Annotated in this window: 101 protein-coding genes, 2 tRNA genes and 1 riboswitch (2 of these 104 cut by a window edge); of the genes, 67 read left to right on the top strand and 36 right to left on the bottom strand. The window is 60.4% G+C overall.

Going from position 1 to position 115,343, the window contains the following annotated elements; translation table 11 throughout:
* From KW840_RS11655 to KW840_RS11620, 8 genes are all read left to right on the top strand, one after another.
* Positions 1-103, top strand: partial view of a lipopolysaccharide kinase InaA family protein gene (locus tag KW840_RS11655; protein ID WP_218495203.1) — the 3' portion only. The gene continues 1,349 nt to the left of window position 1, outside the view; the window shows 103 of its 1,452 coding nt (coding positions 1,350-1,452); its start codon lies off the left edge, out of view; the stop codon is at positions 101-103.
* A 228-nt stretch (positions 104-331) separates the two neighbouring features.
* Positions 332-667, top strand: a complete 336-nt coding sequence (locus KW840_RS11650) for a YceK/YidQ family lipoprotein (RefSeq protein WP_079246814.1) — start codon at positions 332-334, stop codon at positions 665-667.
* Positions 668-833: 166 nt separating this feature from the next.
* Entirely contained in the window at positions 834-2,591 is a 1,758-nt protein-coding gene (locus KW840_RS11645; RefSeq protein WP_057712283.1) for a carbamoyltransferase, read from the top strand.
* On the top strand, positions 2,575-3,705 hold the full coding sequence (locus tag KW840_RS11640) for a glycosyltransferase (RefSeq protein ID WP_218495202.1): 1,131 nt from the start codon (positions 2,575-2,577) through the stop codon (positions 3,703-3,705). Before KW840_RS11645 ends, KW840_RS11640 begins: the two co-directional genes overlap by 17 nt.
* A complete protein-coding gene (locus KW840_RS11635; protein WP_218495201.1) occupies positions 3,705-4,601 on the top strand; it encodes a GNAT family N-acetyltransferase in 897 nt (298 codons plus the stop codon). Before KW840_RS11640 ends, KW840_RS11635 begins: the two co-directional genes overlap by 1 nt.
* Before the next feature lie 8 nt (positions 4,602-4,609).
* A complete protein-coding gene (locus KW840_RS11630; RefSeq protein WP_218495200.1) occupies positions 4,610-6,052 on the top strand; it encodes a PIG-L family deacetylase in 1,443 nt (480 codons plus the stop codon).
* Positions 6,049-7,203 carry a glycosyltransferase family 4 protein gene (locus KW840_RS11625; protein WP_150754789.1) on the top strand — a complete coding sequence of 385 codons (1,155 nt, stop codon included), beginning with the start codon at positions 6,049-6,051 and terminating at the stop codon, positions 7,201-7,203. The genes KW840_RS11630 and KW840_RS11625 overlap by 4 nt, the downstream gene beginning before the upstream one ends.
* Complete coding sequence (locus KW840_RS11620) at positions 7,200-8,084, top strand: glycosyltransferase (protein ID WP_218495199.1); 885 nt, start codon at positions 7,200-7,202, stop codon at positions 8,082-8,084. The genes KW840_RS11625 and KW840_RS11620 overlap by 4 nt, the downstream gene beginning before the upstream one ends.
* A gap of 66 nt (positions 8,085-8,150) precedes the next feature.
* On the opposite strand, the gene KW840_RS11615 is transcribed toward KW840_RS11620, so the two are convergent.
* On the bottom strand, positions 8,151-9,374 hold the full coding sequence (locus tag KW840_RS11615; protein ID WP_218495198.1) for an acyltransferase: 1,224 nt from the start codon (positions 9,372-9,374) through the stop codon (positions 8,151-8,153).
* Positions 9,374-11,236, bottom strand: a complete 1,863-nt coding sequence (locus tag KW840_RS11610; RefSeq protein ID WP_218495197.1) for an O-antigen ligase family protein — start codon at positions 11,234-11,236, stop codon at positions 9,374-9,376. The genes KW840_RS11615 and KW840_RS11610 overlap by 1 nt, the downstream gene beginning before the upstream one ends.
* A gap of 154 nt (positions 11,237-11,390) precedes the next feature.
* Between KW840_RS11610 and msbA the strand changes: the two genes are divergently transcribed.
* Positions 11,391-13,193: a lipid A export permease/ATP-binding protein MsbA gene (gene msbA, locus KW840_RS11605; protein WP_057712276.1), complete on the top strand. Its 1,803-nt coding sequence runs from the start codon at positions 11,391-11,393 to the stop codon at positions 13,191-13,193.
* A 210-nt stretch (positions 13,194-13,403) separates the two neighbouring features.
* A complete protein-coding gene (gene hldE / locus KW840_RS11600; RefSeq protein ID WP_090452776.1) occupies positions 13,404-14,828 on the top strand; it encodes a bifunctional D-glycero-beta-D-manno-heptose-7-phosphate kinase/D-glycero-beta-D-manno-heptose 1-phosphate adenylyltransferase HldE in 1,425 nt (474 codons plus the stop codon).
* Positions 14,829-14,992: 164 nt separating this feature from the next.
* Here the strand turns inward: hldE and KW840_RS11595 are convergent, their stop codons facing one another.
* From KW840_RS11595 to KW840_RS11580, 4 genes are all read right to left on the bottom strand, one after another.
* Positions 14,993-15,958 (bottom strand): hypothetical protein, encoded by a 966-nt coding sequence (locus KW840_RS11595; RefSeq protein WP_057712274.1) that lies wholly within the window; start codon positions 15,956-15,958, stop codon positions 14,993-14,995.
* Positions 15,959-15,990: 32 nt separating this feature from the next.
* The gene (locus KW840_RS11590) at positions 15,991-16,803 is read right to left on the bottom strand and encodes an aldo/keto reductase (RefSeq protein WP_057712273.1); all 813 of its coding nucleotides are present in this window, start codon (positions 16,801-16,803) and stop codon (positions 15,991-15,993) included.
* On the bottom strand, positions 16,800-17,975 hold the full coding sequence (locus KW840_RS11585; RefSeq protein ID WP_057712272.1) for an FAD-binding oxidoreductase: 1,176 nt from the start codon (positions 17,973-17,975) through the stop codon (positions 16,800-16,802). The genes KW840_RS11590 and KW840_RS11585 overlap by 4 nt, the downstream gene beginning before the upstream one ends.
* A gap of 201 nt (positions 17,976-18,176) precedes the next feature.
* A complete protein-coding gene (locus KW840_RS11580; protein ID WP_057712271.1) occupies positions 18,177-18,509 on the bottom strand; it encodes a multidrug efflux SMR transporter in 333 nt (110 codons plus the stop codon).
* 103 nt (positions 18,510-18,612) lie between these two features.
* Between KW840_RS11580 and KW840_RS11575 the strand changes: the two genes are divergently transcribed.
* Together KW840_RS11575 and waaA are read left to right on the top strand one after the other, a co-directional pair.
* Positions 18,613-19,515 carry a LysR family transcriptional regulator gene (locus KW840_RS11575; RefSeq protein ID WP_218495196.1) on the top strand — a complete coding sequence of 301 codons (903 nt, stop codon included), beginning with the start codon at positions 18,613-18,615 and terminating at the stop codon, positions 19,513-19,515.
* 11 nt (positions 19,516-19,526) lie between these two features.
* Complete coding sequence (waaA, locus tag KW840_RS11570) at positions 19,527-20,819, top strand: lipid IV(A) 3-deoxy-D-manno-octulosonic acid transferase (protein WP_218495195.1); 1,293 nt, start codon at positions 19,527-19,529, stop codon at positions 20,817-20,819.
* 121 nt (positions 20,820-20,940) lie between these two features.
* Here waaA and KW840_RS11565 read toward each other — a convergent pair whose 3' ends face one another.
* Positions 20,941-22,374 (bottom strand): TolC family outer membrane protein, encoded by a 1,434-nt coding sequence (locus KW840_RS11565; protein ID WP_090452786.1) that lies wholly within the window; start codon positions 22,372-22,374, stop codon positions 20,941-20,943.
* Positions 22,375-22,579: 205 nt separating this feature from the next.
* Positions 22,580-22,685: riboswitch (TPP riboswitch) on the top strand.
* 165 nt (positions 22,686-22,850) lie between these two features.
* On the opposite strand from KW840_RS11565, the gene thiC reads away from it, so the two are divergent.
* Entirely contained in the window at positions 22,851-24,740 is a 1,890-nt protein-coding gene (gene thiC, locus KW840_RS11560; RefSeq protein WP_008063536.1) for a phosphomethylpyrimidine synthase ThiC, read from the top strand.
* A 152-nt stretch (positions 24,741-24,892) separates the two neighbouring features.
* A complete protein-coding gene (gene cytX / locus KW840_RS11555) occupies positions 24,893-26,185 on the top strand; it encodes a putative hydroxymethylpyrimidine transporter CytX (RefSeq protein ID WP_057712266.1) in 1,293 nt (430 codons plus the stop codon).
* Here the strand turns inward: cytX and KW840_RS11550 are convergent.
* On the bottom strand, positions 26,154-26,900 hold the full coding sequence (locus tag KW840_RS11550; protein WP_102669298.1) for an RsiV family protein: 747 nt from the start codon (positions 26,898-26,900) through the stop codon (positions 26,154-26,156). The genes cytX and KW840_RS11550 overlap by 32 nt on opposite strands.
* Positions 26,901-27,124: 224 nt before the next feature.
* Between KW840_RS11550 and KW840_RS11545 the strand changes: the two genes are divergently transcribed.
* The 9 genes from KW840_RS11545 to KW840_RS11505 all read left to right on the top strand — a co-directional run bounded on the left by KW840_RS11545 (position 27,125) and on the right by KW840_RS11505 (position 36,624).
* Positions 27,125-27,742, top strand: a complete 618-nt coding sequence (locus tag KW840_RS11545; protein WP_150811903.1) for an NUDIX domain-containing protein — start codon at positions 27,125-27,127, stop codon at positions 27,740-27,742.
* Complete coding sequence (locus KW840_RS11540) at positions 27,733-28,185, top strand: DUF1249 domain-containing protein (RefSeq protein WP_007977461.1); 453 nt, start codon at positions 27,733-27,735, stop codon at positions 28,183-28,185. Before KW840_RS11545 ends, KW840_RS11540 begins: the two co-directional genes overlap by 10 nt.
* A 112-nt stretch (positions 28,186-28,297) precedes the next feature.
* On the top strand, positions 28,298-29,113 hold the full coding sequence (gene cpdA, locus KW840_RS11535; protein ID WP_218495194.1) for a 3',5'-cyclic-AMP phosphodiesterase: 816 nt from the start codon (positions 28,298-28,300) through the stop codon (positions 29,111-29,113).
* A gap of 273 nt (positions 29,114-29,386) precedes the next feature.
* Positions 29,387-29,995, top strand: coding sequence for a YqiA/YcfP family alpha/beta fold hydrolase (locus KW840_RS11530; protein WP_218495193.1), 609 nt, complete (start codon positions 29,387-29,389; stop codon positions 29,993-29,995).
* A gap of 50 nt (positions 29,996-30,045) precedes the next feature.
* Positions 30,046-31,950, top strand: a complete 1,905-nt coding sequence (gene parE / locus KW840_RS11525) for a DNA topoisomerase IV subunit B (protein ID WP_090452794.1) — start codon at positions 30,046-30,048, stop codon at positions 31,948-31,950.
* Positions 31,950-32,939 carry an esterase-like activity of phytase family protein gene (locus KW840_RS11520; protein ID WP_218495192.1) on the top strand — a complete coding sequence of 330 codons (990 nt, stop codon included), beginning with the start codon at positions 31,950-31,952 and terminating at the stop codon, positions 32,937-32,939. The genes parE and KW840_RS11520 overlap by 1 nt, the downstream gene beginning before the upstream one ends.
* Complete coding sequence (locus KW840_RS11515; RefSeq protein WP_057712259.1) at positions 32,936-33,460, top strand: TIGR02281 family clan AA aspartic protease; 525 nt, start codon at positions 32,936-32,938, stop codon at positions 33,458-33,460. Before KW840_RS11520 ends, KW840_RS11515 begins: the two co-directional genes overlap by 4 nt.
* 7 nt (positions 33,461-33,467) lie before the next feature.
* On the top strand, positions 33,468-35,735 hold the full coding sequence (gene parC / locus KW840_RS11510) for a DNA topoisomerase IV subunit A (protein WP_057396215.1): 2,268 nt from the start codon (positions 33,468-33,470) through the stop codon (positions 35,733-35,735).
* Between the two features lie 175 nt (positions 35,736-35,910).
* Positions 35,911-36,624 carry a membrane integrity-associated transporter subunit PqiC gene (locus KW840_RS11505; RefSeq protein WP_102669292.1) on the top strand — a complete coding sequence of 238 codons (714 nt, stop codon included), beginning with the start codon at positions 35,911-35,913 and terminating at the stop codon, positions 36,622-36,624.
* A gap of 252 nt (positions 36,625-36,876) precedes the next feature.
* Here KW840_RS11505 and KW840_RS11500 read toward each other — a convergent pair whose 3' ends face one another.
* Positions 36,877-38,394, bottom strand: coding sequence for an AhpA/YtjB family protein (locus tag KW840_RS11500; RefSeq protein WP_218495191.1), 1,518 nt, complete (start codon positions 38,392-38,394; stop codon positions 36,877-36,879).
* Between the two features lie 135 nt (positions 38,395-38,529).
* Here KW840_RS11500 and serB point away from each other — a divergent pair, with 135 nt between their 5' ends.
* Complete coding sequence (gene serB, locus KW840_RS11495; RefSeq protein WP_057395688.1) at positions 38,530-39,744, top strand: phosphoserine phosphatase SerB; 1,215 nt, start codon at positions 38,530-38,532, stop codon at positions 39,742-39,744.
* Between the two features lie 128 nt (positions 39,745-39,872).
* Here the strand turns inward: serB and asd are convergent, their stop codons facing one another.
* Genes asd through KW840_RS11480 form a run of 3 tightly spaced genes read right to left on the bottom strand, consistent with a single transcriptional unit; the run spans position 39,873 to position 43,147 of the window.
* On the bottom strand, positions 39,873-40,733 hold the full coding sequence (asd, locus tag KW840_RS11490) for an archaetidylserine decarboxylase (RefSeq protein ID WP_008048034.1): 861 nt from the start codon (positions 40,731-40,733) through the stop codon (positions 39,873-39,875).
* An 18-nt stretch (positions 40,734-40,751) separates the two neighbouring features.
* Positions 40,752-41,567 (bottom strand): thiosulfate sulfurtransferase, encoded by an 816-nt coding sequence (rhdA, locus tag KW840_RS11485; protein ID WP_057712254.1) that lies wholly within the window; start codon positions 41,565-41,567, stop codon positions 40,752-40,754.
* Between the two features lie 41 nt (positions 41,568-41,608).
* Entirely contained in the window at positions 41,609-43,147 is a 1,539-nt protein-coding gene (locus KW840_RS11480) for an HDOD domain-containing protein (protein ID WP_218495190.1), read from the bottom strand.
* A 167-nt stretch (positions 43,148-43,314) separates the two neighbouring features.
* On the opposite strand from KW840_RS11480, the gene motA reads away from it, so the two are divergent.
* The 3 genes from motA (at position 43,315) to KW840_RS11465 (ending at position 45,716) form a co-directional block, all read left to right on the top strand.
* Entirely contained in the window at positions 43,315-44,166 is an 852-nt protein-coding gene (gene motA, locus KW840_RS11475) for a flagellar motor stator protein MotA (RefSeq protein ID WP_015093220.1), read from the top strand.
* 3 nt (positions 44,167-44,169) lie between these two features.
* Entirely contained in the window at positions 44,170-45,216 is a 1,047-nt protein-coding gene (gene motB / locus KW840_RS11470; RefSeq protein WP_090452803.1) for a flagellar motor protein MotB, read from the top strand.
* Positions 45,217-45,440: 224 nt separating this feature from the next.
* Positions 45,441-45,716 (top strand): hypothetical protein, encoded by a 276-nt coding sequence (locus KW840_RS11465; protein ID WP_218495189.1) that lies wholly within the window; start codon positions 45,441-45,443, stop codon positions 45,714-45,716.
* Between the two features lie 194 nt (positions 45,717-45,910).
* Here KW840_RS11465 and KW840_RS11460 read toward each other — a convergent pair whose 3' ends face one another.
* The 4 genes from KW840_RS11460 to rsgA form a co-directional block, all read right to left on the bottom strand.
* Complete coding sequence (locus KW840_RS11460) at positions 45,911-46,402, bottom strand: toll/interleukin-1 receptor domain-containing protein (RefSeq protein ID WP_057712251.1); 492 nt, start codon at positions 46,400-46,402, stop codon at positions 45,911-45,913.
* Positions 46,402-47,361, bottom strand: a complete 960-nt coding sequence (locus KW840_RS11455; protein WP_057712250.1) for a caspase family protein — start codon at positions 47,359-47,361, stop codon at positions 46,402-46,404. The genes KW840_RS11460 and KW840_RS11455 overlap by 1 nt, the downstream gene beginning before the upstream one ends.
* 2 nt (positions 47,362-47,363) lie before the next feature.
* Positions 47,364-47,771, bottom strand: a complete 408-nt coding sequence (locus KW840_RS11450; protein ID WP_057712249.1) for a TIR domain-containing protein — start codon at positions 47,769-47,771, stop codon at positions 47,364-47,366.
* A 199-nt stretch (positions 47,772-47,970) separates the two neighbouring features.
* Positions 47,971-49,002: a small ribosomal subunit biogenesis GTPase RsgA gene (gene rsgA, locus KW840_RS11445; RefSeq protein WP_007978809.1), complete on the bottom strand. Its 1,032-nt coding sequence runs from the start codon at positions 49,000-49,002 to the stop codon at positions 47,971-47,973.
* A 107-nt stretch (positions 49,003-49,109) separates the two neighbouring features.
* Between rsgA and orn the strand changes: the two genes are divergently transcribed.
* Both orn and KW840_RS11435 read left to right on the top strand, forming a co-directional pair.
* Positions 49,110-49,652 carry an oligoribonuclease gene (orn, locus tag KW840_RS11440; RefSeq protein WP_218495188.1) on the top strand — a complete coding sequence of 181 codons (543 nt, stop codon included), beginning with the start codon at positions 49,110-49,112 and terminating at the stop codon, positions 49,650-49,652.
* A gap of 194 nt (positions 49,653-49,846) precedes the next feature.
* A complete protein-coding gene (locus KW840_RS11435) occupies positions 49,847-50,458 on the top strand; it encodes a trimeric intracellular cation channel family protein (RefSeq protein ID WP_090452809.1) in 612 nt (203 codons plus the stop codon).
* Here KW840_RS11435 and queG read toward each other — a convergent pair.
* Entirely contained in the window at positions 50,440-51,519 is a 1,080-nt protein-coding gene (queG, locus tag KW840_RS11430) for a tRNA epoxyqueuosine(34) reductase QueG (RefSeq protein WP_057712246.1), read from the bottom strand. The genes KW840_RS11435 and queG overlap by 19 nt on opposite strands.
* Before the next feature lie 63 nt (positions 51,520-51,582).
* Here queG and KW840_RS11425 point away from each other — a divergent pair, with 63 nt between their 5' ends.
* The 12 genes from KW840_RS11425 to KW840_RS11370 all read left to right on the top strand — a co-directional run bounded on the left by KW840_RS11425 (position 51,583) and on the right by KW840_RS11370 (position 66,587).
* Positions 51,583-53,082, top strand: coding sequence for an NAD(P)H-hydrate dehydratase (locus KW840_RS11425; RefSeq protein WP_218495187.1), 1,500 nt, complete (start codon positions 51,583-51,585; stop codon positions 53,080-53,082).
* The gene (tsaE, locus tag KW840_RS11420) at positions 53,070-53,540 is read left to right on the top strand and encodes a tRNA (adenosine(37)-N6)-threonylcarbamoyltransferase complex ATPase subunit type 1 TsaE (RefSeq protein ID WP_007973252.1); all 471 of its coding nucleotides are present in this window, start codon (positions 53,070-53,072) and stop codon (positions 53,538-53,540) included. The genes KW840_RS11425 and tsaE overlap by 13 nt, the downstream gene beginning before the upstream one ends.
* On the top strand, positions 53,541-54,971 hold the full coding sequence (locus tag KW840_RS11415; RefSeq protein WP_150811893.1) for an N-acetylmuramoyl-L-alanine amidase: 1,431 nt from the start codon (positions 53,541-53,543) through the stop codon (positions 54,969-54,971).
* Positions 54,968-56,878 carry a DNA mismatch repair endonuclease MutL gene (gene mutL, locus KW840_RS11410; RefSeq protein ID WP_057712243.1) on the top strand — a complete coding sequence of 637 codons (1,911 nt, stop codon included), beginning with the start codon at positions 54,968-54,970 and terminating at the stop codon, positions 56,876-56,878. The genes KW840_RS11415 and mutL overlap by 4 nt, the downstream gene beginning before the upstream one ends.
* Complete coding sequence (gene miaA / locus KW840_RS11405) at positions 56,878-57,849, top strand: tRNA (adenosine(37)-N6)-dimethylallyltransferase MiaA (RefSeq protein ID WP_057712242.1); 972 nt, start codon at positions 56,878-56,880, stop codon at positions 57,847-57,849. Before mutL ends, miaA begins: the two co-directional genes overlap by 1 nt.
* Before the next feature lie 93 nt (positions 57,850-57,942).
* Positions 57,943-58,203: an RNA chaperone Hfq gene (hfq, locus tag KW840_RS11400; RefSeq protein WP_003221112.1), complete on the top strand. Its 261-nt coding sequence runs from the start codon at positions 57,943-57,945 to the stop codon at positions 58,201-58,203.
* A 12-nt stretch (positions 58,204-58,215) separates the two neighbouring features.
* Positions 58,216-59,517 carry a ribosome rescue GTPase HflX gene (gene hflX, locus KW840_RS11395; RefSeq protein WP_057712241.1) on the top strand — a complete coding sequence of 434 codons (1,302 nt, stop codon included), beginning with the start codon at positions 58,216-58,218 and terminating at the stop codon, positions 59,515-59,517.
* Between the two features lie 96 nt (positions 59,518-59,613).
* Entirely contained in the window at positions 59,614-60,789 is a 1,176-nt protein-coding gene (gene hflK / locus KW840_RS11390; RefSeq protein WP_057712240.1) for an FtsH protease activity modulator HflK, read from the top strand.
* Complete coding sequence (gene hflC, locus KW840_RS11385) at positions 60,789-61,658, top strand: protease modulator HflC (protein ID WP_007995015.1); 870 nt, start codon at positions 60,789-60,791, stop codon at positions 61,656-61,658. The genes hflK and hflC overlap by 1 nt, the downstream gene beginning before the upstream one ends.
* Before the next feature lie 312 nt (positions 61,659-61,970).
* Positions 61,971-63,158: an ATP phosphoribosyltransferase regulatory subunit gene (locus KW840_RS11380; RefSeq protein ID WP_007973265.1), complete on the top strand. Its 1,188-nt coding sequence runs from the start codon at positions 61,971-61,973 to the stop codon at positions 63,156-63,158.
* A 54-nt stretch (positions 63,159-63,212) separates the two neighbouring features.
* On the top strand, positions 63,213-64,502 hold the full coding sequence (locus KW840_RS11375) for an adenylosuccinate synthase (protein ID WP_007973267.1): 1,290 nt from the start codon (positions 63,213-63,215) through the stop codon (positions 64,500-64,502).
* Between the two features lie 150 nt (positions 64,503-64,652).
* A complete protein-coding gene (locus KW840_RS11370) occupies positions 64,653-66,587 on the top strand; it encodes a methyl-accepting chemotaxis protein (RefSeq protein ID WP_218495186.1) in 1,935 nt (644 codons plus the stop codon).
* A gap of 120 nt (positions 66,588-66,707) precedes the next feature.
* Here KW840_RS11370 and KW840_RS11365 read toward each other — a convergent pair whose 3' ends face one another.
* From KW840_RS11365 to KW840_RS11350, 4 genes are all read right to left on the bottom strand, one after another.
* Complete coding sequence (locus tag KW840_RS11365) at positions 66,708-68,273, bottom strand: iron ABC transporter permease (RefSeq protein WP_218495185.1); 1,566 nt, start codon at positions 68,271-68,273, stop codon at positions 66,708-66,710.
* Positions 68,273-69,283 (bottom strand): extracellular solute-binding protein, encoded by a 1,011-nt coding sequence (locus tag KW840_RS11360; RefSeq protein ID WP_150811888.1) that lies wholly within the window; start codon positions 69,281-69,283, stop codon positions 68,273-68,275. Before KW840_RS11360 ends, KW840_RS11365 begins: the two co-directional genes overlap by 1 nt.
* A gap of 277 nt (positions 69,284-69,560) precedes the next feature.
* Positions 69,561-69,647: transfer RNA gene (locus KW840_RS11355), tRNA-Leu, on the bottom strand.
* A 167-nt stretch (positions 69,648-69,814) separates the two neighbouring features.
* Positions 69,815-69,901 (bottom strand) — tRNA-Leu (locus tag KW840_RS11350).
* Between the two features lie 225 nt (positions 69,902-70,126).
* Here KW840_RS11350 and rnr point away from each other — a divergent pair.
* The 11 genes from rnr (at position 70,127) to KW840_RS11295 (ending at position 87,019) form a co-directional block, all read left to right on the top strand.
* Entirely contained in the window at positions 70,127-72,754 is a 2,628-nt protein-coding gene (gene rnr / locus KW840_RS11345; RefSeq protein WP_218495184.1) for a ribonuclease R, read from the top strand.
* Positions 72,751-73,518 (top strand): 23S rRNA (guanosine(2251)-2'-O)-methyltransferase RlmB, encoded by a 768-nt coding sequence (gene rlmB, locus KW840_RS11340; protein ID WP_007973273.1) that lies wholly within the window; start codon positions 72,751-72,753, stop codon positions 73,516-73,518. The genes rnr and rlmB overlap by 4 nt, the downstream gene beginning before the upstream one ends.
* Before the next feature lie 306 nt (positions 73,519-73,824).
* Positions 73,825-74,247: a 30S ribosomal protein S6 gene (rpsF, locus tag KW840_RS11335; protein ID WP_008048087.1), complete on the top strand. Its 423-nt coding sequence runs from the start codon at positions 73,825-73,827 to the stop codon at positions 74,245-74,247.
* A gap of 28 nt (positions 74,248-74,275) precedes the next feature.
* Positions 74,276-74,506, top strand: a complete 231-nt coding sequence (gene rpsR, locus KW840_RS11330; RefSeq protein ID WP_002551829.1) for a 30S ribosomal protein S18 — start codon at positions 74,276-74,278, stop codon at positions 74,504-74,506.
* A 36-nt stretch (positions 74,507-74,542) separates the two neighbouring features.
* Positions 74,543-75,436 carry a hypothetical protein gene (locus KW840_RS11325; protein ID WP_056725445.1) on the top strand — a complete coding sequence of 298 codons (894 nt, stop codon included), beginning with the start codon at positions 74,543-74,545 and terminating at the stop codon, positions 75,434-75,436.
* Positions 75,437-75,455: 19 nt separating this feature from the next.
* A complete protein-coding gene (gene rplI, locus KW840_RS11320) occupies positions 75,456-75,902 on the top strand; it encodes a 50S ribosomal protein L9 (protein WP_007973276.1) in 447 nt (148 codons plus the stop codon).
* A gap of 122 nt (positions 75,903-76,024) precedes the next feature.
* The gene (gene dnaB, locus KW840_RS11315) at positions 76,025-77,422 is read left to right on the top strand and encodes a replicative DNA helicase (RefSeq protein WP_007915846.1); all 1,398 of its coding nucleotides are present in this window, start codon (positions 76,025-76,027) and stop codon (positions 77,420-77,422) included.
* 188 nt (positions 77,423-77,610) lie between these two features.
* On the top strand, positions 77,611-79,914 hold the full coding sequence (locus KW840_RS11310; protein ID WP_103397117.1) for a YgiQ family radical SAM protein: 2,304 nt from the start codon (positions 77,611-77,613) through the stop codon (positions 79,912-79,914).
* A 367-nt stretch (positions 79,915-80,281) separates the two neighbouring features.
* Positions 80,282-83,554 carry a transglutaminase family protein gene (locus KW840_RS11305; RefSeq protein ID WP_218495183.1) on the top strand — a complete coding sequence of 1,091 codons (3,273 nt, stop codon included), beginning with the start codon at positions 80,282-80,284 and terminating at the stop codon, positions 83,552-83,554.
* Between the two features lie 88 nt (positions 83,555-83,642).
* On the top strand, positions 83,643-86,129 hold the full coding sequence (locus tag KW840_RS11300; RefSeq protein ID WP_218495182.1) for a circularly permuted type 2 ATP-grasp protein: 2,487 nt from the start codon (positions 83,643-83,645) through the stop codon (positions 86,127-86,129).
* On the top strand, positions 86,129-87,019 hold the full coding sequence (locus KW840_RS11295; protein ID WP_218495181.1) for a transglutaminase family protein: 891 nt from the start codon (positions 86,129-86,131) through the stop codon (positions 87,017-87,019). Before KW840_RS11300 ends, KW840_RS11295 begins: the two co-directional genes overlap by 1 nt.
* A 213-nt stretch (positions 87,020-87,232) precedes the next feature.
* On the opposite strand, the gene KW840_RS11290 is transcribed toward KW840_RS11295, so the two are convergent.
* Together KW840_RS11290 and KW840_RS11285 are read right to left on the bottom strand one after the other, a co-directional pair.
* On the bottom strand, positions 87,233-87,412 hold the full coding sequence (locus KW840_RS11290; RefSeq protein WP_007973286.1) for a hypothetical protein: 180 nt from the start codon (positions 87,410-87,412) through the stop codon (positions 87,233-87,235).
* Positions 87,413-87,480: 68 nt separating this feature from the next.
* Positions 87,481-88,068: a TIGR00730 family Rossman fold protein gene (locus KW840_RS11285; RefSeq protein ID WP_057712229.1), complete on the bottom strand. Its 588-nt coding sequence runs from the start codon at positions 88,066-88,068 to the stop codon at positions 87,481-87,483.
* 344 nt (positions 88,069-88,412) lie between these two features.
* Here KW840_RS11285 and azu point away from each other — a divergent pair, with 344 nt between their 5' ends.
* The gene (gene azu / locus KW840_RS11280; protein ID WP_057712228.1) at positions 88,413-88,859 is read left to right on the top strand and encodes an azurin; all 447 of its coding nucleotides are present in this window, start codon (positions 88,413-88,415) and stop codon (positions 88,857-88,859) included.
* Positions 88,860-89,033: 174 nt separating this feature from the next.
* On the opposite strand, the gene nadE is transcribed toward azu, so the two are convergent.
* From nadE to KW840_RS11265, 3 genes are all read right to left on the bottom strand, one after another.
* The gene (nadE, locus tag KW840_RS11275; protein WP_090452833.1) at positions 89,034-89,861 is read right to left on the bottom strand and encodes an ammonia-dependent NAD(+) synthetase; all 828 of its coding nucleotides are present in this window, start codon (positions 89,859-89,861) and stop codon (positions 89,034-89,036) included.
* A gap of 4 nt (positions 89,862-89,865) precedes the next feature.
* Complete coding sequence (gene pncB / locus KW840_RS11270) at positions 89,866-91,092, bottom strand: nicotinate phosphoribosyltransferase (protein WP_057712226.1); 1,227 nt, start codon at positions 91,090-91,092, stop codon at positions 89,866-89,868.
* Positions 91,093-91,284: 192 nt separating this feature from the next.
* Complete coding sequence (locus KW840_RS11265; RefSeq protein ID WP_218495180.1) at positions 91,285-92,196, bottom strand: LysR family transcriptional regulator; 912 nt, start codon at positions 92,194-92,196, stop codon at positions 91,285-91,287.
* 174 nt (positions 92,197-92,370) lie between these two features.
* Between KW840_RS11265 and KW840_RS11260 the strand changes: the two genes are divergently transcribed.
* From KW840_RS11260 to KW840_RS11215, 10 genes are all read left to right on the top strand, one after another.
* Positions 92,371-93,861, top strand: a complete 1,491-nt coding sequence (locus KW840_RS11260) for an aldehyde dehydrogenase family protein (protein ID WP_057712224.1) — start codon at positions 92,371-92,373, stop codon at positions 93,859-93,861.
* Positions 93,862-94,015: 154 nt separating this feature from the next.
* Complete coding sequence (locus KW840_RS11255) at positions 94,016-95,299, top strand: FAD-binding oxidoreductase (protein ID WP_057712223.1); 1,284 nt, start codon at positions 94,016-94,018, stop codon at positions 95,297-95,299.
* Between the two features lie 362 nt (positions 95,300-95,661).
* Positions 95,662-96,795 carry an ABC transporter substrate-binding protein gene (locus tag KW840_RS11250; RefSeq protein WP_008048115.1) on the top strand — a complete coding sequence of 378 codons (1,134 nt, stop codon included), beginning with the start codon at positions 95,662-95,664 and terminating at the stop codon, positions 96,793-96,795.
* 240 nt (positions 96,796-97,035) lie between these two features.
* Positions 97,036-97,950: a branched-chain amino acid ABC transporter permease gene (locus KW840_RS11245; protein ID WP_007979705.1), complete on the top strand. Its 915-nt coding sequence runs from the start codon at positions 97,036-97,038 to the stop codon at positions 97,948-97,950.
* Positions 97,951-97,953: 3 nt separating this feature from the next.
* The gene (livM, locus tag KW840_RS11240; RefSeq protein WP_218495179.1) at positions 97,954-99,237 is read left to right on the top strand and encodes a high-affinity branched-chain amino acid ABC transporter permease LivM; all 1,284 of its coding nucleotides are present in this window, start codon (positions 97,954-97,956) and stop codon (positions 99,235-99,237) included.
* On the top strand, positions 99,234-100,106 hold the full coding sequence (locus KW840_RS11235; protein WP_095945441.1) for an ABC transporter ATP-binding protein: 873 nt from the start codon (positions 99,234-99,236) through the stop codon (positions 100,104-100,106). Before livM ends, KW840_RS11235 begins: the two co-directional genes overlap by 4 nt.
* The gene (locus KW840_RS11230; protein WP_057712220.1) at positions 100,103-100,819 is read left to right on the top strand and encodes an ABC transporter ATP-binding protein; all 717 of its coding nucleotides are present in this window, start codon (positions 100,103-100,105) and stop codon (positions 100,817-100,819) included. The genes KW840_RS11235 and KW840_RS11230 overlap by 4 nt, the downstream gene beginning before the upstream one ends.
* 293 nt (positions 100,820-101,112) lie before the next feature.
* Positions 101,113-101,361, top strand: a complete 249-nt coding sequence (locus tag KW840_RS11225) for a hypothetical protein (RefSeq protein WP_057712219.1) — start codon at positions 101,113-101,115, stop codon at positions 101,359-101,361.
* Positions 101,362-101,658: 297 nt separating this feature from the next.
* Entirely contained in the window at positions 101,659-102,429 is a 771-nt protein-coding gene (locus KW840_RS11220; RefSeq protein ID WP_150813602.1) for an SDR family oxidoreductase, read from the top strand.
* A gap of 172 nt (positions 102,430-102,601) precedes the next feature.
* Positions 102,602-103,507, top strand: a complete 906-nt coding sequence (locus tag KW840_RS11215; protein WP_154861115.1) for a cation diffusion facilitator family transporter — start codon at positions 102,602-102,604, stop codon at positions 103,505-103,507.
* A gap of 23 nt (positions 103,508-103,530) precedes the next feature.
* Here the strand turns inward: KW840_RS11215 and KW840_RS11210 are convergent, their stop codons facing one another.
* The 7 genes from KW840_RS11210 to KW840_RS11180 form a co-directional block, all read right to left on the bottom strand.
* Positions 103,531-104,664, bottom strand: a complete 1,134-nt coding sequence (locus tag KW840_RS11210; RefSeq protein ID WP_090452847.1) for an AGE family epimerase/isomerase — start codon at positions 104,662-104,664, stop codon at positions 103,531-103,533.
* Between the two features lie 187 nt (positions 104,665-104,851).
* On the bottom strand, positions 104,852-105,424 hold the full coding sequence (locus KW840_RS11205; protein ID WP_218495178.1) for a HupE/UreJ family protein: 573 nt from the start codon (positions 105,422-105,424) through the stop codon (positions 104,852-104,854).
* A gap of 29 nt (positions 105,425-105,453) precedes the next feature.
* Complete coding sequence (ureG, locus tag KW840_RS11200; RefSeq protein ID WP_090452850.1) at positions 105,454-106,068, bottom strand: urease accessory protein UreG; 615 nt, start codon at positions 106,066-106,068, stop codon at positions 105,454-105,456.
* Positions 106,069-106,091: 23 nt separating this feature from the next.
* Positions 106,092-106,766 (bottom strand): urease accessory protein UreF, encoded by a 675-nt coding sequence (locus tag KW840_RS11195; protein WP_218495177.1) that lies wholly within the window; start codon positions 106,764-106,766, stop codon positions 106,092-106,094.
* Positions 106,763-107,263 carry an urease accessory protein UreE gene (ureE, locus tag KW840_RS11190; RefSeq protein ID WP_218495176.1) on the bottom strand — a complete coding sequence of 167 codons (501 nt, stop codon included), beginning with the start codon at positions 107,261-107,263 and terminating at the stop codon, positions 106,763-106,765. Before ureE ends, KW840_RS11195 begins: the two co-directional genes overlap by 4 nt.
* A 285-nt stretch (positions 107,264-107,548) precedes the next feature.
* Positions 107,549-108,181 carry a TetR family transcriptional regulator gene (locus KW840_RS11185; protein WP_057712212.1) on the bottom strand — a complete coding sequence of 211 codons (633 nt, stop codon included), beginning with the start codon at positions 108,179-108,181 and terminating at the stop codon, positions 107,549-107,551.
* A gap of 172 nt (positions 108,182-108,353) precedes the next feature.
* On the bottom strand, positions 108,354-108,824 hold the full coding sequence (locus KW840_RS11180) for a hypothetical protein (protein ID WP_057712211.1): 471 nt from the start codon (positions 108,822-108,824) through the stop codon (positions 108,354-108,356).
* Between the two features lie 387 nt (positions 108,825-109,211).
* Between KW840_RS11180 and KW840_RS11175 the strand changes: the two genes are divergently transcribed.
* Positions 109,212-111,281, top strand: a complete 2,070-nt coding sequence (locus tag KW840_RS11175; protein WP_218495175.1) for an AsmA family protein — start codon at positions 109,212-109,214, stop codon at positions 111,279-111,281.
* Between the two features lie 70 nt (positions 111,282-111,351).
* Here the strand turns inward: KW840_RS11175 and KW840_RS11170 are convergent, their stop codons facing one another.
* The 3 genes from KW840_RS11170 to KW840_RS11160 all read right to left on the bottom strand — a co-directional run bounded on the left by KW840_RS11170 (position 111,352) and on the right by KW840_RS11160 (position 114,011).
* Positions 111,352-112,041: a hypothetical protein gene (locus KW840_RS11170; RefSeq protein ID WP_218495174.1), complete on the bottom strand. Its 690-nt coding sequence runs from the start codon at positions 112,039-112,041 to the stop codon at positions 111,352-111,354.
* Positions 112,042-112,120: 79 nt separating this feature from the next.
* Positions 112,121-112,891, bottom strand: coding sequence for a hypothetical protein (locus tag KW840_RS11165; protein ID WP_218495173.1), 771 nt, complete (start codon positions 112,889-112,891; stop codon positions 112,121-112,123).
* Between the two features lie 205 nt (positions 112,892-113,096).
* Positions 113,097-114,011, bottom strand: coding sequence for a LysR substrate-binding domain-containing protein (locus tag KW840_RS11160; RefSeq protein ID WP_167362848.1), 915 nt, complete (start codon positions 114,009-114,011; stop codon positions 113,097-113,099).
* 109 nt (positions 114,012-114,120) lie between these two features.
* Here KW840_RS11160 and KW840_RS11155 point away from each other — a divergent pair, with 109 nt between their 5' ends.
* The 3 genes from KW840_RS11155 to KW840_RS11145 form a co-directional block, all read left to right on the top strand.
* Positions 114,121-114,759 carry an FMN-dependent NADH-azoreductase gene (locus tag KW840_RS11155; RefSeq protein ID WP_057712206.1) on the top strand — a complete coding sequence of 213 codons (639 nt, stop codon included), beginning with the start codon at positions 114,121-114,123 and terminating at the stop codon, positions 114,757-114,759.
* Positions 114,760-115,065, top strand: coding sequence for a multidrug efflux SMR transporter (locus KW840_RS11150; protein ID WP_046039891.1), 306 nt, complete (start codon positions 114,760-114,762; stop codon positions 115,063-115,065).
* 96 nt (positions 115,066-115,161) lie between these two features.
* Positions 115,162-115,343, top strand: partial view of a triacylglycerol lipase gene (locus KW840_RS11145; protein ID WP_218495172.1) — the beginning only. Its footprint extends 709 nt past the window's final position; only the first 182 of its 891 coding nucleotides appear in the window; it begins with the start codon at positions 115,162-115,164; the stop codon falls past the right edge of the window.

Raw genomic sequence — 115,343 nt, 5'->3', positions numbered from 1 at the left:
TGCAAGGGATCGCGCGCGGTTCATGCGCAATTGGCCTGAAGGCAGTGCCCTTTATCAGGTCATTGATCAGCGTCTTCCCAAGGACATCTCCAGCGCTGCTTAAACCGCTATCGCGAGCAAGCTCGCTCCCACACTGAATCTTTGTCGGGCACATATTTTGTGTGCGGCCGAGAACCACTGTGGGAGCGAGCTTGCTCGCGATGAGGCCGGTACTGCCAACCGAGAAAGCAGACAAGTTCTTGTGAACCGTCCTACGCGATCTTGGGAAGTCATGAACTGTGGCCCAAATCGCCCGGATGCTAGTTTGCCTGACGTTCTCGGAGGGCAGGCAGTGACGATCAAAATGGCAGTTTCAGCGGGTGTTTTATCAGTGTCGCTAACGGGGTGCGGGACCGCCGCCACCGTCCTGCAGGATGAAGCCCAAGCCGCGCAGGGGCTGCGTCGGCAAAAGACCTATTGCCAATCCATTCCACGGGTCTACAGCGGCCTTGCCTACGACTTCTGTGTCTTGAATGCACCGCCAGACCCTACGGGTATCCTTGTGCCGCTCGTATTGGTGGATCTGGCCGTGTCTGGCGCGCTGGATACCGTTGTCTTGCCGTACACGATTTACCGGCAAAGCGTGGACGGCAGTATCTCCATCTATTGGCGGCCTGCGCGCGGATAAAAAATGCCGTGAGGTCCCGGCCGTGGTTGCATGCCGCTTGCTGCTAGAGGTTTGCCGCCGCTTTTACGCTATAATCCCGCCCTTTAGCTGTCTCTCGCTCATTGCGAGGGCACATTAATTTTTGAGGCGCTTGCGCCTGCATGCAGACTAAAGAGGCTAGACCCCTGTGGCATTGACGATTCTTGGCCTGTCCGGCGCCCTTAGCCATGATCCTTCCGCAGCCCTGTATATCGACGGCAAGCTGGTCGCGGCGGCTGAAGAGGAGCGCTTCGTACGCGATAAACATGCAAAGAACCGCATGCCCTACGAATCGGCGAAATTCTGCCTGGAACAGGCCGGTATCAAGCCGTCCGACGTTGACGTGGTCGCGATCCCATTCGCACCGATCAGTCTGTTCGGCAAGGCCCGCTGGCAGTACGCCAAGCGTTACTGGTACGCCCCGGACCGTGCACTCGACGCGATCCTGATGGGCAACCGTCGCTACAAGCGCTATCGCAACAAGATCGTCTGGTGCCTGGAGCAACTGGGTTTTGATCCGAAGAAGATCAAGATCGAGCCGGTCGAGCACCACCTTGCCCACGCCTCCAGCGCTTATCACTGTTCCGGTTTCAAAGAGAAAACCGCGATCCTGGGCATCGACGGCAAGGGCGAGTACGCCACGACCTTCTTCGGTTACGGCGAAAACGGCAAGATCCACAAGATCAAGGAATTCTTCGATCCGGACTCCCTCGGCGGCCTGTATGGCGCGATCACCGAGTTCCTCGGTTTCGATATGCTCGACGGTGAGTTCAAGGTCATGGGCATGGCGCCGTACGGCGACGCCAGCAAATATGATTTCTCGCGCCTGGCTTCGTTCGAAAACGGCGAACTGGTGATCAACACCGACTACGCCAACGTCATCGGCCTGCGTCGCTACAAAGAAAAGGGCAAGGGTTACTACTTCTCGCCGAAGCTGATCGAGTGGCTGGGTCCAAAGCGCGAAGGCGACATCGCCGACGAGCCTTACATCCACTACGCCGCCAGCATTCAAGCGCTGTTCGAAAAGATTGCGCTGCAGATGATCGACCACTACCTGGGCGACGTGCTCAAGGAAACCGGCAAACTGGCCTATGCCGGTGGCTGTGCGTTGAACGTCAAGCTGAACCAGAAAATCATCGCCCGCGACGACGTCAAAGAGCTGTTCGTACAGCCGGCGTCCGGTGATGCCGGTACCGCAGTTGGCGCAGCGGCCTATGTGTCCCACGCCCGCGGCGTGCCGGTCGAGAAGATGGAGCACGTCTACCTCGGCCCGTCGTACAGCAACGAAGACGTGATCGCAGCCTGCGCCCGTCACGCCAACAAGCCGACGTGGCGCAAGCTCGACAACATGCCGGAGCAGATCGCCAAAATCATGGTCGATGGCAACCCGGTGGCCTGGTTCCAGGGCCGCATGGAGTTCGGTCCGCGTGCACTGGGCGGGCGTTCGATCATCGGTTGCCCAAGCGTGCCGGGCGTGGCCGACCGCATCAACCACCAGATCAAGTTCCGCGAGCGCTGGAGGCCTTTCTGCCCGTCGATGCTCGACACCGTGGCGCCGCAGATGATCAAGATCGATCACCCCGCGCCGTTCATGACCTTCACTTTCGAAGTGGCGGAAGAGTGGAAAACCCGCGTGCCGGAAGTCGTCCACGAAGACGGCACCTCCCGCGCCCAGGTGCTCAAGCGCGAATACAACCCGCGCTACTACGACATGATGAAAGCGCTGGAAGTGCTCACCGGCAACGGCGTGTCGCTCAACACTTCGCTCAACCGTCGCGGCGAACCGATGATCTGCTCGCCGACCGATGCGCTGAATATGTTCTTCGGCTCGGATCTGCAGTACCTGATCATGGAAGACATCCTGGTGGTCAAAGAGGGCGCAAACGCTTATGACTCGCTCGGCTGAACGCCATGTGCTGCAGTTCTGCCACGGCTATGACGGGCCGTTCCTGGACTGCGCACGGCAGTACGCCAGCCTGTTCGCGGGCACCGGTTATCGGGTGACCACGGTCTTTCTGACCGGGGCTGCCGATAGCGAGGTGGCCGCAGCGTGTGCTTCCGATGAAGTGTTGTTCATGGAATACAGCTCCAAGGCCATTCGTGGCCTGAAGCTGGGTGCCATCGGCGATCTGCGCAAGATCGCCGCGTCGCGCAACTTCAGTTTCTGCATCGCCCATCGCTTCAAGCCGATCTACATCGCCTTGCTCGGCACTTCGTTGCCGGTGATTGGCGTGCACCACGCGTTTGACGATTACAAACGCGGCACGCGCAAGCTGTTCGCGCATATTTTCCGCAAGCGTCTGAGCCTGCTCGGCGTGTCCGATGCGGTGCGCGATGACATGCGCCAATGCCTGCCGAAATGGCCGGCGACGCGTATTCAAACCCTTTACAACCGTATCGACGTGCCTGCGCTGCAAGCCAGTCAGGTTTCCGCTCGCGAAGCTCGGGAAACCCTCGGTCTCTCGGCTGATGCGTGGATTGTCGGCAACGTTGGCCGACTGCACCCGGACAAGGATCAGGCTACTCTGCTGCACGGTTTTGCTGCGGCGTTGCCGGGTCTTCCGGGTAACAGCCAACTGGTGATTCTCGGCAAGGGGCGTCTGGAGCAGGATCTCAAGGAGCTGGCTCGGGAGCTGGGTATCGGTGATCGGGTGCTGTTCCTCGGTCAGGTGCCGGACGCGCGCAATTACTTCCGCGCCTTTAATGTATTTGCCCTGAGTTCCGATCACGAACCGTTCGGCATGGTGCTGCTGGAGGCAATGGCCGCTGGCGTACCCTTGCTCGCCACAGCGTGTGGCGGGGCGAAGGAAGTGGTCGAAGGCGTGGGCATTCTGTTCCCGCTCGGCGATGCTGAACACCTTGCACAAGGCCTGCAACATTTGGCGGGTATGGATGATCAACAGCGCTGTCAATGCGCCGAGATGATGCTCGATCGCTTGCGTGAGCGTTTCTCCGACCGTGCGGTGCGCGACACCTTCTGGCGTCTGCCGCAAGTTACCGATCTGGCACCGAGGGGCTGATGCTCAACCGACTCCAAGGCTGGCGCGAACGTGGCTGGTCGCCCGTTGACGCCTCTACCTACGCAAAAGCCTGGCAGCAATTTGGCGGAAGCGTCGCGACTCACCCTCTGGTGGTCGAACGACTGGCGGATCTTGCCGGCATCCCGGTGCGATACCTGGCCTGGGAGCAACAGGGCGAAGTCAAGGCCGCGATCCCGACCTGGGGCCGCGATGTGGCGCTGTCCAAGGATGTGCTCAAGCGCAACGGCAAAAAAGGCCTGTTCGATCTCGGCAATGCCGAGCTGATTTTGCCGGCCGCCGCTGATGTTCAGGCTCCTCTGCGCCATCGTGCACGCTACTTGTCGGCACTCAACGAAACCCGCTTCAGCGGCATGAAGTTGCAGGCAGAACAACTGGCCATGGCCCGTACCCCGGAAGAACTGTCGAAGAAGTTTCGCTACAACCAGCGCCGCGAATTGCGTCTGCTGGAAGAGGCGGGCGGTGTGGTGCGTCCGGTCGGCGAATTTTCCAGCGCTGAATTGGCGGCGATCTACTGTGATCTGTTCCAGCGTCGCTGGGGGTTCCCGGCCACCGGCGCTGCGCGCATGGCCGAAGTCCTCGAACTGCTGCGCGAGTTGCTGATCGGTTCGGTGATCTTCCTCAACGATGCGCCGATTGCGATTCAACTGGTGTACCGCGTCGAAGCGCCGGAATGGATCAGCGTCGAGTACATCAACGGCGGCGTTGATCCCGAAACCCGCGAATTCAGCCCCGGTAGCGTATTGAGCTTCCTCAATACGCAAAGCGCCTGGGAGCATGCCCGGGCGCAGGACAAACCGTTGCGCTTTTCCTTCGGTCGCGCCGACCGTGAGTACAAGGATCGCTGGTGCAACCCCGTGCCGGTCTTCACCGTATGAGCCAAACCATGAGCCGCAAACAGCAACTGCTCAAGCGCCATCGGCGCAATAAACGTATCGGCCTGCTGATTGCGCTGGTGCTGTTGATCGTCATGGGTGTGCTGGTGGCCTGGTGGTTGCCGCTGGTGTTGGCGGTTCTGGGTTGGGTTGCCCACGAGGCCTGGTTTGCCGACCACCTGTTCTACTCACCGAAAGACGATTACCAGTACAGCTTTCCCCCCTACACGCCCCAGCCCAAGGTGCACCTGAACGGTGAACATTTGCGGCTGGACGAGGGCGTGATGCTGGTCGACGATGCGACGCTGGTGCTGGCCCTGCGGGTGAAAAGCACCTGGCTGGGACGTTTTATCGATCCAGTGGTCGAGTTGGCGGGGGGCGAAAACCCTGACCGACAAACCTTCGAACGAGGCGTAAACGGCCTGCGTTACCTCAATCTCAGTGGTCAGGCTCAGGCGCTGTCGCGTGGTGAGCTGCGCTTGCGCGGGCGTTTCTGTCGTGTGTTCGGTGAGCCTGTGCTGTGGGCACTGGAGCATCCGGATTATCGGCGTCAACGGGTGATGGTCATCGCGCCCCACGCCGATGATGCCGAGCTGGCAGCCTACGGTTTGTACAGCCAGGCCGACGAAACCTGGGTCGTCACGCTGACAGCGGGCGAAATCGAAGCCGAACACTACCAGCAGATGGGACTGAACAAGGTCGATGCGGCCCGCTTGAAAGGCCGCCTGCGCACCTGGGACAGCATCACCGTGCCACGTTGGGCCGGTGTACCCGAGGCCCGCTGCGTACAACTGGGTTATTTCTGTCTGCAACTGGCGAGCATGCAGGCCGCGCCTGCGGTGGCCGCGGGATCGCGGGAAGCGGACCTGGGCGATACCCGGCTGTTCCGTCAGTTGAATCCTTTCACGCTGCCGGGCGATGCCGATGGCGCGCCGACCTGGAACAATCTGCTGGCGGATCTGCGTGAGTTGCTGCTGCGGGCCCGCCCCGAGGTCATCGTCCTGCCGCATCCGACCCTCGATCCGCATCCCGACCATGTCTGCGCCCAGGCGGCAGTTCTCGAAGCCTTGCAAGGCCTGGACTGGCAGCCGACCACGCTATTGGGCTATGCCAACCACCTGCACGACAACGACCGCTGGCCGATGGGTGATACCGGTGATGGCATCGCCTTGCCGCCGGCCTTCGATCCGGCCCAGCCGATGCAGCCTTATTGCCTGCCCTTGCCGCTGGAGCAGCAGCGAGACAAGGCCATGGCGTTGGGCATGATGCACGACCTGCAATCGGCGATGCCGTTCAAGCGTCGCTTGCGTCGGTTGATACAACGTTTGTTGGCCGGCCGGTTGCCGTCCACCTATGGTCAGAACGAATTCTTTCGCAAGGCCGTCCGGCGCCACGAGCTTTTGTGGTCCATCAAGCACACACCAGGCAATGTTTCTCAGCGGGGAGAGTTATGAGTCAGCGGTCAAAGGTCTTGCAGCTGCAGCCTGACTACAATGTCAAAGCCCATGATTTCGCCGACCTCGCGGAGCAAATCGTCAAGGCCCTGCCCAGTGATCGCTATGAAGTGACCGCCGCGTTTCTGCGCGGCAAACCAGGGCCGGGCGAAGCAGTGAGCCGAGCCGACCGTTCGGTGTACTTCGAATTTTCCGACAAGTCCCTCAAGGGCATGCGCCTGCGGGCCATGTGGCAGCTGTACAAGTTCTGCCGTCGGGAAAAATTCGATGTAGTGATCTGCAACCGCTTCAAGCCGGTGAACATGATGCTGGCGCTCAACCGCTGGTTGAAAGTGCCGCTGTGCATCGGCATTTCCCACGGCTTTGGCGAGTACGACCGTTTTTACCGGCGCCGCCAGACCCAGCGCCTGATTGATCGTCACTGGCGCTTCGTCGGCGTGTCGCCAGCGGTGAAACAGTATCTGCTGGACTGTGACTGTGGCTTCACCGATCAGAATACCTATGCCATCACCAATGCCATCGACATCGAGCAGGCCGAAGGTCTGCAACACAGTCGTGAAAAGGCCCGTGAAATGCTGGGCATCGATCCGTCGGTGCGGCTGATCGGTGCGTTGGGGCGACTGGTGCCGGTCAAGGGCCATATCTATTTGCTGCAGGCCTTCGCGGCACTCAAGGACAAATACCCCAATACCCAATTGGCGATCATTGGTGCCGGCCGCGAAGAGTCGCGCCTGGCCGCGGAAATCGACCGCCTCGGCCTCAGCGGTCGCGCCCATTTGCTGGGGTTCAAGGAAATTGCCCTGCAGTACATTCGAGCTTTCGACATCTGGACCATGCCTTCCTTGGCCGAAGGCCTCGGGCTGGCGCTGCTCGAAGGCATGAGCGGGCATTTGCCGGTGATCGCCTCGAACGTGCCGGCCATGTTGCCGCTCATCGAGGGGGCCGGTGGCCTGGCGATTACGCCGAAGGATGTGCCGACGCTGCAGGCGGCGCTGGACACTTACCTTGGCCTTTCGGATGACGAGCTCAAGGCCAAGGGCGAGCAGTCCTTCCGTTATCTGCAGCAACACCATGACATTGAGGAGTTCCGTCGCGAATACCTCAATCTGATCGATTCCGGCCTGGAACAGGCCCGCAAGGAGCAGCCATGAACGACGCGCAACCCATCGTCACGGTCATCATCGCGTCGTACAACCACGCTCCTTACATCGAGGAAAGCATTCTCAGCGTCCTCAACCAGACCTATCGGAACATCGAGTTGCTGGTGGTCGACGACGGCTCAAAGGATGACAGCGTCGCGCGGATCAAGGCATTGCAGGCCATCCATGGCTTCGACTTCCGGGTTCAGGAAAACCAGGGGCTGACCAACACCCTCAACGGTGCAATTGCCCGGGCCAAGGGCAGCCTGATCGTGCCGTTCGGTTCGGATGACATCATGCTGCCGGAGCGAATCGCCACTCAGGTCGCGCATATGGAGGGCAAGCCCGAGGTCGGCATTTGCGCCGGTAACATCGAACTGATCGACGCCGACGGCAATCTCTACCCCGAGAAGCGCCAGCGTCGGGATGTGCCGTTCCGTCGTCTGGATTTCGACGACATGTTCCTCGAGCGCAAGCCCTATCCTCCGGCGCCCACCCTGATGATCCGCCGCGAAGCGCTGGATAAGGTGGGTGGTTTCGACCCGACCATTCGCCTGGAAGACTTGCTGATCGAGCTGAAGGTGACCCATGCCGGTTACTTCATCGATGGTCTGAATGTGTTGATGGCGCGCTATCGCAAGCACGCCACCAACTCCTACAAGAATCACCGCTTCATGATCGACAGCATCCTGCGCACCTACGCGCTCTTCAGCGATCACCCGCTGTATGACGAGGTGCGCTACAAGTTCCTCAATTCCATGTTCCTCAAGACCGCCAACCGTGATCGCAAGCTGGCGCGGGAGTTGCTGGCGCAGATTCCATTCAAGGCCTGGAACAAGAAAACCTGGCGTGGGCTGGGCCGGATGTATTTCTCACGGCTGGAGAAAGACTGAGCCAGAGGCTGGATTCAAGGAAGGGAAGGCGGGCATTGTCCTCGGTGACATGCCCCCGGAAACGGCTCAACGTTGTTGAGCCGTTTCCTCCGGAAGTTCTTTCCTCGGCTTCCTGTTCTGGCGCAACCAGTGCAGGGTTTTCTTGCCGGCATTGATACCGGGCTTTTCGATGTACAGGTAAGTCAGGCTGCTGATGATGATCAGCAGGCAACTGCACACGGCCAGCAACGGCAGGAAGACCCAGGCTTGCCGGACGTCAAGGTGCAATATCGGCGGCAGCCGCTGCACCAGTACCCAGAGCACGAAACCGTGCAGCAGATACGTGCTGTAGCTGATTTCCCCCAGCCAGCGGATGCTGCGTGGTCTCAGGGCGCCGAACAAGGTATTGCCGGACGCCACGATCACAAAGAACAGTGAAAGCAGCAGCAGCGCTCCCAGGTTGAATGCCCGGTTGAACGCCGTAAAGGCGATCGCCAATGCGAGCAGGGCGATGATGCCCGCCAGCGGAGACAGGCTCCAGGCGACGCATTGTGGACGGCGAATCCAGTACGCCGCAGCGATGCCGCCGAGGAAGCTGGCAAGGAAGTGCTTCTTCAGCGAGTGTTCCCAGCCGACCACCTGGTACAGGGTATAGATGCCGATCAGGCACAGCACCGTCTGCATCCAGCCGCCGCGATAAATGAACACCATGGCGGCCAGTGGCAGGGCCAGATAGAAAAACAACTCGTACCCCAGCGTCCAGGTGACGTTGGAGATCAGCATGCCGGTCTGGTGGTACTGGTTGACGTCTGGCCGGTCGAAGATCAGCCAGGCCAGGGTCTGGCCAATGAGTTGGGTGCCGGAGTCCTTGAGTTCCCAGTCCTGCAAATAGAACACGCAGACAAACACGATCAACATCAGCGGCAGGTAGAGCGGGTAGAGGCGAAACAGCCTGGATACCGCAAATGCCAGCCAGTCGTGTTGCCGTCCGTGGGTGAGCAAGCGGTTCCAGAACAGAAAGCCGGTGATCATGAAAAAGAGGGCGACGCTACCCTGGCCGAGCTGCGAGTAGAAGTTGCTCGGTGGAAAATCCATCACGCCGGTTTGCAGAAAGATCCAGGTAATGATCGAGTGGTGCACGAACACGCCGAAGGCCAGATACCCGCGTAAGCCGTCGATGCCGGCAAAGCGGCTTTCGCCGCAATGCTCCAGCTCTCGGGGGATTCTCGGCACGCTGCGCAACAGTAGCGCAGCGGTCGCGATGGCGATCAGGTAGGCCGCCATCGCGATAAGCGGGTTGGTTTCTGTCATCAGTGAGCCTGGGCCGGAGGACTCCCGGCCAGCACGTGCCTGTGCAAATTATCCACGTCGGCTTTCGAGGCCGTCGCGGCGTATCCCAGCAGCAGTGCTTCGAAGTGATCCTCGAACAACCAATGCCGATCAGATGCGTAGCGCTGCATGTGGCGCAGATTACGCCGACGCAGGGAAGGGCTCAATGCCGAGGGGTAAATTCGCAGGTCGGCCAGGTCGATCAGGCCGAACTCGCCGTCCTCCAGCACCAGCACATTGCCCAGGTGCAGGGAGCGGAAGTAGACCCCTTGCTGGTGCAGTTGAGCCATGAATTTGCCGAAGCGCTCCACCAGTGCCTGGCGCACTGCCGGGGCGGTGATGCCTTGCAGGATCTGGCGCAGCGTGTTGCCCGGCAACGGGGAGTAATGCACGGCGGTGCTGCCGTCTTCGAACCGGTAAAGGTCGAGGATGTGCGGTGTCGGGATGCCCATGCCGCGCAGTTGCACGCTATTGACGGCAAAACGATCGGAGTAGGGCGTGAAACTGCCCGAGGTATACCAGCGACGGCGACGGAACAGCTTGAGAAAACTGCCATCGGTCAGGCGCAGGACCTTGGGGCCCAGACCATCCTCTTCAATGACCCTGGCATCGGCAGTCAGCTGTTGCAGGGCGCTTGGTGTCGCCGTCTTGATCGGCGTGTCCAGCAGGCGCCGAGCCCGCTGATTGATGCTCAATGCGGCAATCAGCGCCAAGGGGATCCACAGCAGGAACCAGTGTTCCTTGGGGCGAGAGATGATCCCGCCACCCTCGGTCAGGCCTGCACCGATACCGAAGGCCAGCCAGGCTGAGGCAATGATGAACAGCGGTTGCACGCGATGACGTCGGCTGCTGATGAAGCCCCATGCGAGAAAGAACAGCCATGGCAGCAGGCCGATAATGCCGACGTAGTAGAGCACGCCCAGGGCAAAGCTATGGGGTTCTTGAAGGCTGTAGCCGACGCCGGGGTCCAGTCTCAGTGCGGCGTTGTAGCCGTGCCCGATCCATGGGTGCTCAGCGATCCTGTTCAGGGTCAATTGCCAGAGCTCGATGCGGAAGGAACTGCCTCTTTCGAAGATTTTGTCCGCAAACAACGCGAAAGTCGCCGTACCGGCGAAGAACATGGCGCCAAGCATGAAGACCGAGCGTCGATTCCAGCAGATGAAACACAGCCAAAGCGCAGCCAGCGTCAGTGCAACCAGTGGGGTCCTGGAACCGGTGGCCAGCACTGCGGCGAACATGATCGCCATCGCCGGTACGCTCAGCCAAAGTACCTGGCGTCGCTTGCACGTCATGCTCAGGCTCAGCCAATAGGTACAAAAAAAGCCGAAAACGTGGGAGCTGAGCAGTGGATTGTCAAATGCGCCTACACCGATCAGGCGCATTTCCGGTTGGTAGATCTGGTCGAACCTGTACAGGTTGTAGGCAGAGATGACCAGTGCCACCGTCGCGGCGCAGAACAGCAGGGGCTGGATGATTTCACTGCGAAAGCGCACCAGCAGGTAGCAGCCAACGAACAGTAACAAGGTGTGCAATGGCGGTTTGAACTGGCCAAAGTCGATGTCGTCGTCTGGCCTCCAGCTCAGGCTGAGCAGTGCCCACGCCATAAATAGCAGGACTGCAATGACGATCGGCTCGCGCAGCAACTCTTTGCCGAGCCGCGGCCGCAGGCACAGTGCAAAGAGTGCCGGAATGCTGAACAGGCCATAATAAAGCTTGTGATGCACACTGCGCCCCGGCAGGAAAAACAGCGCACAAAGCAGCAACAAATAACCGAGCGGAAGGATCCACAAACAAATGAAATCGAAGATTCTGTTGGACGTGCTGTTCAAAACGTTTAATTGCATGCTGGGTAACTTATTCCTGAATTGAGCGACCATACCAAGGCAGGGACATCTGGTGGCTATGTGACGCGCCACAATACACAGACTGTATGCGATTGCCAGAACCCTGGGGAAGCTGTGGTAAAGTCAGCGTCCTTTTCATCGACATTCGCGTGATATGACCGACTCCAGTCTCTGCGCAAGCCCATCGAGCTTGAAAATCTACTTCCGCCTGCTCGGCTATGTCCGGCCGTATATCAGCCTGTTTCTGATCAGCATCGTCGGTTTTCTGATTTTCGCTTCGACACAGCCAATGCTGGGCTACATTCTCAAGTACTTCGTCGACGGTCTATCCAATCCTGAAGCGGTTCTGTTTCCAACAGTGCCCTACCTGCGGGATCTGCAACTGCTGCAGGCGGTGCCATTGTTGATCATCCTGATCGCCGCGTGGCAGGGGTTGGGGTCGTACCTGGGCAACTACTTCCTGGCCAAGGTTTCCCTGGGCCTGGTCCATGACTTGCGGGTCCAGTTGTTCAACAACCTGCTGGTGTTGCCAAACCGGTATTTCGACAAGCATAACTCGGGGCACCTGATTTCACGTATCACCTTCAACGTGACCATGGTCACGGGGGCGGCAACAGATGCGATCAAGGTCGTAATCCGTGAAGGCATGACGGTGATCTTCCTGTTTGCCTCGCTGTTGTACATGAACTGGCGCCTGACGCTGGTCATGGTCGCCATCCTGCCGTTGATCGCCCTGATGGTGCGCACGGCCAGCAAGAAATTCCGCAAGCAGAGCAAGAAAATCCAGCTGGCAATGGGGGACGTGACGCATGTGGCGTCCGAAACAATCCAGGGTTATCGCGTGGTGCGCAGCTTCGGCGGTGAAAAGTACGAAGAGAAACGCTTCTTCGATGCCAGCCAGGGCAACACCGACAAGCAATTGCGCATGACCCGCACCGGCGCCATCTACACGCCGTTGCTGCAACTGGTGATCTACACCGCCATGGCCGTGCTGATGTTCCTGGTGCTGTTCCTGCGGGGCGATGCGTCGGCCGGCGACATGGTGGCCTACATCACCCTGGCTGGCCTGCTGCCCAAGCCGATTCGCCAGCTGTCCGAAGTCAGCTCGACCATCCAGAAGGGCGTGGCCGGCGCTGAAAGTATCTTCGAGCAACTGGATGTCCAGCCTGAAGTCGATACCGGCACCGTCGAGCGTGATGTGGTCAGCGGTCGCCTGGATGTGCGCAACCTCAGCTTTACCTACCCTGACACCGAGCGCCAGGTGCTCAATGACATCAGTTTCTCGGTCGAGCCCGGGCAAATGGTGGCGTTGGTGGGACGTTCGGGCAGCGGCAAGTCGACCCTGGCCAACCTGATTCCGCGTTTCTATCACCACGACAAGGGCGAAATCCTGATCGATGGCGTCGAAGTGGAGCAGTACAAGCTGTTGAACCTGCGTCGGCATATCGCCCAGGTGACTCAGCACGTGACCCTGTTCAGCGATACCGTGGCCAACAACATCGCCTATGGCGACCTGGCTGGCGCACCCCGTGAAGACATTGAAAAGGCGGCCAAGGATGCCTACGCGATGGACTTCATCGCTCAATTGCCTGAAGGCCTGGACACCCAGGTCGGGGAAAACGGCGTGCTGCTGTCCGGTGGCCAGCGCCAGCGCCTGGCGATTGCCCGGGCACTGTTGAAGAATGCTCCGCTGCTGATCCTCGATGAGGCGACTTCGGCGCTCGATACCGAGTCCGAGCGGCATATTCAGGCAGCCCTGGACCAGGTCATGAAAGGTCGCACCACGCTGGTGATCGCTCACCGCCTGTCGACCATCGAGAAGGCCGACCTGATCCTGGTCATGGATCAGGGGAAAATCGTCGAGCGCGGCACCCATGAACAACTGCTGGCGCAAAACGGCTACTACTCGCGCCTCAACGCGATGGGCCTCGACGCCCCGGCCGAAGACATCGCCTGACCCCGAAAGGGCGAGCCTGGCTCGCCCTTTCGCACTCCCGTCGAAACCGGTCAGCCACTACCGTGACTTTGATGATTTCGCCTAGCGGGTTTATTGCTCAAAAAATGAGCGAAAAATGCTGGCGAATCATCCCGTTGCAGCCACCGCACTAGCCGACACCAACCCTGTGTTAATATCGCGCCCCTGTTCATTCTGTATGTGGGTTGCACCATGAAGTTGTCCATGCCGCGATTCGATCAAGCCCCTGTCTTGGTAGTCGGCGATGTCATGCTCGACCGTTACTGGCATGGTGGTACCTCACGGATTTCTCCTGAGGCACCGGTGCCGGTGGTCAAGGTCGATCACATCGAAGACCGCCCGGGCGGTGCTGCCAACGTTGCCTTGAACATTGCCGCCCTGGGGGCTCCGGCTTCGCTGGTCGGTGTCACCGGCGACGATGAAGCCGCCAACAGCCTGGTCAACAGCCTCAAGGGCGCCGGCGTGCGGGCCATCTTCCAGCGCATTGCGCACCAGCCGACCATCGTCAAGCTGCGGGTCATGAGCCGTCACCAGCAATTGCTGCGCATCGACTTCGAAGAACCCTTCGCCACCGACGCGCTGGCGCTGGCCGCGCAGGTCGATGAGTTGCTCGAAGGCATCAAGGTGCTGGTGCTGTCCGACTACGGCAAAGGCGCGCTGAAAAACCATCAGGCGCTGATCCAGGCTGCCCGTGCCCGCGGCATTCCGGTGCTGGCCGATCCCAAGGGCAAGGATTTCTCGATCTACCGTGGTGCGAGCCTGATCACGCCAAACCTCAACGAATTCGAAACCATCGTCGGTGGTTGCGCCGATGAGCACGAATTGGTGAGCAAGGGCGCGCAACTGATGCACGACTTGGACCTCGGTGCCTTGCTGGTGACCCGTGGCGAGCACGGCATGACCTTGCTGCGCCCGGATCATCCAGCGCTGCACTTGCCGGCCCGGGCCCGTGAAGTGTTTGACGTGACCGGTGCCGGCGACACAGTAATTTCCACCCTGGCGGCCGCGATTGCTGCGGGTGAGGAGTTGCCCCACGCGGTGGCCCTGGCCAACCTGGCGGCCGGTATTGTAGTCGGCAAGCTCGGTACGGCGGCCATCAGTGCGCCTGAACTGCGTCGTGCGATTCAGCGCGAGGAAGGTTCCGAGCGTGGAGTGCTGGGCCTTGAGCAGCTGTTGCTGGCGGTCGATGATGCCCGCGCGCACAACGAGCGGATCGTGTTCACCAACGGTTGCTTCGACATCCTGCACGCCGGTCATGTGACCTATCTGGAGCAGGCGCGGGCCCAGGGCGATCGCCTGATCGTGGCGATCAACGACGATGCATCGGTCAGCCGCCTGAAAGGGCCAGGCCGTCCGATCAACAGTGTCGACCGGCGCATGGCCGTACTGGCCGGCCTGGGTGCGGTGGACTGGGTGATCAGCTTCTCGGAAGGCACCCCGGAAAACCTGCTGAGCGCGGTCAAGCCGGACGTGCTGGTCAAGGGCGGCGACTACGGCATCGACCAGGTGGTCGGCGCGGACATCGTGACGGCCTATGGCGGTACCGTGAAAGTGCTGGGGCTGGTGGAAAACAGCTCGACCACCGCGATTGTCGAGAAGATCCGCAAGTCTGAATAATCTGCGGCCACCTGTGGCGAGGGGGCTTGCCCCCGTTGGGTTGCGAAGCGACCCTAAAACCTGCAACTGCGGGGTATCAGGTACACCGCATGCACGGGTTCTCCGACTGCTTCGCAGCCGAACGGGGGCAAGCCCCCCTCGCCACAAGAATCCACGTGATCTTCCTATCGTGCCGCTTTACGCGGCACTATTTTCTTCAGCAACAGCTTGGCCTTCCCGCGTAACCGCGCCAGACCCGAATCCTTCCCCGGCGGGGTCAGGCCCTGCTGCCTCACCCAGTCCTTCCAGCGAATTCGCTCGTCGCGAACCAGCCAGCCTTCCTGTCGGGCAAAACTCTCGGCCAGGTACAGTCCGCGCGTGCTGGCGGGACACAGCTGATCCTTTTTCAAGGTGTAGAGCTCAGCCATCGGGTGGCCGTCCTGCAAGGGCATCAAGTACAGATCGGGGCGCTTGCGGTCGAGGCGGGCGACGAGTTGATCGCCTTCCAGTCGTTCATCGACATGGAACAGGCTCAGGGATTTGGCTTCCTTGGGAACGTCCAGGCGCAAGTCGTAGATCAGTTGCAGTGACGCCGTTGGCAAATGCACGTAAGCCCGCGGACGCTCCATCAGCATCAGGTTGGCGCAACGTACCGGTCGCGCCGAGCCAGACAGTGGCGACAAGCGAAACGGCAGGGCTTCACGGTAATGCAGGGCGGCCGAGTAGGGCGCTGGCAGCCAGGTGTCGTTGAACCGCCCACCGAGCCAGCCTTCCGGGGTTTCCAGCAGGCATTCTTCGGCTATCTCCTGGATCGCCGTGTGCAAGGGCAGATTCAGTTCATGGGCGGGCACGTAACCGGAGATCAGCTTGAGCACCACATCGCCACGGTCCTGCCGGCGTTGGCGCACCAGCACCCAATAGTCGCGATTCTGCCAATGCAGGGTCAGGCGCACCGAAACCCCGAGGTTGGCCAACTCCAGGGCAAACCGTTCGCTGTCGCCAACCGTCACCGGCCGACGACGTTGCAGAGTCTGGGAAAAATTCAGCGGCCTGCCGACACTCTGATAAGCCAGGCCTTCGGGGGTCGCTTCGACGAATAACGGCAGGGTCTTGAAGTTGCTCGGGTTCTTTCTGATGAGCGTACGCGACATGTCGGCTCCTGCTTAAGGCCGCGTGGGCGGCGTCAGTGGCTACGTAGGACCTGGGCAACGGTCGCGACATTGTGGGCGAGGTGCAGCGGATTGATGGTCCCGACAATAGCACTGGCAACACCCGGATGTTCAAACAACAACTCGAAACTGGCGCGCACCGGATCCACGCCCGGACTCAGGCAGACATGACCACTGGCGAGGGCTTTCTTGACCAGAATGGCTTTGCCGTGTGCAGCAGCATAGTCAATGACGGCCTTCTCGTTTTGTTCGTTCAGATTGTAGGTGACCATCGCGCAATCGCCTTGCTCCAGTGCCTTGAGGCCACCGTCGACGGTTTTGCCGGAAAACCCGAAACCGCGAATCTTGCCTTCGGCCTTGAGCGCGGCGAGGGTGTCGTAGACTTCGCAGTCATTGAGGATCGCCAGGTCATTACCATCGGAGTGCACCAGCACCAGGTCGATGAAGTCCGTTTCCAGGCGGTGCAGGCTGCGTTCCACCGACATTCGAGTGTGTGCGGCGCTGAAATCGTGACGGGACTGGCCGTCGGCAAACTCCTCGCCGACCTTGCTGACAATCACCCAATCCTGACGCTGACCGCGCAGCAACGGGCCGAGGCGTTCTTCGCTGCGACCATAGGCCGGGGCGGTGTCGATCAGGTTGATGCCCAGGTCGCGGGCGAGTTTGAGCAGCCTGCGTGCTTCATCGTCATCGGGAATCTGAAAGCCGTTGGGGTACTTCACCCCTTGGTCGCGGCCCAGTTTCACGGTGCCCAGGCCCAAGGGTGAAACCAGCAGGCCGGTGCTGCCCAACGGGCGATGCAGGTCGTGCAGGGTCGGTTGGCTCATGGCAGCAGTTGCTCCCAGGCCGGTACGCCCATCGGCGGCTTCGGCAGTTCAGGCAGTGCTGCCGGGTGGCTTGGCTGGATACCGTCGCGGGTCAGGCTGGCGATCACCCGGTCGGCGAAGTCCGGCGCCAGGGCGAGTTTGGTCGGCCAGCCCACCAGCAGTCGGCCTTCCTCGGCCACAAAGGCGTTGTCGGGACGGGTCAGGCCTGATTGCAGCGGTTCGGCGCGATCCACGCGCAAGGTCGCCCATTGCACTGTGCTCAGGTCGATCCATGGCAGCAATTGACCTAGTTCTTTCTGTGCGGTGGCGATCTGCTCGGCGGGCTCACGGGTCACGCCTTCGGATTCCGCGATATCGCCGCCCAGGTACCAGACCCATTGGCCATCCGCCGCCGGGTGCGTGGTCACGGTGATGCGCGGTTTGGTGCCACCACCCAGGCAGTGGGCGTACAGCGGTTTGAGGCTTGGCCCCTTGGCGATGATCATGTGCAACGGGCGGCGCTGCATGGCGGGCTGGCTCAGGCCCAGCGTTTCAAGCAATGCCGCGGTTCCGGCGCCGGCGCTCAGGACGATGCGTTGGGCACGGATCTCGCGCTCGTCCACCTTCAGGCCGACCAGCACGCCGCCTTCGAGCAGCGGCTCGATCTTCTGCCCGGCGAGCAAGCCATCTCCGGCCAGATCGGCCAGGCGCTGGATCAGGCTTGGCACGTCGACCACCAGTTCCGCCAGGCGATAGACCTTGCCCTTGAAACGTTTGTCTTGCAGGGCTGGCGGCAATTGCTCGCCCTTGACCTGATCGACGCGGCCGCGCACGGCTTTGCTGGCGAAGAAACTGGTGAGGTTGCCGGCGAGGGTGCCAGGGGACCAGAGGTAATGGGCTTCGGACAACAGTCGCACCCCGGACAGGTCCAGTTCGCCGTCGCCAGCCAAGGCTTCACGCCAGCGGCGCGGCATGTCGGCGATGGCTTCCGAGGCGCCGGTCAGGGCGCCATGCAGCGCGTATTTGGCGCCCCCGTGGATGATGCCCTGGGACTTGACACTCTGCCCGCCGCCGAGGCTGGCGCTTTCCACCAGCACGGTCGAAAAACCCTGGCGACGCAGGCGCGCATTCAGCCAGAGGCCGGCGACACCAGCGCCGACAATCAGCACGTCGGTGGAAATAACGGATGGCATTCGGCGACCTCTGTGTTCAAGACGAGGGCGCAGTATACAGACTCGAAGATTGGAGGGGCTGACGCCAGTACTCTCGAGTCAACGAGTAACCCTGTGGGAGCGAGCTTGCTCGCGATAGCGGTGGGTCAGTCAACATTGATGCTGAATGCCATGCCGTCATCGCGAGCAAGCTCGCTCCCACAGGGGGTCGTGTTTCGAGCTCTAGTGCCCGGCAGTCTTGGAGAAGAGCTGGATGACCACGACACCCAGCACAATCAGCGCCATCCCCATCATCGCCGGCACGTCCAGCTTCTGCCCATAGATAAACAGCGCTGCGATGCTGACCATCACGATCCCCATGCCGGCCCACACGGCGTACGCCACGCCCACCGGAACGCTGCGCACCACCAGGGTCAGCATCCAGAAGGCGATCCCGTACCCGACGATGACCAGCACCAGTGGCAGCGGGGTGCTGAAGCCTTTGACCGCTTTCATCGAAACAGTGGCAATCACTTCGGCGCAGATGGCAATGGCCAGGTAGTAGTAAGCGGTCATGGGTCAATCCTCGTGTGAAGTGTTGCTCTCTGAGGTCGGCATTCTAGAGATTCGCCAGATGCGGTAAAGTCATTACCTATCTGTTTGAGAGATGGGTTGAGCCATGAGCATGCAATGGAATCTGGAGCAGCTGCGGTTGTTTGTGAGCGTAGCGGAGCAGCGTTCGTTTTCTGCTGTGGCGCGCGATCAACGCAAGGCGCAGTCGGCGGTCAGCAGTTCGATAGCGTTGTTGGAAGAGGACCTGGGCGTCAGCCTGTTCGACCGCAGCAGCGGCCGTCAGCCGAAACTCACTGAAGCCGGCACGGCTTTGCTGGACGAGGCGCGGGAAGTGTTGCGCCAGTGCGAACGGCTCAATGGCCGGGCGCTGGCGATGATGCGCGGGCAGGAAGCTCGACTGCGTGTGGCGCAGGATGAGGCGATGCCTTATCAGCCGATCATCGAAAGCTTCGAAGCCCTGGCGGAAAAATTCCCCAGCCTTGAAGTGCAACTGACCAGCGCCGCCCAAGGCGATGTCGCGCGCAAGCTGGTGGAGCGGCGCGCCGATCTAGGGCTGCTGTTCTTTCACGATCAGATTCCCGAGGCACTTGAGCGGCGGGTGCTGGGCAGCGTGGAAATGGTCACGGTGTGCGGCAAGGATCATCCGTTGGCGCGCAAGGGCGTAGTGGACGGCCAGCAACTGGCGCAACATCGGCAGTTGCTGATGTCCACAGAGTCGAGCATTTATCCCGGCAGTGATCCGGCCAGCCCGCAGGTCTGGCGCGCCGACAGCTTTTATGTGATGGCCGAATGGCTGGTGCGCGGCCTAGGCTGGGCCTGGTTGCCACGCCACGTGGTGCAGTACCCGACCTATCAGAACCAGATGGTCGAACTGGTCAGCGAATGGACCCCGCCGGCCCTGGTGGTGGAACTGGTATGGCGCCGGGATGAACCGCTCGGTCCGGCCGCGCGCTGGCTCGCCGAACGTTTTGCCGTGCACTTGCAGACGATAGGCGAAAAAAGCCGATAAACTCCGCCGCCATGAATAGAACTCTCTACACCGCGCTGTTTTATCTGGGGCTGCCATTGGTAGCGATTCGGCTTTGGCTGCGCGCGCGCAAGGCGCCGGCGTATGCCAGGCGCATCGGCGAGCGCTTTTCCTACGGGATGCCGACGATGAAACCGGGCGGCATCTGGGTGCACGCCGTGTCGGTGGGCGAAAGCATTGCGGCCGCACCGATGATTCGCGCCTTGCTGGCGCGTTATCCGAATCTGCCGATCACCGTGACCTGCATGACCCCGACCGGTTCGGAACGCATCCATGCACTGTTCGCCAATGAGCCGCGTATCCAGCACTGCTATCTGCCCTATGACCTGCCTTGCGCTGCCCGGCGCTTCCTTGATCGGGTCCAGCCGAAATTGGCGGTGATCATGGAAACCGAACTGTGGCCCAACCACATCCATCAATGTGCCAAGCGCGGGATCCCAGTGGCGTTGGCCAATGCGCGGCTGTCCGAGCGTTCGGCCAGAGGTTACGGCCGGTTCCCCAGGCTGACCCAGCCGATGCTGGCCGAGATGAGTCTGTTCGCGGTGCAGACCGAAGCCGAGGCCCAGCGCTTGCGCGACCTGGGCGCGCGGACGGAAACCGTCGAAGTGACCGGTTCGATCAAGTTCGACCTGACCATCGACCCGCAACTGCTGGAGCGCGCCGTTGAGTTGCGCGGGCAATGGCAGGCGCTGGAACGACCGGTGTGGATCGCGGCCAGTACCCATGACGGCGAAGACGAGGTGGTGCTGGCGGCTCACCGTCAGTTGTTGGCCAGTCACCCCGATGCCCTGCTGATTTTGGTGCCGCGTCATCCTGAGCGCTTCAATTCGGTGTTCGGGTTGTGCCAGCAACAAGGGTTTGCCACGGTCCGGCGCTCCAGCGGCGATGCAGTCAGTGCGAATACTTCAGTGCTGCTGGGCGACACCATGGGCGAGTTGCTGTTTCTCTACGCTCTGGCGGACAGCGCATTTGTCGGTGGCAGCCTGGTGCCGAATGGCGGGCATAACCTGCTGGAGCCGGCGGCCCTGGCTAAACCGGTGTTGAGCGGTCCGCATCTTTTCAACTTCCTCGAAATCGCCGCGCAGTTGCGCAGTGCCGGGGCGTTGCAGGAAGTGGAAGATGCCGAAGGGCTGGCGGTGGCGGTGCAGCGACTGTTCGAACTGCCGCGAGATGCGCAGCGCATGGCTAAGGCCGGGTTGACGGTGATGCGCACCAATCAGGGGGCGTTGCAGCGGTTGCTGGATGGGTTGGGGCGGTTGATCGACAAGTCTTCAATTCGCCGCTGATCCTGTGGGAGCGAGCTTGCTCGCGATGGCGGCTGTACATCCAACACCTAAGTTGCCTGTCAGTCAGCTATCGCGAGCAAGCTCGCTCCCACAAGGTTTGTGCTGCCTTGAACTCTGATGGTCAAGGTCGCGCTTTCAACTGCTCCTCCGCAGCCTTGGCCAGATCCGGTGGAAGGAAGTCCTTGTCCGGGTTGTAGTTCGGGTTGAGCCAGCGAGCCAGGGTTTGCAGGTCCCCCGGATTCAACGTACCGGCCTGTTGCTTCAAGCGCAGGTTGTCGAGGATGTAGTCGTAGCGGGTGTTGTTGTAGTCGCGCACCGAGGTGTAGAGCGAGCGCTGCGCATCCAGCACGTCGACGATGTTTCGCGTGCCCACCTGATAGCCGATTTCAGTCGCTTCCACCGCGCTCTGGTTGGAGATGATCGATTGCTTGCGCGCCTGTACCTGCTCGACATCGGTGTTCACCGCGCGGTGCAGGTCGCGGGTGTTTTCCACGATGCTGCGGCGCAGGGATTCGCGTTGCTGTTCGGTCTGGTCCAGTTGTGCATAGGACTGACGCACCTGGGAGTTGATCAGGCCACCGCTGTAGATCGGGATGTTCAGTTGCAGGCCCACGGTCGTTTGCTCGACGTTGCCGCCATACGCCTGGGGCAGGTTGTTCGGGTTGCTGAAGCCCAGTGCGTCGTTGTCGCCTTTCTCGTACTTGGCGATCGCGTCAACCGTTGGCAAGTGCCCGGACCTGCGCTGCTTGAGGGTTTGCTCGGCGGCGCTGACGGCATAGTTGCTGGCCAACAGATTGAGGTTCTGCCTGCCCGCGGTTTCGACCCAGGCCTTGGCGTCGTTCGGTACTGGCGGCAGGATCGGCAAGTCATGCCTGATGCCCCAGATCGAGTTGTACTGACGGTTGGTCAGGGTAATCAATGCTTCAAAGGCGTCGTCCACCTGGCGCTGCGCAACGATGCGGTTGGCGCGAGCGGTGTCGTAGCTGGCTTGTGAGTTCAATACGTCGGTCTTGTCCGAGAGGCCGACATCGAAACGCTCATTGGATTGATCGAGCTGGCGTTTGAACGCCGCTTCTTCGGCCTTGGTCGAGGCCAGGTTGTCCTGGCTGCGCAGCACGTTGAAATAGCTGTCAGCGGTTTGCAGGATCAGGTTTTGCTCGGTCGCCGAGAGTTGCAGGGCGGCCTGTTCGTTGACTTCCTTGGCGGCCTGGAACTGGAACCAGCGATCGGCGCGGAACAGCGGCTGCGCCAAAGTGGCCTGGTAGGAGTGAGCGTCGCGGTTGGTCGTGCCCGAAGGTTGATCGAGCGACGTACGCACCTCGGAAACATTGGCGCCGCCCGAGAGGTTCGGCAGCAGCCCGGCGCGGGCCTGGGGCACGACTTCTTTCTGCGCGCCATACTGGGCGATGGCAGCCGCCAGGTCGGCGTTGTTGTTGACGGCTTCTTGATAAACGCTGACCAGGTCCGTCTTGGCCGATAAGGGCACATCTGCTGCCCAGGCCATTCCGTTGGACGCACAAGACACGGCGAGGGCCAGTGAGAGTTTGCGCAGCATAGACGATCCCTAGAATTGATATTACAGAGGTAATTTGAGCGCCAAGGCTAAGGCCCTGCTTTGACAGCGTCAATGCGCGGCTCAGCGTAGCGAGTGTAGTTGTGCATTCGGACGGCAACAATCCTGATACTGCGTGTAATTACGCCATTCATCATGGTGTTTGCCGTGGGGTTGGCGTTCTTTGCCAGTTGTGTCTAGACTGGCCGGGTTCTTGTCGGGGTGCCTTGCTTTGAGGCTGAGATCGAATAATTTCGGATCCCGTTGAACCTGATCAGGTTAGCGCCTGCGTAGGGAACAAGATTTCTCGTCACCCGGCGAGTCCTCTTGTGCTTCGTCCGGGATGTTGTTCGACAATCGAACACCCCTCGAGCACTGAGCACAGCACAGCTGGTTTTCCCAGCGCCCGTGCGTCCATTCGTTTACAGGTTCGCTCCGACAAAAATCCACTGCCTGGATGTGTGTCTGGAGAGCCCGTGATGACTACAAAAGCAAAAATTGCCACCAACCTGAGTGATTCGGCCAAGGTCGATCAGCAATCGGTTCAGCCGTTTACCCGCTCGCAAAAAATCTATGTCCAGGGCACTCGCCCGGACATCCTCGTGCCGATGCGCGAAATCAGCCTGGACGTGACGCCGACCGACTTCGGTGGCGAGGTCAACGCACCGGTGGTGGTGTATGACACCTCGGGTCCGTACACCGACCCCAATGTCATCATCGATGTGCGCAAAGGCCTGGCCGATGTGCGTTCGCCGTGGATCGAATCCCGTGGCGACACCGAGCGCCTGAGCGGCCTGAGTTCGAATTTTGGCCAGGAGCGACTTGCCGATCCGGAGCTGACCAAGCTGCGCTTCGCCCACGTCAACAACCCGCGCCGCGCCAAGCCGGGCGCCAACGTCAGCCAGATGCACTATGCGCGCAAAGGCATCATCACCGCCGAGATGGAATACGTCGCCATCCGCGAAAACATGAAGCTGGAAGTGGCCCGCGCCGCCGGCCTGCTGGACCAGCAACACGCCGGCCACAGCTTCGGCGCCAGTGTGCCGAAAATCATCACCCCGGAATTCGTCCGTGACGAAATTGCCCGTGGCCGCGCGATCATTCCGGCCAACATCAACCACACCGAACTGGAACCGATGATCATCGGCCGTAACTTCCTGGTGAAGATCAACGGCAACATCGGCAACAGTGCACTGGGTTCGTCCATCGAAGAAGAAGTGGCGAAACTGACCTGGGGCATTCGCTGGGGTTCGGACACGGTCATGGACCTGTCCACGGGCAAGCACATCCACGAAACCCGCGAGTGGATTATCCGTAACTCGCCGGTGCCGATCGGTACGGTGCCGATCTACCAGGCCCTGGAAAAAGTCGGCGGCGTGGCCGAAGACCTGACCTGGGAGCTGTTCCGCGACACGCTGATCGAGCAGGCCGAGCAGGGCGTCGACTACTTCACCATTCACGCCGGCGTGCTGTTGCGCTACGTGCCGATGACCGCCAAGCGCGTGACCGGCATCGTCTCCCGTGGCGGTTCGATCATGGCCAAGTGGTGCCTGGCGCACCACAAAGAGAACTTCCTCTACACCCATTTCGAAGACATCTGCGAAATCATGAAGGCCTACGACGTCAGCTTCTCGCTGGGCGATGGCCTGCGTCCGGGCTCGATTGCCGACGCTAACGACGAAGCGCAGTTCGGCGAACTGGAGACCCTCGGCGAGCTGACCAAGATTGCCTGGAAACACGACGTGCAGTGCATGATCGAAGGCCCGGGCCACGTGCCGATGCAGTTGATCAAAGAGAACATGGACAAGCAGCTCGAATGCTGCGACGAGGCGCCGTTCTACACCCTTGGCCCGCTGACTACCGACATCGCGCCAGGCTACGACCACATCACCTCCGGTATCGGTGCGGCGATGATCGGCTGGTTTGGTTGCGCGATGCTCTGCTACGTGACGCCGAAGGAGCACCTGGGCCTGCCGAACAAGGATGACGTGAAGACCGGGATCATCACCTACAAGATCGCCGCGCATGCCGCCGATCTGGCGAAGGGGCATCCGGGCGCACAGATCCGCGACAATGCCTTGAGCAAGGCGCGTTTTGAATTCCGTTGGGAAGACCAGTTCAACCTGGGGCTCGATCCGGACACCGCGCGTTCGTATCACGATGAAACCCTGCCGAAGGATTCGGCCAAGGTGGCGCACTTCTGCTCCATGTGCGGGCCAAAATTCTGCTCGATGAAGATCACCCAGGAAGTCCGCGAGTATGCGGCCAACCAGCGGATCGAAGCGGTCGACGTGGACGTCGCCCAAGGCATGGCCGAACAGGCCGAGCGCTTCAAGCAGGAAGGCAGTCAGCTGTATCAGAAAGTTTGATCTGAGCTGAGGGCGGCGGTGCTTGCACCGCCGCCATCGCGAGCAAGCTCGCTCCCACAAGGGATTTGTGAGCGCCGCAAGTCCCCTGTGGGAGCGAGCTTGCTCGCGATGACGATCATACAAACAACAAATGTCCCTCTGAGATAACACCCTTGAGCATTCAACCCAGCACTTACTCCCCCGATATCGCGGTGCCGACTGACAAGCGTGTATTCGGCGGCCGCGATCTGTTTTCCCTGTGGTTCTCCCTCGGCATCGGCCTGATGGTGTTGCAGACCGGTGCCTTGCTTGCCCCAGGCCTTGGCCTGTCCGGTTCGTTGCTGGCGATTTTTCTCGGCACCCTGGTCGGCGTTCTGCTGCTGGCGGCGGTCGGCGTGATCGGTAGCGACACCGGCCTGTCGTCGATGGCTGCGCTCAAACTCAGCCTCGGCGCCAAAGGCGCAAGCCTGCCGGCGGTACTGAACCTGCTGCAACTGATCGGCTGGGGTTCGTTCGAAATCATCGTCATGCGCGATGCTGCCAGCCTGCTGGGCGCGAAGGCCTTCAACGAAGGTAGCCTGCTGTCCAATCCCGTGCTGTGGACGCTGTTCTTCGGCGCACTGGCGACCTTGCTCGCGGTCAGTGGCCCATTGACGTTCGTGCGCCAGATCCTGCGCAAATGGGGTATCTGGCTGCTGCTGGCCGCGTGTGTCTGGCTGACCTGGAACCTGTTCGCCAAGGCTGACCTGGCCGCATTGTGGGCCCAGGCCGGTGACGGTTCGATGCCGTTCGCCGTGGGTTTCGACATCGCCATTGCCATGCCGCTCTCGTGGTTGCCGCTGATCGCCGACTACTCGCGCTTCGGCAAACGGGCGAAAAACGTCTTCGGCGGCACCGCCATCGGTTTCTTCATCGGCAATTTCTGGCTGATGAGCCTGGGCGTGGCCTACACCCTGGCGTTCGCGCCGAGCGGCGAAGTCAATGCCTTGCTGCTGGCGCTGGCCGGCGCCGGCCTGGGGATTCCGCTGTTGCTGATTCTGCTGGATGAATCGGAAAACGCCTTTGCCGATATTCACTCGGCGGCGGTGTCCAGCGGGATTCTGTTGCGCGCCAAAGTCGAGCACCTGGCACTGGCCATCGGCGTTATCTGCACGCTGATTGCCCTGCTGGCGCCATTGGCTCAATACCAGAACTTCCTGTTGCTGATCGGTTCGGTGTTCGCGCCGTTGTTCGGCGTGGTGCTGGTGGATCACTTCATCCTGCGCAAACGCAGTGGCCTGGTGGCGTCAGCCGCGTTGCGCTGGCCGGCGCTGCTCGCCTGGCTGGGCGGGGTCAGCACCTATCACTTGCTGGCCAACCTGTATCCGGATGTCGGCGCAACCCTGCCGGCACTGATAGTGGCAGGGTTGCTCCAGCTAGTGCTGGGTCGGGCCTTCAGTTACGGCCGGGAAACAGCTCGGGCTTGATGATGCCGTTCAGGCGAGGGTAGGGGATCTTCAGTTCGACATGGCCCAGCGCGTAAGGCGCGATGGTGCTGGTCTCGTATTTGAGGATTACCCCGCCGTAGGTCAGCGCCACGTTCTGGGTTTTCTGGAACGGCCAGCTCTTCACGAACTCCGGCTCCTGATCGAGCTTGGTGCTGATCAACCAGCTGTTGTGCGCCACTTGCGCGGCTTTCCAGAACGCGTCTTCCTGCCCTGGCACCAGCATGTCCGACAGCGTCAGCACTTTATGCTGTTGGCGTGAATAGTTGATGAAACCTCGACCTGGGGTGCCATGGGCACCGCCGGTGTCCAGGTAGCTGGACAATTCGACGATCACCAAGCCGTCATGCTGCTCACGTACCTTTGCCTGCAGATAGCTGCTGAAGCGCGGGCCGGCGGTGCGCAAAAACTCTTCGCGATAGGCCGCCAGGGTCGGGGCGACCGGCGCGTCGGGCGAGGTGCGGGTCATTTGCAGCAGGCGCTTTTCGATGATGCCGTCCAGTGCAGGCTCGTCCGGGAAGTGCAGGGTGTCGATGTTGACCAGCGGGCAATCCGGGTTGCTGCAACCGGGCTTGAGTTGCTCGGAGGCGTCGCGGGTGGTTTCCAGCGGCGTCCGGTAGTTGGGCTGGAACAGGCTCGCGCAAGCGCCCAGGGTCAGGGCGATAGCGGCCACGGAGGCGATTTTGAAAAGCGACATGAGCGTCCTTTCTGAAACAGGGAAGGCAAAAAGTTACCGGCTTCGACTCTCAACAAAGCAGTCAGTTCGCCACTAAGCTAATTAGAGTGGGTTTCGCCCTCACCGTCCATCCCGCTGACGGGAAAGGGGCTGCATCAAACGTCACGGGCGCGTTAGGATGGCGCGAAGTCGAGGCCCAGGAAAAAAGCAACCTCGAACAGGATTTGCAGTAAAAGAGGATACTCATGACGGATTTTGCCAACGCCATTCCGACCGCCGTTGATATCGTGCGGCGCGAAAAGTGCTACGAGGGCTTCTACAAACTCGAACGCGTGCACTTGCGCCACGAATTGTTCGCCGGGGGCATGAGTCGCGAGATCAATCGTGAAGTGTTCGTTCGCCATGACGCGGTATGCATGCTGCCTTACGATCCACAACGCGATGAAGTGGTGCTGATCGAGCAGTTTCGCGTCGGCGCCATGGGCAAGACCGACAACCCGTGGCTGATCGAACTGGTCGCTGGTCTGATCGACAAGGATGAAGTGCCGGAAGCAGTTGCTCACCGCGAAGCGCAGGAGGAAGCTGGGCTTGAAATCGGGGCGCTCTGGCCGATGACCAAATACTTTCCATCGCCGGGCGGCAGCAACGAATTCGTGCATCTGTACCTGGGGCGTTGCGACACTACCGGGGTTGGCGGCCTGCATGGGCTGGAGGAAGAGGCAGAAGACATCCGCGTCACGGTCTGGGCTTTCGACGATGCCCTGCAAGCCGTGCGCGACGGGCGTATTGCCAACGCGGCGAGCATCATTGCCTTGCAATGGCTGGCTTTGAACCGCGTTGAAGTGAGGGGGTTATGGTCGTAAACAAGCTGCGCGATCGCTATCGGGTGGACCTGGTGGGGCTGCAAGCGTCCTGCGAGGCGAACTACGCGCGCTTGATGCGACTGCTGCCGGACATGCGCAGCGAGCCCGCCGCGCGGCGCATCGCCGTGACCCATGGCGACCAGATGCTCGGTGTGCTGGCCCTGGAAGTCCTGCTGACCTGCCCCTACACCACGACCCTGCAAGTGCGTCAGGAACACAGCCTGCCCTGGCTGCCGGTGCCGCAACTGGAAGTGCAGGTCTATCACGACGCGCGCATGGCCGAAGTGGTCAGCGCCGAACATGCACGACGCTTTCGCGGCATCTATCCTTACCCGAACGCCTCGATGCACCAGCCGGACGAAAAGGCCCAGCTGAACATGTTTCTGGGCGAATGGCTGAGCCATTGCCTGGCGCTGGGACATGAGTACGAAGTGGTACGTTAATTGTGATCAGCAGTTGTGAACTGCGTCAGGTTCACAGATTTCCCCTTTCGATCGTCCCCCAGCATAATTGCGGCACTTACCCATCCCCGTGATCACGCCCTGGGAGAACGCCTTGCCGAGCGTATCCACATTGACCACCGCCGATCCGGCGTTGCTGGTGCAACTCTCCGACAGCCATCTGTTTGCCGAAGCGGACCGCGCGTTGCTGGGCATGAACACCCGCGACAGCCTGCAAAAGGTCATCGAGCTGGTGCGCGCGCAACAGCCGCGGATTGACTTGATCCTGGCCACGGGTGATCTGTCCCAGGACGGGACGCTGGAGTCCTACAAACAATTTCGCGACATGACGCGTCAGCTCGATGCGCCGGCGCGCTGGATTCCCGGCAATCACGATGAGCCGCAGATCATGGCCGAGGCGGCGGTGCAGAGTGCTTTGCTCGAGCCGGTGGTGGATATCGGCAACTGGCGGGTCACGTTGCTCGATTCGGCGGTGCCAGGCTCGGTGCCGGGTTATTTGCAGGATGAACAGCTGCAGTTGCTCGCCCGCTCGTTGAGTGAAGCACCGGAACGCCATCATCTGGTGTGCTTCCACCATCACCCGGTGTCCATCGGTTGTGCATGGATGGAACCGATCGGCTTGCGCAATCCCGAGGCGCTGTTCGCCGTGCTGGATCGATTCGAGCAGGTACGCGCGGTGTTGTGGGGGCATGTGCACCAGGAAATCGACCGGATGCGCAACGGCGTACGTTTGATCGCCTCGCCCTCGACCTGCATCCAGTTCGAGCCCGGCAGTGAGGATTTCAAGGTCGGGGAACAGGCCCCCGGATATCGCTGGCTGCGGTTGCTGCCCGATGGGCGGCTGGAAACGGGTGTCGAGCGGGTCACCGGGTTTGATTTCACCGTGGATTACGGTTCCAACGGCTACTGACCCCCCTGTAGGAGCGAGCTCGCTCGCGATTAGCCTGAGAGCGCCGCGGGGCGTCAGGTTTGCACCGTTATCGTTGACGACCATCGCGAGCAAGCTCGCTCCCACATTGGATCTGCGTTGTTCATAAATCCCTTGTAGGAGCGAGCTCGCTCGCGAAAAGCGCTGAGAGCACCGCGGGGCGCCAGGTTTTCACCGTTATCGTTGACGCCCATCGCGAGCAAGCGCGCTCCTACAGTAAACTCCGCCTCTTTAGCCGACGCACAGGGAGCTCAAATGTCCGGTTCGATCCTTTATATCCACGGCTTCAACAGCTCGCCGTTGTCGAAGAAGGCCTGTCAGTTGGTCGAGGTGATGGAGCGTCTGGGCCTGAGCGAACACTTGCGCGTTCCGGCATTGCACCATCACCCGCGCCAGGCTATCGAGCAGCTGGAGCAGGCGATTGCCGAGTTGGGGCGGCCACTGCTGGTCGGCAGCTCGCTCGGCGGCTACTATGCCACTCACCTTGCCGAGCGCCATGGCTTGAAAGCCCTGTTGATCAACCCTGCCGTCAGCCCGCACCGGATGTTCGACGGCTTTCTGGGGACGCAGAAAAACCTGTATACCGAAGAGACCTGGGAAATGACCCACGACCACGTGGTGGCCCTGGCCGAACTGGAAGTGCCGGCGCCCCAGGATCCACAGCGTTATCAGGTATGGTTGCAGACGGCTGACGAAACGCTGGACTATCGCCTCGCCCAGCAGTATTACCGGGCATGCGCCTTGCGTATCCAGGCCGGCGGCGACCACAGTTTCCAGGGTTTTGCCACGCAACTGCCGGCCATGTTGAGTTTTGCCGGCATTGGCGCCGATTTGTATCAGGCGATCGATTTCACCGCACTGTGAGCGATAGCCCCATGAATTCTTTTTTCACCGAACACTGACGACGAGACCCCATGGCCACTCCCAGCGCTAGCTCTTATAACGCAGACGCCATCGAAGTCCTCTCGGGCCTCGACCCGGTGCGCAAACGCCCCGGCATGTACACCGACACCAGTCGGCCGAACCACCTTGCCCAGGAAGTCATCGACAACAGTGTCGACGAAGCCTTGGCCGGGCATGCCACATCGGTGCAGGTGATCCTGCATGCCGACCATTCCCTGGAGGTCAGCGATGACGGCCGAGGCATGCCGGTTGACATTCACCCCGAGGAAGGTGTTTCGGGCGTCGAGTTGATCCTCACCAAGCTGCATGCCGGTGGCAAGTTTTCCAACAAGAACTACCAGTTCTCCGGCGGCTTGCACGGGGTGGGTATTTCCGTGGTCAACGCTTTGTCCACCGAAGTGCGGGTGCGTGTAAAACGTGACGGCAACGAATACCAGATGACCTTCAAGGATGGCTACAAGGCCACCGAGCTTGAAGTCGTCGGTACTGTCGGCAAGCGCAATACCGGGACCAGCGTGTTCTTTGCGCCGGACCCGAAATACTTCGACTCACCAAAATTCTCCATCAGCCGCCTCAAGCACGTGCTCAAGGCCAAGGCCGTTCTGTGCCCGGGCTTGCTGGTCAGTTTTGAAGACAAGGCCACTGGCGAGAAAGTCGAATGGCATTACGAAGACGGCCTGCGTTCCTATCTGGTGGATGCGGTCAGCGAATTCGAGCGCCTGCCGAACGAACCGTTCTGCGGCGCTTTTGCCGGTAACAAGGAAGCCGTGGATTGGGCGCTGCTGTGGCTGCCGGAAGGCGGCGATGCGGTGCAGGAAAGCTACGTCAACCTGATCCCGACGGCCCAGGGCGGTACCCATGTCAACGGTCTGCGTCAGGGCCTGCTCGACGCCATGCGCGAGTTTTGCGAATTCCGCAGCCTGCTGCCGCGTGGTGTGAAGCTGGCACCGGAAGACGTCTGGGAACGCATCGCCTTCGTTCTGTCGATGAAGATGCAGGAACCGCAATTCTCCGGGCAGACCAAGGAGCGGCTGTCGTCCCGTGAAGCGGCGGCGTTCGTCTCCGGTGTGGTCAAGGATGCGTTCAGCCTGTGGCTCAATGCCAACCCGGAAACCGGCATGCTGCTGGCGGAACTGGCGATCAACAACGCCGGCCGTCGCCTCAAGGCCAGCAAGAAGGTCGAGCGCAAACGCGTTACCCAAGGCCCGGCGCTGCCGGGCAAACTGGCCGACTGTGCCGGACAGGACCCGATGCGTTCCGAGCTGTTCCTGGTCGAAGGTGATTCCGCCGGCGGTTCGGCCAAGCAGGCGCGGGACAAGGAGTTCCAGGCGATCCTGCCGTTGCGCGGCAAGATCCTCAATACCTGGGAAGTCGACGGCAGCGAAGTGCTGGCCAGCCAGGAAGTGCACAACATCGCCGTGGCCATCGGTGTCGATCCGGGCGCGGCGGACATGAGCCAGCTGCGCTACGGCAAGATTTGCATCCTCGCCGACGCCGACTCCGACGGTCTGCACATCGCGACCTTGCTGTGCGCCTTGTTCGTCCAGCATTTCCGCCCGTTGGTCGATGCCGGTCACGTTTACGTCGCGATGCCGCCGTTGTACCGCATCGACCTGGGCAAAGAGATCTACTACGCCCTCGATGAAGCCGAGCGCGACGGGATTCTCGATCGCCTGGTGGCCGAGAAGAAGCGCGGCAAGCCGCAGGTCACCCGATTCAAGGGTCTGGGCGAAATGAACCCGCCGCAGTTGCGCGAGACCACCATGGACCCGAACACCCGGCGTCTGGTGCAGTTGACCCTGGAGGATTTCGAGGCTACCTCGGAAATGATGGACATGCTGCTGGCGAAGAAGCGTGCCGGTGACCGCAAGACCTGGCTGGAGTCCAAGGGCAACCTGGCCGAGGTGCTGGGCTGATGCGCTTGGGCTTTGCCCTGGCGTGTGCGTTGCTGCTGACCTCAATGACGGTGTCTGGCGAACCGACACCGCAACTGCGTCTGTTGTCCGAGCATGTCGTCGATGGCATGCGCGGCGGCAACCTGTCCGGGCTGGCCCAGTGCGGCAAGGAGCTGTGGACGGTCTCCGACCGTGACGATGATCAGATCTATCGTCTCGATACCCAGGCCAACGTCTGGCGCGCAGAGGCCGTGGGCATCGGCGTACCTGAAGTGCCTGACAGCGGGTTGCCCTGGGGATTGCGTTCGCGGACCTGGGCCGCTTCGTTCGTGCGTGGCGGCAATCTGGATTTCGAAGGCATCACCTGTGACCGCGCCGGCAATCGTTACGTGGTCAGCGAATCCCATGCAGCGGTGTTGCAAATACCGCCAACCGGGCCGACTTCCTGGCTGAAGATTTCGCCGCTCATGGCGCGCGAAGCCCGGGCCAGAGGCATGTTGTTGCGCTTCAATGCACTGTTCGAAGGCTTGGCAATCAATCCTGAAGGTGACCAGTTGTGGTTGGCTGCCGAGCGCGAGAACCGCGGGTTGCTGCTGATCAAGCGCAAGCAATCGGTGTGGGACTGCGATGGTGGATGCGTGCTGCTGAGTGAAGCCGGGAAAGAAATGCAACCCGCACAGTTTCCCAACGTCAGAGCGATGCCTCGGGATTTTGCCGATCTGTCATTGTTCAACGGCAAGCTGTTTACCCTGGAGCGCAATGCGTTCGAGGTCTGCCGCCGAGATGCGCTGACCGCCAAGGTCGAGCGTTGCTGGTCGTTTGCCGAAGAGGTATTGCAGGAAAATCGGCGTTATCCACAGGATTATGGCCTCGCGGAAGCGCTGGTAGTGGACGCTGACGGTGCCTGGATCGGTATCGACAACAACAACGGTGCTCGCGCCGATGGCGAAGTCCGTCCGGTGGTCTGGCGTTTTGCTGCACCGGAAGGTGGCTGGAGTGCCAAGTCATGAGGCAACGAAGCCCGGGGCAGCGCATCGGCCGGGTGTTTATGGTACTGGCCTGGTGTGCCGCGTTGTTTCTGGCCACGCGTTTTTTCGGCCAGTGGGAAGCGCGTCAGCAAAATCCGAACGTGGTGGTCAGCTCGGAGCAGGGCGAGGGTTTCATTGAGGTGAAACTGGTGAGCAATGCGCAGGGGCATTTCGTCGCCAGCGGTCAGATCAACGGCCATCCGGTGGACTTCATGCTCGATACCGGGGCGACCGATGTGTCGATTCCGGCGGACCTGGCCAAGCGTTTGAAGCTCGAAGAAGGATTCGGCGTGACCCTGAGCACGGCCAATGGCTTGAGCCAGGGCTATCGCACCCGTATTGAACGCCTGCAACTGGGCGACATCGTGCTGCGGGATGTACGCGCACTGGTGGCCCCGGGGCTGCATGGCGATCAAGTGTTGCTCGGCATGAGCGCACTGAACAAACTTGAATTTACCCAGCGCGGTGGCACCATGCTGCTGCGCCAGACAACGAACCGATGAGGCCCGCATGAGCGACTCCCTTGATCTCAGCCTGGACGGTGTAGAACGCCGGTCACTGGCTGACTTCACCGAAAATGCCTACCTCAACTACTCCATGTACGTGATCATGGACCGTGCTCTGCCGCATATCGGCGACGGCCTGAAACCGGTACAGCGGCGTATCGTCTACGCCATGAGCGAGCTGGGGCTGGACGCTGATTCCAAGCACAAGAAGTCGGCACGTACCGTCGGTGACGTGCTCGGTAAATTCCACCCCCACGGCGACTCGGCCTGCTACGAAGCCATGGTGCTGATGGCCCAGCCGTTCAGCTATCGCTATACGCTGGTCGACGGCCAGGGCAACTGGGGTGCGCCGGATGATCCCAAGTCCTTCGCCGCCATGCGTTACACCGAAGCGCGGCTGTCGCGTTATTCCGAAGTGCTGCTCAGCGAACTGGGCCAGGGCACGGCGGATTGGGGCCCGAACTTCGACGGTACGCTGGACGAACCGCTGGTGTTGCCGGCCCGCCTGCCGAACATCCTGCTCAACGGCACCACCGGTATCGCCGTGGGCATGGCCACCGACGTGCCGCCGCATAACCTGCGGGAAGTCGCCACGGCGTGCGTGCGTTTGCTCGATGAGCCCAAGGCCACGGTCGAACAGCTCTGTGAACACATCCAGGGGCCGGACTACCCGACCGAAGCGGAAATCATCACCCCGCGCGCCGACCTGCTGAAAATCTACGAAACCGGTCGCGGTTCTGTGCGCATGCGCGCCGTGTATCACATCGAAGACGGCGACATCATCGTCACCGCGCTGCCGCATCAGGTCTCGGGCGCCAAGGTGCTGGAGCAGATCGCCGCGATGATGCAGGCCAAGCCGTCAAAGGCGCCGCAAATTGCCGACCTGCGTGACGAATCCGACCACGAAAACCCGTGCCGGATCGTGATCATTCCGGGCGCACGGAAAAACTTCGACCACGATGCGCTGATGCAGCACCTGTTCGCCAGCACCGAGCTGGAGTCGAGCTACCGGGTCAACATCAACATCATCGGCCTGGATGGCAAGCCGCAGCTGAAAAACTTGCGGGCGCTGCTGGTCGAGTGGCTGGAGTTCCGGGTGCAGACCGTGCGTCGTCGCCTGCAATTCCGCCTCGACAAGGTCGAGCGTCGCCTGCATCTGTTGGACGGTTTGCTGATTGCCTACCTCAACCTGGATGAAGTGATTCACATCATCCGTACCGAGGAGCAGCCACGGGCCAGGCTGATCGAACGCTTCGCCCTGAGCGAAATCCAGGCCGACTACATCCTCGACACCCGTCTGCGTCAGTTGGCGCGACTGGAAGAGATGAAACTGCGTGCCGAGCAGGATGAACTGCTCAAGGAACAAGCCAAGCTGCAAGCCCTGCTCAGCAGCGAAGCCAAGTTGAAAAAACTGGTGCGCAGCGAGCTGATCAAGGACGCTGAAACCTACGGTGATGACCGCCGGTCGCCTATTGTCGAGCGCGCCGAAGCCAAGGCCCTGACCGAGCACGACCTGCTGCCGAACGAGAAAGTGACGGTCGTGCTGTCGGAAAAAGGCTGGATTCGCTCCGCCAAAGGCCACGAAATCGACGCCACCGGGCTTTCCTACAAGGCCGGGGACGGCTTCAAGGCACTGGCAGCCGGGCGCTCCAACCAGTTTGCCGTGTTTATCGACTCCACGGGCCGCAGTTATTCGGTGGCCGCCCACACCTTGCCGTCGGCCCGTGGCCAGGGCGAGCCGCTGACGGGTCGCCTGACGCCGCCGCCAGGGGCGAGTTTCGAGTGCGTGCTGATGCCGGAAGACGATGCGCTGTACGTGATCGCCTCCGACGCCGGCTACGGCTTCGTGGTCAAGGGTGAAGACCTGCAGGCCAAGAACAAGGCGGGCAAGGCCCTGTTGAGCCTGCCGAACAACGCCAAGGTCATGCTGCCGCGCCCTGTGGCCGATCGTGAACAGAACTGGCTGGCGTCGGTGACGACCGAAGGTCGCCTGCTGATCTTCAAAATCAGCGACCTGCCACAATTAGGTAAAGGCAAAGGCAACAAGATCATCGGGATTCCCGGTGAGCGAGTGGCCAGTCGCGAAGAGTATGTGACGGACATCGCCGTATTGCCGGACGGTGCAACACTGGTGTTGCAGGCCGGGAAACGTACCTTGTCACTGAAAGCGGACGATCTTGAACACTACAAGGGTGAACGTGGTCGTCGTGGCAACAAGTTGCCGCGTGGCTTCCAGAGGGTCGATGCGCTGCTCGTCGAAAACCTCAATTAGGCGACTTAGAAGCGCCGAACTACGAATTAACCCGTAGTTCGGCGCTTTACGCTGGAGTCGGAACGCATATTCACGGATGATATGGCCTTTCAAGCGCCGGCATTGCCGCGCGTTCTTCATATTTATTGAGTATTTTCACTGTGGTCAGCCTTTTAGCGACCACCTGGATGGGACGATGACTGCTCTGCGCCTTCCTTTTATTCTTTTGCTCGCCGGCGTTCTTGGCCTGGCGGGTTGCAGCGTTCACCAGCCGGTGTCGTTGTATCAACTGGACGCTGGTAGTCCGGTTCAGCCCGCACAGAACGCGGGCATGGCGGTATTGTTGGGGCCGGTCACCGTGGCCGACTACCTGCAACGCGAAACCCTGTTGCAGCGTCAGCCCGATGGCAGCCTGCAAGCCTCGACCGACGGTCGTTGGGCTGGCAGCCTTTCGTCGGATATCGATCAGCTGCTGCTGCGCCAGGTCGCAGGTCGCCTGGACAGCCAGCGCGTTGTGCTGGCCCCGGCGACATTGGGCTTCACCCCGGACGTTCAGGTGCTGCTGACCATCACGCGCCTGGATTCGGGTGAAAAACAACCGGCGATCCTCGACGCGCAATGGCGCCTGATCGACCGTCGCGGGCAGGTCCGCGACAACCGCATCATCCATTTGCAGGAACAGCATGCCGGTACCACGGCGGCTCAGGTCCAGGCACAGGGTGTGTTGTTGCAACGCCTGGCCGAACAACTGTCGGTGGCGCTCAAGCCCCTGGCCAATCAGCCGCCGATCGCCGAAGCCCCACGCAAGCCGGCAGCCAAGGCGGCAGCACCTGCGGTAGAACAGGAAAAGCAGCCGAAGATCCCGATGGCCGCGCCGATTCGTACGGATATGGAAGTGTTCCGCTTCTAAGTGTGGACTGAATCCATACAAAGCCCGCATTGATGCGGGCTTTGTTGTTTTTACAGGTTGGAGATATCTAGCGCCTGTTCTGGCCTCTTCGCGAGCAAGCTCGCTCCCACAGGGGATCTTCAGTGAGCACACCCTTGGGCTAACCCGGATCAAGTGTGGGAGCGAGCTTGCTCGCGATGAGGCCAGAACAGGCAACAAAAAAGCCCGCAGACGATCACTCATCTGCGGGCTTCTTCATATCGAGGTTAAGGCTTAAGCTCGACGCTCATGCATCCGCGCCAATTGCCGTTCAAGCATCGACGGATACGGCTCCATCAACCGCTCTACGCAGCAAGCACCCTCAGGGCTGGCGATCGGGCGGATCCGTGCACGTTGGCGGATCAACGCGTCGTCACTGATCTTGCGCTCCACCAGCAGCAGGTTGCGGCTGTGTTGCGACAGGGCCAGCGCGTCCTGGGCAGGGTCGGTCAGCAGCAAATCGATCTGGCTCAGGCCGAACAGTTCGTCGCCCAGGGTCAGCCCCAGCTGCAATTGCAGGGTGATGCCACTGTCCGCGACTTCGATCTGCAACTGGTGGCCCAGGGCCCGCAGCAGCTCGCCACAGCAAATGGCGTTGGTCAGGTAATCGTCGCCGCTGTCTTCGGTGTGGAACAGCATCAGCGTGCTGCCATCGTTCAAGGTCTCTACTTCGCCCTGATACAGGGAAGCTGCCTGGTCGAGGCAATCGCGATAGCGCTCGAGCAGTTCTTCAAGACGCGCCCGCGGCAGGCGTCGCAGTTGCTCCTGGGAGCCCAGTTGCACCGCCAGCACCGCGCTGTGTTGCGGTACGCTCGGCGTGGCTTTGCGAATCACCGGTTGAGGGGGGCTGTCCAGCGACTCGTCGCGCAGATCGGCGAACGGGTCTTCGTCATCGTCGTCTTCAACGGTGCTGACGATCTGTCGTGGCGCTGGTTTGAGCGCCGCTACCGGGCGGCTCTCGTCGAAACTCGGATCGCGCAGGTTACGGACTTCGAAGGCCGGGTCGGCCTCGTCATCCATGTCGTCGAACTCCGGTTCCGGTTCTGGCACAGGGGCGGGTTCCGGGGCGAAGTTGGCGTGCAGCTGGCGCGCCAGGTCGCCGATTTCGTCCTGGCGGTCGGTGGCCGGGGTGAATTCATCGATATTGCGCAGCCACACCCGCAATTGCAGCAGCGGCGTGGAGAGATAACGCCCCATGCGCAGGCTCAGGGCCAGGGACAGGGCCAGCAGGATTGCACTCAGAATGCCCATGCTTTGCAGGCTGATGGTCATCGGCTGCTGGAACTGGTCCATGTCCAGGCTGATGCGCAATTGCCCGGCAGTCACGTCCTGGAAGGTGATCTTGCTTTGGTACATGCCCTCGGCTTCGCCCAGCAGGCCATGCTTGGGGCGCTGGCCGGATTCGGCGAGGATGCGGTTGTCCGGGCTGTAGATGGCGGCGTGGGCCACCAGCTTGTTCTTGGTCAGGTTGTTGAGCAGCACGTTCAGGCTGAGGATGTCGTTGGACACCAACAGCTCGGTGGCCGAGGTGGCCGTCTGCGTAGTCAGGCTTTCGCCCAGCGCATCCGCCTGCTCGTGCATGGCCTGCTTGAACTGCAGGCCCATCACACCGGCATAGATGACCAGGGCCAGGGCGACCAGGATCACGTTATGGCTGGCGATGCGCAATGCAATCGGTACACGGCGGTGGCGCAGTGCCCGGAAGATCAGCAGGAAGAAGTTGTCGGTTTTTACTGGCGTGGGCCGGTTCACTTGAGCTCGGCTCTTTTGTCCGTGAAGTTGACGCGCAGTATAGCGACAGGCCCTAGACCGTCAAAGCGCTCACGGTGCCCGATGGTCACTGAAAGTGGGTAGAATGCGGTTTTTTTCCACTTGCGGGGGTGCGCCTTGCGCGAAATCGTCCTGATAAACATCACGGGAGTCGACCGTCCGGGTCTGACTGCGGCCATTACCGGCGTTCTGGCCCAGGGTGGTGTGAACATTCTCGACATCGGCCAGGCGGTGATCCACGACACTTTGTCGTTCGGCATCCTGGTTGAAATTCCCGACACCGAGCAAGGCAAGTCCGTGCTCAAGGACATCTTGTTCAAGGGCTATGAACTCGATCAACAAGTGCGTTTCACGCCGGTGTCCGAACAGGATTACCAGCAGTGGGTCGGCAATCAGGGCAAAAAGCGCCACATTGTGACCCTGTTGACCCGCAAGGTGACAGCCGGGCAGTTGCAGGCCGTGAGCTCGATCACCGCCAAATATGGCCTGAACATCGACCACATCGATCGGCTGTCCGGGCGCATGCCGCTGGACACACCAGCCGACAAGGGCAAGGGCTGCATCGAGTTTTCCGTGCGTGGCGAGGCGGCTGATCCGCAGGCGCTGCGTGCCGAATTCCTCAGCGTCGCCCAGGAACTGAACGTCGACATCGCCTTCCAGGAAGATTCGCTGTTCCGTCGCAACCGTCGCCTGGCGGTGTTCGACATGGATTCAACGCTGATCGAAGCCGAAGTGATCGATGAGCTGGCCAAGGCGGCCGGCGTCGGCGACAAAGTGTCGGAAATCACCGAGCGGGCAATGGCCGGTGAGCTGGATTTTCGCGCCAGCTTCAAGGAGCGCCTGGCCTTGCTCAAAGGACTGGACGTCAATGTGCTGGACTCCATCGGTGCCTCGCTGCGCCTGACCGAAGGCGCAGAAACCCTGTTCGCCGAGCTCAAGCGCCTGGGCTACAAGACCGCGATTCTGTCCGGCGGCTTCACCTACTTCGCCAAGCAATTGCAGGCCAAACTGGGTATCGACTACGTGTTCGCCAACGAACTTGAAGTGGTCGACGGCAAAGTCACCGGCGTGGCGGTCGAGCCGATTGTCGATGCACAGCGCAAGGCGGATTTGCTGAAGGAACTGGCACACAAGGAAGGCTTGCGCCTGGAGCAGACCATTGCGGTCGGCGATGGTGCGAATGACTTGCCGATGCTGGCGATTGCCGGGTTGGGCGTGGCGTTCCGGGCCAAGCCGCTGGTCAAGCAGTCGGCCAAGCAGGCGATTTCCACCTTGGGGCTGGATGGTGTGCTCTACCTGCTGGGTTTCCGCGATCGCGACGGCCAGCTGTAACACCGCAAAACAACTGTAGGAGCGAGCTCGCTCGCGATGAGCGGCGAGGCGACGCGGGCATTCAGATTGCCCGCGTCATCGTTAACGCCCATCGCGAGCAGGCTCGCTCCTACAGGTATGTGCGTTGATCAGGCTTTTGGTGAGCCCATGCCCTGACCCATCTGCACCGCTGTACCGGCGGTCATTTCTTCAGCCCACTTCACCTGATCCGGCCCGAACAGCACGACGGCGGTCGAACCCAGTTTGAAGCGACCCAGTTCCGCACCTTTTTCCAGGTGGATCGGCGCACGTGCGGCTTCGTCGTAACGGAAGGTTTTCAGCTCACGCTTCGGCGGTGTCACCAGACCGGCCCAGACGGTTTCAATCGAGGCCACAATCATCGCACCCACCAGCACCACGGCCATCGGGCCGCGCTCGGTGTCGAAAATGCACGCCACGCGCTCGTTGCGGGCAAACAATTCCGGAACGTTTTCAGCAGTGGTCTGGTTGACCGAGAACAGACGGCCCGGGATGTAGACCATCTCGCGCAGGGTGCCGGCCAGGGGCATGTGCACGCGGTGGTAGTCCTTCGGCGACAGGTAGATGGTCGCGAAGTCGCCACCCATGAACGGCGCAGCGTTTGCCGCATCGCCACCCAACAGTTCCAGCACGCTGAAGCTGTGGCCCTTGGCCTGGAACACGCGGCCGTGCTCGATCGGGCCGAGCTGGCTGATCGCGCCGTCGGCGGGGCTGAGGATCGCGCCCGGGGTTTCGTCCAGCGGACGGGCACCGTCTTTCAGTGCGCGGGTGAAGAACGCGTTGAAGTGCTCATAGGCGGTCAGGTCTTCGACCAGCGCCTGGGACATGTCCACCTGATAACGTTTGGCGAACCAGGCGGTGAAGGCATTCTTGAACCAGCGCACGCGGCATTCGGCGATGCAGCCGGCCAGACGCGAGAGCAAGTTGTGGGGCAGCAGGTACTGGCCGAGGAGAAACAGACGCTTGTTCATTAACGGTCCTTAAAAATCTTAAATTTCTACCGGGGTATCGGGATGATTGCCCCATTCGCCCCAGGAGCCGGCGTAGCCTTTGACCCGCGGATAACCGAGAGCCTTGGCCACCAGATAGGTGAAACCAGAACGATGATGTGTCTGGCAGTGGGTAATCACTTCTTTGTCTTTGCTGATCCCGAGTTGTTCGAGGATCTGCGGCATGTCGGTGCGGATGCGCAGCTGGCGTGCCCGATCCATGCCAGCGGTCCATTCGAAATTGATCGCGCCGGGAATGTGTCCGCCCTTGGCTGCCAGGACTTTCTCGCCGGAGTACTCCAGCGGCCCGCGCGCATCCCAGATTGCCAGGTCGGCGGCGCCGAGACGGCTTTGCAGGTATTCGCGGGTGGCGGTGGGTTCATCGTGCAAGGTCAGTGGAACCGGGCCGCCCACCGGTGGCGGGACCTGGATCGACATGGGCGAACCTTCCGCCAGCCAGGCCGGCAGGCCGCCATCTATATAGTGGTACTTGCTGTGGCCGATGACATCCAGCAGCCAGATGAAGCGTCCGGCCCAACCGCCGCCTTCGTCGTCATACACCACGTAGACCGCATCGGGGTTGTGCCCCAACTCACCAAACAGCGTTTCGAGTGCTGCCTGCGGGGGCATCAGCCCCGGGGCGGGGGCCTGGCCGAGCTGCGTACGCTTTGGATCGACAAAGCGCGCGCCGGGAATGTGCCCTTCGGTGTAGCGGGCGGCACTGGTCAAGTCCACCAGAATCAGTTCGCGGGCGTCGAGGCGAGGGAGCAAGTCGCTCGGCTCGATCACCAGCGGCAAGCCAGAGAAGTCAGACATGTGAGGTCTCCAGAGCACAAAAGGGAGGATTGTAGCGCAGCTTATTGGCCACGGTGGCTAAAGCTGTGCAGGGCTTTCTCGATGCACTGTGCGGTTTTGCCGAAGGCCTGTACGGAAATTTCCGAAAACGGCCCGCCGCCTTGATCCGCCACGACGATCATGATCACCCGGCCATTGTTGATCAGCGAACGCAGCAGCAAGTGTTCACCGCTGAACTGCGAGCGCAGGCTATTGGGCAACATGGCCGAGAATTGCGCGTTGTTGGCAGGCGTCAGGCGCACCTGGGCCTGCTGCGCGAGCAGGCGTTGCAACACGTTGCTCTGGCTGACCACGAAATTCAACCCGGTCGCTTCCTTCGGCAGGCCAGCCGTCTGGTGCACGCGCAGGTTGGCGTGGGTGCGATCGGCCATCAGGATCATCACCCGACGCATGCCGCAGGCCACGAGGGCGTCACGGGCGGCGATGGTCAGGTGCATGGCGTTGGTGAAACGGCTCGGCTCGACCAGCAACTCGGCGCATTGCTTGCGCCACTTCGCCAGGTCTTCGGCGGTAGGTGCCGCTGCCGGCAGCAAGCCTGCGTGGACACGGTTCATGCCCCACGGCCAGATCAGCGACTCGGCGGGGTGCCAGAGGTCGGGCATGGCGTGTTGGCGTGCGCTGTTGGCGGCTTGCTGGTGCAATTGCTGCTGCAGTTCGTCCATCGGCATTTGCAGGTAAAGGCTGGTCAGGTACTGCCAGCGCTCGCTGTGGGGGCTGTCCCAGGCGTGTTGCGCCGACAGCGCCAGCCCATTGGCCAGCAGCACTGTATTGGCCGGTTGATTGAGCCAGCGGCGCAGGGTCGGATCGTCGTCAAGGCGATTCTGCTGGCGCAGTGGATGGTCGCTGTCACGGGCGATGCGCAGGACTTTCACCAGTTCCCGCTGCTCGGTGAGCAGCAATCGATAGCCTTGCTGCACCCAGATCGGCAAGCGCCAGACCTCCACCAGCGCCTGGCCGATATCCAGCAGGCGTACGCCAAACAGTTGCTGCTCGACTTTGCGTGCCGACTCGCCTTTATGGATGACCCGCAGCTCCCACTCTTCGAGCAGTTTCGGATGGGTCAGTGCCAGCGGCCACAGGGGCGAAAGAAACAGCAGGCTGCCCCAGTGGATGTCCTGCCACAGGCGCGCCAGGCGGCTGGCAAAAAAACCGTTGGCCTGTTGCGTGGCGTGCTGGCTGATCATCTGCAACTGACGCAGGGCTTTGGGAATCTCGAGCTCGGGTTCGGCGGGTAGCCGCGCGAGCAGCTCTTCGGTGCGTTTCAAACCGAGGCGGTTGATTGCAATTTCAAGGTTTTCCGCAGGCTCGGTCATGCTGCCATGGGTATGCCGGTTGGCTTCGCGAATCACGCTCAAGGCCAGGGCCGGGCTGCCTTGCATGAGGTCGGCGATGTCGCGCAGCGAGCTGCGATTATCTCGGATGGCCTTGCAGACACGGTCATGGCTGGCTTGCGGGACGGGAAGACGTACGCCATCGAGCAGCTTGACCCAGCCTTCGAGGGTCGTTGGTTTTGGCGTTGGAACGTTCGTTTCGTTAACCATGGTGGGAGGCGATCATCGTTAACATTACCTGTGCCCGGATGGGGTCAAATTAGCTTTTCGCCTGAACGGGCTATAGTCTGGCGCAGTTTTGCCGATAAGTAGAAGAAGAGATTTTTTAACTTCCGAATATGACCTTGAACCCGACTCAGTAAGTGCTCTCCTAACCTATGGCTAAAATTATCGGCATCATCGTCGTATTCGCGAGCGTGCTCGGCGGATACGTGCTTTCCCACGGCAAGATTGCCGCCCTGATACAACCTTTCGAGGTCATGATCATTGGCGGTGCTGCCCTCGGCGCCTTCTTGCAGGCCAACCCCGGCTACATGACGATGCACGTGCTCAAGAAGTCCCTGAGCATGTTCAGTTCACGTTTCAACCACGCCTTCTATCTTGAAGTGCTGGGCCTGATCTACGAGATCCTCAACAAGAGCCGCCGCGAAGGCATGATGGCCATCGAAGGCGACATCGAAGATGCCGCTGCGAGTCCGATCTTCGCGAAGTACCCGACGGTACTCAAGGACGAGCGCATGACCGCGTTCATCTGCGATTACCTGCGCATCATGTCTTCCGGCAACATGGCGCCGCACGAGCTGGAAGGCCTGTTCGACATGGAATTGTTCAGCCTCAAGGAAGACCTGGAGCATCCGTCCCACGCGGTGAACGGCATCGCCGACGCCATGCCCGGTTTCGGTATCGTCGCGGCGGTACTGGGTATCGTGGTGACCATGGCTTCGCTGGGTGAAGGCGACCAGAAGTCCATCGGCCTGCACGTAGGTGCGGCACTGGTGGGTACCTTCTTCGGTATTCTCGCCGCCTACGGCTTCTTCGGCCCGCTGGCCCATTCCCTGGCCCATGATGCCAAGGAAGAGCTGAACGTCTACGAAGCCATCAAGGCCTCGCTGGTGGCTTCGGCTTCCGGCATGCCGCCATCGCTGGCCGTGGAGTTCGGGCGCAAGGTCCTGTACCCGGCGCACCGTCCAAGCTTCGCCGAGCTGGAACAAGCGGTTCGCGGTCGTTAAGCCATGGAAAATAACCAGCCGATAATCATCAAGCGCGTCAAGCGCATCGCCGGCGGGCATCACGGGGGCGCCTGGAAAATCGCCTTCGCCGACTTCGCCACGGCGATGATGGCGTTCTTCCTGGTGTTGTGGCTGTTGTCCACCGCTACGCCGGAACAGAAAATTGCCATCGCCGGTTACTTCAAGGACCCGATCGGCTTTTCCGAAAGTGGCACGCCCTACATCATCGATCTGGGCGGCACGCCGACCCTGGCGCCGGAAAACACTCTCAACCCCGAGGTGAAGTCCCAGCCGCAGCCGGACAAGGTCACCATCGATACCGATCAGGTCGAAGGCATGGCCGAGCAGGTCGAAAAAGAGCGCCTCGAGCTGTTGCTGCAAGAACTGCAGAACAAGGTCGAAGAAAACCCGCAGATGCAGAAGTTCAAGGATCAGATCCTGTTCGAAATCACGCCGGACGGCCTGCGAATCCAGATCATGGACGCGGAAAACCGTCCGATGTTCGATTCAGGTTCTGCTCGCTTGAAGCCGTATTTCGAAGACATCCTGCTGGCCATGGCCGACACCATCAAGGCGGTGCCGAACAAGATCAGTATCAGCGGCCACACCGATGCCAAGCCATACACCGGCACCGGTGATTTCGGTAACTGGGAACTGTCTGCCAACCGTGCCAACGCCGCACGGCGTGCGCTGGTGGCGGGCAGCTATCCGGATGCGCAGGTGGCGCGCGTGGTCGGTTATGCCTCGTCGGCCCTGTTCGATCGCGAGCATCCGTTCAACCCGGTGAACCGCCGTATCGACATCGTCGTCCTGACCAAGAAAGCACAGCGTGCCATCGAAGGTTCGCAAGGTGCTGAACCTGCTCCTGATGCACCGCAAGGTTCGACTGCGCCGGGAGCCGCACCGGCTGCACCGGTTGACCCGAACGCGTTGCCGGCGGACAAGGAACCGCTGCCGGCGCACGAACTGCGCGAGCGTCTGAATCTGTTCGATGATCCGGCACCGAAGCCGGGTGAGCCAGCCAAACCGGCTGAACCGCCCAAGCAGTGACCGACAAAAAAGCCGACAGCGATGTCGGCTTTTTTGTGTCTCGTGCCAGTGCTTCCGAGTTTTGTGTTTGCTTAGTAGTTGTAGGAATGATCTGAAATTTCGTACCAAGGTTTTCAGTCGTCCACGCATCTATTTATAGTTCAGCCGTTGCTGCTCACGTGGTGACCGATCTTAGCCGGTCGAAACAAAGATGGAACCTCACCCACATGATCGGAGTTAGACCTATGGCTAAGTACCACCCTCTACAAGGCAACTTCAGTGTCGGCACGACGTTGTACATCGACACCGAAGCCAAAGTTTCGGATCTTCTCGAAACCGCCACTCACCGCATCAAAGCCGCACGTAATCTGCTCAATAGCGTCACCTGCCTATGCGTCAAAGAAGCAGAAGGACATGACCTGGAGCATTTTGCCAACGCTGCGCATATGTTGATCCAGGACGGCTGTGACGCCTTGGATGCGCTGGGGTGGAAGCTGGAAAAAGCAGCAAATGGTATTTAGTCCTGGACTAGAGACCCCCGATCATCTTCGTGACGTCACGAAGATGATCGGGGGCTGTGAGTCGATTTCAGGACTAGACACGACAAAAAATCTGCTTACCGCAGTCCTGTAGGAGCCAGCAATTCGGCTCCTACAGATGTTGTGCGAGAGAAAACCCGACCGGTCAAGAGGATGGATCTGGGAGCGAAGTGGCGTCAGAAACCGCGGATGATTCGGGACTTGAGGTCTGCGTGAAAGCGATCCGCATTGGATTTGTTAACTCTGCGCACCGACTCGCTACCGGTCACCGAATCCAGTGACATCGAGCGCTTGAGCATCGACTCGTTGCGATAAGCATCAATAAAGAACTCGATGTCCCGGTCGCTGGTCAGCTTCGGCCATTTGTCGAGGTACAGCGGCAGCTCTGTCGGGCCGGTCTTGAACGAGCAGATGCGCCGGTTGGTGATGGTCGCTTCGCCGATTTCGAACGGCACCCACCAGGACAGTGCGGTTTTCTCCGACACCACCGCCAGCAGGTGTGTGCATTCGCTGATGTTGCGGGTGATCACTCCGGTGATGTCGTCGGTGGTCTGGGATTCGGCATCCAGTACGTCGAGGTAGGTCTTGATGTTGGCCTGCATCAGGCGCGTGTTGATGTTGATCGCGTGGGCGCGGTCCATGTGGCGGTAGCTGATAAACACTGGCATCAGAAATGTCCCTTGATCGCGAGTTCGCGGTAATAGGCGCCGAGGGCGGTGAGGCGGCAGCCGGTGGAGTGGATGGCGGCGTAGTACATGTGTTCGGCGTCCACCGGTTCGACCAGGCTGTGGCGGTTGCACTTTTGCAACTGGGCGAAGACCTCGCCCTGTTCCGGGTTGAACTCGGGCTCGGTGGGCTCAAAGCTGGGGGCGAGGGGGTACACCGACTCTGCTTCGGCAAACCATTCGGGGAGTTTGCGCAGGATTTCCTTGGGGATCAGCGGTGACACTTCGCGCAGGGAAATGAACTGCGAGACATTGGTCTTGAACACCGGACGCTGTTCCCAGGCATCAAGGGCATTGTCGACAAACGAATAGAGGCTGCCGGGGGTGATCTTGCCCAGGATGTTCGCGGCTCCGCCGTGCAGGGCCTGGAGCAGCAATCCGGTGAACACGCCGTGCTGCATGCCCTCCATCGCCGGCTCTTCCTTTTTACAGGCGGTCAGAATGGTCATGCCTTCGCCGACCACGCTGCCTTCGCTGCGCAAGGCGCGCAGTTCGCCGGCCGAGCCGCTCTGGCAACAATCGAGAATGATCACTTTGTTTTTGATCTTGGTGGCCTTGCTCGCCCAGTTGAGGATGTCGCTGAGGCGAATCCCGTCCTTGGCGCTCTTGTAATCCTGCGGGATCAACATGCCTTCGTCGGTGTCGGTGTCGAAGCTGCCGTGGCCGGCGAAATACAGTAGCGCGACGTTGCAGTCACCGGAAAACAGCTCGCGGATCTGGTCTTCGAGTTTTTCCCTGCTCAGGAAGTCCTCGGCGGAAGTCAGCACGATGTTCTTGAAGTTCGGATCGCCATTGGCGTCGGTTTTCAGCACGGAGGCCATGGCCATGGCGTCATTGCTGCAACCGCTCAGGCGCGACACATGGGTGTAGTCGTTGATGCCGATAAACAGTCCCTTGCGCATGGTTACACCGCCGTATGCTGGCGAATCGCGCTGATGATGCTGTTGGTGTTCCACGCACATTCGGCATGTGCCGCGTCACGTACCACCGTGGAAATGCGCTCGGCACCGAACGGCTTGATCGCAATGATCACCTTGCCCATGCGCTTGGCGATTTCGATTTCCTTGTTGATCCACTTGCTGTAGGTGGAGTACATCCCGGCCATGATCAACACCGCCGAACACGGGCGAATCTTGTTTTCGATGGCCTCCTCAAGTTGTTTGTCGGTTTTCGCGCCGACAATCGGGTTGTCCGGTGGAACCGAAAAATTCTTGTACGTGAAACCAGGCTTGGCGTTGAGCAGGCGCACGAGATTGTCGTGGGCGTCGGAGTAGTTCCACGAGTGGCTGATGAACAGGTGGTAGGTTTGCATAGGTGTCCCTCGGAGTCGCTGGAGTGCGAAGAGGGCTAGAACTTAGGCGAATACAGGGCGGCTACAAGGGGATGGTGCGGAAAGAGAAATGCCCTACAAGCGAGCGTGCACAGGTCTTACAGAAAGGTCTGATGTTTAAGCGGGGGGAAGATCCAGCCGCCGGCCACCCCGCTGAAGGCAGGGTGCTCGGCACGTCTGTTTAGTAGCCGTTTTCCGGCAGACTGGCGATGATCGAGCGGTAGCTGTTCATCCGCTGTTGCTGCACGCGGCCGTCTTCAAGGGCCTTGAGCAGGGCGCAACCGGGTTCGCGGTCATGCTTGCAATCACGGAAACGGCAGGTGCCAAGCAGGTCGTTGAACTCGATGAAGCCGGCTTCGACGTCGGCACGGCTGACGTGGCCCAGGCCGAATTCGCGGATACCCGGGGAGTCGATCAACTCACCGCCACCGGGGAAGTGGAACAACCGCGCGGTAGTGGTGGTGTGGGTGCCCTGGCCGGACAGTTCGGACAACGGGCCGACGCGGGTTTCGACATCCGGCAGCAGGCTGTTGACCAGCGACGACTTGCCGACGCCGGACTGGCCGACGAATACGCTGATGCGTCCGTCCAGCTGTGTCTGCAATTGCTCCATGCCGTTGCCGTGGTGCGCCGACACTTCCAGCACCGGATAGCCCAGGGTGCGGTATACGGCGAGCAAGGCATTCAGTGCAGGAGCGTTGTTTTCGTCGATCAGGTCGAATTTGTTCAGCAGCAACAGTGGCTTGATGCCTGCATGCTCGGCCGCCACCAGGTAGCGGTCGATCAGGTTGGCATGGGGCTCGGGCAGCGGTGCAAACACGATGACGATCATGTCGACGTTGGCCGCAACCGGCTTGAGCTGACCACGGCTGTCCGGGCGACACAGCTCGGTGTTGCGCGGCAGTTGCGCCACGATCACGCCGATACCCTGGTTGCCGGCACGCCAGACCACCTGATCGCCGGTCACCAGCGCCGGCAGGTTGGCGCGCAGGTGGCAACGGAATACCTGGCCGGCCAGTTCGCCGTCGCGGGCCTCGACCTCGACCTGCACACCGAAGTGCGCGATCACCAGGCCGTGCTGTTCCGGGCCCAGATCGCCGCCCTCAAGTGCCTCGACGGCCGAGGACTCGCGTTTGGCGGCGCGGGCAGCGCGTTCGCCCTGAATCTTTTCGATGCGCCAGTTTTGACGACGATTGAGTTGGCGTTTGGCCATGGGTGTTCCGTATCAAGAATGCAGCGATTAGGTAAAACGGCCGCGAGTTTAGCACGCCCGGCCACCGGCCTAGGCTAAACTGCGCAGCATTGCCTAGGAGCCGACACATGCAAAACCCACAGAACCTGATCTGGATCGACCTGGAAATGACCGGTCTGAACCCGGACACCGACGTCATCATCGAAATGGCCACCATCGTCACCGACAGTGACCTGAACACCCTGGCCGAAGGCCCGGTGATCGCCATTCACCACAGCGACGAAATCCTTGCCGGCATGGACGAGTGGAACACCCGTCAGCATGGCGGTTCCGGGCTGACCCAACGGGTTCGCGACAGCCGCATCAGCATGGCCGAAGCCGAAGCCGAAACCATCGTCTTCCTGGAGAAGTGGGTGCCGAAGGGCAAGTCGCCGATCTGCGGCAACAGCATCTGCCAGGACCGTCGCTTCCTTTATACCCACATGAAATCCCTGGAAAGCTTCTTCCACTACCGCAACCTCGACGTGTCGACCCTCAAAGAGCTGGCTGCGCGCTGGGCACCGGATGTGCGTGACAGCTTCAAGAAGGGCAGCACGCACCTGGCCCTGGACGACATCCGCGAATCGATCGCTGAGCTGCAGCACTACCGCAAGCATTTCATCAAATTCTGATTCACGGTCGTCCGTTCCGGCCCCATCGCGAGCAAGCTCGCTCCCACAGGTGCAACGCCGCCCCTGTGGGAGCGAGCTTGCTCGCGATGGCGTCAGTTCAGTCACCTTAGATGGTTGGAGCGAATCTCAGGCGCCCTCTTTTGGTGCCAGGGTGAACTGAGTAGACTGCGCGCCTTTCTGCAAGGACCGCCACTATGCTGCTGATGCTCTACCTGATCGCCATCACCGCCGAAGCCATGACTGGCGCCCTCTCTGCCGGCCGACGGGGCATGGACTGGTTTGGTGTGGTGCTGATCGCTTGCGTCACGGCGCTGGGTGGCGGGTCGGTGCGCGATGTGCTGCTCGGGCATTACCCTCTGACGTGGGTCAAACACCCGGAATATCTGGTGCTGACCACGGCAGCCGCGATGATCACAGTGTTTACGGCCCGCTGGATGCGGCATTTGCGCTCATTGTTCCTGGTGCTCGACGCCATGGGCCTGGTGGCGTTCACCCTGATCGGCTGCATCACCGCCCTGGAAATGGGCCATGGCATGTTGGTCGCCTCCGTTAGCGGCGTGATCACCGGCGTCTTCGGCGGCATCCTGCGGGACATTTTCTGCAACGATATTCCGCTGATCTTCCGGCGTGAGCTTTATGCCAGCGTTTCGTTCGCCGCGGCGTGGTGCTACATGCTCTGCATCTATCTGCAATTACCCGACGAACAATCGATTCTGATCACCTTGTTCGGCGGTTTTCTGCTGCGCTTGCTGGCGATCCGTTTTCATTGGGAAATGCCCAAGTTCGTCTATAACGACGAAGCCTGACGTTCGGCGTGTTGCCGCAACGCCCACGCAACATGTTCACGTACCAGTTCCGAAGGATGTTCCCGTCGCGCCTTCAGCGCCTCCAGCACCGGGATCGTTGAAGGCGCATTGCCCAAGCCCACCGCCAGGTTGCGCAACCAGTTTTCATAGCCCGTCCGGCGCAGCGGCGAGCCTTCGGTGCTGCTCAGGAATTTCTCTTCATCCCACATGAACAGTTCCGCCAGCCCGGCATTGTCCAGATTGTGCCGCGGCTTGAAGTCGCTTTCACCGGAGGGGCGGGCGAAGCGGTTCCACGGGCAGACAATCTGGCAGTCATCGCAACCGAACACCCGGTTGCCGATCAGTGGCCGCAGGTCTTCAGGGATCGCGCCTTTGAGTTCGATGGTCAGGTAGGAAATGCAGCGTCGGGCATCCAGCACATAGGGGCCGACGAAGGCGTTGGTCGGGCAGATGTCGAGGCAGGCACTGCACCGCCCGCAGTGTTCGGTGGCATGGGGCGGGTCGACCGGCAGCGGCAGGTCGACGAACAGTTCGGCGAGAAAAAAGTAACTGCCGGCCTTGCGGTTCAAGACCAGGGTATTTTTGCCGATCCATCCAAGCCCCGCCTGTTCGGCGATGGCTTTTTCCAGCACCGGGGCACTGTCGACGAAGGCGCGGTAGCCAAACGGGCCGATCTGCGCCTGAATTTTTTCCGCCAGTTGTTGCACGCGTTTGCGGATCAGCTTGTGGTAATCGCGACCCAGGGCATAACGCGAGACGTAGGCTTTTTCCGGTTGGGCGAGCATTTTTGCCATCTGCGTGTCGCCGGACAGGTAGTCCATGCGCAGGGACACCACGCGCAAAGTGCCCGGCACCAGCTCTTCGGGGTGCGAGCGTTTGCTGCCGTGGGCGCCCATGTAATCCATTTCGCCGTGGTAGCCGGCTTCGAGCCAGCGCTCCAGGTGCTGCTCATGCTCGGCCAGGTCGAGGCCGCTGATGCCGACTTGCTGAAAGCCCAGCTCGCGGCCCCAGTCCTTGATGGATTGGGCGAGGGCGGGCAGATCTGTAGTAATAGCGGGCATGAGACGAGAGAAACCGGTGCTGAGATGCGTATAATTCTGCCAGACATCGGAGCCCGAAGACGCATGCCGCACACTAAAGATGAATTACCCGACGCGCTGTATAGCGCCGCCCAGGTGCGAGCACTCGACGCGAGCCTGATCGCCGCCGGCACGGCGGGCTTCGAATTGATGCAGCGCGCGGCGCGGGCGACGTGGCGGGCGCTGGTGCGGCAGTGGCCGACAGCAAACGAGCTGAGCGTGCTGGCCGGACATGGCAACAACGCAGGCGACGGGTACCTGGTGGCCGTACTGGCCCAGCGTGCCGGTTGGTCGGTGCGGGTGCTGGCGGTGGGCGATCCGCAGCGCTTGCAGGGTGATGCGGCGTCGGCCCATGCCGAGGCGGTGTCTGAACAGGTGCTCATCGAGCCCTGGACGGCACAATCCGGATTGCGCGGCATTGTACTGGATGCTTTGCTTGGCACCGGTCTGAGCGGTGACGTGCGTGATCCCTATGTCAGCGCCATCGCCGCGATCAATGCCAGCGGACTGCCGGTAGTGGCGGTGGATATTCCGTCAGGGTTGTGCGCGGATACGGGCCTTATCCTTGGTCATGCAGTGCATGCCGACCTGACGGTCACGTTCATTGGCTTGAAGGTGGGGTTGTTCACCGGTGATGCCGCGGATGTGACGGGTGAGTTGGTGTTCAACGATCTGCAGGCTGATCCGCAGTTGCTGAACGGTACTGCGTTCACGGCTCGGCGCTTGTGTATCGCTAACCTGCCGCGTCTGGTGTCCCGGGCACCGGCATCCCACAAAGGCAAGTTCGGCCATGTGCTGCTCATTGGCGGTGATCGCGGTTACGGTGGGGCAATTTTGCTGAGTGCACAAAGTGCTCTGCGCAGCGGTGCGGGCATGGTTTCGCTGTCCACCCGTCCGGAACATGTTTCGCCAGCGCTTTCTCGAATTCCGGAAGCCATGGTGCTGGGCACGTCGTCGGCCAATCAACTGATGGGGTTGCTTGAGAAGGTATCGGTGCTGGTGGTCGGGCCGGGCCTGGGTCAGGCAGGGTGGGGGCGCAGCCTGCTGTCGGCTGCGGCCAATGCGCCTTTGCCGCAAGTCTGGGATGCCGATGCCTTGAATCTGTTGGCGGGTGGACAGGTCGATCTGCCCAAGGGTTGCGTGATTACCCCGCATCCGGGGGAGGCGGCACGTTTGCTTGGGGTGAGCACTGCCGACGTTCAGTCTGACCGTCTCGCCGCAGCCCATGCATTGAGTAAAAAATATACAGCTGTCGTCGTCCTGAAAGGTGCCGGGAGCCTGATCGCCCATCCCGATGGACGTCTGGCGCTGTGTCATCAGGGGCACCCGGCCATGGCCACCGCCGGTTTGGGCGACGTGCTGGCCGGTTTGCTCGGCGCATTGCTGGCCCAGGGCATGGAGCCGTTCGACGCGGCCTGCCTGGCGGTCTGGCTGCACGCCAATGCCGGCGAGCAACAAGGAAAATTGGGCCGTGGGCTGGCGGCCAGTGATCTGATCCCAGCCATTCGTCAGTTGTTGGAGGAGCAAGCACCGTGTCTGAAGTAACCCTGTACCTGGCCGATGAACAGGCCATGAGCGACTTTGGCGCACGCATTGCCCGAATCACCCAAGGCCATGGCCTGATCTTCCTTGAGGGCAACCTGGGGATGGGCAAAACCACGTTGTCCCGAGGCATCATTCGCGGTCTGGGACATGTCGGGGCAGTCAAAAGCCCGACCTTCACCCTGGTCGAACCCTACGAGATCGGCGACATTCGCGCCTTCCATTTTGATTTGTACCGTCTGGTTGATCCGGAAGAGCTAGAGTTCCTCGGTATCCGCGACTACTTCGAAGACGATGCCCTGTGTCTGATCGAATGGCCCGATAAAGGTGCAGGCTTTTTGCCAAAGCCTGACCTGACCATTACCATTAGCCCGCAAGACAGCGGGCGTTCGCTGAAAATTTTATCCCAGGGCTCGCGTGGCGAGGCCTGGTGTGCCGCTTTGGCATTGGAATCCAAATAGATGATGGGGTTAGGTATGCGCTTTCGCGCGTTGGTGGCTGCCGTAGGGGTGTTGTTCTTGGCGGTGACCGTCGACGCTGTGGCCGATTCGAAGGTCAACAGTGTTCGTCTGTGGCGGGCACCGGACAACACGCGACTGGTGTTTGACCTGACCGGCCCGGTGCAACACAGCGTCTTTACCCTGACGGCTCCGGACCGTCTGGTCATCGACATCAATGGCGCGACCCTCGGTGCGCCGCTCAACGTCAACACCTCGAACACCCCGATTACCGCCATGCGCTCGGCCCAGCGCACGCCGACGGACTTGCGGGTGGTCATCGACCTGAAAAAGGCCGTGACGCCGAAAAGCTTCTCCCTGGCGCCGAACGCTCAGTACGGTAACCGATTGGTGGTCGACCTGTTCGATAACGCCGCCGACGCCGCGCCACCGCCTGCGCCGACACCGTCGGTCGCCACGGTGCCTGCCGTGCCGGTCACGCCTGCGGAACCGGCGATCAAGCTGCCACCGGCTCCGGCCGGCAAACGCGACATCATTGTGGTGATCGACGCCGGTCACGGTGGCGAAGATCCGGGGGCTTCCGGCTCCCGAGGCCAGCGCGAGAAAGACGTTGTGCTGCAGATTGCCCGCGAAACCCAACGCCAGGTCAACGGCATGAAAGGCTTCCGTGCCGAACTGACCCGTACCGGTGACTACTTCATTCCGTTGCGCGGCCGTACCGAAATCGCCCGCAAGAAAGGCGCCGACCTGTTCGTCTCGATCCACGCCGACGCCGCGCCTTCTGCCGCCGCTTTCGGTGCCTCGGTATTTGCCCTGTCCGATCGCGGCGCGACTTCCGAGACCGCCCGTTGGCTGGCCGACAGCGAAAACCGTTCCGACCTGATCGGCGGTGCTGGCAATGTCAGCCTCGATGACAAAGACCGCATGCTCGCCGGCGTGCTGCTCGACTTGTCGATGACGGCATCCCTGACCTCCAGCCTGAACGTTGGCCAGAAAGTCTTGAGCAACATCGGTCGGGTCACGCCACTGCACAAGCAGCGGGTTGAACAGGCCGGGTTCATGGTACTGAAGTCGCCGGATATTCCGTCGATCCTGGTGGAAACCGGGTTCATCTCCAACGCCAACGAAGCCTCGAAGCTTGCTGCGTCAAGCCATCAACAGGCGCTGGCGCGTTCGATCAGCAGCGGCGTACGCCAGTTCTTCCAGCAGAACCCGCCGCCAGGCACTTACATTGCCTGGCTGCGTGATTCCGGAAAAATCGCCCAAGGTCCACGTGACCATCGGGTAAACCCTGGCGAGACGCTGGCGATGATCGCCGTTCGTTATCAGGTTGCGCCGGCCACCCTGCGCAGCGCCAACAACCTGTCGAGCGATGAACTCAAGGTTGGTCAGCACTTGACCATTCCGGGCACTGAACTGGCGGCCAAAGAATGAATCAGGTCGTGAACAACAGCGCTCGCATCGAGCTGCTCAGCCCGCGGCTGGCGAACCAGATTGCCGCGGGTGAGGTGGTCGAACGCCCGGCTTCGGTGATCAAGGAACTGCTGGAAAACAGCCTCGACTCCGGCGCCAAACGCATCGACGTCGATGTGGAGCAGGGCGGCGTCAAGCTGCTGCGGGTGCGCGACGATGGCAGTGGCATTTCCGCCGATGACCTGCCGTTGGCCCTGGCCCGTCACGCCACCAGCAAGATCCGCAACCTGGAAGACCTCGAGCAGGTCATGAGCCTGGGGTTTCGCGGCGAGGCCCTGGCATCGATCAGCTCCGTCGCGCGCCTGACCTTGACCTCCCGCACCCGCGACGCCGATCAGGCGTGGCAGGTCGAGACCGAGGGCCGTGACATGGCGCCCCGTGTGCAACCTGCGGCCCACCCGGTGGGCACTTCGGTTGAAGTGCGCGACCTGTTTTTCAACACGCCGGCGCGGCGCAAGTTTCTCAAGACCGAAAAAACCGAATTCGATCACCTGCAAGAAGTGATCAGGCGCTTGGCCCTGGCGCGCTTCGATGTGGCGTTCCATCTGCGCCATAACGGCAAGACCATCCTCAGCCTGCACGAGGCCCATGATGATGCGGCCCGTGCCCGGCGCGTGGCGGCGATCTGCGGGCCGGGTTTCCTGGAGCAGGCGCTGCCGATCGAAATCGAGCGCAACGGCCTGCATCTATGGGGCTGGGTCGGCCTGCCGACCTTCAATCGCAGCCAGGCCGATTTGCAGTATTTCTTCGTCAATGGCCGTGCCGTGCGCGACAAACTGGTGGCCCACGCGGTACGCCAGGCCTATCGCGACGTGCTGTTCAATGGTCGGCACCCGACCTTCGTGCTGTTTTTCGAAGTCGATCCGACCGGCGTCGATGTCAACGTGCACCCGACCAAGCACGAAGTGCGCTTCCGTGAAGGGCGCATGGTCCACGATTTCCTCTACGGCACCTTGCACCGCGCCTTGGGCGATGTGCGCCCCGACGATCAACTGGCGGCGCCGGTTGCCACGGCCATCGTCCGGCCTACCGGCCTCGAAGCCGGTGAATTCGGACCCCAGGGCGAAATGCGCCTGGCCGCCAATGCGCTGCTGGAACAGCCTCAGGCTCAGCCGTCGTTCAATGCGCCGGCGGGTTCGGGGGCTGGCGCGGGTTATCAATATCAATACACGCCGCGACCGCAGTCCGGTGCACCTGTCGCCGAAGCGCAGGCCGCCTATCGCGAGTTTTTTGCACCGCTGCCCGAGGCCAATGCCGTCGCGCTGCCGGCCGGGCAGGACGACATCCCGCCGCTCGGTTATGCGCTGGCACAACTCAAGGGCATCTACATTCTTTCGGAAAACGCTCAGGGCCTGGTGCTGGTGGACATGCACGCCGCCCACGAGCGGATCATGTATGAGCGTCTGAAGGTGGCGATGGCCAGTGAGGGCCTGAGCGGCCAGCCGTTGCTGGTGCCGGAGTCCCTGGCCGTCAGCCAGCGTGAAGCCGATTGCGCCGAGGAGCATGTCGCCTGGTTCCAGCGCCTGGGCTTTGAATTACAGCGTCTGGGCCCGGAAACCCTGGCGATACGGCAGATTCCGGCACTGCTCAAGCAGGCCGAAGCCAACCGGCTGGTCGCTGATGTCCTGGCTGATCTGATGGAGTTCGGCACCAGCGACCGCATTCAGGCGCACCTGAACGAATTGCTCGGGACCATGGCCTGCCACGGCGCGGTTCGTGCGAATCGGCGGTTGGCCCTGCCGGAAATGAACGGTCTGCTGCGTGATATGGAAAACACCGAGCGCAGTGGTCAATGCAACCATGGCCGACCGACCTGGACCCAACTGGGCCTGGACGATCTGGACAAACTGTTCTTGCGCGGTCGTTGATGAGCCAGTTCCCACCTGCGATTTTCCTGATGGGCCCGACCGCCGCCGGCAAGACCGACCTGGCCATCGAGCTCACCAAGGTCCTGCCTTGCGAGTTGATCAGTGTCGATTCGGCGCTGGTCTACCGTGGCATGGACATTGGCACCGCCAAGCCTTCCAAAGAGCTGCTGGCGCAATTTCCGCATCGTCTGATCGATATTCTCGACCCGGCCGAGAGCTATTCGGCTGCGGATTTCCGCCGTGACGCCCTGGAAGCCATGGCCGATATCACCGCACGGGGAAAAATTCCGCTGCTGGTGGGCGGCACCATGCTCTATTACAAGGCTTTGGTTGAAGGTCTGGCAGATATGCCGGCCGCCGATCCCGAGGTCCGTGCGCAAATCGAAGAAGAGGCTGCGCGCCTTGGCTGGCAAGCCTTGCACGAACAATTGGCGGTGATCGATCCGGAGTCCGCGGCTCGAATACATCCGAACGATCCCCAGCGATTGAGTCGAGCGCTGGAAGTTTATCGTGTCAGCGGTCAAAGCATGACCGCCCTGCGTTTGCAACAATCTGCGCAAAGTACTGAAGCAGCCGCTTCGGGACTGCAACAATTGCCCTATACTGTCGCGAACTTGGCCATTGCTCCGGCAAATCGCCAGGTACTGCACGAGCGAATTAAACAAAGATTCACTTTAATGTTGGAACAGGGATTCATTGACGAGGTCGTAGCCCTGCGTAATAGAGGAGACCTGCATACCGGGTTGCCGTCTATACGTGCAGTAGGCTATCGCCAAGTCTGGGACTACCTGGATGGCAAGCTGACGTCAGCCGAGATGCAGGAGCGTGGGATCATTGCCACGCGCCAATTGGCGAAACGCCAGTTCACCTGGCTGCGCAGTTGGACTGATCTGCATTGGCTGGACAGTCTGGATTGCGACAATCTGCCGCGCGCCTTGAAATACCTTGGGACCATCTCCATATTGAGCTGAGTCCTTGCAATTGCCGTCTATCCTTGGGGGTGTGACGGCCAAAGCCATCTGATTACCTATTTTTTATATTGAATCCTTAAAGGAGTGCGGCACATGTCAAAAGGGCATTCGCTACAAGACCCTTACTTGAATACTTTACGTAAAGAGAAAGTTGGGGTGTCCATCTACCTGGTCAACGGTATCAAGCTGCAAGGCACGATCGAGTCTTTCGACCAGTTCGTTATCCTGCTGAAAAACACCGTCAGCCAGATGGTCTACAAACACGCCATCTCTACAGTGGTGCCGGTTCGTCCAATTCGTCTGCCTAGCGCAACCGAATCCGATGCAGGTGATGCTGAGCCAGGTAACGCCTGATAGGAGTCTCCTTTGTTCTTTGAGCGCCACGGTGGTGGTGAACGAGCCATTCTCGTTCACTTGGATGGTCAGGACCCTGAGGCGCGCGAAGATCCGCAGGAGTTTCAGGAGTTGGCAATTTCGGCTGGCGCCGAGACCGTCGCGTTTTTCAACGTGCCGCGTCATCGGCCAACCGCCAAAACCCTGATCAGCAGCGGCAAGGTCGAAGAGTTGCGCGACCTGGTCCAGGCCGAACAGGTCGATCTGGTGATTTTCAATCACATCCTCACGCCCAGTCAGGAACGTAACCTCGAACGTATTTTCGAGTGTCGCGTGATCGACCGCACGGGTTTGATTCTCGATATTTTCGCCCAGCGCGCCCGCACCCATGAAGGCAAGCTCCAGGTCGAACTGGCCCAGCTTGAGCACATGAGTACGCGGCTGGTTCGCGGCTGGACTCACCTTGAACGGCAGAAAGGCGGTATCGGCCTGCGCGGTCCGGGTGAAACCCAGCTGGAAACCGACCGGCGCCTGTTGCGGGTTCGCCTGCGGCAGATCAAGGGGCGCCTGGAAAAGGTCCGCAGCCAGCGTGAACAATCGCGCCGTGGCCGCAAACGGGCTGACATTCCGACGGTTTCGCTGGTGGGTTATACCAACGCCGGCAAATCGACGCTGTTCAACTCGGTGACCGACTCCGACGTCTTTGCGGCTGACCAGTTGTTCGCCACCCTCGACCCGACCTTGCGCCGGCTCGAGCTCGATGACCTCGGCCCGATCGTGCTGGCTGACACCGTGGGCTTCATTCGTCACTTGCCGCACAAGCTGGTCGAGGCATTTCGGGCTACGCTCGAAGAGTCGAGCAACTCCGACCTGTTGCTGCACGTGATCGACTCCCATGAGCCTGAGCGCATGGCCCAGATTGAACAGGTCATGGTGGTGCTCGGAGAGATCGGGGCTCAAGACTTGCCGATCCTGGAGGTCTATAACAAACTCGATTTGCTCGAGGGCGTGGAGCCGCAGATTCAGCGCGATGCCGATGGCAAACCGCAGCGGGTCTGGCTTTCGGCGAAAGATGGCACAGGTCTTGATCTGCTCAAGCAGGCCGTGGCCGAGTTGCTTGGCGATGAGTTGTTTGTTGGCACCTTGCGCTTGCCGAACCGATTTGCTCGACTGCGGGCGCAGTTTTTCGAACTCGGTGCGGTACAAAAGGAAGAACACGATGACGAAGGCATCAGCTTGCTGGCCGTTCGTTTGCCACGGGCCGAATTGAATCGGCTGGTGAGTCGCGAAGGTTTGCAACCGATGGAGTTCATCGAGCAACACACTTTGCAATAAAAGCCTGAGAAAGCGGTTGTGCCGCGGTGACAGGCATTCTGTAGCATTGGTCGGCGCGCCGTGGGTGCGTCTTTGCTTTATCAGATGGAGAGCGCTATGGCTTGGAATGAGCCGGGTGGCAACTCGAATAATCAGGATCCTTGGGGTGGCAAGCGTCGTAACAACGGCGACCGCAAGGGGCCACCGGATCTCGACGAGGCCTTCCGAAAGCTGCAGGAAAGCCTGAACGGTTTGTTCGGTGGTGGTAAGAAACGTGGTGGCGACGACGGCGGTGGTCCGGGCAAGAGTGGCGGCTTTGGCGGCCTGCTCGGCATCGGTCTGGTCGTGTTGGCGGCCGTTTGGCTGTACAGCGCGGTCTATGTCGTCGACGAGCAGGAGCAAGCTGTGGTGCTGCGCTTCGGCAAGTACTACGAAACCGTGGGTCCGGGCCTGAACATCTACTTCCCGCCGATCGACAAGAAGTACATGGAGAACGTCACGCGTGAGCGTGCCTACACCAAGCAGGGCCAGATGCTGACCGAAGACGAGAACATCGTCGAAGTGCCGCTGACCGTGCAGTACAAGATCAGCAACCTGCAGGACTTCGTGCTGAGCGTCGATCAGCCGGAAATCAGCCTGCAGCACGCGACCGACAGCGCCTTGCGCCATGTGGTGGGCTCCACCGCGATGGACCAGGTGCTGACCGAAGGTCGTGAGTTGATGGCCAGCGAGATCAAGGAGCGTCTGCAACGCTTCATGGACACGTATCGCACCGGTATCACCGTCACCCAGGTCAACGTTCAGAGCGCAGCGGCACCGCGCGAAGTCCAGGAAGCCTTCGATGACGTGATCCGTGCCCGGGAAGACGAACAGCGTTCGCGCAACCAGGCCGAAACCTATGCCAACGGCGTCGTGCCGGAAGCTCGTGGTCAGGCCCAGCGCATCCTTGAGGATGCCAATGGTTACCGTGACGAGACCGTCTCGCGCGCCAAGGGTGAGGCCGATCGCTTCACCAAGCTGGTCGCCGAGTACCGCAAGGCCCCTGAAGTCACCCGCCAGCGTCTGTATCTGGACACCATGCAGGAAGTCTTCACCAACACCAGCAAGGTTCTCGTGACCGGCAACAAGAACGGCCAGAACAACCTGTTGTACCTGCCTCTGGACAAGATGGTCGAAAGTGGTCGCAGCACCAGCACCCAGGTGAGCAGTGCGGCAGCCACCAGCAATGAAGCGAATGCGCGTGCGGCAGCTGATCTGCAGCAACAGCCAGCACGTACCAGGGAGAGTCGCTGATGAGCAATAAATCGCTGATCGCCCTTATTGTCGGCGTCGTCGTGGCGATCGCTGCCTGGAACTGCTTCTACATCGTGGCTCAGACCGAGCGTGCGGTGTTGCTGCAGTTCGGTCGCGTGGTCCAGGCCGATGTTCAGCCAGGCCTGCACGTGAAAGTGCCTTACGTCAACCAGGTGCGCAAATTCGACGCACGCCTGATGACGCTGGATGCACCGACACAACGCTTCCTGACGCTGGAAAAGAAAGCCGTGATGGTCGATGCCTTCGCCAAGTGGCGCGTGAAGGACGCGGAGCGTTACTACACCGCGACTTCCGGCCTCAAGCAGATCGCCGACGAGCGTTTGTCCCGTCGTCTGGAGTCGGGCCTGCGTGACCAGTTCGGTAAGCGCACGTTGCACGAAGTGGTCTCCGGTGAGCGCGATGCGCTGATGGCGGACATTACTGCTTCGTTGAACAAGATGGCTGAAAAAGAGCTGGGCATCGAAGTGGTCGATGTTCGGGTCAAGACCATCGACCTGCCGAAAGAAGTGAACCGCAGTGTGTTCGAGCGTATGAGCACCGAGCGTGAGCGTGAAGCTCGCGAGCACCGCGCCAAGGGTAACGAACTGGCCGAAGGCATCCGTGCCGACGCCGATCGTCAACGCCGCGTGCTGCTGGCTGAAGCCTATCGTGAATCCGAAGAGGTTCGCGGTGATGGCGATGCCCAGGCTGCTGCGATCTACTCCAAGGCCTACGGTCAGGATCAGGAGTTCTACGCGTTCTACCGTAGCCTGCGCGCCTACCGTGAAAGCTTCGCGAACAAATCCGACGTCATGGTCCTCGACCCAAGCAGCGACTTCTTCCATTACCTGGAAAAAGCCAAGCCTTGATACGGCGTTGACCTGAATTATCCCCCGCCGGGCGGCTAAAACCTCTGGCGGGGTGATCCTTTGGGAAAACGTGTGTATGATGCGGCAGCCGGGAAATTCCCGGCTTTTTTGCGTCTGCATGTTTGATTGCTGTGTTCAAGCAGATGCCGGGCCGATTGGCTCGACAGTTTTTCGAGGAAAGTGGTTGGCGAAGCCGGTAGAAGGGCTTTTCGCTCCGTCGCTCATGCGCGTGGTTTGTGCGCAAGCCGACCATTTTCTGCTTCACTCAAGGCTCGCCGACAGGCTGGTCGCCCGGAGATAGGGGAAGGCGTAATGGCAACGGTAGACCGCTGGCTTCTGCCAGATGGCATCGAAGAAGTACTGCCACCGGAAGCTGCGCGTATTGAAGTCGCGCGTCGTCAGGTGTTGGATCTGTTCCAGAGCTGGGGTTACGAGTTTGTCGTGACTCCCCATATCGAGTACCTGGAATCCCTGCTGACCGGCGCGGGCCAGGACCTGGATCTGCGCACCTTCAAGGTCATCGACCCGCAATCGGGCCGTCAGATGGGTTTCCGCGCCGACATCACGCCGCAAGTGGCGCGCATCGATGCGCACACCCTGCGTCGTGAAGGCCCAAGCCGCCTGTGCTATGCCGGTAGTGTCCTGCACGCTCAGCCTCGCGCCCTGTCGTCCTCGCGCAGCCCGATTCAACTGGGTGCCGAGTTGTACGGCGACGGCAGTCCGAGCAGCGACGTCGAAGTCATCAGCCTGATGCTGGCCATGCTGCAACTGGCCGATGTGCCGGATGTGCACATGGACCTCGGTCATGTTGGCATCTATCGCGGCCTGGCCCGTGCTGCCGGGTTGTCCGGTGAAGTCGAGCAGCAGTTGTTCGATGCCTTGCAACGTAAGGCCATCGACGAGGTCATTACCTTGACCGAAGGCTTGCCTGCCGATCTGTCGGGCATGCTGCGGGCGTTGGTCGACCTGTGTGGCGGTCGTGAAGTGCTGGCTGCGGCCCGCGAGCGTTTGGCCAAGGCGCCGGCCCCTGTTCTGGCAGCGCTGGACGACTTGCTGGCGATTGCCGAGCGGCTGTCCGTGCGTTTCCCTGAGCTGCCGCTGTATTTCGACCTGGGCGAGCTGCGTGGCTACCACTACCACACCGGTGTGGTGTTCGCTGTGTTCGTACCGGGTGTTGGCCAGTCCATTGCCCAGGGCGGTCGTTACGACGACATCGGCGCCGACTTCGGTCGCGCCCGTCCGGCGACCGGCTTCTCCACCGATTTGAAAACCCTGGTGACCCTGGGGCGTGCTGAGATCGAGCTACCGTCTGGCGGTATCTGGATGCCTGACAGTACGGATGCGGCACTCTGGCAGCAGGTTTGCCAGTTGCGCAGTGAGGGTCAGCGTGTCGTTCAGGCATTGCCTGGACAACCTTTGGCCGCCGCCCGTGAAGCGGACTGCGACCGGCAATTGATTCAGCAGAACGGGCTTTGGCAAGTATCGCCACTGGCTTCTTGAGTTTTCCTGCCGGCTGCCGCCGGCACCAAGTTTGCGCGAATGAGGACAAGTGTTATGGGTAAGAATGTCGTAGTCCTGGGCACCCAATGGGGTGATGAGGGCAAAGGCAAGATCGTTGATCTGCTGACCGAACATGCTGCCGCCGTAGTGCGCTACCAGGGTGGCCACAACGCTGGCCACACCCTGGTGATCGACGGTGAGAAGACCGTCTTGCACCTGATTCCGTCGGGCGTGCTGCGCGAAGGCGTGCAGTGCCTGATCGGCAACGGCGTGGTGGTTGCACCCGACGCTCTGCTGCGGGAAATCACCAAGCTGGAAGAGAAGGGTGTACCGGTGCGCGAGCGCCTGCGTATCAGCCCATCCTGCCCGCTGATCCTGTCCTTCCACGTTGCGCTGGACCAGGCCCGTGAAAAGGCCCGTGGCGAGCTGAAGATCGGTACTACCGGTCGTGGCATCGGCCCGGCATACGAAGACAAGGTTGCACGTCGTGGCCTGCGTGTTGGCGACCTGCTCAACATGCCGCGCTTTGAAGACAAGTTGCGTGAACTGGTGGATTACCACAACTTCATGCTGGTTGGTTACTACAAAGAGCCAGCCATCGACTTCGACAAGACCCTGGCCGAGTGCAAAGAATACGCTGAGCTGCTCAAGCCGCTGATGCTGGACGTGACTGCCGAGCTGCACGACCTGCGTCGTGCTGGCAAAGACATCATGTTTGAAGGCGCCCAAGGTTCGTTGCTGGACATCGACCACGGTACCTACCCGTACGTGACCAGTTCCAACACCACCGCTGGCGGCGTTGCTACCGGTTCGGGTGTCGGCCCTATGTTCCTGGACTACATCCTGGGCATCACCAAGGCTTACACCACCCGTGTAGGTTCGGGTCCATTCCCGACGGAGCTGTTCGACGAAGTCGGCGCGCACCTGGCTAAACAAGGTCACGAGTTCGGCGCGACTACCGGCCGTGCCCGTCGTTGTGGCTGGTTCGACGCCGTTATCCTGCGTCGCGCTATCGATGTGAACAGCATCTCGGGCATCTGCCTGACCAAGCTGGACGTGCTCGACGGTCTGGAAACCATCAACATCTGCGTCGGCTACAAAGATGCAGAAGGCAAGGCCGTTGCCCCGACTGACGCTGACAGCTATGTAGGCCTGCAGCCTGTGTACGAAGAAGTGCCGGGCTGGACTGAATCGACCGTGGGTGCCAAAACCCTGGAAGAGCTGCCAGCTAACGCCCGTGCTTACATCAAGCGCGTCGAAGAGCTGATCGGCGCGCCGATCGACATTATTTCGACGGGCCCGGACCGCAACGAAACCATCGTCCTGCGCCATCCGTTTGCTTGATAAGTCGTTGATGTAAAACACAAAGGCCCCTTCATTGGGGCCTTTGTCGTTTATGCCTGCTGGACGGCATGACCTTTGCTATTAGCTTTGCCTAAAACGTCACTTTTGGCGTGCCATCAATTTAATGGCGCTTTTGCAGAGGGATATCAAGTGTCGGCCGTTCTCTCATTGTTACAGAGCCGTTTGTTGCGGCCCGTGTTCGTTACCCTTGGTATCGCCCTTTTGGTGCAGGTGCTGGTAGCTGTCGCTCTGACCCGGAGCACGGTGACCGCGCTGGAAGCCGATCTGGGCCTGCGCCTGGGCGCGGACAGTCAAAAGCTTTCCGCTGAGCTTGAGCAGGCGGGACGCGAAGTCACGTCGAGCCTCGACAGTCTCTCTACCAGTACGCGTCAGCGCCTGACCGCCGGTTTGTCCTCGCGTCTTGAGCAGGAGCAGGCGCAATTGCGTTCGACCCTGGAAAAGGACCTGAAGGACTCCGCCAGCGACATGGCGCAGCTTCTGGCTTCCGTCGCGCCTCGCGCCATGTGGGACAACGACATTCCGACACTTTCCGAGTTCGCCCGCCGGGCCCAGCGCAATCCCAATGTGCTGTTCGTGGTGTATGACGACGCCACCGGTCAGCACCTGACGCGCTACCTCAATCGGGAAAACCCGATCAACAAGGCGCTGCTGGAAAAAGGCCAGGGCGAGCGTGCGCTGGACAAGGTACTGGATGCGGCGAAGAACGATCCTTCGGTGTTCTACATCGAGGCCCCGATCAATCCTAACGGCGTAGAAATCGGCAAGGTCCTGATGGGGGTCTCGACGGCTTCCGTGGAGACTGATCTGGCGGCCCTCGACAAGCGCTTCTCGGCGTTGATCGCCAGCAGCGATCAACTGGTGGGCGACAGCCTCAAGGGTGCGGCTGCCGACAGCGCAACGGCCATGCGCTCGCGTCTGCAGTTGGCGCAGTCCACGGCGGCGGAAATGAAGGCCAATATCACCAGCACCGTGCAGGAAGCTGCTACGACATTGCGCTGGCGCATCGGCGTGTGTCTGGCGGTGGTGGGCTTCGGTGTCCTGCTGTTGTTGGCGGTGGTGCTCGGTCGCCGAGTGGTCAATCGCCTGAAAATGCTGATCGTTGCCATGGATGACCTGGCGGCGGGTGAGGGTGATCTGACCAAACGTGTGCAGATCAACAGCAAGGATGAAATCGGCGACATGGCCTCGGCGGTCAATCGCTTTGTGGATAAGTTGCAGCCGATCGTGCGTGAGGCGGGGGATGTCGCCCAGCGCACCGGCGTGGAGATCGGCGCCATGACCTTGCGCAACGCCGGTGCGGACGCGGCGGCTGGCATGCAGCGCGACGAGGTGGCGGAGAGTTTGCGCGCCTTGTCGCAAATGGCTGATGAGGCGCAGTCGGAAAGCCATGCCATGCAGGCGGCGCTGAAGCAGGTGGTGGACATTCGTCAGGCCACCGATGAAAACACCCGGACCTCGGCGAAAGTCGGCAGCCTGATCGAGGAGCTGGCGGGTCAGGTCAACACTGGCGCGCAAGTGATCGAGCGCCTGGCGCAGCAAAGTGAGCAGATCGAGGTGGTGCTGACGGTGATTCACGGCATCGCCGAACAAACCAACCTGCTGGCGCTGAACGCAGCGATTGAGGCGGCGCGTGCCGGCGAGACCGGGCGCGGGTTTGCCGTGGTGGCCGATGAGGTGCGGGCGCTGGCGAGCAAGACGCAAAGCTCCACCGGCGATATTCAGGCGCACATCGTGGCCTTGCAGCAAGGTGCGCGCGAGGCGGTGGCGGCGATTGGTCAGGCCGGGCGTCAGGCCAGTGAGGGTTTGCTGGTGCTGCGTGACAGTGCGCGGCTGCAGCAGTCGGTGCAGGCATCCGTCGAGCAGGTCCATGCGGCGATCGGTTTGGCTACCCAGGCTGCAGCGCATCAGGCGCAGGGCGCGCAGGCAGTTCGGGGGCGGGTGCAGACCATTCATGCCCAGGCCGAGAAAGCGGCGCAAGCTGTCGTGGAGACTACGGCGAGCGGCAAGGTGCTCGATGGTCTGGCGGCGCAGTTGAAGGCGAGCCTGGGGCAGTTCAGGGCTTAATGCTGTTTCAGGGATGGCCTCATTGCGAGCAAGCTCGCTCCCACATTTGATCCGGGGTGTTCACAAACTTTGTGTCCACCATCGAAACCTGTGGGAGCGAGCTTGCTCGCGATGACGGTCTTAGCGGCTCAGATACATCCGGGTCGTCAGTAGATAGACCGGCAACCCCGACACCAATATCAACAACGCCGCATAAGGCGCCGCCGCCGCAAACTCCACATTCGCGGTATGCGCCCAGACTTCCGTCGCCAGTGTATTGAGCCCGGTGGGGCTCAGCAGCAAGGTCGCCGTCAGCTCCTTCATCGCATCCAGGAACACCAGGGCAAAAGCCGCCCCCAGCGCCGGGAAAATAATCGGCAGTGTCACTCGGCAGAAGGCACTGAATGACGAGGCTCCCAGCGTGCGCGCCGCCTCCTCAAGCTGCGGTGCCGCCTTGTTCAGGGCGGTGCGGATCGGCGCCTGGGCCAGCGGCAGAAACAGCAGGGCATAGGCGATCAGCAGCAATGCCGAAGTCTGGTAAAGCATCGGCACGTAGTGCAGTGCGAAATACACCAGGGTCAGGGCAATGACCAGCCCCGGCAGCGCGTGCAGCAGATAGGGCAGGCGCTCGGCCCAGATCGCCAGTTGGCCTTTGTAGCGCACGACCAGCAGGCCGACCGGCACCGCCAGCACCAGGCACAGAGCAGCGCCACCCAGCGACAGAGCGAGGGACGACAGCAATGCTTCGCCGATTGCCGCTACGGGAAAGGCTGCCGATGTTCCTACCGCCAACCAGTAGACCAGCATCCCCAGTGGAATCCCGCTGCCAATGATTGCCAGCAACAGGCAATAAAGCTGTCCCGCCACAGCCCAGGGTCCCAGTTGAACCTGTTCCGCGCGTCGCGCCGCACCCTGTCCGGTGCGCACGTGTCGACCCTTGCCGCGCACACGCAGCTCCAGCCACAGCAGCGCCAGGCACAACATCAGCAGTACGGCGGAGAGCATCGCCGCGTTGGCATTGCTGAACTCCAACTCAAACTGCTGATAGATCGCCGTGGTGAAGGTTTGCAGGCCGATGATCGACAAGGCGCCGAACTCCACCAGCATGTGCAGGGCAATCAGCAACGAACCCGCCAGCAGCGAAGGCCAGAGCAGGGGCAGGGTGACGCGAAAGAACACGCCCCAGCGATTTTGCCCCAGTGTGCGAGCCGACTCTTCCAGGGACGGATCGAGATTGCGCAAGGTTGCCGCCACGGGCAGAAAGATCAACGGATACTTGGACAGGCTCATCACCAGGATCGCCCCGCCGAGTCCTTCGAAATGAGCGCTGAGGGAAACCCATGTGAAACTGCTGACAAAGGCCGGTACGGCAAACGGCAGGCAGAGAATCACGCCCCACAATCGTCGGCCCGGCAGATTGCTGCGCTCGAGCAACCAGGCCAGCGACAAGCCGATCACCCCGCAAACAATGGTGACGCCAATCATCAGTGCGAGTGTGTTGCGCAGCAAGCCGAACACATAAGGTCGCCATAGCAAATGCAGTGCTTCTGCCCAGCCTGCTTGCCAGGCTTTGAGTCCGACATAGGCCAGCGGCAGGAGGCTGAGGACGACCAACAGCAAGACCGGCAACACCAACCCTATGGGAGGACGCTTGCGGCGGGGCGCGTTGTTGCTGCGCAGACTGGTGGCAGATAGCGATGCGCTCATCAGTTCAAGCCAACGTCACGTTCCAGGTCCAGGGCTTCTTCGGCATTGCCGAGGTCGGCTGGCGTGACTTTCGGCGCTTGCAACTCGCTGAATGGCTTGAGTCCGCGATCAGACTCCATGCCTTTGTGCAGCGGGTATTCGGCGGTGGTCTGGGTGATCACGCGCTGGCCTTCCTCGCTGGCCATGTAGGCGAGCAACTGCTGTGCTTCCTTGGGGTGTTTGCTGGATTTGAGCACCGCAGCACTGGAAACCGTGATCAGTCCGCCGACATCGCCACCGCTGAAGTAATGCAGTTTCGAGTCGAGCTGGCCTTTTTCACGCTGCAGGGCGAACCAGTAGTAATTGTTGACGAGTACGGTGGCGACTTCGCCATTTTCTACCGCTTTCAATGCAACCATGTTGTTGCTGTAGGTCTTGCCGAATGCTCGCAGACCGGTCAGCCACTCTTCGGCTGCGTCCATGCCGTGCACCTTGATGATCGCGACCGCTTGCTCCTGGAAGGCGCCGCTGGTGGGTACGAAGCCGACCTTGCCTTGCCATTTCGGGTCGGAAAATTCCATCACCGAGGTCGGCAAGTCTTTTTCATCGATCAGCTTGGGGTTGAACGCAACGACGCGCACCCGGGCGGTCACGCCAATCCAGGTGCCGTTGCCGGCGACGTATTCCTTGGGCAGAACGGCCAGTGTGGTGTCATCGGTCTTGGCCAGCAGGCCTTGTTCGCCGAGTTTGTTCAGGGGTGGCGATTCTTCGGTGTAGATCACGTCGGCGGGGGAGCGATCGCCTTCTTCGACGATCTGGCTGGCGAGCTGGTTGCTGCTGCCTTTGCGCACATTGACGTGGATCCCGGTCTTGGCTTCGAAGGCCTTGGCGACTGCGTCGCCGACTTCTTTGTGCTGGCCGTTGTAGAGGGTCAGGGCAACCGGATCGGCGGCTTGGGTGAGGGGAGTGGCGAGTGCCAGGCCGAGGAGGGTGGTGATCAGGCCGCGGCGCAGGGTATTTCGAAACATCATTCGCAGGGTTCCTCACTGTCACATTGCAAAAACTTGTAACAATGATAAACGATATTGTTTCTCAAATGCGCCGATAAATCCTGTAGGAGCGAGCTTGCTCGCGATGGGCGTGAACGAAAACGAGGGGTGTCTGGAGAAATGCGTCGCCTGTACATCCATCGCGAGCAAGCTCGCTCCTACAGAGGGGGGGGGCGTGTTGTTTTTCAGGTGTCAGAAACGCAAAAACCCGCTTTCGCGGGTTTTTGTGAAATCCAAGGTCGTAACCTTGAATTTGAATTGGTGCCCAGAAGAAGACTCGAACTTCCACGACCGTAAGGTCACCAGCACCTGAAGCTGGCGTGTCTACCAATTTCACCATCTGGGCATTCATCTTCAGCGTTGCCGCTGTTGATGTGGCGCACTATACGGAGAGCGTTTTGATCTGTAAACCCCTGATTTTAAAATTAATAAATCAGCGGTCAAAAATGCAAAAACCCGCTTTCGCGGGTTTTTGTGTGAGCCTTGAAATTGAACTAATCTCAAGCTCGAAATTGGTGCCCAGAAGAAGACTCGAACTTCCACGACCTTGCGGTCACCAGCACCTGAAGCTGGCGTGTCTACCAATTTCACCATCTGGGCAGTATCGGCAACGTTGTCCGTCGTCGATGGCGCGCACTATACGGAGCGTCTTTTTAACTGTAAACCCCCGGCCTCAAAAAAACCTGAAAAAATTCACCAACGGTCTGCAATTCAGCTTTGAGGTGTCGATACAGGGCTTTAGATGGGTCGTCTTAGCTTGAAATTTCCCGTTTCATTACGCCTATGCCAAACTAACCCGCATATAGACAAGGTGAAAACTCTCTAATGGCCGATTGGCAGTCCCTCGATCCCGAGGCCGCTCGTGAAGCGGAAAAATATGAAAACCCTATTCCTAGCCGCGAACTGATCCTTCAGCACCTTGCTGATCGAGGTTCGCCTGCTAACCGCGAGCAACTGGTCGAAGAGTTTGGTCTGACCACAGAAGACCAGATCGAAGCCCTGCGCCGCCGTCTGCGCGCCATGGAGCGCGATGCTCAACTCATCTATACCCGTCGCGGCACTTATGCACCGGTGGACAAGCTTGACCTGATCCTGGGTCGCATCAGCGGTCACCGCGACGGCTTCGGCTTCCTGGTGCCGGACGACGGCAGTGACGACCTGTTCATGAGCCCGGCGCAGATGCGTCTGGTGTTCGACGGTGACCGTGCCCTGGCCCGGGTATCCGGCCTGGACCGTCGTGGTCGCCGCGAAGGCATGATCGTCGAAGTGGTGTCCCGCGCTCACGAAACCATCGTCGGCCGCTACTTCGAAGAGGGCGGCATCGGTTTCGTGGTTGCCGACAATCCGAAGATCCAGCAGGAAGTGCTGGTGACGCCAGGTCGTAACGCCAACGCGCAGATCGGTCAGTTCGTCGAAGTTAAGATCACTCACTGGCCGACGCCACGCTTCCAGCCGCAAGGCGACGTGGTTGAAGTCGTGGGCAACTACATGGCGCCGGGCATGGAGATCGATGTTGCCCTGCGTACCTACGACATTCCTCACGTCTGGCCTGACGCCGTGCTCAAGGAAGCCGGCAAGCTCAAGCCGGAAGTCGAAGAGAAAGACAAAGAGAAGCGCATCGACCTGCGTCATCTGCCGTTCGTCACCATCGATGGCGAAGATGCCCGCGACTTCGACGATGCGGTCTATTGCGAAGCCCGTCCGGGCAAGCTGCGCCTGTTCTCGGGCGGCTGGAAGCTGTACGTGGCGATTGCCGACGTATCCAGCTACGTGAAACTCGGTTCGGCGCTGGATGCCGAAGCGCAGGTTCGCGGCAACTCGGTGTACTTCCCCGAGCGCGTGATTCCGATGCTGCCTGAGCAGCTGTCCAACGGTTTGTGCTCGCTGAACCCGCAAGTCGATCGCCTGGCCATGGTTTGCGAGATGACCATCTCCAAGTCCGGTGAAATGACCGACTACTGCTTCTACGAAGCGGTGATTCACTCCCATGCGCGCCTGACCTACAACAAGGTCAGCGCGATGCTGGAAACGCCGAAAGCCACCGAAGGGCGCAAGCTGCGCGGTGAATACACCGACGTGGTGCCGCACCTCAAGCAGCTGTACTCGCTGTACAAGGTGTTGCTGGCGGCCCGTCACGTACGTGGCGCGATCGATTTCGAAACCCAGGAAACCCGGATCATCTTCGGTTCCGAGCGCAAGATCGCCGAAATTCGTCCGACCGTGCGCAACGATGCGCACAAGCTGATCGAGGAATGCATGCTGGCGGCCAACGTGGCCACCGCCGAATTCCTGAAGAAACACGAAATTCCGGCGCTGTATCGCGTTCACGATGGCCCGCCACCGGAGCGCCTGGAAAAGCTGCGCGCGTTCCTCGGCGAGCTCGGCCTGTCCCTGCACAAAGGCAAGGACGGTCCGTCGCCGAAGGATTACCAGGCACTGCTGGCCGGCATCAAGGATCGTCCGGATTTCCACCTGATCCAGACTGTCATGCTGCGTTCGTTGAGCCAGGCGGTGTACAGCGCCGATAACCAGGGCCACTTCGGCCTGAATTACGAGGCGTACACCCACTTCACTTCGCCGATCCGCCGCTACCCGGACTTGCTCACGCACCGGGCGATTCGCAGCGTGATCCATTCGAAGCAGAACACCCCGCACGTTCGCCGTGCCGGTGCGATGACCATTCCGAAAGCGCGCATCTATCCGTACGACGAAGCGGCCCTGGAGCAACTCGGCGAGCAGTGCTCGATGAGCGAGCGCCGTGCCGACGAAGCGACCCGCGATGTAGTGAACTGGCTCAAGTGCGAGTTCATGAAAGATCGCGTTGGCGAGTCGTTCCCGGGTGTGATCACCGCTGTGACCGGTTTTGGTCTGTTCGTCGAACTGACCGATATCTACGTCGAAGGCCTGGTGCACGTCACCGCACTGCCGGGCGATTACTACCACTTCGATCCTGTGCACCACCGCCTGGCCGGTGAGCGTACCGGTCGCAGCTTCCGCTTGAGCGATACCGTGGAAGTGCGCGTCATGCGCGTCGACCTCGACGAGCGCAAGATCGACTTCGAGATGGCCGAGAAAACCATCAGCGCGCCGATCGGCCGCAAGAAGCGTGGTACCGAAAGCACAGCACCCGCTGCGAAAGTCGAAGCAGAACCGGCCCCGGCGAAAACCGGTCGTCGTCCTGCCAAGGAAAAGGCTGTAGAGGCCTATCGCCCGAGCGATGCAGCGGCGAAAAATGCCGAAGTGCGCAAAAGTCGTGAAATGAAGCAGGCGTTGCTCGCCGGTGCGAAAAGCGGCGGTAAAGCGGCGTCTGGGGGAAAGACCAGTCGGTCGACGCCTGACAAGGCCGTCGGCGGCAAGCCGGCCAAACCGAGCAAACATCGTAAAGGCCCGCCAAAAGCGGGCTCGGCTCCAGCCAAGAGTGGCGGGGCGCGTAAACCTAAGGCCAAGCCATGAGTCAGTTGGAAAAGATCTACGGCGTACATGCTGTAGAAGCGTTGTTGCGTCACCACCCGAAACGCGTGAAGCAGATCTGGTTGGCCGAAGGTCGCAATGACCCTCGGGTCCAGACGCTGATTGAGTTGGCCAACGAAAACCGGGTGCAGGTCGGCCAGGCCGAGCGCCGTGAAATGGACGCCTGGGTTGAAGGCGTGCACCAGGGTGTGGTCGCGGACGTGAGTCCGAGCCAGGTCTGGGGTGAGGCGATGCTCGACGAGCTGCTCGATCGCACCGACGGCGCACCGTTGTTGCTGGTGCTCGACGGTGTGACCGATCCGCACAACCTCGGCGCCTGCCTGCGCTCCGCCGATGCGGCGGGCGCGCTGGCCGTGATCGTGCCGAAGGACAAGTCAGCGACCCTGACTCCGGTTGTACGAAAAATCGCCTGCGGTGCGGCGGAAGTGATTCCGCTGGTTGCCGTGACCAACCTGGCGCGCACCCTGGAAAAGCTCCAGCAGCGCGGCTTGTGGGTTGTCGGCACGGCCGGTGAAGCTGAGGTCAGCCTGTATGACCAGGATCTGACCGGCCCGACCATCCTGATCATGGGTGCCGAAGGCAAGGGCATGCGTCGCCTGACCCGCGAGCATTGCGACTACCTGGTCAACCTGCCGATGGCCGGTAGCGTCAGCAGTCTCAACGTTTCTGTGGCGACGGGTGTCTGCCTGTTCGAAGCGCAGCGTCAGCGCAGTGTCAAAGCCAAGGCTGCTGCCAAAAAATCCTGACCTGCTGCAAATCTCCTGTGGGAGTGAGCTTGCTCGCGATAGCGGTGTAACATTCAGCATTAATGTCGAATGTTGCGACCCCATCGCGAGCAAGCTCGCTCCCACAGTGTTTTTGTAGTGAGGGAAAGATTGGGGTTGTTCAAATAATCGCCAATTACCTTGCGCCTCCCTCGCCCCTTCTCTACAATTGCGCCCCTTGCTGTGATGGCAGGCACCAACGTGTCTAGCGTCCGCAAGTCCATAAGTGTCATTCACTCCTTGTCTGACCGCTTTTGAGCGGCAGGCTACAACCCGTAAGGAGCATTCATGCGTCATTACGAAATCATCTTTTTGGTCCACCCGGATCAAAGCGAGCAAGTCGGCGGCATGGTTGAGCGTTACACCAAGCTGATCGAAGAAGACGGCGGCAAAATCCACCGTCTGGAAGATTGGGGCCGTCGTCAACTGGCCTACGCAATCAACAATGTTCACAAGGCTCACTACGTGATGCTGAACGTTGAGTGCACCGGCAAGGCCCTGGCCGAGCTGGAAGACAACTTCCGCTACAACGATGCAGTGATCCGTAACCTGGTCATCCGTCGCGACGAAGCCGTTACCGGCCAGTCCGAGATGCTCAAGGCTGAAGAAAACCGCAGTGAGCGCCGTGAGCGTCGCGACCGTCCTGAGCACGAAGGCGCTGAAAGCGCTGATAGTGATGACAGCGACAACAGCGATAACGCTGACGAGTAATCCACGGACCTTTTAAGGAGCCAATTACATGGCACGTTTCTTCCGTCGTCGTAAATTCTGCCGCTTCACCGCTGAAGACGTGAAAGAGATCGATTACAAAGATCTCAACACTCTGAAAGCCTACGTATCCGAGACCGGCAAAATCGTTCCAAGCCGCATCACCGGTACCAAAGCTCGTTATCAGCGTCAGCTGGCCACCGCTATCAAGCGCGCCCGCTTCCTGGCCCTGCTGGCCTACACCGACAGCCACGGCCGCTGAGACCAGGCAGTCGACACGTAGCAAAGGATTGAATGCATGCGGGCCATAGCTGAGTTCATCATGCGCGGCCGTATGCAGGCCACTCTGGTAGTGGCTGGATGCGCGGCATTGCCGTTGTTGTATTGGTTGGGTGCTGCCGCCGGATGCCTTGTGCTCCTGCGGCGCGGATTGAGGGACGCCCTGGGCGTTCTTGCTCTGGGACTGCTGCCGGCATTGGCCTGGTGGCTTTACTCCGACGACCCACGGGCACTTCTGGTGCTGCTGGGGTCTGCGAGCCTTGCGTTGGTTTTGCGCGCAAGCGAGTCCTGGAACCGCGTGCTGCTGGTCAGCATAGCGATGGGAGTGGTGTTTTCAGTGGTGTTGGGGACAGCTTTTGCTCCCCAGATCGAGATGCTGGCGCAGGCTTTGATCAAAGTCATGCCGTCGCTACTCGGTGATGTCTACCAGAAGTTGTCGGTAGACGAACAAGCGCGTTTCGCGTCCCTGATTGCACCGGTCCTGACCGGCCTGATTGCGGCGTTGTTGCAAATCGTCAGCTTGCTGAGCCTGCTTGTCGGGCGTTACTGGCAGGCGTTGTTGTACAACCCGGGCGGTTTTGGTCGCGAGTTTCGCGCCATCCGCATCCCGCTGTTGCCGGCGATGTTGCTGCTGGCGTGCATGCTTCTGGGGCCGAATCTCGGTTCACAGATGGCCATGTTGACGCCGTTGTGCAGCGTACCGCTGGTGTTCGCCGGGCTGGCCCTGATTCACGGGCTGGTGGCGCAGAAGCGACTGGCCAGGTTCTGGCTGGTGGGGTTGTACGTGACGCTGTTGCTGTTCATGCAACTGATCTATCCGTTGCTGGTGGTCCTGGCCATCGTCGACAGCCTGATTGATTTTCGCGGTCGTTCGGCACCGAAAGATGCCGATAACGCGAACGGTGAAGGTTAAAAGTTAAGAGGATTTTCACATGCAACTGATCCTTCTGGAAAAAGTCACCAACCTGGGCAACCTGGGTGACAAAGTGAACGTTAAGGCTGGTTACGGTCGTAACTACCTGCTGCCTTACGGCAAAGCTACCGCTGCGACCCCAGCCAACCTGGCTGCGTTCGAAGAGCGTCGCGCTGAGCTGGAAAAAGCTGCAGCAGATCGCAAAGCATCGGCTGAAAGCCGCGCTGCCCAACTGGCCGAGCTGGAAGTGACCATCACTGCCACCGCTGGCGACGAAGGCAAGCTGTTCGGTTCGATCGGTACTCACGACATCGCTGACGCACTGACCGCCTCCGGCGTTGAAGTGCAGAAGAGCGAAGTTCGTCTGCCGAACGGCACCATCCGCAACGTAGGCGAATTCGACGTAGCCGTGCACCTGCACGCCGAAGTTGAAGCCACCGTACGCGTTGTCGTGGTAGCAGCTTAAGCAGCACTTGTCGGCTGGCACCCTCGGGTGCTTGCCGGTAACATCGGGCACGATCCTGTTTACAGGTCGTGCCCTTTGTCTTTCTGAAACCTCTGCTTTTTATCACCAAGAACCAAGTGGCCATGAACGATATCTCCGCTCCTGAGCAATACGATCTGCAAACCGCCGCGCTGAAAGTGCCGCCGCATTCCATCGAAGCCGAACAGGCTGTACTCGGTGGTCTGATGCTGGACAACAACGCCTGGGAGCGTGTGCTCGATCAAGTCTCCGACGGCGATTTCTATCGACATGACCACCGCCTGATTTTCCGTGCGATCGCCAAGCTGGCCGATCAGAACATGCCGATCGATGTCGTGACCCTGTCCGAGCAACTGGACAAGGAAGGTCAGACTTCGCAAGTCGGTGGCCTCGGTTACCTCGGTGAACTGGCGAAAAACACCCCGTCCGTCGCCAACATCAAGGCCTATGCGCAGATCGTTCGCGAACGGGCGACGTTGCGCCAGCTGATCGGTATCAGTACCGAAATCGCCGACAGCGCGTTCAACCCTGAAGGTCGTACCGCCGCGGAGATTCTCGACGAGGCTGAACGGCAGATCTTCCAGATCGCCGAGGCCCGACCGAAAACCGGTGGCCCGGTGGGCGTCAACGACCTGCTGACCAAGGCCATCGACCGCATCGACACCCTGTTCAACACCGACAACGCCATCACCGGCCTGTCCACCGGCTACACCGACCTCGACGAGAAAACCAGCGGCCTGCAACCGTCCGACCTGATCATCGTCGCTGGCCGTCCATCCATGGGTAAAACCACCTTTGCGATGAACCTGGTGGAAAACGCCGTGTTGCGCAGCGAGAAGGCCGTCCTGGTTTACTCCCTCGAGATGCCAGGTGAATCGCTGATCATGCGTATGTTGTCTTCCCTGGGGCGTATCGACCAGACCAAGGTCCGTTCCGGCCAGCTGGAAGATGACGACTGGCCGCGCCTGACCTCGGCGGTCAACCTGCTCAACGACCGCAAGCTGTTCATCGACGATACCGCTGGCATCAGTCCGTCGGAAATGCGCGCCCGGACCCGCCGTCTGGTGCGTGAACACGGTGATGTTGGCCTGATCATGATCGACTACCTGCAACTGATGCAGATCCCGGGCTCCAGCGGTGACAACCGGACCAACGAGATTTCCGAGATCTCCCGATCCCTGAAAGCCCTGGCCAAGGAATTCAACTGCCCGGTGGTGGCGCTCTCGCAGCTCAACCGTTCCCTGGAGCAGCGGCCAAACAAGCGCCCGGTGAACTCCGACTTGCGGGAATCCGGAGCGATCGAGCAGGACGCCGACGTGATCATGTTCGTTTACCGCGACGAGGTGTATCACCCGGAGACCGAGCACAAGGGCATCGCCGAAATCATCATCGGCAAGCAGCGTAACGGGCCGATCGGCTTTATCCGCCTGGCGTTCATCGGCAAGTACACCCGCTTCGAGAACCTGGCGCCGGGTAGCTACAATTTCGATGATGACGAATAATTTGTAGCGTCTGATCGGTCCTCATCGCGAGCAAGCTCGCTCCCACAAGGATCACGCCGAACTTGTGGGAGCGAGCTTGCTCGCGATGGGGTCACCGCAATTTCCGACCATGGCCGTCGGAATTGGTCAAAATTTGTGCTATATTCCGCGCCCGCGAAATTCAATGAAAGCCAACACCGGTTATCGACATGCAAGCAGCCAAGCCGTTATTTGACTATCCCAAGTACTGGGCCGAATGTTTCGGGCCAGCGCCGTTCCTGCCCATGAGCAGGGAGGAGATGGATCAGCTCGGCTGGGATTCCTGCGACATCATCATCGTCACCGGTGATGCCTACGTCGACCACCCGTCGTTCGGCATGGCGATCATCGGCCGGCTGCTGGAGTCCCAGGGCTTCCGCGTCGGGATCATTGCCCAGCCGAACTGGCAGTCCAAAGACGATTTCATGAAGCTCGGCGAGCCGAACCTGTTCTTCGGTGTCGCGGCCGGCAACATGGACTCCATGATCAACCGCTACACCGCAGACAAGAAAATCCGTTCCGACGACGCGTACACGCCGGGTGGCCTGGCCGGCAAGCGTCCGGACCGCGCCAGCCTGGTCTACAGCCAGCGCTGCAAGGAAGCCTACAAGCACGTGCCGATCGTGCTCGGCGGCATCGAAGCGTCCCTGCGCCGCATCGCCCACTACGACTACTGGCAGGACCGTGTACGCAACTCGATCCTGATCGACGCCTGCGCCGACATCCTGCTCTACGGCAACGCCGAACGTGCGATCGTCGAAGTGGCCCAGCGTCTGTCCTACGGTCACAAGATCGAAGACATCACCGACGTGCGCGGCACCGCGTTCATTCGTCGTGACACACCGCAAGGCTGGTACGAAGTCGACTCCACGCGCATCGACCGTCCGGGCAAGATCGACAAGATCATCAACCCGTACGTCAACACCCAGGACACCCAGGCCTGCGCCATCGAGCAGGAAAAAGGTCCGGTTGAAGATCCGCAGGAAGCCAAGGTCGTGCAGATCCTGGCCAGCCCGCGCATGACCCGCGACAAGACCGTGATTCGTCTGCCGTCGGTGGAAAAGGTCCGCAATGACGCAGTGCTCTACGCCCACGCCAACCGCGTGTTGCACCTGGAAACCAACCCGGGCAACGCCCGTGCGCTGGTGCAGAAGCACGGCGAAGTCGACGTCTGGTTCAACCCGCCACCGATTCCGATGACCACCGAAGAAATGGACTACGTGTTCGGCATGCCTTATGCGCGCATTCCGCACCCGGCGTATGGCAAGGAAAAAATCCCGGCCTACGACATGATCCGTTTCTCGGTGAACATCATGCGTGGCTGCTTCGGCGGCTGCACCTTCTGCTCGATCACCGAGCACGAAGGCCGGATCATCCAGAACCGTTCCCACGAGTCGATCATTCGCGAAATCGAAGAAATTCGTGACAAGGTTCCGGGCTTTACCGGCGTGATTTCCGACCTCGGCGGCCCGACCGCGAACATGTACCGCATTGCCTGCAAGAGCCCGGAAATCGAATCCGCTTGCCGCAAGCCATCGTGCGTGTTCCCTGGCATCTGCCCGAACCTGAACACCGACCACTCGGCGCTGATTCAGCTGTACCGCAGCGCCCGTGAATTGCCGGGTGTGAAGAAGATCCTGATCGCTTCCGGCCTGCGCTATGACCTCGCGGTCGAGTCGCCGGAGTACGTCAAGGAGTTGGTGACCCACCACGTCGGTGGCTACCTGAAGATCGCCCCCGAACACACCGAGGAAGGTCCGCTCAACCAGATGATGAAACCGGGCATCGGCAGCTATGACAAGTTCAAGCGCATGTTCGAGAAGTACTCCAAGGAAGCGGGCAAGGAGCAGTACCTGATTCCGTACTTCATCGCCGCCCACCCGGGCACCACCGATGAAGACATGATGAACCTGGCCCTGTGGCTCAAGGGCAACGGCTTCCGTGCCGACCAGGTGCAGGCGTTCTACCCGTCGCCGATGGCCACCGCCACCGCGATGTACCACTCGGGCAAGAACCCGCTGCGCAAGGTCACCTACAAGAGTGACGCGGTGACCATCGTCAAGAGCGAGGAGCAGCGCCGACTGCACAAGGCGTTCTTGCGTTATCACGACCCGAAAGGCTGGCCGATGCTGCGTGAGGCACTGACCCGCATGGGCCGCGCCGACCTGATCGGGCCGGGCAAGAACCAGTTGATTCCTTTGCATCAGCCGTCGACTGACAGCTACCAGAGCGCCCGTCGCAAGAACTCGACGCCGGCGGGCAGCCATAAGGTTGCAGGGGAAAAGACCACCAAGATCCTGACCCAGCACACCGGCCTGCCACCGCGTGCCAGCGATGGCGGCAACCCGTGGGACAAGCGCGAACAGGCCAAGGCTGCGGCGTTCGCCCGCAACCAGCAGGCGGCCAAGGAACGCAAGGATGCGGCCAAAGGCAAGGGGCCAAAGCCGACCCGCAAGCCGGTCGTGCCGCGCTAAGCCTCGCTTGAACTGAACAGAACGCCAACCTTCGGGTTGGCGTTTTGCGTTTCAGGGTTCAACCATTTGTGCTGGAACCAATGGCCTCTTCGCGGGCAAGCCCGCTCCCACAGGTTATTGGGGTTGTCCGCAGTTTTGTGTTCACAGCAAAACCCTGTGGGAGCGGGCTTGCCCGCGAAGAGGCCGGAACTGCCAACCAATTTCTGGCTGGTTGCCACATTTACGTGCACCTGTGCCAAACCATTTTCCCGCATCGCCCGATTTTGGTGCTGTACTGCCTCAGGCAACCGAGGAAAGCGCCAGCATTGCTGGATGGCATAAGTCTTGCGCGCTTTCCAATACGCTCAAGGCTCGCAGGAGGCACGCCGTGTCGATTCATGTCGCATTGCACCACGTCACGCATTACCGCTATGACCGCGCTGTCGAACTCGGCCCGCAGATCGTTCGCCTGCGTCCCGCCGCCCACAGCCGCACGCGGATTCTGTCCTATGCGTTGAAAGTCTCCCCCGAACAGCACTTCATCAACTGGCAGCAGGACCCTCAGGGCAATTACCTGGCGCGGCTGGTGTTCCCGGAAAAAACCGAAGAGTTGCGAATCGAAGTCGATCTGCTGGCCGAAATGGCGATCTTCAATCCGTTCGACTTCTTCCTCGAACCCTACGCGGAAAAAATCCCCTTCACCTATGCCGCGGATGAGCGCAAGGAGCTGGCGCCGTACCTGGAAACCCTGCCCCTGACGCCGAAGTTCAAGGCCTACCTGGACGGCATCGACCGCACACCGTTACCCGCCGTGGACTTTCTCGTCGCGCTCAACCAGCGTTTGAGCGAAGACATCGACTACCTGATCCGCATGGAGCCCGGCGTACAAACACCTGAGCACACCCTCGACCAGGCCTCCGGTTCGTGCCGCGACTCCGCCTGGTTGCTGGTGCAACTGCTGCGCAACCTGGGGCTGGCGGCGCGTTTTGTGTCGGGCTACCTGATCCAGCTGACCGCCGACGTCAAAAGTCTCGACGGTCCGTCCGGCACCGACGTGGATTTCACCGACCTGCACGCCTGGTGCGAGGTGTACCTGCCCGGCGCCGGCTGGATCGGCCTCGATGCCACCTCCGGACTGTTTGCCGGTGAAGGACATATTCCGTTGGCCTGTAGTCCCGATCCGTCCTCTGCGGCGCCGATCAGTGGCTTGGTGGAACCCTGCGAGTGCGAATTCAGCCACGAAATGTCCGTGGAGCGGATTTGGGAAGCACCACGGGTTACCAAGCCCTACAGCGACGATCAGTGGCTGGCGATCCAGGCCCTGGGCCGACGGATCGATGCCGACTTGCTGGAAGACGATGTACGCCTGACCATGGGTGGCGAGCCGACCTTTGTGTCCATTGATGACCCGGACGGCGCCGAGTGGAATACCGCGGCGCTGGGGCCGGATAAACGACGGTTGTCCGCCGAACTGTTCCAGCGCATGCGCAAGCACTACGCGCCCCAGGGGCTGGTGCATTTCGGGCAGGGCAAGTGGTATCCCGGCGAGCAACTGCCGCGCTGGTCGCTCAATTGCTACTGGCGCCGTGACGGCCTGCCGATCTGGCACAACAGCGCGCTGATCGCCGACGAGCAGGAGGATTATGGCGCCGACGGTGCGCTTGCCGGGCGTTTTCTGGCGAGTGTCGCCGAACGCTTGAAGATTCCGACACGCTTTGTGTTCCCAGCCTACGAAGACAATTTCTATTACCTCTGGCGCGAAGGCATGTTGCCGCAAAACGTCAGCGCCGAAGACTCACGCCTGGAAGAGCCATTGGAGCGTGCGCGTCTGCGCAAGGTCTTCAGTCAAGGCCTGGACAAGGTCATCGGCCAGGTTCTGCCGCTGGCGCGCACCGCCAAGGGCGACCAGTGGCAGAGCGGGCGCTGGTATCTGCGCGATGAGCACTGCCGTCTGGTGCCGGGGGATTCTCCACTCGGTTATCGCTTGCCGCTGGGTTCGCAGCCTTGGGTGAAGGCGGCGGAGTATCCGTTCATTTATCCGCAGGACCCGAATCAGGATTTCCCGACGCTGCCCGACACAGGGCAGCTTCAGAGCCAAGGCGCAGCCGTCGCAGTAGACCGTGCGCCAAACATCGACGAATCCGCCGACTGGCTGACCCGCACGGCGTTCTGTGCCGAGGCGCGGGAAGGCCGGTTGTACCTGTTCATGCCGCCGCTGGAACGGGTCGAGGATTACCTCGAGCTGGTCGCTGCCATCGAAGCCACCGCCGAAGAGCTGATGTGCCCGGTGTTGCTGGAGGGGTATGAACCGCCGAGCGATCCACGCCTGAGCAACTTGCGCATCACCCCGGACCCGGGGGTGATCGAGGTCAACGTGCAGCCGTCCGCGACCTGGGATGAGCTGGTCGAACGCACCGAATTTCTCTACGAACAAGCGCGCCAGACTCGGCTGACCACCGAGAAATTCATGATCGACGGCCGGCATACCGGCACGGGCGGTGGTAATCATTTCGTGCTGGGTGGCGCGACACCGGGGGACTCACCGTTTCTGCGTCGCCCGGATCTGCTGCGCAGCCTGATCAGCTACTGGCATAACCATCCGTCGCTGTCCTACCTGTTTTCCGGATTGTTCATCGGCCCGACGTCCCAGGCGCCGCGGGTCGATGAGGCGCGCAACGATGCCTTGTACGAGCTGGAAATCGCCTTCGCGCAGATGCCTGAAGCGGGTGAGGAGTGCCCGCCATGGCTGGTGGATCGACTGCTGCGCAACCTGCTGATCGATGTAACCGGCAACACCCACCGCGCCGAGTTCTGCATCGACAAACTCTATTCGCCGGACGGTGCCACCGGGCGCCTCGGATTGCTGGAGCTACGTGCGTTCGAGATGCCGCCCCATGCGCGCATGAGCCTGGCGCAACAATTGTTGCTGCGGGCGCTGGTTGCGCGGTTCTGGCGCGAGCCCTATGCGCCGCCGAAACTGGCGCGCTGGGGCACGGAGCTGCACGATCGCTTCCTGTTGCCGCACTTTATCGAGCAAGACTTCGCCGATGTCATCGTCGACCTCAACGCCGCCGGTTATCCGGTGCGTGCCGAATGGTTCGCCGCGCATCTGGAATTCCGCTTCCCCAAGGTTGGCGACTACGCCGTCAGCGGCATTGCGCTGGAACTGCGCCAGGCGCTCGAGCCCTGGCACGTGCTGGGCGAAGAGGGCGCCATGGGCGGTACGGTGCGCTACGTGGATTCGTCACTGGAGCGTTTGCAGGTCAAGCTCAGCGGCTTGCCGCCCCAGCGATATCTGCTGACCTGCAACGGCATTCCGGTGCCATTGCAGCCCACCGGGCGTGTAGGCGAATTCGTCGCTGGCGTCAGATTCCGTGCCTGGCAACCGGCTAACTGCCTGCAACCGACCATTGCGGTCCACGCGCCCCTGGTGTTCGACCTGCTCGACACCTGGATGCAGCGCTCGCTGGGCGGTTGCCAGTACCACGTCGCCCATCCGGGCGGGCGCAACTACGACAGTTTGCCGGTGAATGCCAACGAAGCGGAGAGCCGGCGAATGGCGCGCTTTTTCCGCATCGGACACACGCCGGGAAAGTTTCCTGTACCCAATCTGGAAATCAGCGACGAGTTGCCGATGACACTCGATTTGCGACGTTTCTAAACCGTACGCGACGCTCGGGTTTTTCGTATATCAGGGCGTCACGAGCCTGCGTTAGTCTGACCGTTCATTGCTGTCTGCCGAGCTTTCCATGCCTGACCTGCTAGACCGCTACCCGCTGACGGCGGGCACCTATCACGAACTGCTCGACGACAGTGGCGCCGTGCGCCCGCACTGGCGCCGGCTGTTCGAACAGTTGCAACGCAGCACGCCGGCACAACTGGTGCAGCGTCAGGCCCTGCTGACCCGGCAGATTCAGGAAAACGGCGTTACCTATAACGTCTATGCCGACCCCAAGGGCGCGGACCGGCCGTGGGAGCTGGACCTGCTGCCCCATGTCATCGCGGCTGACGAGTGGCAACAGTTGTCGGCCGGCATCGCTCAGCGGGCGCGGTTGCTCAATGCCGTGCTGGCTGACCTTTACGGTCCGCAACGGCTGATCGCCGAAGGTCTGCTGCCCGCCGAGCTGGTGTTCGGTCACAACAACTTCCTTTGGCCCTGTCAGGGCATCAGCCCGCCTGACGGAGCCTTTCTGCATCTGTATGCCGTGGATCTGGCGCGCACACCCGATGGCCGCTGGTGGGTGACGGCGGATCGTACCCAGGCGCCTTCGGGAGCCGGATATGCGCTGGAAAACCGCACGATTGTGTCCCGGGCCTTTCCCGAGCTGTACCGTGATCTGAAAGTGCAGCACCTGGCCGGTTTCTTCCGCACCTTGCAGGAAACCCTGGTCCGTCAGGCCCCGAGTGACGGAGACGCACCGTTGGTGGTACTGCTGACACCGGGGCGTTTCAACGAAAGCTATTTTGAACATCTGTATCTGGCTCGTCAGCTCGGTTATCCGCTGGTGGAGGGCGGTGACCTGACGGTGCGCGATGCCACGGTCTACCTGAAGACCCTGAGTGGCCTGCGTCGGGTCCACGCGATCATGCGCCGGCTCGACGATGACTTCTGCGATCCGCTGGAGCTGCGAACCGACTCCGCCCTCGGCGTGCCTGGCCTGCTTGAGGCTGTGCGGCAGGGGCGGGTTCTGGTGGCCAACGCCCTCGGCAGCGGTGTGCTGGAATCGCCGGGTTTGTTGGGTTTTCTGCCGAAGATCAATCAATTCCTGTTTGGCGAAGAACTGATCCTGCCGTCCATCGCCACCTGGTGGTGCGGTGAAGCGCCGGTTCTGGCCCAGGCCCTGGAGAAACTTCCAGAGTTGCTGATCAAGCCGGCGTTTCCGTCCCAGAGCTTTGCACCGGTATTTGGCCGTGATTTGAGTGAAAAACAGCGCAAGGAGCTCGCAGAGCGCATGCAGGCGCGTCCTTATGCCTATGTGGCGCAAGAGCTTGCGCAATTGTCCCAGGCACCGATCTGGCAAGCCGAAGACGGTCAACTGCAACCCCGTGCCATCGGCATGCGCGTGTATGCAGTGGCCAGCCGCGAGGGATATCGGGTACTGCCCGGTGGCTTGACCCGGGTCGCCGCCCAAGCCGATGCCGAAGTGGTGTCGATGCAGCGCGGCGGCGCCAGTAAAGACACCTGGGTGCTGGGCGATCGTGCGCCCAGCGGCGAACAATGGAAGGCCCAACGCAACATCGGTGTGCATGACCTGGTGCGGCGCGATCCGTACCTGCCATCGCGGGTGGTGGAAAACCTGTTCTGGTTCGGTCGTTATTGCGAGCGTTGCGACGACAGCGCCCGTTTGCTGCGCATCATGCTGGCGCGCTATGTCGACGGCGACGACCCACAAGCCTTGCAGGCAGCGGTGGACCTCGGCGAGCGGCTGATGCTGTTGCCCGATGAGGGCGAGTTGCCGGAACGCCTGTTGGCGGCGCTGCTCGGCGATGACTGGCCGTTCAGTCTGCGTTCCAACCTGCAACGCTTGCAGTGGGCTGCTTCGCAGGTGCGCGGCAAGCTCTCGCGGGAAAACTGGCAGGCGCTGGTGGAGTTGCAGCGCGAAGCCATGGAGCTGGAAACCGAAGAGCCGGATTTCGGTGAGTTGCTGGATTTTCTCAATCGTCTGGTGATGTCCCTGGCGGCGCTGTCCGGCTTTGCCCTGGACGACATGACCCGGGATGAAGGCTGGCGTTTCCTGATGATTGGCCGGCGAATCGAACGCCTGCAATTTCTCAGCGGCAGCCTGGCGGCGTTCCTGCGGGGCGCCGGGGCTTTCGATCAGGCCGGGCTGGAGTGGTTGCTGGAACTGGGCAACAGCAGCATCACTTACCGTTCTCGATACCTGGCGGTGGCGCAGCTGATCCCGGTGCTCGACCTGCTATTGCTCGACGAGCAGAACCCTCACGCCGTGTTGTTCCAATTGAAACTGGTGACCCGCACACTCAAACGCCTCAACGATGACTTTGGCGTGCCGCGTGAAGCAGCGCTGCCGCAATTGGTCGAGCGTCTGGCGCGATTCGATCTGGGCTGCCTGGAAAACCCGCTGTTCGGCGACGCGAGTGTTCGCGCTGCCATCGAGGGGCTGGCCGCTCTGCTGCAAGAGATCGCCGACGCCAGCGGGCAGGTTTCCGATCGCCTGGCGCTGCGGCATTTCGCTCATGTCGATGATGTCAGCCAGCGCACGGTGTCCGTCTGATGAGCGCTCACTACCAGATTTTCCACGACACCCATTATCACTACGACAGCCCGGTGTCCCTGGCCCAGCAACTGGCGCATTTGTGGCCGCGGCCTTGTGCCTGGCAGCGCTGCACCGACCGGCAATTGCAGATCAGTCCGCAGCCGACCTCGCGCCGCGATGAACTGGATGTATTCGGCAATCCGCTGACCCGGCTGGCGTTTGAACGTCCTCATGATGAGCTGCTGGTCAATGCCAGCCTCACGATCGAGGTACTTCCCCGGCCCGCGCTGGACTTCAATCTTTCACCCCCATGGGAAGACACCCGTAGCGCGCTGACTTACAGCAGTCAGCCGCTGTCGCCCGAATTGCTTGAAGCCTGCCGTTACCGCTTCGAATCACCTTACGTGCATCTGAAGCGCAACTTCGTCGAATTTTCCGAGAGCTGCTTCCCGACGGGGCGGCCGCTGTTGCTCGGCGTTCAGGCTTTGATGGAGAAAATTTTCAGCGAATTTACCTTCGACGCCGAAGCGACCCAAGTCGCGACGCCGCTGGTAGAAGTGTTGGAGCGTCGGCGCGGGGTATGTCAGGACTTTGCCCACCTGATGCTCGCCTGCGTACGCTCCCGGGGCTTGGCCGCTCGATACATCAGCGGCTACCTGCTGACCCAGCCGCCACCTGGCCAGCCACGGCTGATTGGTGCCGATGCATCCCACGCCTGGGTCTCGGTGTTTTGCCCGGTGCTGGGTTGGGTGGATTTCGATCCGACCAACAATGTGCAACCGGCACTGGAGCACATCACCCTGGCCTGGGGCCGGGATTTTTCCGATGTGTCGCCGTTGCGGGGGGTGATTCTTGGGGGAGGGAACCACGACCCGGAAGTTCGCGTCACTGTGATGCCACTGGATTAACGAAGATCAACTGTGGGAGCGAGCTTGCTCGCGATAGCGGTGTGTCAGTCAATTTGATATTGGATGTGCGGCCGTCATCGCGAGCAAGCTCGCTCCCACAGGGAATTACGGTGTGTTTGGGTCATTCGATTGGCCTGTGTGGGTCGGCAGCAAAGCTGCCAACCCTTTACACAGATCCGGTGGGCCGGATCAGATCAACCGGCCCGGAGGTTCTCAGGCGTCGGGCGCCGAGTCTTTCGGTGCATCAACATCGTCTTCTGCCGCCACTTCACCCTCAGGGTTCAGTGCCGCTTCTTCAGCTGTAGCTTTCTTGCGCTGAAGCTTTTCCTCTTTCTTCTGCTCCTTGGCCAAGTCTCTCTGACGTTTGGCGAAGGAATAATTAGGTTTAGCCATGGGCGATCCTCTGGGGTCGAAGGTGAGGTTGAGCGGCGCATATTCTGCCCTGTATCGGTGTCGAGCCGTTAGCTGGGTTTTTGCTCGGCCCATTTTGGCGCTATGGACGGTTGCCAGGCATCCAGAGCATCGAGCAGGGTTTGCGGCGATTCGCTCACTTGCAGCATGTCACGGTGCTGCTCGCGAACGAAGCCTTCGCCGACGATGTGATCAAGAAAAGACGTCAATTTGCTGTAGAAACCATTCACTTCCAGCAAACCCAGCGGTTTGCCGTGGTAGCCGAGTTGGCCCCAGGTCCAGACTTCGAACAGCTCTTCGAGGGTGCCAAGGCCGCCGGGCAGTGCGATAAAGGCATCGCTGAGCTCGGCCATCCGCGCCTTGCGCGCGTGCATGCCATCGACGACTTCCAGGCGAGTCAGGCCGCTGTGGCCGATTTCCTTGTCCTTGAGGCTTTGCGGGATGATGCCGATCACTTCACCGCCGGCCGCCAGGGCCGCATCGGCGACGATGCCCATCAAGCCCACGGCGCCACCACCATACACCAGGGTCAGCTTGCGCTCGGCCAACGCCCGGCCAAGGGCCACGGCTGCTTCGCGGTAAGCCGGGTTGGTGCCGGTGCTGGCACCACAAAATACACAAACGGATGTTAAAGACATGCCTTGCTCCTTGGTCGATCAGGGCCACAGAGTAAAGGCAGGCGCACGGCACTCCAAGGGCTAGACTTGGTGTTCTGGGGTTTCGTACGTGCCGCTGGCGCCGCAGGCGTAGGCGGCCAGCAAACTGCACAGCAGACTGTTGATCAACATGATGGGCATTCCATTTGAAGGGGGACGGCCTGATGATAGGCCCGGACCAGACACTTGGCCGGTAGATATTTCGCATCGGTGCCATAGCGCGAAAGTTGTATACAATTTTTGATTCAAGTCATATGAACTTGCGAAGTTTTCAGGCAGTCTTCTGTTTATTCGCGATTTCCTTAACCCTGCCTTGGAGATTCACCATGTTTGCCAAACTTGTTGCGGTATCCCTGTTGACACTGGCCAGCAGCCAATTGATGGCTGCAGAGTGCAAAGTCACCGTCGACTCCACCGACCAGATGTCTTTCGACACGAAGGCTATTGAAATCGACAAGAGCTGCAAGACGTTTACCGTGGAACTCAAGCATTCCGGCAGCTTGCCGAAGAACGTCATGGGCCATAACTGGGTGCTGAGTAAAGAAGCCGACATGCAGCCGATCGCCACCGACGGCCTGAGCGCCGGCATCGACAAGAACTACCTGAAGGAAGGCGACGCCCGCGTGATCGCCCACACCAAGATCATCGGCGCCAAGGAAACCGACTCGGTGACCTTCGACGTGTCGAAGCTCGACGCCAATGAAAAATACGGTTTCTTCTGCTCGTTCCCGGGCCACATCTCGATGATGAAAGGCACCGTGACCCTGAAGTAAGACTGACCACCGCGTTATCGTTCATCGCGGGCAAGCCACGCTCCCACAGGGCCACCACCGTACCTGTGGGAGCGGGCTTGCTTGCGAAGGGGCCAGAAGCATCAACGCATGTTTTGGCCAAAGAAAAGCCCGCTGGGGATCACTCCTCAGCGGGCTTTTTCATTCACTCACGCCTCAAGGCGCAAACGGCATCACCCGCTTGTGATGGGTCTTGTTGTAGGTATCAACAATGATCTTGAACGCCTCTTCACGCACCGGGTTGCCGTGCAGGAACGCATCGATCTCGGCATAGGTCACGCCGTGTGACGCTTCGTCCGGTTTGCCGGGCGACAGGTCCTCCAGATCGGCGGTCGGGACTTTCTCCACCAGCGACTCCGGCGCGCCGAAGCTGCGGGCGATGGCGCGGACCTGATTTTTCACCAGGCCACTCAGTGGCGCCAGGTCGCAGGCGCCGTCACCGAACTTGGTGAAGAAACCCATCACCGCTTCCGCCGCGTGATCGGTGCCGATCACCAGGCCATGGGCCGCGCCGGCGATGGTGTACTGGGCGACCATGCGCATGCGCGCCTTGGTGTTACCGAGCACGAAGTCCACCGACACCGCATGTTTGCCTTCGAAGGCCGCCACTTCATTGGCCAGGGATTTGACCGCCGGACCGATGTTCACGGTGTGGCGCTCGTCCGGCTTGATGAAATCCACTGAAGCCTGGGCGTCATGTTCATCGAACTGGGTTTCGTAGGGCAGGCGCACGGCGATGAATTTGTAGGCGGCATCACCGCTGCGCTGGCGCAGTTCACGGACGGCCCGTTGGGCCAGCAGGCCGGCGGTGAGGGAGTCGACACCACCACTGATGCCCAGTACCAGGGTCTTGAGCCCGGAATTGACCAGGCAGTCCTGAATGAAGGTCACCCGCCGGGCGACTTCGGCCTCAAGGGCGGCTTCGTCGGCGAATGGCGGCTGGACCTTGAGCTGTTCAGCAATCTCACGCTGTACGGCTTGCATGAATTCACTCCTTGCTTGATGTACTTGAAAGGGCGGCAGGAACCTGGAAAACGTGTCGCAAGTAAGCGACGAAATTCGGGTCTTTACAGTGCGTCTTGCCTGGCTCGTCGGAGATCTTCGCCACCGGCTGGCCGTTGCAGGCGGTCATTTTAAGCACGATGCTCATCGGTTCGACACCCGGAATATCACACGTCAGGTTGGTGCCGATGCCGAAGCTGACATTGATCCGACCGCGCAGCGCCCGGAATATCTCCAGAGCCTTGGGCAGGGTCAGGCTGTCGGAGAAAGTCAGCGTCTTGCTCATCGGGTCGATGCCGAGCCTGTGATAGTGGGCGATGGCTTTTTCCGCCCAAACCACCGGATCGCCTGAGTCGTGGCGCAAACCGTCGAAAAGCTTGGCGAAAAACAGATCGAAATCGCCGAGGAAGGCATCAATGGTGATGCAGTCGGTCAGGGCAATCCCCAGCAGGCCACGGTATTCACGGACCCAGCAATCGAGTGCGGCGATCTGGCTGTCGATCAGCCGCGGGCCAAGTTGCTGGTGCGCCATGATCCATTCGTGGGCCATGGTGCCCAGGGGTTTCATGTCCAGCTCCCGGGACAGGTGAACGTTGCTGGTGCCGACGAAGCGTCCGGGGAAATCGTGCTTGAGCACATTCACCACTTCTTCCTGCACGCGGTAGGAAAAGCGACGACGGGTGCCGAAATCGGCCACCTGCAATTCGGACAATTCGTCGCTGCTGGCGTTGGCGCTCAGCCAGTCGAACTTGCGGTAGAGCTGCTCACGGGCCTGTTCCAGCACGACTTCGCGGTAGCGATAGCGGTTGCGCACTTCGCTGACCAGCGCCAGCAGCGGCACTTCGAACAGGATCACATGCAGCCAGGGGCCCCGCAGGCGGATAAACAGTTCACCGTTTTCGAGGCCGGTGTGGATGTAACGCAGGTTGAAGCGAAACAACCCGAGAAAGCGCAGGAAGTCCGGCTTCAGGAAGCTGATGCGTTCCAGAAAGCTCAACTGGTCGGCGCTCAGGCTCAGTTCGGCCAGGCGCTCGATCTGGAATCGGATTTCCGCCAGGTACGGGCGCAAGTCCTCGCTGTTACGGCAACGAAACTCCCATTCGACTTCGACGTTCGGGTAGTTGTGCAGCACCGCCTGCATCATCGTCAGCTTGTAGAAGTCGGTGTCGAGCAGGTTCTGCACGATGCGATCGGCAAACACACTCTCGCTCATAACGGGGATTCTCCACATTGAATAGAGCTAGTGGCGCATAACGGTGATGGGGATCGCCAGCAATTTTTTAGCCTGCAGCAGATCCTTGTGGGAGCGAGCTTGCTCGCGATAGCGGACTGACAGGCAATTCAAATATTGAATTCAATGACGCCATCGCGAGCAAGCTCGCTCCCACAGGGATTGTGCAAGGGTTTAATGTTGCATCACATCCGGGCTATCGATCTGCTCCAGCATCCACTTCACAAAGTCCCGCACCTTGGGGACTTCCGCCGAGTGCTCCGGGTACGCCAGGTAGTAGGCGTCGGTGCTGGGCATTGCATGCTGCCAGGGAATGACCAGCTTGCCGTCGGCCAGTTCCTCTTCCACCAGAAAACGGGGTAACAGCGCCACGCCGCAGCCGACCTGGGCGGCGCGGATGCACATGTAAAAGGTTTCGAAGCGCGGTCCGTGGTAGCTGTGCTCGGTGTGGTAGCCCTGATGGTCGAACCAGTCATGCCAGGCCTGGGGGCGGGAAGCGTTTTGCAGCAGGACCAGGTCAGCCAGTTGCGTCGGATCGGTAAACGGTGTGTCCGGCAGGCTGCCCGGGGCGCACACCGGCACCAGCTCTTCGCCGAACAGCTTCAGGCATTCGGTGCCGGGCCGTGAGCCCTGGCCGAAGTAGAACGCCAGGTCGCTGCGACCTTGCAGCAGGTCGTCGGCTTCCTGCTCGCTGCACAGGTCCAGGTGGATCGACGGATGCCGCAGGCGCCAGCCTTTCAGGCGCGGCACCAGCCAGCGTGCACCGAAAGTGGGGGGCGTCGAAACCCGCAGGACTTCCGTTTCGCCACCGTAGGAACGAAGGTAATGGGTCGACATCTCGACCTGCGTGAGGATTTTTCGCACCTCAACCAGGTACAGATCGCCAGCCGGCGTCATCTGCAGGCGGCGGCGCACCCGGCGAAACAGCAGGTGCTGCAACAGCTCTTCGAGTTGCGCGACCTGTTTGCTCACGGCGCTTTGGGTCAGGTTCAACTCTTCGGCGGCCCGGGTGAAGCTCAAATGCCGGGTGACGGCCTCGAAGCACTGCAATGCAGCGATCGATGGCAAGTAGCGTTTATTCAGCATGGGCGGTCCTTGGTTCTTGTTTCTTATTGCCAGCAATGCACAGCATGAATAAACGGAATGATATCTCTCTTAAAGGTCGTTTGTTGAGTAACCTCCGGGCAGCTAAAACTACAGGTCTGATCAGTCGTGATTTTCCGGCTGCACATGTTCTGTCTTTTGCTTGAGGAGTGACCCATGGTTGCCGCATTGCTTGATCGTCTAGGTGTGAACCCGGCCCTGTACCAGAACGGCAAAGTGCCGGTGCATTCGCCGATCGATGGCAGCAGGATCGCCGCCGTCAACTGGGAAGGCGCTGCTGAAGTCGAGCAACACATCAGTCGCGCAGATCATGCGTTCGAACTGTGGCGCAAGGTTCCGGCACCGCGCCGTGGCGAGCTGGTGCGGCAACTGGGTGACATCCTGCGTGAATACAAGGCCGACCTCGGCGAGCTGGTGTCCTGGGAGGCCGGCAAGATCACCCAGGAAGGTCTGGGTGAAGTTCAGGAAATGATCGACATCTGCGACTTCGCCGTCGGCCTGTCCCGTCAGTTGTACGGTCTGACCATTGCCTCCGAGCGTCCTGGCCACCACATGCGCGAAACCTGGCATCCGCTGGGCGTTGTCGGGGTGATCAGTGCGTTCAACTTCCCGGTGGCGGTCTGGGCCTGGAACGCCACGCTGGCGCTGGTCTGCGGCAACCCGGTGATCTGGAAGCCGTCGGAAAAGACGCCACTGACCGCACTGGCTTGCCAGGCGCTGTTCGATCGCGTGCTGAAGAACTTCAGCGATGCGCCACCGCACCTGAGCCAGGTGATTATTGGTGGTCGCGATGCCGGCGAAGCCCTGGTCGATGATCCGCGTGTCGCGCTGGTCAGCGCCACTGGCAGCACCCGCATGGGCCGTGAAGTGGCGCCGAAAATCGCCGCGCGTTTTGCCCGCAGCATCCTCGAACTGGGTGGCAACAACGCGATGATCCTCGGCCCAAGCGCCGATCTGGACATGGCCGTTCGCGCGATTCTGTTCAGCGCCGTCGGCACCGCCGGTCAGCGTTGCACCACGTTGCGTCGCCTGATTGCCCATGAATCGGTGAAAGAAGAAATCGTCACTCGCCTGAAAGCCGCTTACTCCAAAGTGCGTATCGGCAACCCACTGGAAGGCAATTTGATTGGTCCGCTGATCGACAAGCACAGCTTCGAAAACATGCAGGACGCTCTGGAGCAGGCCTTGAGTGAGGGCGGCCGGGTGTTTGGCGGTGAGCGTCAGCTGCAAGACAAGTTCCCGAATGCCTACTACGTGTCGCCGGCTATCGTCGAAATGCCGGAGCAAAGCGATGTGGTCTGCCACGAAACCTTCGCTCCAATCCTGTACGTGGTTGGCTACAGCGATTTCCAGGAAGCCCTGCGCCTGAACAACGCCGTGCCACAAGGCCTGTCCTCGTGCATCTTTACCACCGACGTGCGTGAAGCCGAGCAGTTCATGTCGGCGGTGGGCAGCGACTGCGGCATTGCCAACGTCAACATCGGCCCGAGCGGCGCGGAAATCGGCGGCGCGTTTGGTGGCGAGAAAGAAACCGGCGGCGGTCGTGAGTCCGGCTCCGATGCATGGCGCGGCTACATGCGCCGCCAGACCAACACCGTGAACTATTCGCTGGAGTTGCCGTTGGCGCAGGGCATCACGTTCGATTGACAGGTGCCTTCCTGTAGGAGCGAGCTTGCTCGCGATGGACGTCAACGATAACGCGTGTTTGCTGCATAACCGTGTTGCCCTGACGTTTTTCGCGAGCAAGCCCGCTCCCACATTTGAAGTATGTGTTTGTTAGGTTTCTGCTTGGAGTCTGGCAATGCCGTTACGCGAAGAGTGTCTGTGGGAAAAACTGACGCCGCAAAGGCCGGACAATTCGGCCCTCAAGGGTGAGGTCACGGTGGATGTCTGCGTCATCGGCGCCGGGTTTACCGGTTTGTCGGCGGCGGTGCATCTGCTGGAGCAAGGCAAGACTGTTTGCGTGCTGGAGGCCCATCGCGCCGGTCATGGTGGTTCCGGGCGCAACGTCGGGCTGGTCAATGCCGGGATGTGGATTCCCCCGGACGAGATCGAAGCCGGGTTTGGCGAGGCGGTTGGCAGCCAGCTCAACCGCATGCTGGGGGCGGCGCCTTCCCTGGTGTTCAGCCTTGTGGACAAGTACAACATCGATTGCCAGTTGCGCCGCGAAGGTACGCTGCACATGGCGCATAACGCCCGTGGCGAGGCCGACTTGCGCAGTCGTGAAGAACAATGGAAACGTCGCGGTGCGCCCGTAGAGCTGCTCACCGGTCAGGCCTGCGAGCAAGCCACCGGCACGAAAAAGATCGCCGCGGCATTGCTCGATCGCCGCGCCGGCACACTCAACCCGATGGCCTACACCACGGGGCTGGCCAAAGCGGCCATCGGCCTGGGCGGTCAATTGTTCGATCATTCCCCGGTCACCCGACTCGAACGTCAGGGGCAGCGCTGGTCAGTACAGACTGCCCAGGGCTCGGTCATGGCCGAGAAAGTGGTGATTGCCTCCAATGCCTACACCGAAGGCGACTGGACGGAGCTGCGGCGCAATTTCTTCCCCGGTTATTACTATCAGGTGGCCTCGGTGCCGCTGACCGAAGAAGCCGCCCGACAAATTCTGCCCGGTGGCCAGGGTTCCTGGGACACCCGCCAAGTGCTCAGCAGTATCCGTCGAGACAAAGACGGTCGCCTGCTGCTTGGCAGTCTCGGTAATGGCAATCAGAAACCGGCCTGGTTCCTCAAGGCCTGGGCCGACCGCGTGCAGCAACACTATTTCCCGTACCTCAAACCGGTGGAATGGGAGTGCACCTGGACCGGTTGCATCGCCTTCACCCCCGATCATTTGATGCGCCTGTTCGAACCGGCGCCCGGTTTGGTGGCAGTCACCGGTTACAACGGCCGGGGCGTGACCACGGGTACGGTGGTCGGCAAGGCCTTTGCCGATTACCTGTGTAACGGAAATCCTCAAGCGCTACCGATTCCCTTTGCACCCATGCAGCCATTGGCCGGGGTGGGGTTGCGCAGCTGTCTGTATGAGGCGGGATTCTCGCTGTATCACGCGGGCCAGTGCCTGCGGATCGTGATCTGAATGTTGATTTTTGCAGTGGGAGGCGGCGCTTTTTCGATCTGCAGCTAGCCTGTAGTGGTGCGGGTTGTAGCAGTTCCGCACCAGCAGTGTGCACTTCGGTGACGCACGTTGTTACAGGCTGGTTGCACGTTGTTTAAAGCCGCGGTTGCAATGATGGCGCAGTCGGGTTGCGCCTCAAATAAAAAATGGTTTTACCTTCCGCGGTTTAGACGGTTGCACGCCCAATGAAAATGGGATCGAAACAGTCGAAATAACAAGAAAGCAGCGACTTTTTTCAGAATAAAAAACCGATGGCACGGCCCTTGCTCTGAGCATTCAGTGAAGTCGCAGTGCCAATTAAAAAAACCATGGAGCACCACCTCATGTCCCAGACGTTTTACAAGAAAGGCTTTCTGGCCCTCGCAGTGGCAACTGCGCTGGGTGTTTCTGCGTTTGCTCAGGCTGACATCAAGATCGGCGTAGCGGGACCAATGACGGGCGCCAACGCGGCATTTGGCGAACAGTACATGAAGGGTGCACAGGCCGCGGCCGATGCGGTCAACGCGGCTGGCGGGGTTAACGGGGAAAAAATCGTACTGGTCAAGGGCGATGACGCCTGCGAGCCGAAACAGGCTGTGACGGTCGCCAAGGACCTGACCAACCAGAAAGTCGCCGGCGTAGTCGGTCACTTCTGTTCCTCCTCGACCATTCCGGCCTCCGAGATCTACGACGAGGCGGGCATCATCGCCATCACCCCGGGTTCCACCAACCCGGCCGTTACCGAGCGCGGCCTGAGCGCCATGTTCCGTATGTGCGGGCGTGACGACCAGCAAGGCATCGTGGCCGGCGACTACATCGTCGACGTGCTCAAGGGCAAGAAAGTTGTCGTGCTGCACGACAAGGACACCTACGGCCAGGGCCTGGCGGATGCTACCAAGGCTCAACTGGTCAAGCGCGGCGTAACGCCTGTGCTGTATGAAGGCCTGACCCGTGGCGAGAAAGACTTCAGCACCATCGTGACCAAGATCCGCGGCGCCGGCGCTGACGTCGTCTACTTCGGTGGTCTGCACCCGGAAGCCGGTCCTCTGGTGCGTCAACTGCGTGAACAAGGCCTCAAGGACGTCAAGTTCATGTCCGACGACGGCATCGTGACCGACGAACTGGTGACCACCGCTGGCGGCCCGCAATTCGTTGACGGCGTGCTGATGACCTTCGGCGCCGACCCACGCCTGCTGCCAGACAGCAAGACCGTGGTAGACGCCTTCCGCAAGGCCGGTACCGAGCCTGAAGGCTACACCCTGTACGCCTACGCTTCGGTCCAGACCCTGGCAGCAGCCTTCAACGGCGCCAAGTCCAACAAGGGCGAAGAAGCGGCTGCATGGCTGAAGAAAAACCCGGTCAAGACCGTCATGGGCGAGAAGACCTGGGACAGCAAGGGCGACCTGAAAATCTCCGACTACGTGGTTTACCAGTGGGACAAGGATGGCAAATACCACCAGCTGGAAAAACAGAAGTAAGGGCTGACTCAATTGGGTGAACCCCACGGTTCCCCTGTGGGAGCGAGCTTGCTCGCGATGACGGACTGGCAGGCAACTCATTCGTTGAATGTTAAACCGCAATCGCGAGCAAGCTCGCTCCTACAGGGGGCCGTGGTGGCCTGCCTGATCGTGGCTGACATTGCTCCGACGTATATCTGTATTTTCCTTAGAGGAACCGCACAGCCACATGTGCAGGTTCTCATTGCGTGAGATTGCGTTATGGATGGTATTTTCCTGCAGCAACTGGTCAACGGCCTGACCCTCGGGTCGGTCTATGGCCTGATCGCCATCGGCTACACAATGGTCTATGGCATCATCGGCATGATCAACTTCGCCCACGGCGAGGTTTACATGATTTCCGCTTACCTCGCGGCAATCAGTCTGGCTCTGCTGGCTTACTTCGGTATCGAATCTTTCCCGCTGCTGATGCTTGGCACACTGATCTTCACCATCGTCGTCACGGCGGTGTATGGCTGGGTCATCGAGCGTGTCGCCTACAAACCCCTGCGTAACTCCACTCGACTCGCACCGCTGATCAGTGCGATCGGTATCTCTCTGATCCTGCAAAACTACGCACAGATCTCCCAGGGCGCGAAGCAACAAGGCGTTCCGACTTTGCTCTCGGGTGCCTGGCGCGTTGATATCGGTACCGGTTTCGTTCAGTTGACCTACACCAAGGTCTTCATTCTGGTCGCAGCGTTCGTCGGGATGGGCCTGCTGACCTACGTCATCAAGTACACCAAGCTCGGCCGCATGTGCCGTGCAACCCAGCAAGACCGCAAGATGGCTTCGATCCTGGGGATCAACACCGATCGGGTGATTTCCTACGTGTTCATCATCGGTGCAGCGATGGCGGCCCTGGCCGGCGTGCTGATCACCATGAACTACGGCACATTCGACTTCTATGCCGGCTTCATCATCGGGATCAAGGCGTTCACTGCCGCGGTGCTCGGCGGGATTGGTTCACTGCCCGGCGCGATGCTCGGCGGGATCATTCTCGGGATTTCCGAGTCGCTGTTTTCCGGTCTGGTGAACTCGGACTACAAAGACGTTTTCAGCTTCTCGCTGCTCGTTCTCGTTCTGGTCTTTCGGCCCCAAGGCCTGCTCGGCCGTCCTCTTGTGTCGAAGGTGTAAGCGATGTCTTCAACCACTAAAAAAACCATTGATCTCAAAAGAAGCCTGGTTGACGCGATTCTTGCCGGCCTGGTGGCCCTGATTGTGTTCGGCCCGATTGTCGGCGTAGTCCTCGATGGCTATGGCTTCAATATGGAAACGAGCCGGGTGGCCTGGATTGTCGCCATCGTCATGGCCGGTCGCTTTGCCCTTAGCCTGTTCCTGCAAACCCCCAAGGGCCTGAGAATCCTCGAGGGTTTTGAAACCACCGGGTCCGGGGTCCATGTACTGCCGCCTGATTACAAATCCCGGCTGCGCTGGATCATCCCGCTGATGATTGTTATCGCGGTGGTGTTCCCGTTTTTCTCCAACTCGTACCTGTTGGGCGTGGTCATCCTCGGGCTGATCTACGTGCTGCTGGGGCTGGGGCTGAACATCGTGGTCGGCCTGGCCGGCCTGCTCGACCTTGGTTACGTGGCGTTCTACGCCATCGGTGCCTATGGCCTGGCGCTCGGTTATCAATATCTTGGGCTGGGCTTCTGGACGGTGTTGCCGTTGGCGGCGATTACCGCCGGACTGGCCGGTTGCATCCTCGGTTTCCCGGTGCTGCGCCTGCACGGTGACTACCTGGCGATCGTGACCCTGGGCTTCGGTGAAATCATTCGGTTGATCCTCAATAACTGGCTGTCCCTGACCGGCGGCCCGAATGGCATGGCAGCGCCGTTGCCCACTTTCTTCGGCATCGAGTTCGGAAAAAGGGCGAAAGAGGGCGGGGTGCCGTTCCATGAGTTCTTCGGCATCGCCTACAACCCTGACGTGAAGTACTACTTCATCTACGCCGTGTTGTTCCTGGTGGTCCTGGCCGTGCTGCACATCAAGCATCGCCTGACCCGCATGCCGGTCGGCCGCGCCTGGGAAGCCCTGCGCGAAGACGAAATCGCCTGCCGCTCCATGGGTCTGAACCACGTGCTGGTCAAGCTCTCGGCGTTCACCATCGGCGCCTCGACGGCCGGTCTGGCCGGGGTGTTCTTCGCCACCTACCAGGGCTTCGTCAACCCGACCTCGTTCACCTTCTTCGAATCGGCGCTGATCCTCGCCATCGTGGTACTCGGTGGCATGGGTTCGACCATAGGCGTGGTGATTGCAGCGTTCGTGCTGACCGTCGCCCCGGAACTGCTGCGTGGCTTCGCCGAGTACCGCGTGCTGCTGTTCGGCATCCTGATGGTGTTGATGATGATCTGGCGACCGCGCGGCCTGATTCGGATCAGCCGTACCGGTGTGACCCCGCGTAAAGGAGTAGCGCCATGAGCGAAGTCGTACTCAGTGTAGAAAAGCTGATGATGCACTTCGGCGGCATCAAGGCGTTGAGCGATGTCAGCCTGAAAGTACACCGCAACTCGATCTTCGCCCTGATCGGTCCTAACGGCGCCGGCAAGACCACGGTGTTCAACTGCCTGACCGGTTTCTACAAAGCCTCCGGCGGCAAGATCGAACTCAACATTCGTGGGCAACAGACCAACGTCATCAAGTTGCTGGGTGAGTCGTTCAAGCCAACCGATTTCGTTTCGCCGAAATCCTTCGCCAGTCGGCTGTTCTACAAGGCGTTCGGCGGCACTCACCTGGTGAACCGCGCCGGCCTGGCGCGGACCTTCCAGAACATTCGCCTGTTCAAGGAAATGTCGGTGCTGGAAAACCTGCTGGTGGCTCAGCACATGTGGGTCAATCGCAGCATGCTCGCCGGCATCCTCAACACCAAGGGCTATCGCAAGGCCGAAAGCGATGCGCTGGACCACGCGTTCTACTGGCTGGAAGTGGTGGATCTGGTGGACTGCGCCAACCGCCTGGCCGGTGAGCTGTCCTACGGTCAGCAACGCCGCCTGGAAATCGCCCGGGCCATGTGCACCCGTCCGCAGATCATCTGCCTCGACGAACCGGCCGCCGGCCTCAACCCTCAGGAAACCGAAGCGCTGAGCGCGATGATCCGGCTGCTGCGCGACGAGCACGATCTGACCGTGGTGCTGATCGAACACGACATGGGCATGGTTATGAGTATCTCCGACCACATTGTGGTGCTGGACCACGGCATCGTCATCGCCGAGGGTGGCCCCGACGACATCCGCAACGACCCGAAAGTGATTGCCGCTTATCTGGGCGCGGAAGAAGAGGAGGTGGTATGAGTAAACCCATCCTCGAGCTCAAGGAACTGGACGTGTTTTACGGGCCGATCCAGGCCCTTAAAGGTGTCTCGCTGCACATCAACGAAGGGGAAACCGTCAGCCTGATCGGCTCCAATGGTGCCGGCAAGTCGACCCTGCTGATGTCGATCTTCGGCCAGCCAAGGGCGGCGGACGGGCAGATCCTCTATCAGGGCGTGGACATTACCCACAAGTCGTCCCACTACATCGCCTCCAACGGCATTGCGCAATCGCCGGAAGGGCGGCGGGTGTTCCCCGACATGACTGTCGAGGAGAACCTGCTGATGGGCACCATCCCTATCGGTGACAAGTACGCCAAGGAGGATATGCAGCGCATGTTCGAGCTGTTCCCCAGGCTTGAAGAGCGGCGTACCCAGCGGGCGATGACCATGTCCGGCGGCGAGCAGCAGATGCTCGCCATCGCCCGGGCTCTGATGAGCCGGCCCAAGTTGTTGCTGCTCGATGAGCCAAGCCTGGGCCTGGCGCCGATCGTGGTGAAGCAGATCTTCGCCACCCTGCGTGAACTGGCCAAGACCGGCATGACCATCTTCCTGGTGGAGCAAAACGCCAACCACGCCCTGCGGTTGTCTGACCGGGCTTACGTGATGGTCAACGGCGAAATCCGCATGACCGGCACCGGCAAGGAGTTGTTGGTCAACGAGGATGTGCGTAGCGCCTATCTCGGCGGGCACTGAGTCTGCTTTGTTATGCACAAGCCCCGGCGCGCAATCGCCGGGGCTTTTTTACATCTTCAAAACACCACTGAACCCTGTGGGAGCGAGCTTGCGCGCGATAGAGGTGTGTCAGTCTCCACGATGCAAGTTGTGCCGCAGTCATCGCGAGCAAGCTCGCTCCCACAGGTTTTTGGCATGCCTCTGGGAAATTGTGGAAAACAATATTCCAAAGCTCGCAAAGCGCGACATAAAGACGCTGCAAATAGTTGTTTTGCCACGGTTTTGACTTGTCCCCGTTTGCTGTGGAACCGGCTGTGAATAACGTGGGAGTAGCTGGCTGCAGGCCTTTTAAACCGTGGCTTGCAGAGGTGTGGTTGTTTTTTGATCAGGTGTTTTTGCGCAGCTTGCAGGCGTCTTTGTCAACCTTTTTGTTCGGGATGAAAATGCATGGAATCGGCGTGGACAAGCCTGTGGATAAGTCTGTGACTAAACTCTGGAAAGACTCGGCTGAAGGCCGTGGTTACTGGCTTGGCGCCATCGCCGGTTTGACCCGTCAGTCATGAAAATGGCCAAGGGCTACACAGCAGGCGGTTGAGGGTCAAGCAAAAAAGTTTCAAAACTCCGCGCAAAGCCTTGTGGATAGCGGCTTGCAGCTTTTCCACTTGCCCCCAAAGACTGTGGACCGGCCTGTGGATAACGTGCGCGCACATGGCTGTAGGCCACGCTGTTCAAGGGGTTGCCGGGATTGAGCGTTTTTTGAACAGATTGAACGGTGGTTGCCGCTGTGAACAAGGCCGGGCATGCTGCCTGCTGATTTTCTATTCCAATGGCTGGCGATCAGCCGAAGCAAGGAGAACACGATGTCCAACACCCTGTTTATTACCGGCGCGACCTCCGGTTTTGGTGAAGCCTGTGCCCGTCGTTTTGCCGAGGCCGGCTGGAAACTGGTGCTGACTGGCCGTCGTGAAGAGCGCCTCAATGCGTTGTGCGCCGAGCTGTCGAAGCAGACCGAAGTCCATGGCCTGGTGCTCGATGTGCGTGATCGCAAGGCCATGGAGGAGGCGATTGCCAATCTGCCGCCATCCTTTGCAAAACTGCGCGGGTTGATCAACAACGCCGGGCTGGCCCTGGGGGTTGATCCGGCGCCCAAGTGCGACCTGGACGATTGGGACACCATGGTCGATACCAACGTCAAAGGCCTGATGTACAGCACCCGTCTGCTGTTGCCGCGCCTGATTGCCCACGGTCGAGGTGCCGGTATCGTCAACCTGGGGTCCATCGCCGGCAACTACCCGTACCCGGGCAGCCATGTGTATGGCGCGACCAAGGCGTTCGTCAAACAGTTCTCCGTGAACCTGCGCTGCGACCTGCAAGGCACGGGCGTGCGGGTCAGCAACATCGAGCCGGGCCTGTGCGAGAGCGAGTTCTCGCTGGTGCGTTTTGCCGGTGACCAGGAGCGCTACAACGCCACTTACGCTGGCGCCGAGCCGATTCAGCCGCAAGACATCGCCGAGACAATCTTCTGGGTGCTCAATGCCCCGGCGCACATCAACATCAACAGCCTGGAGCTGATGCCGGTGAGCCAGACCTGGGCTGGGTTTGCTATTGATCGCAGTGGTGGCAAGGCTTAATACCGAGTCATCGTTCTTCGCGAGCAAGCCCGCTCCCACATTAGACCGCGATCCAATGTGGGAGCGGGCTTGCTCGCGAAGGGGCCGGAGCGGATAAATCCGGACATCAGCTAGACTCCTCCCTCAAGCAATCCGCCGCACCCGGCGGTCTAGAGGTATCCGAGGAGATCAAGTGAGTAATCGAGGCGAGCAGGCGCTGCTCAAACAATCGACCTTCCTGATGCTCGCCGTGACATTCGCCGGGATCATCACCGGTTTTGTTTCGGGCGCCCAATCCATCCTGTTCGATGGCTTCTTTTCGTTGATCGCGGCCTTCATCAAGGTCCTGATGCTGATCACCGCCCGCCTGATCGCCAAGGAAAGCAACCAGCGCTTTCAGTTCGGTTCCTGGCACCTGGAGCCCATGGTGCTGGTGATCGAAGGCAGTTTCATATTCCTGGTGGCCGTTTATGCCTTTCTCAACGGAGTGTTCGGCATCATCAGTGGTGGCCGCGAAGTCGAACTCGGCCTGGTGATTTTCTACGCGGCCTTCTTCACTGTCGTTGAGCTCATTTATTTCTTCTACGTCCGCCAACGCAATCGCACGCTCAACTCATCGCTGATCCAGTTCGACAACATCAGTTGGCTGGTGGACGCGATGCTGTCGGCGGGACTGCTGGTGAGTTTCCTGATCGCACTGCTGCTCAAGACTCAGGGGTACGACAAGTGGGCGGTGTATGTCGACCCGATGATCCTGATTCTGCTGGCCTTGGGCATGCTCCCCCCAGCGTTCAAAATCCTCGGGCCGGCCTTGCGCGATGTGCTGGGGATCGTCCCGGATCAACTGGACGACAAGGTGCGTCAGGTGATGGAAGTGGCGAAGGCCGAGCATGGTTTCGACGATTACATTTCCTACGTGCAGAAACACGGCAGGGCCTGTTTTATCGAGATTCACATCGTATTGCCGAAGGATTACTGGCTGGACGGTGTGGGGCAACTGGACAGTTTGCGCGAGGAAATCTCCACGAAGCTTGGCGAGCCGGATGCCGCACGATGGCTGACCATCAGCTTTACCGGGGACCGCAAGTGGATTGAGTGATTGGATTTCCTCTTGCCACTCAGTCAGCCGAGATACTGCGCCAACCCGCGATAACAGGTCGCCAGGTGATAAGGCGTGGTCGACGGCATGTCGCGGCGGCTGACTTCTCCGTGCTCGTCACGGCACTCGTACCAGCCGCCGTCATGCAGCGAGCGCTGCTGCAATGCCTGCAATTGACGCAGTACAGCCGCTTCGCTGTCCGGGCGCAGCGTTAATGCACGTAGGTACTCGGCCTGGGCCCAGATGCGTTGCGTGGCGTCCCGGGTACCGCCATCGGCTGCGAAATCGAGCATCGCCCGCACGGCGCCAGTCTGCTGATCAACGCCCACTTGCTCGGTAAAGGCGAAGGCCCGCTCCAGATCGGCATGCAGCGTCGAATTGCGCAACAGTGCCGAAGATTCCAACAGGAAGTACCACTCGAACTGATGCCCCGGTTCAAACCAGTTATCCACAGACCCCAGCGGTTTTTCCATCAACACGCCGTGCTGCGGATCGATAAAGCGCGCGTGCATGGCTGTGCATAACCCGACGAGCGCCTGTTGCACGTCGAGGTCTTCACGCACCGACAGGGTGGCGAGGAAAGCTTCGGCCAGGTGCATCAGCGGGTTTTGCAAAGGGCCGCTGTCCAGCGATGCCCAGTCGCGGTCGAGCGTGGCTTCGTACAGACCGTCGTCCGTGGCGAAACGCTGCGCGACCACTTCCAGCGAGGCATTGAGCACCGACTCCACCAGCGGCTCGCGGACCTTGTCCCAGTAATGGGCGCAGGCGAACAGGATGAAGGCGTGGGTGTAGAGATCCTTGCGCTGATCCAGCGGCGCACCTTGTGCATCGACACTGTAGAACCAGCCGCCGTGCTCGGCATCGTGGAAGTGCCGCTGCAAGGAGCGGAACAACGCGGCGGCACGCTCTTCGGCGCCCGGCACCTGACCGATCAGGCTGGCAAACAGATACAACTGCCGCGCACAGGCCATGGCCCGGTAGCGTTGCGGTGGCAGCGGTTGGTGTTTGGCATCCAGCGCCTCATAAGGCAACGCCATATCGGCGTTCCAGCCCGGACCTTGCCAGAGCGGCACGATGACGTTCAGGAAATGCTGTTGCACCGAGGCGAACAGGGCGGTCAATTCAGGCTGAGAGGCAGAGCGGGAAACAGGCGGCATTGGCTGGCGTCGTCACGGCAGGGGCGATTGCGCGACATGTTAGCAGAGAGGCTGGCCTGAGAGAGGCTGTGTCTGTCAGGCCGCCTTCGTCGGAACGCCGCCCGGGGCAAGCCCGCTCCCACAGGTGTACGCATTCCAATGTGGGAGCGGGCTTGCCCGCGAAGAGGCCGGGTCAGACACCAGAGAGTCAACCTGCCAGCAACCACACGCCAGTCGCCGCCGAAGCCGCGCCCGCCAGTCGCACCAGGGGCGCTGCGGCCTGCGGCAACACCCGCACCAGCGCATAACCCGCCGCGTGCAACACCGCCGTCGCCGCAACAAAGCCTGCGGCGTAGGTCCAGGGACTCGACATTTCCGGCAGTTCCAGCCCGTGCGCGACACCATGAAACAGCGCAAACAACGCCGTCGCACCCACCGCCATCACCAACGGTGGACGCACTGCCAGGGCAACCGCCAGCCCCAAAGCCAACACGGAAGCGGCAATCCCGCTCTCCAGTGCCGGCAGGTTCAATCCTTCAAAACCCAACAGCCCGCCAATCAACATAGTGCCGACAAAGGCGCACGGCAGCGCCCAGCGTGCGGCGCCTTGCTGTTGTGCTGCCCACAGGCCGACCGCGAGCATTGCCAGCAAGTGATCGAGACCGCCAAGTGGGTGGCTGATACCGGCAATCAAGCCGTTGTCGCCGTGTCCCGGATGGGCGAAGGCGAGGGCCGGAGTCAGCAGCAGGGCCAGGGCGCCGAGAATGCGTTTGAGTGTCATGGATAAGCTTCCTTGTTGATAAGTCGTGATCAGGCCGCGGTCAGCAAACCCTGGCGTTCGATGAAGGCAATGATCTCTTCCAGGCCCAGGCCGGTTTTCTGATTGCTGAAGACAAAGGGTTTGCCGTTGCGCATGCGTTGGGTGTCGCTGTTCATCATCTCCAGCGAGGCGCCGACCAGAGGTGCCAGGTCGATCTTGTTGATCACCAGCAGGTCGGATTTGCAGATTCCCGGCCCGCCCTTGCGTGGCAGCTTGTCGCCGGCCGAGACGTCGATCACGTAGATGGTCAGGTCGGACAGTTCCGGGCTGAAGGTCGCGGAGAGGTTGTCGCCACCGGACTCCACGAGAATCAGGTCCAGCCCCGGAAAACGGCGGTTGAGCTGATCCACGGCTTCGAGGTTGATCGAGGCGTCTTCGCGGATGGCCGTGTGCGGGCAGCCACCGGTTTCCACGCCGATGATGCGCTCCGGTGCAAGGGCTTCGTTGCGCACCAGAAAATCTGCGTCTTCGCGGGTGTAGATGTCGTTGGTCACGACGGCCAGGTTGTAACGCTCGCGCAGGGCCAGGCACAGGGCCAGGGTCAGGGCGGTTTTGCCGGAGCCGACCGGGCCGCCGATACCGACGCGCAGGGGTTGTGCGTTCATGTGATTCTCCAAAGTAAATGGCCCTAGGAACGGAACAGACGGCTGTACTGGCGCTCGTGGGCCATACACGCCAGGGACAGGCCGAAAGCGGCGCTGCCGTAATGATTGGGATCGATTTGAGTGGCGTTCTGTTGAGCTTGTTGAAGCAGCGGCAACAGTTCGCTGGTCAGGCGTTGAGCGGCTTGCTGACCCAGGGGCAGGGTCTTCATCAGCACCGCCAACTGGTTTTCCAGCCAGCTCCAGAGCCATGCGGCCAGGGCGTCCTGCGGGCTGATCTGCCAGGCGCGCGCGGCCAACGCCCAACCCAGGGCTAGATGTGGCTCGCTGCGCTGTTCGAGGAAGGCGCGGGCGGGGGCGTCGAGCTCCGGCAAGCCATTGAGCAATTGCTGCAACGAGTAGCCCATCTGCCGGCTCTCCTGATGCAGCTCACGGGTTTCGCGGCTGGCGCGGTGCTCCTCGCAGCGTTGCAGCAATTCGTCCCAGTTTTCCTCGCTGGCGGCCACGCAATGGGCGAGCAGCAAGGGTGCTTCGAAGCGTGCCAGATTCAGCAGCAACTGATCGCTGATCCAGCGTCGCGCACTGTCGGGGTCGTGAACACGGCCGTTATCCACAGCCATTTCAAGGCCCTGGGAGTAGCTGTAGCCGCCAATCGGCAATTGCGGACTGGCCAGGCGCAACAGCGCCCAAGCCGGGTTCATGTGCGTACGCCGAACTGGTGCAGTTTCGGCGCGTAGTTGAAGTCTTCATCGCCGTGACGCGAGTGGTGATGGCCACCGCCATAGGCGCCATGTTCCGGCTGGAATGGCGCCTCGATGTTCACGGCAACGGCACCGAGTTGTTCGAGCATGGCCTTGAGCACGTAGTCGTCGAGCAGGCGCAACCAGCCGTCGCCGACTTGCAGGGCGACATGGCGGTTGCCCAGGTGATAGGCCGCGCGGGTCAGTTCGAAGGCATTGGAGCAGGTGACATGCAGCAGTTGTTCGGGACGGGCGCAGACGCGCACGATTCGCCCGTCTTCGGCTTGCAGGCATTCGCCGTCACGCAACGGCGGCTGGCCGCGCTCCAAAAACAACCCGACGTCTTCACCCTCGGCACTGAAACAGCGCAATCGGCTTTTGCTGCGGGCTTCGAACGTCAGGTGCAGTTCGGCGGCCCAAACGGGTTGAGGGTCGATTCTGCGATGAATCACCAGCATCGGAAGGCTTCCAGCAATGGACAATGTTCAGGCTAGAGCAAGGGGCTTGCCAATCGACATGATGTGTAGGAAATGCCTGACGGAGGCGTGGGACTGGTATCGATGGAGTGAGTATTTTGGTTGAAGTTGGTGCGTTGTTTTTGGTTTGCGCACCAAGTTAAAGCGGCGAGGTTTAATGTGGGAGCGAGTTTGCTCGCGATGGCGGTGGAACTGTCACATCGATGGTGGATGTCATGCCCTCATCGCGAGCAGGCTCGCTCCCACAGGGATTTCATCCACAGAAAGTTACTCAGTGCTGCCGAGCCCTTGCCAATGCTTGAGGCCGATAAAGATAAACCGCAGCTGCTGGGTGATTTTCGCCTGGGGCGTCAGGTGCTCTGGCAAGGCTTCGGCTGGCGGATCGATGATGTCCGGCAGGGTGGCGAACACGCTCTTGACGATCAGATCCGCCATGACGCTCAGGTCGGCGATGTCCAGATGCTGCAGTTTCGGCATCAGTGACAAATCCGCCGCCAGGTCCGAGCTGATGTTTTCACGCAAACGGCCGATGGCCTGGCGCACCGGCACTGAACCGCCGTACTGCTCACGGGCAAGAAACAGGAACTGCGAACGGTTGGCGCTAACCACGTCGAGAAAGATCCGCACCGAGGCATCGATGATGCCGCCCATCACGAATTCGTTGTGTCGTACCAGGCGAATGGTTTCGCGGAATGTCTGGCCGACTTCGCTGACCAGTACCAGGCCCAATTCATCCATATCGGCAAAATGGCGGTAGAAACCGGTCGGTACGATGCCGGCGGTTTTCGCGACTTCGCGCAGGCTCAGGCTGCCGAATCCTCGGCCGCCATCCATCAGGCGCCGGGCAGCGTCCATCAGGGCGTTACGGGTTTGTTGTTTCTGTTCGGCGCGGGGCAGCATCGCAAGGGCGTTTTCTGGACAGGGACGCGGCGCACTCTAGCAAATCGGCTTTGCCGGCGTCGAACGACTGTGGGGGGATCACGCGGGGATGTGTGGCATCTATCGAGCGGGCCTATGAAAATTCAAAAGCCCAATCCGGGGATTGGGCTTTTTTTCAAGGCGGCCATGGAGCTTAGCTCACGGCGCTGTTGCGTTCGATCACGCGGTCACCACCGCCTTCAGCAAGGGTTTGACCTTGTGGAGTGCGATCCGAACCGTCGGCGGCAAGGGTCTGGCCTTGTGGAGTACGGTCGGAACCATCAGCAGCCAGGGTTTGACCTTGTGGGGTGCGATCCGAACCGTCAGCGGCAAGGGTCTGGCCTTGTGGGGTACGATCGGAACCATCGGCAGCCAGGGTTTGGCCCTGTGGAGTACGGTCCGAGCCATCCTGAGTAATCAGGCCTTTTTCTTTCAGGCGATCATTACCGCCTTCGGCAAGGGTCTGGCCTTGTGGGGTGCGGTCGGAACCATCGGCGGCGACGGTCTGGCTGAACACCGAGTGGTCTTGTTTCACTTGTGGGGTGGCCTGGTCAGCTGCTGGCAGGGCAAAGGCAGTGCTGGCCAGCATCGAAAGTGTAAGGCTAAGCAGTAGTTGGCGTTTCATGATTGTTTTGCTCCGTGGGGGTGCGAATAAGTGGGTACGAGAGCAATGCTACTCTCGATAAATCGATATGAAAGTTCATAAACGCAATGGTAATAATCAACGGAATTGATTGTTTGCTGCGGAGGCCCTAGGCCGGGCGTTTCCGGCGAGTTGTCTTGCACTTTTGTGGGTGTTTTCGACCCACCTGTGTTGTGCAAAAGTGCAGGTTCGGTAACGCAGGTCGACCGACTGGTCAGTATTGGACTGGGCGAAATCGGCGAAATCGGTCTACCGATTAAACCTGTCGGGTTTTTATCAGTCGTAGTTTGCATGGCGAGCCGTTTGCGGCTCACCGTTTCACATGTGCGTCGCAGTCGGGGCGCTCGGTCGTATCAGGAGCCCTGTGCAATGACGCGCACTCAAAAGACGTTGGTCTGGACCCTTTCCACTTTCCTTACCTTGTTGGTGATGCTGGTACTGATCATCGTGTTCTTCGACTGGAACCGGATCAAAGCGCCGCTCAACGCCAAAGTTTCCGAAGAAATGCACCGCGCTTTCGCCATCAACGGCAATCTGTCAGTGGTCTGGCAACCCGAGCCCGATGAAGGCGGCTGGCGCGCCTGGGTACCGTGGCCTCATGTGGTGGCCGAAGACTTGAGCCTGGGCAATCCCGACTGGTCGAAACAGCCGCAGATGATCACCCTCAAACGGGTGGAACTGCGTATTTCACCCCTGGCATTGCTGGCGCAGCGGGTGGTGATCCCGCGTATCGATCTCACCGAGCCCAATGCCCACCTGCAACGCCTGGCTGACGGGCGCGCCAACTGGACCTTCAAATTCGACCCAAAGGACCCGGACGCCGAGCCTTCGAGCTGGGTGGTGGATATCGGAGCGATCGGCTTTGACAAGGGGCATGTCACCCTCGACGACCAGAACCTGAAGACCCAACTCGACGTACTGATCGACCCATTGGGCAAGCCGATTCCGTTCAGCGATATCGTCGGCGACAAAGCGGCGAAAGCCGCGCAGGAGAAGGGTTCGTCACCCCAGGACTATGCATTCGCCCTCAAGGTCAACGGCCAGTACCACGGCCAGAAACTCGCGGGCCAGGGCAAGATTGGCGGGCTGTTGGCGTTGCAGGACGCGGCACGGCCGTTTCCGCTTCAGGCACAGGTAAAAATCGCCGATTCCAGCGTCGAACTGGCCGGCACCCTGACCGATCCGCTGAACCTCGGCGCCCTGGACCTGCGCCTGAAACTGGCCGGTACCAGCCTGGGCAATCTCTACCCGCTGACCGGTGTGATCCTGCCGGATACGCCACCCTATGCCACCGACGGCCATCTGATCGCCAAATTACACGAGCCGGGTGGCGCGGTGTTTCACTATGAAGAGTTCAACGGCAAGATCGGTGAAAGTGACATCCATGGCAACCTGACCTACGTGGCCAGCCAGCCACGGCCAAAGCTCAGCGGTTCGCTGTTGTCCAATCAATTGCTGTTCGCTGACCTGGCACCGCTGATTGGTGCCGACTCCAACGCCGAGCAGAAGGCCCGAGGCGGTGACAGCAAACAACCGGCGGACAAAGTGCTGCCGGTCGAAGAGTTCAAGACCGATCGCTGGCGCGATATGGACGCCGATGTCGAGTTCACCGGCAAGCGTATCGTGCACAGCGAAAAACTGCCGTTCAACGATCTCTATACACATCTGGTACTCACCGATGGCGTGCTCAGCCTCGAGCCGCTGCGTTTCGGCGTGGCAGGCGGCAAGCTGGATGCGCAGATTCGCCTGAACGGCCACACCGATCCGCTGGAGGGACATGCCAGACTCACGGCGCGAGGCTTCAAACTCAAGCAGTTGTTCCCCGGCTTTGAACCGATGAAAACCAGTTTCGGCGAACTCAACGGCGACGGTGATATCAGCGGGCGCGGCAATTCGGTGGCTAAACTGCTGGGCAGCGCCAATGGCAATCTGAAAATGCTGATCAACGATGGCGCTATCAGTCGCGAGTTGATGGAGTTGGCCGGGCTGAACGTCGGCAACTACGTGGTCGGCAAGATCTTTGGCGACAAGGAAGTGAAGATCAACTGCGCCGCCGCCGACTTCGGCATCCAGTCCGGCCTGGCGAGTACCCGCTTGTTTGTGTTCGACACTGAGAACGCCATTGTTTACATCGATGGCACGGCGAACATGGCGACCGAACAACTGGACCTGACCATCACCCCGGAATCAAAGGGCTGGCGTTTGATTTCGTTGCGTTCGCCGCTGTACGTGCGGGGCAAGTTCATCAAGCCCGATGCCGGGGTCAAGGCCGTGCCGTTGATGTTGCGTGGAGCCGGGATGGTCGCGTTGGGCGTGATCGCCGCACCGGCGGCAGGGTTGTTGGCGCTGATAGCGCCGAGTGGCGGCGAGCCGAACCAGTGCGCGCCGTTGCTGGAGCAGATGAAGGCGGGCAAGGCGCCGAAGACTGTAAAAAACTGAATATGTTGGTGAGCAGTGTTCAAGCGCCCCCGACTCCGGGTCGCTTGAACGTCCGGCGAGGCTAGATTATTCAACTCAAGCCGGTGGGCGCATGGATTTGCAATAACTCCGTTTCCATCCTGTTACCCAGTTTCTTGAGTACGTCATCTCTTACGCGATTGTATTGGCGCCCATCCAGCAAACTACTCATTAGCCAAATGTTGGTCTTGTGTTCGTTGGTGCTATTCAAAACCGGCTGGTCGAGAATATCTATTGCAATCTTTTGGGCTGTTTCGAACGCCACTTGCAGAGTTACCACGGTTTTATCGTTGCGAATAATCGTCAGCAGAACAGCCGTTGAAACCAATATGTCCGTGGTGGTGTTGCTCACAATAGCGTTTCTTTGAAGTTGCTCGACGATTACCCTGATCGCCGGTGAGTCAGGCTGGAGTTTTGCCAGTTGAGCAAATACAATAGCGAGCGCTTGCCGTTCATCTTGTGGCAGGGCACTCCCGGCGCTTTGTTCAATAATATTAAATAGGCTGCTGTGTTTAAATTCGAATTGCTGGGTCGCCCGGCTATTGACCGTCCAGCCAATTTTTTGAACGGTATCTGTATAGGTTGGCCAAGAAGTTTCACGGTTTCTGCTTTTTTGTGCTGCCACCAGTTCGCCTAGCAGGCTAGACGCTAGAATATCTTTTTTAAAGCTGTCAGTGTGCAGACCGTAGAAGATCGTTATGTTGCCATTAACCAACCAAGTATCAATTTTTGTTTTTTTCATATTTTTACCTACGCGCAGGTGGGCGCAAGAAGTTGTTTAAATCGGCCTGCTATGGCCGATTTAAACATTTCATTGGTTGTTAGAAATCAGGCAATTCATCAATGAATTTTTTACCGCTTTCGCTAAATTTCCTGTACAGGTCGCCACGCAGGCCTGAAAACGTTTTAGTGTCCAGGTAAGTGCGCACAGCACCCGTTTTCATCGTGGTGGACTGGCGGGTCGATTTCCAGAACAGAATACCGCGGGTGCTCTCCCTTGCATCCAGGGAGATGCAGTTGAGGACCATGTTTGGTTGCCCACCGTTATCAAGCCAGATCGGTGCGATATCGAATTTTGCCTGGGTGCCCAGCTTAGAGTTACGATCAAAAATCTTAATGGCATCGGGACTTTTCTGCACCGCCTCAACGGCCTTTTTCGCAACATCAGCCAGGATTTTAGCCGCATTACTACCAATCAATCCTGCAGCCACTTCCAGGGCAACCTGATCCATTGTCAGGCCAACTCTCTTGACTGTGACCTCCTGGATGTTCCGGTTTTGAGTCACCCAGCCCAGTTTGCTCAGGCCGTCAACATAGTAGCGATACCATTCGAAGAGTTGCTCATCTTTGGGGAAGAGTTTGGTGGCGGCGTTTTGCATGACCAGTTTGCACAAATTGACGTCGTCGATGATTTCCTGCGAAACGCCGGGCAGGAAGGCATTGATAGTATCAGGCATGACGCTGGCGGTTGGTTTGTCGATATCATGTTCAGGTTTGCTCGAGAGCGTAGAAAATACAGGTGCCGAGCGCTGCGTGATGATAGGTAATGCTGGCAGGGAATCAATAAATTCGAGTCGTTGTTCAAGTAGCATGAAAGTAATCCTTTACTTATTGGTATGAGCAGCCGGCTGGCTGTGGTTGTTAGAATAGGTTTATAGATTTCAAAGTCTAGTTTTGGTTTGTAACTTCAGGTTTTAGTTGTGTTTGTTATTCTGCGTTTGTGATTGTTCTAATTCGTAGTGGTGAACTTAAGCAGTCGTTAAACTTGAAACACTTGAACTGTTGTCGAGGCGCTGATCAGCGCACCGCATGCCCGGACAACAATGCCTCCTCACGCAACCACGCAAAAAAAGCCCGAACCGGTGGATGTCGCTCACGCCCCGGCACGCACAGTGCGCTGTAGCCGGCTCCATCGACCTGGATTTCCCCTCGGTACGGCAACAACAGACCACTGGCCACGCTTTCCGACACCAGAATATTGCTTGCCAGCACCAGGCCTTGGCCGGCAATCGCCGCTTGCAGGGCGTAATGCTCTTCGTCGTATTCGCGCACGGCCGGCCGACCGCCCAGCCAGGTTTCGCCGGAGCGAGCGCACCAGGCCTCCCAGCCGTGGGCATAGAGTTTGGAGTTGTGCCAGCGCACGCTGATCAGCGTCGGGGCGCGACTCGACGCCAGGGCCACTTGTTCAGGCGAACCGTAGACACCAAAGGACTCATCGAACAGGCACTGGCCGTAAAGGTTGGGGTAATCATCGAGGCTGTAGCGCAGCACCAGGTCGACACTGGCGTCCTGATGCAGATCGATGACTTCGCAGTGGGTATCGAGGCGCACGTTGATGTTCGGGTGTCGGGCGTAGAAACGTCCCAACCTTGGCACCAGCCACAGGGCGGCGAAGGCGGCGGTAGTGGAGACCGTCAGGCTGGCGCCACTGCGTTGCGGACGCAGTGTATCGACACTTTGCGCCACTTCCAGAAAAGCCCCATGCAGGCTCTGGAACAGCCGTTCGCCGCATTCGGTCAGGCGCACCTGGCGTGGCAGACGCTCGAACAATGGCACGCCGAGCCAACTTTCCAGTGAGCGGATCTGGTGGGACACCGCCGTCGGCGTCACCGAGAGTTCTTCGGCAGCAGCCTTGAAGCTCAGCAGGCGTGAGGCTGATTCAAAAGCGCGCAGGGCGGTCAGCGGCAACGAGGCGAACATTGAACACTCCATGGATGAAATGGATTCATCCAGACTGATTTCTGCTCATTTGAGCGAGGACGGTAGTGAGCCTCAAGCTGCAAACCACAAGCCGTTTGAGTTTAGCCCTGAGGAGAGACAGATGAGTAGAATTCTTGCTGTTCACGCCAGCCCCCGTGGTGATCGTTCGCACTCCCGGCGTTTGGCCGAAGTGTTTCTGGCGGCCTGGCAGGCCCGTCATCCACACGCGCAACTGACCCGACGCGAAGTCGGTCGGGCGCTGATTCCGCCGGTCAACGAGGCATTCGTGGCCGCCGCGTTTTACCCCGAGCCCGCCGCTCGGCCGCTGTCGATGCAGGCCGATCTGGCGTTCAGCGACGAACTGGTCGGCGAACTGCTTGGCCATGATGTGCTGGTGATTTCCACTCCGATGCACAACTTCAGCGTCCCCAGCGGCTTGAAAGCCTGGATCGATCAGATCGTGCGGGTGGGGGTGACCTTCGATCACACCCTGGACAATGGCGTGGCCCAGTACGAGCCGTTGGTGCTGGGTAAAAAGGCCCTGATCATCACCAGCCGTGGCGGCTTCGGTTTTGGCCCGGGCGGCGAGCTGGAAGCCATGAACCATGCCGACACGCTACTGCGTACGGTGCTTGGATTCATTGGCATCACGGACGTCACCGTGGTGGCTGCCGAGGGCGAGGAGTCCGCCGAGCGCAGCTTTCAAATCTCTGCCGCCGAGGCTGAGCAGCGCTTGTTGGCGCTGGCCGGAGAGTTCTAGATGGCCTGGCTGTTTCTGCTGGTCGCCGCCGGGTTCGAAGTCACCTTCGCCATGGGCATGAAGTACGCCGAGGGCTTCACCCGGCTCTGGCCTTCGCTGGTCACCGTAGTGGCCGCTGTGGGCGGGATCTATTTTCTGACCCTGGCCATGCGCGAGCTGCCGGTGAGCATTGCGTACCCGATCTGGACCGCCATCGGTTCGCTGGGCACGGTGTTTCTCGGTTTCGCGCTGCTGGGTGAAAGCCTGACCGTGATCAAACTGGTCTCGGTCGGGCTGATCGTGGCGGGCGTGGTAGGGTTGAAGTAGGGCGGATGACATAGACTTGTCATCTTCGCTGGTGATGCTTGGCGGATGTCTTGCATCCAGCCTAGCGTCACCGCCCGACCACAAGGATGTCCGCCCATGTCGCAAGGTTCTGCCCCGCGCTACCCGCTGGTGTTGGTCCCGGGGATGCTCGGGTTCATCCGGTTGGTGCTTTATCCGTATTGGTACGGGATCGTCGAGGCGTTGCGCCATGGCGGTGCGGTGGTGTTCGCGGTGCAGGTCTCGCCGCTTAACTCGAACGAAGTGCGGGGCGAGCAATT

The organism is Pseudomonas sp. PDM30, assembly GCF_019218985.1.
In the GTDB taxonomy this organism is placed as follows: domain Bacteria; phylum Pseudomonadota; class Gammaproteobacteria; order Pseudomonadales; family Pseudomonadaceae; genus Aquipseudomonas; species Aquipseudomonas jessenii.
This window is presented reverse-complemented; position numbering and strand designations above follow the sequence as displayed.

Coding starts and splice junctions, on each gene's coding strand:
- KW840_RS11580 (WP_057712271.1), bottom strand. CDS start 18,509: ATGACCGCTTACTACTACCTGGCCATTGCCATCTGCGCCGAAGTGATT.
- KW840_RS11300 (WP_218495182.1), top strand. CDS start 83,643: ATGCCTGACCTGCTAGACCGCTACCCGCTGACGGCGGGCACCTATCAC.
- KW840_RS11550 (WP_102669298.1), bottom strand. CDS start 26,900: ATGTCGCTTTTCAAAATCGCCTCCGTGGCCGCTATCGCCCTGACCCTG.
- rnr (WP_218495184.1), top strand. CDS start 70,127: ATGGCCGATTGGCAGTCCCTCGATCCCGAGGCCGCTCGTGAAGCGGAA.
- KW840_RS11635 (WP_218495201.1), top strand. CDS start 3,705: ATGCTCAACCGACTCCAAGGCTGGCGCGAACGTGGCTGGTCGCCCGTT.
- KW840_RS11610 (WP_218495197.1), bottom strand. CDS start 11,236: ATGCAATTAAACGTTTTGAACAGCACGTCCAACAGAATCTTCGATTTC.
- KW840_RS11620 (WP_218495199.1), top strand. CDS start 7,200: ATGAACGACGCGCAACCCATCGTCACGGTCATCATCGCGTCGTACAAC.
- msbA (WP_057712276.1), top strand. CDS start 11,391: ATGACCGACTCCAGTCTCTGCGCAAGCCCATCGAGCTTGAAAATCTAC.
- azu (WP_057712228.1), top strand. CDS start 88,413: ATGTTTGCCAAACTTGTTGCGGTATCCCTGTTGACACTGGCCAGCAGC.
- KW840_RS11380 (WP_007973265.1), top strand. CDS start 61,971: ATGGCAACGGTAGACCGCTGGCTTCTGCCAGATGGCATCGAAGAAGTA.
- KW840_RS11515 (WP_057712259.1), top strand. CDS start 32,936: ATGAGGCAACGAAGCCCGGGGCAGCGCATCGGCCGGGTGTTTATGGTA.
- KW840_RS11435 (WP_090452809.1), top strand. CDS start 49,847: ATGCTGCTGATGCTCTACCTGATCGCCATCACCGCCGAAGCCATGACT.
- KW840_RS11285 (WP_057712229.1), bottom strand. CDS start 88,068: ATGTCTTTAACATCCGTTTGTGTATTTTGTGGTGCCAGCACCGGCACC.
- orn (WP_218495188.1), top strand. CDS start 49,110: ATGCAAAACCCACAGAACCTGATCTGGATCGACCTGGAAATGACCGGT.
- rpsR (WP_002551829.1), top strand. CDS start 74,276: ATGGCACGTTTCTTCCGTCGTCGTAAATTCTGCCGCTTCACCGCTGAA.
- KW840_RS11170 (WP_218495174.1), bottom strand. CDS start 112,041: ATGAAAAAAACAAAAATTGATACTTGGTTGGTTAATGGCAACATAACG.
- KW840_RS11480 (WP_218495190.1), bottom strand. CDS start 43,147: ATGGTTAACGAAACGAACGTTCCAACGCCAAAACCAACGACCCTCGAA.
- KW840_RS11220 (WP_150813602.1), top strand. CDS start 101,659: ATGTCCAACACCCTGTTTATTACCGGCGCGACCTCCGGTTTTGGTGAA.
- KW840_RS11155 (WP_057712206.1), top strand. CDS start 114,121: ATGAGTAGAATTCTTGCTGTTCACGCCAGCCCCCGTGGTGATCGTTCG.
- KW840_RS11625 (WP_150754789.1), top strand. CDS start 6,049: ATGAGTCAGCGGTCAAAGGTCTTGCAGCTGCAGCCTGACTACAATGTC.
- KW840_RS11375 (WP_007973267.1), top strand. CDS start 63,213: ATGGGTAAGAATGTCGTAGTCCTGGGCACCCAATGGGGTGATGAGGGC.
- hldE (WP_090452776.1), top strand. CDS start 13,404: ATGAAGTTGTCCATGCCGCGATTCGATCAAGCCCCTGTCTTGGTAGTC.
- KW840_RS11235 (WP_095945441.1), top strand. CDS start 99,234: ATGAGCGAAGTCGTACTCAGTGTAGAAAAGCTGATGATGCACTTCGGC.
- KW840_RS11185 (WP_057712212.1), bottom strand. CDS start 108,181: ATGCTGCCCCGCGCCGAACAGAAACAACAAACCCGTAACGCCCTGATG.
- ureE (WP_218495176.1), bottom strand. CDS start 107,263: ATGCTGGTGATTCATCGCAGAATCGACCCTCAACCCGTTTGGGCCGCC.
- KW840_RS11360 (WP_150811888.1), bottom strand. CDS start 69,283: ATGATGTTTCGAAATACCCTGCGCCGCGGCCTGATCACCACCCTCCTC.
- KW840_RS11425 (WP_218495187.1), top strand. CDS start 51,583: ATGCCGCACACTAAAGATGAATTACCCGACGCGCTGTATAGCGCCGCC.
- KW840_RS11205 (WP_218495178.1), bottom strand. CDS start 105,424: ATGACACTCAAACGCATTCTCGGCGCCCTGGCCCTGCTGCTGACTCCG.
- ureG (WP_090452850.1), bottom strand. CDS start 106,068: ATGAACGCACAACCCCTGCGCGTCGGTATCGGCGGCCCGGTCGGCTCC.
- KW840_RS11230 (WP_057712220.1), top strand. CDS start 100,103: ATGAGTAAACCCATCCTCGAGCTCAAGGAACTGGACGTGTTTTACGGG.
- rsgA (WP_007978809.1), bottom strand. CDS start 49,002: ATGGCCAAACGCCAACTCAATCGTCGTCAAAACTGGCGCATCGAAAAG.
- KW840_RS11175 (WP_218495175.1), top strand. CDS start 109,212: ATGACGCGCACTCAAAAGACGTTGGTCTGGACCCTTTCCACTTTCCTT.
- nadE (WP_090452833.1), bottom strand. CDS start 89,861: ATGCAAGCCGTACAGCGTGAGATTGCTGAACAGCTCAAGGTCCAGCCG.
- KW840_RS11325 (WP_056725445.1), top strand. CDS start 74,543: ATGCGGGCCATAGCTGAGTTCATCATGCGCGGCCGTATGCAGGCCACT.
- KW840_RS11265 (WP_218495180.1), bottom strand. CDS start 92,196: ATGCTGAATAAACGCTACTTGCCATCGATCGCTGCATTGCAGTGCTTC.
- hfq (WP_003221112.1), top strand. CDS start 57,943: ATGTCAAAAGGGCATTCGCTACAAGACCCTTACTTGAATACTTTACGT.
- motA (WP_015093220.1), top strand. CDS start 43,315: ATGGCTAAAATTATCGGCATCATCGTCGTATTCGCGAGCGTGCTCGGC.
- KW840_RS11460 (WP_057712251.1), bottom strand. CDS start 46,402: ATGCCAGTGTTTATCAGCTACCGCCACATGGACCGCGCCCACGCGATC.
- waaA (WP_218495195.1), top strand. CDS start 19,527: ATGAATAGAACTCTCTACACCGCGCTGTTTTATCTGGGGCTGCCATTG.
- livM (WP_218495179.1), top strand. CDS start 97,954: ATGTCTTCAACCACTAAAAAAACCATTGATCTCAAAAGAAGCCTGGTT.
- KW840_RS11615 (WP_218495198.1), bottom strand. CDS start 9,374: ATGACAGAAACCAACCCGCTTATCGCGATGGCGGCCTACCTGATCGCC.
- dnaB (WP_007915846.1), top strand. CDS start 76,025: ATGAACGATATCTCCGCTCCTGAGCAATACGATCTGCAAACCGCCGCG.
- KW840_RS11260 (WP_057712224.1), top strand. CDS start 92,371: ATGGTTGCCGCATTGCTTGATCGTCTAGGTGTGAACCCGGCCCTGTAC.
- KW840_RS11450 (WP_057712249.1), bottom strand. CDS start 47,771: ATGCAAACCTACCACCTGTTCATCAGCCACTCGTGGAACTACTCCGAC.
- hflC (WP_007995015.1), top strand. CDS start 60,789: ATGAGCAATAAATCGCTGATCGCCCTTATTGTCGGCGTCGTCGTGGCG.
- rhdA (WP_057712254.1), bottom strand. CDS start 41,567: ATGTCTGACTTCTCTGGCTTGCCGCTGGTGATCGAGCCGAGCGACTTG.
- queG (WP_057712246.1), bottom strand. CDS start 51,519: ATGCCCGCTATTACTACAGATCTGCCCGCCCTCGCCCAATCCATCAAG.
- KW840_RS11180 (WP_057712211.1), bottom strand. CDS start 108,824: ATGAAACGCCAACTACTGCTTAGCCTTACACTTTCGATGCTGGCCAGC.
- parC (WP_057396215.1), top strand. CDS start 33,468: ATGAGCGACTCCCTTGATCTCAGCCTGGACGGTGTAGAACGCCGGTCA.
- KW840_RS11195 (WP_218495177.1), bottom strand. CDS start 106,766: ATGAACCCGGCTTGGGCGCTGTTGCGCCTGGCCAGTCCGCAATTGCCG.
- thiC (WP_008063536.1), top strand. CDS start 22,851: ATGACTACAAAAGCAAAAATTGCCACCAACCTGAGTGATTCGGCCAAG.
- KW840_RS11295 (WP_218495181.1), top strand. CDS start 86,129: ATGAGCGCTCACTACCAGATTTTCCACGACACCCATTATCACTACGAC.
- rplI (WP_007973276.1), top strand. CDS start 75,456: ATGCAACTGATCCTTCTGGAAAAAGTCACCAACCTGGGCAACCTGGGT.
- KW840_RS11575 (WP_218495196.1), top strand. CDS start 18,613: ATGAGCATGCAATGGAATCTGGAGCAGCTGCGGTTGTTTGTGAGCGTA.
- KW840_RS11290 (WP_007973286.1), bottom strand. CDS start 87,412: ATGGCTAAACCTAATTATTCCTTCGCCAAACGTCAGAGAGACTTGGCC.
- KW840_RS11530 (WP_218495193.1), top strand. CDS start 29,387: ATGTCCGGTTCGATCCTTTATATCCACGGCTTCAACAGCTCGCCGTTG.
- KW840_RS11465 (WP_218495189.1), top strand. CDS start 45,441: ATGGCTAAGTACCACCCTCTACAAGGCAACTTCAGTGTCGGCACGACG.
- motB (WP_090452803.1), top strand. CDS start 44,170: ATGGAAAATAACCAGCCGATAATCATCAAGCGCGTCAAGCGCATCGCC.
- parE (WP_090452794.1), top strand. CDS start 30,046: ATGGCCACTCCCAGCGCTAGCTCTTATAACGCAGACGCCATCGAAGTC.
- miaA (WP_057712242.1), top strand. CDS start 56,878: ATGAGCCAGTTCCCACCTGCGATTTTCCTGATGGGCCCGACCGCCGCC.
- pncB (WP_057712226.1), bottom strand. CDS start 91,092: ATGAGCGAGAGTGTGTTTGCCGATCGCATCGTGCAGAACCTGCTCGAC.
- KW840_RS11505 (WP_102669292.1), top strand. CDS start 35,911: ATGACTGCTCTGCGCCTTCCTTTTATTCTTTTGCTCGCCGGCGTTCTT.
- KW840_RS11255 (WP_057712223.1), top strand. CDS start 94,016: ATGCCGTTACGCGAAGAGTGTCTGTGGGAAAAACTGACGCCGCAAAGG.
- KW840_RS11250 (WP_008048115.1), top strand. CDS start 95,662: ATGTCCCAGACGTTTTACAAGAAAGGCTTTCTGGCCCTCGCAGTGGCA.
- KW840_RS11565 (WP_090452786.1), bottom strand. CDS start 22,374: ATGCTGCGCAAACTCTCACTGGCCCTCGCCGTGTCTTGTGCGTCCAAC.
- KW840_RS11520 (WP_218495192.1), top strand. CDS start 31,950: ATGCGCTTGGGCTTTGCCCTGGCGTGTGCGTTGCTGCTGACCTCAATG.
- KW840_RS11595 (WP_057712274.1), bottom strand. CDS start 15,958: ATGTCGCGTACGCTCATCAGAAAGAACCCGAGCAACTTCAAGACCCTG.
- KW840_RS11640 (WP_218495202.1), top strand. CDS start 2,575: ATGACTCGCTCGGCTGAACGCCATGTGCTGCAGTTCTGCCACGGCTAT.
- KW840_RS11160 (WP_167362848.1), bottom strand. CDS start 114,011: ATGGAGTGTTCAATGTTCGCCTCGTTGCCGCTGACCGCCCTGCGCGCT.
- KW840_RS11210 (WP_090452847.1), bottom strand. CDS start 104,664: ATGCCGCCTGTTTCCCGCTCTGCCTCTCAGCCTGAATTGACCGCCCTG.
- KW840_RS11590 (WP_057712273.1), bottom strand. CDS start 16,803: ATGAGCCAACCGACCCTGCACGACCTGCATCGCCCGTTGGGCAGCACC.
- asd (WP_008048034.1), bottom strand. CDS start 40,733: ATGAACAAGCGTCTGTTTCTCCTCGGCCAGTACCTGCTGCCCCACAAC.
- KW840_RS11455 (WP_057712250.1), bottom strand. CDS start 47,361: ATGCGCAAGGGACTGTTTATCGGCATCAACGACTACACCCATGTGTCG.
- KW840_RS11365 (WP_218495185.1), bottom strand. CDS start 68,273: ATGAGCGCATCGCTATCTGCCACCAGTCTGCGCAGCAACAACGCGCCC.
- rlmB (WP_007973273.1), top strand. CDS start 72,751: ATGAGTCAGTTGGAAAAGATCTACGGCGTACATGCTGTAGAAGCGTTG.
- KW840_RS11630 (WP_218495200.1), top strand. CDS start 4,610: ATGAGCCGCAAACAGCAACTGCTCAAGCGCCATCGGCGCAATAAACGT.
- KW840_RS11540 (WP_007977461.1), top strand. CDS start 27,733: ATGGTCGTAAACAAGCTGCGCGATCGCTATCGGGTGGACCTGGTGGGG.
- rpsF (WP_008048087.1), top strand. CDS start 73,825: ATGCGTCATTACGAAATCATCTTTTTGGTCCACCCGGATCAAAGCGAG.
- KW840_RS11310 (WP_103397117.1), top strand. CDS start 77,611: ATGCAAGCAGCCAAGCCGTTATTTGACTATCCCAAGTACTGGGCCGAA.
- KW840_RS11415 (WP_150811893.1), top strand. CDS start 53,541: ATGATGGGGTTAGGTATGCGCTTTCGCGCGTTGGTGGCTGCCGTAGGG.
- KW840_RS11150 (WP_046039891.1), top strand. CDS start 114,760: ATGGCCTGGCTGTTTCTGCTGGTCGCCGCCGGGTTCGAAGTCACCTTC.
- KW840_RS11245 (WP_007979705.1), top strand. CDS start 97,036: ATGGATGGTATTTTCCTGCAGCAACTGGTCAACGGCCTGACCCTCGGG.
- KW840_RS11165 (WP_218495173.1), bottom strand. CDS start 112,891: ATGCTACTTGAACAACGACTCGAATTTATTGATTCCCTGCCAGCATTA.
- KW840_RS11585 (WP_057712272.1), bottom strand. CDS start 17,975: ATGCCATCCGTTATTTCCACCGACGTGCTGATTGTCGGCGCTGGTGTC.
- mutL (WP_057712243.1), top strand. CDS start 54,968: ATGAATCAGGTCGTGAACAACAGCGCTCGCATCGAGCTGCTCAGCCCG.
- hflK (WP_057712240.1), top strand. CDS start 59,614: ATGGCTTGGAATGAGCCGGGTGGCAACTCGAATAATCAGGATCCTTGG.
- KW840_RS11545 (WP_150811903.1), top strand. CDS start 27,125: ATGACGGATTTTGCCAACGCCATTCCGACCGCCGTTGATATCGTGCGG.